The organism is Streptococcus marimammalium DSM 18627, from assembly GCF_000380045.1.
GTDB lineage: Bacteria > Bacillota > Bacilli > Lactobacillales > Streptococcaceae > Streptococcus > Streptococcus marimammalium.
Window position 1 is genome coordinate 218,515 of record NZ_KB904339.1, and the last position, 102,953, is coordinate 321,467.

The 102,953-nt window shown below is 31.6% G+C and carries 78 protein-coding genes, 1 pseudogene and 1 other annotated feature; of the genes and pseudogenes, 71 read left to right on the forward strand and 8 right to left on the reverse strand.

What is annotated here, in order from left to right:
• Positions 1-63: 63 nt before the first annotated feature.
• The 12 genes and pseudogenes from A3I1_RS08185 (at position 64) to A3I1_RS0101120 (ending at position 24,189) form a co-directional block, all read left to right on the forward strand.
• Positions 64-2,442, forward strand: coding sequence for an SA1320 family protein (locus A3I1_RS08185; protein WP_018369469.1), 2,379 nt, complete (start codon positions 64-66; stop codon positions 2,440-2,442).
• Between the two features lie 221 nt (positions 2,443-2,663).
• Complete coding sequence (locus A3I1_RS0101070) at positions 2,664-3,722, forward strand: DUF6574 domain-containing protein (protein ID WP_018369470.1); 1,059 nt, start codon at positions 2,664-2,666, stop codon at positions 3,720-3,722.
• 20 nt (positions 3,723-3,742) lie between these two features.
• Positions 3,743-5,356, forward strand: a complete 1,614-nt coding sequence (locus tag A3I1_RS0101075) for a TcaA second domain-containing protein (protein ID WP_018369471.1) — start codon at positions 3,743-3,745, stop codon at positions 5,354-5,356.
• Between the two features lie 15 nt (positions 5,357-5,371).
• Positions 5,372-6,133 carry an LD-carboxypeptidase LdcB/DacB gene (gene ldcB / locus A3I1_RS0101080; RefSeq protein ID WP_018369472.1) on the forward strand — a complete coding sequence of 254 codons (762 nt, stop codon included), beginning with the start codon at positions 5,372-5,374 and terminating at the stop codon, positions 6,131-6,133.
• A 121-nt stretch (positions 6,134-6,254) separates the two neighbouring features.
• Positions 6,255-6,425 (forward strand): annotated as a pseudogene (locus A3I1_RS08305) (putative PEP-binding protein); the annotation flags it as partial.
• A 346-nt stretch (positions 6,426-6,771) separates the two neighbouring features.
• Positions 6,772-9,231, forward strand: a complete 2,460-nt coding sequence (locus tag A3I1_RS0101090) for an FAD-dependent oxidoreductase (protein WP_018369474.1) — start codon at positions 6,772-6,774, stop codon at positions 9,229-9,231.
• A 170-nt stretch (positions 9,232-9,401) separates the two neighbouring features.
• Positions 9,402-9,815: an arsenate reductase ArsC gene (locus A3I1_RS0101095; RefSeq protein WP_018369475.1), complete on the forward strand. Its 414-nt coding sequence runs from the start codon at positions 9,402-9,404 to the stop codon at positions 9,813-9,815.
• 55 nt (positions 9,816-9,870) lie between these two features.
• Positions 9,871-10,281 (forward strand): PaaI family thioesterase, encoded by a 411-nt coding sequence (locus A3I1_RS0101100; protein WP_018369476.1) that lies wholly within the window; start codon positions 9,871-9,873, stop codon positions 10,279-10,281.
• 310 nt (positions 10,282-10,591) lie between these two features.
• Positions 10,592-12,904: a C69 family dipeptidase gene (locus tag A3I1_RS07685; protein WP_018369477.1), complete on the forward strand. Its 2,313-nt coding sequence runs from the start codon at positions 10,592-10,594 to the stop codon at positions 12,902-12,904.
• 238 nt (positions 12,905-13,142) lie between these two features.
• The gene (locus A3I1_RS0101110; protein ID WP_018369478.1) at positions 13,143-21,041 is read left to right on the forward strand and encodes a glycoside hydrolase domain-containing protein; all 7,899 of its coding nucleotides are present in this window, start codon (positions 13,143-13,145) and stop codon (positions 21,039-21,041) included.
• Positions 21,042-21,390: 349 nt separating this feature from the next.
• A complete protein-coding gene (locus A3I1_RS0101115) occupies positions 21,391-22,557 on the forward strand; it encodes a MalY/PatB family protein (protein WP_018369479.1) in 1,167 nt (388 codons plus the stop codon).
• 90 nt (positions 22,558-22,647) lie between these two features.
• Positions 22,648-24,189 (forward strand): ABC-F family ATP-binding cassette domain-containing protein, encoded by a 1,542-nt coding sequence (locus tag A3I1_RS0101120; RefSeq protein ID WP_018369480.1) that lies wholly within the window; start codon positions 22,648-22,650, stop codon positions 24,187-24,189.
• Positions 24,190-24,272: 83 nt separating this feature from the next.
• On the opposite strand, the gene A3I1_RS0101125 is transcribed toward A3I1_RS0101120, so the two are convergent.
• Positions 24,273-24,794, reverse strand: coding sequence for a Gx transporter family protein (locus A3I1_RS0101125; RefSeq protein WP_018369481.1), 522 nt, complete (start codon positions 24,792-24,794; stop codon positions 24,273-24,275).
• Between the two features lie 227 nt (positions 24,795-25,021).
• Here A3I1_RS0101125 and A3I1_RS0101130 point away from each other — a divergent pair, with 227 nt between their 5' ends.
• The 5 genes from A3I1_RS0101130 to A3I1_RS0101150 all read left to right on the forward strand — a co-directional run bounded on the left by A3I1_RS0101130 (position 25,022) and on the right by A3I1_RS0101150 (position 30,737).
• Positions 25,022-26,920, forward strand: coding sequence for an NAD(P)/FAD-dependent oxidoreductase (locus tag A3I1_RS0101130; protein ID WP_018369482.1), 1,899 nt, complete (start codon positions 25,022-25,024; stop codon positions 26,918-26,920).
• 98 nt (positions 26,921-27,018) lie between these two features.
• The gene (locus tag A3I1_RS0101135) at positions 27,019-28,020 is read left to right on the forward strand and encodes a polyprenyl synthetase family protein (protein ID WP_018369483.1); all 1,002 of its coding nucleotides are present in this window, start codon (positions 27,019-27,021) and stop codon (positions 28,018-28,020) included.
• A 79-nt stretch (positions 28,021-28,099) separates the two neighbouring features.
• Entirely contained in the window at positions 28,100-28,627 is a 528-nt protein-coding gene (locus tag A3I1_RS0101140) for an FMN-binding protein (protein WP_018369484.1), read from the forward strand.
• A 96-nt stretch (positions 28,628-28,723) separates the two neighbouring features.
• Positions 28,724-29,785: an FAD:protein FMN transferase gene (locus A3I1_RS0101145; RefSeq protein ID WP_018369485.1), complete on the forward strand. Its 1,062-nt coding sequence runs from the start codon at positions 28,724-28,726 to the stop codon at positions 29,783-29,785.
• Positions 29,760-30,737: a 1,4-dihydroxy-2-naphthoate polyprenyltransferase gene (locus A3I1_RS0101150; RefSeq protein ID WP_033376134.1), complete on the forward strand. Its 978-nt coding sequence runs from the start codon at positions 29,760-29,762 to the stop codon at positions 30,735-30,737. The genes A3I1_RS0101145 and A3I1_RS0101150 overlap by 26 nt, the downstream gene beginning before the upstream one ends.
• 19 nt (positions 30,738-30,756) lie before the next feature.
• On the opposite strand, the gene A3I1_RS0101155 is transcribed toward A3I1_RS0101150, so the two are convergent.
• On the reverse strand, positions 30,757-31,182 hold the full coding sequence (locus tag A3I1_RS0101155; protein WP_018369487.1) for a NusG domain II-containing protein: 426 nt from the start codon (positions 31,180-31,182) through the stop codon (positions 30,757-30,759).
• Positions 31,183-31,578: 396 nt separating this feature from the next.
• Here A3I1_RS0101155 and A3I1_RS0101160 point away from each other — a divergent pair, with 396 nt between their 5' ends.
• The 10 genes from A3I1_RS0101160 to A3I1_RS0101205 all read left to right on the forward strand — a co-directional run bounded on the left by A3I1_RS0101160 (position 31,579) and on the right by A3I1_RS0101205 (position 40,845).
• On the forward strand, positions 31,579-32,271 hold the full coding sequence (locus A3I1_RS0101160; protein ID WP_018369488.1) for a DUF6994 family protein: 693 nt from the start codon (positions 31,579-31,581) through the stop codon (positions 32,269-32,271).
• A 555-nt stretch (positions 32,272-32,826) separates the two neighbouring features.
• Positions 32,827-34,230 (forward strand): glycoside hydrolase family 1 protein, encoded by a 1,404-nt coding sequence (locus tag A3I1_RS0101165; RefSeq protein ID WP_018369490.1) that lies wholly within the window; start codon positions 32,827-32,829, stop codon positions 34,228-34,230.
• A 17-nt stretch (positions 34,231-34,247) separates the two neighbouring features.
• Positions 34,248-35,342, forward strand: a complete 1,095-nt coding sequence (locus tag A3I1_RS0101170; protein WP_018369491.1) for a DUF871 domain-containing protein — start codon at positions 34,248-34,250, stop codon at positions 35,340-35,342.
• 109 nt (positions 35,343-35,451) lie between these two features.
• Positions 35,452-37,446: a BglG family transcription antiterminator gene (locus A3I1_RS0101175; RefSeq protein WP_018369492.1), complete on the forward strand. Its 1,995-nt coding sequence runs from the start codon at positions 35,452-35,454 to the stop codon at positions 37,444-37,446.
• 11 nt (positions 37,447-37,457) lie between these two features.
• Entirely contained in the window at positions 37,458-37,772 is a 315-nt protein-coding gene (locus A3I1_RS0101180) for a PTS sugar transporter subunit IIB (protein ID WP_018369493.1), read from the forward strand.
• Complete coding sequence (locus tag A3I1_RS0101185; protein WP_018369494.1) at positions 37,772-38,095, forward strand: PTS sugar transporter subunit IIA; 324 nt, start codon at positions 37,772-37,774, stop codon at positions 38,093-38,095. The genes A3I1_RS0101180 and A3I1_RS0101185 overlap by 1 nt, the downstream gene beginning before the upstream one ends.
• Positions 38,096-38,104: 9 nt before the next feature.
• Positions 38,105-38,566 carry a DUF3284 domain-containing protein gene (locus A3I1_RS0101190; protein ID WP_018369495.1) on the forward strand — a complete coding sequence of 154 codons (462 nt, stop codon included), beginning with the start codon at positions 38,105-38,107 and terminating at the stop codon, positions 38,564-38,566.
• 40 nt (positions 38,567-38,606) lie between these two features.
• Positions 38,607-39,980 carry a PTS sugar transporter subunit IIC gene (locus A3I1_RS0101195; RefSeq protein WP_018369496.1) on the forward strand — a complete coding sequence of 458 codons (1,374 nt, stop codon included), beginning with the start codon at positions 38,607-38,609 and terminating at the stop codon, positions 39,978-39,980.
• A gap of 1 nt (position 39,981) precedes the next feature.
• Positions 39,982-40,131 carry a hypothetical protein gene (locus tag A3I1_RS08470; RefSeq protein WP_018369497.1) on the forward strand — a complete coding sequence of 50 codons (150 nt, stop codon included), beginning with the start codon at positions 39,982-39,984 and terminating at the stop codon, positions 40,129-40,131.
• 321 nt (positions 40,132-40,452) lie between these two features.
• The gene (locus A3I1_RS0101205) at positions 40,453-40,845 is read left to right on the forward strand and encodes a hypothetical protein (protein WP_018369498.1); all 393 of its coding nucleotides are present in this window, start codon (positions 40,453-40,455) and stop codon (positions 40,843-40,845) included.
• Between the two features lie 31 nt (positions 40,846-40,876).
• Here the strand turns inward: A3I1_RS0101205 and A3I1_RS0101210 are convergent, their stop codons facing one another.
• Together A3I1_RS0101210 and A3I1_RS0101215 are read right to left on the reverse strand one after the other, a co-directional pair.
• Positions 40,877-42,094, reverse strand: a complete 1,218-nt coding sequence (locus A3I1_RS0101210; protein WP_018369499.1) for an ABC transporter permease — start codon at positions 42,092-42,094, stop codon at positions 40,877-40,879.
• Positions 42,091-42,984 (reverse strand): ABC transporter ATP-binding protein, encoded by an 894-nt coding sequence (locus A3I1_RS0101215; protein ID WP_018369500.1) that lies wholly within the window; start codon positions 42,982-42,984, stop codon positions 42,091-42,093. Before A3I1_RS0101215 ends, A3I1_RS0101210 begins: the two co-directional genes overlap by 4 nt.
• A 621-nt stretch (positions 42,985-43,605) precedes the next feature.
• On the opposite strand from A3I1_RS0101215, the gene A3I1_RS07690 reads away from it, so the two are divergent.
• From A3I1_RS07690 to A3I1_RS0101355, 25 genes are all read left to right on the forward strand, one after another.
• Complete coding sequence (locus A3I1_RS07690) at positions 43,606-49,080, forward strand: beta-N-acetylglucosaminidase domain-containing protein (protein ID WP_018369501.1); 5,475 nt, start codon at positions 43,606-43,608, stop codon at positions 49,078-49,080.
• Positions 49,081-49,487: 407 nt separating this feature from the next.
• Positions 49,488-50,492, forward strand: coding sequence for a D-2-hydroxyacid dehydrogenase (locus tag A3I1_RS0101225; protein ID WP_018369502.1), 1,005 nt, complete (start codon positions 49,488-49,490; stop codon positions 50,490-50,492).
• 142 nt (positions 50,493-50,634) lie between these two features.
• Positions 50,635-51,915 carry a DUF2254 domain-containing protein gene (locus A3I1_RS0101230; protein WP_018369503.1) on the forward strand — a complete coding sequence of 427 codons (1,281 nt, stop codon included), beginning with the start codon at positions 50,635-50,637 and terminating at the stop codon, positions 51,913-51,915.
• Positions 51,916-51,982: 67 nt separating this feature from the next.
• Complete coding sequence (locus A3I1_RS0101235; protein ID WP_018369504.1) at positions 51,983-53,140, forward strand: glycerate kinase; 1,158 nt, start codon at positions 51,983-51,985, stop codon at positions 53,138-53,140.
• A gap of 63 nt (positions 53,141-53,203) precedes the next feature.
• Positions 53,204-54,055, forward strand: a complete 852-nt coding sequence (rfbD, locus tag A3I1_RS0101240; protein ID WP_018369505.1) for a dTDP-4-dehydrorhamnose reductase — start codon at positions 53,204-53,206, stop codon at positions 54,053-54,055.
• Between the two features lie 173 nt (positions 54,056-54,228).
• Positions 54,229-54,936, forward strand: coding sequence for a glycosyltransferase family 2 protein (locus A3I1_RS0101245; protein ID WP_018369506.1), 708 nt, complete (start codon positions 54,229-54,231; stop codon positions 54,934-54,936).
• Complete coding sequence (locus A3I1_RS0101250) at positions 54,933-55,283, forward strand: DUF2304 domain-containing protein (RefSeq protein ID WP_018369507.1); 351 nt, start codon at positions 54,933-54,935, stop codon at positions 55,281-55,283. The genes A3I1_RS0101245 and A3I1_RS0101250 overlap by 4 nt, the downstream gene beginning before the upstream one ends.
• Positions 55,270-56,541: a lipopolysaccharide biosynthesis protein gene (locus A3I1_RS0101255; RefSeq protein ID WP_018369508.1), complete on the forward strand. Its 1,272-nt coding sequence runs from the start codon at positions 55,270-55,272 to the stop codon at positions 56,539-56,541. Before A3I1_RS0101250 ends, A3I1_RS0101255 begins: the two co-directional genes overlap by 14 nt.
• A complete protein-coding gene (locus tag A3I1_RS0101260; protein ID WP_018369509.1) occupies positions 56,531-58,033 on the forward strand; it encodes a DUF2142 domain-containing protein in 1,503 nt (500 codons plus the stop codon). The genes A3I1_RS0101255 and A3I1_RS0101260 overlap by 11 nt, the downstream gene beginning before the upstream one ends.
• A gap of 24 nt (positions 58,034-58,057) precedes the next feature.
• Positions 58,058-59,206, forward strand: a complete 1,149-nt coding sequence (locus A3I1_RS0101265) for a glycosyltransferase family 4 protein (RefSeq protein WP_018369510.1) — start codon at positions 58,058-58,060, stop codon at positions 59,204-59,206.
• 18 nt (positions 59,207-59,224) lie between these two features.
• On the forward strand, positions 59,225-60,241 hold the full coding sequence (gene galE / locus A3I1_RS0101270; protein ID WP_018369511.1) for a UDP-glucose 4-epimerase GalE: 1,017 nt from the start codon (positions 59,225-59,227) through the stop codon (positions 60,239-60,241).
• A 122-nt stretch (positions 60,242-60,363) separates the two neighbouring features.
• A complete protein-coding gene (gene cps2T, locus A3I1_RS0101275; RefSeq protein WP_018369512.1) occupies positions 60,364-61,518 on the forward strand; it encodes a beta 1-4 rhamnosyltransferase Cps2T in 1,155 nt (384 codons plus the stop codon).
• Positions 61,508-62,440: a glycosyltransferase family 2 protein gene (locus A3I1_RS0101280; RefSeq protein WP_018369513.1), complete on the forward strand. Its 933-nt coding sequence runs from the start codon at positions 61,508-61,510 to the stop codon at positions 62,438-62,440. The genes cps2T and A3I1_RS0101280 overlap by 11 nt, the downstream gene beginning before the upstream one ends.
• Positions 62,441-62,553: 113 nt before the next feature.
• A complete protein-coding gene (locus A3I1_RS0101290; RefSeq protein ID WP_018369515.1) occupies positions 62,554-63,360 on the forward strand; it encodes an ABC transporter permease in 807 nt (268 codons plus the stop codon).
• Complete coding sequence (locus A3I1_RS0101295) at positions 63,360-64,529, forward strand: ABC transporter ATP-binding protein (protein WP_018369516.1); 1,170 nt, start codon at positions 63,360-63,362, stop codon at positions 64,527-64,529. Before A3I1_RS0101290 ends, A3I1_RS0101295 begins: the two co-directional genes overlap by 1 nt.
• A 15-nt stretch (positions 64,530-64,544) precedes the next feature.
• A complete protein-coding gene (locus A3I1_RS07695) occupies positions 64,545-65,831 on the forward strand; it encodes a glycosyltransferase family protein (RefSeq protein WP_018369517.1) in 1,287 nt (428 codons plus the stop codon).
• Entirely contained in the window at positions 65,828-67,057 is a 1,230-nt protein-coding gene (locus A3I1_RS0101305; protein WP_018369518.1) for a rhamnosyltransferase WsaF family glycosyltransferase, read from the forward strand. The genes A3I1_RS07695 and A3I1_RS0101305 overlap by 4 nt, the downstream gene beginning before the upstream one ends.
• Positions 67,047-68,024 (forward strand): glycosyltransferase family A protein, encoded by a 978-nt coding sequence (locus A3I1_RS0101310; RefSeq protein WP_018369519.1) that lies wholly within the window; start codon positions 67,047-67,049, stop codon positions 68,022-68,024. Before A3I1_RS0101305 ends, A3I1_RS0101310 begins: the two co-directional genes overlap by 11 nt.
• A 511-nt stretch (positions 68,025-68,535) precedes the next feature.
• The gene (locus tag A3I1_RS0101315; protein WP_018369520.1) at positions 68,536-68,904 is read left to right on the forward strand and encodes a hypothetical protein; all 369 of its coding nucleotides are present in this window, start codon (positions 68,536-68,538) and stop codon (positions 68,902-68,904) included.
• Between the two features lie 98 nt (positions 68,905-69,002).
• Positions 69,003-71,075 (forward strand): GBS Bsp-like repeat-containing protein, encoded by a 2,073-nt coding sequence (locus A3I1_RS07700; protein WP_272912584.1) that lies wholly within the window; start codon positions 69,003-69,005, stop codon positions 71,073-71,075.
• 1,097 nt (positions 71,076-72,172) lie between these two features.
• Positions 72,173-74,395, forward strand: coding sequence for an LTA synthase family protein (locus tag A3I1_RS0101335; RefSeq protein ID WP_169332626.1), 2,223 nt, complete (start codon positions 72,173-72,175; stop codon positions 74,393-74,395).
• Between the two features lie 179 nt (positions 74,396-74,574).
• Positions 74,575-76,296, forward strand: coding sequence for a GBS Bsp-like repeat-containing protein (locus A3I1_RS07705; protein ID WP_018369524.1), 1,722 nt, complete (start codon positions 74,575-74,577; stop codon positions 76,294-76,296).
• A 124-nt stretch (positions 76,297-76,420) separates the two neighbouring features.
• Positions 76,421-78,982 (forward strand): GBS Bsp-like repeat-containing protein, encoded by a 2,562-nt coding sequence (locus tag A3I1_RS08190; protein ID WP_149031783.1) that lies wholly within the window; start codon positions 76,421-76,423, stop codon positions 78,980-78,982.
• A gap of 136 nt (positions 78,983-79,118) precedes the next feature.
• The gene (gene pepT / locus A3I1_RS0101350) at positions 79,119-80,345 is read left to right on the forward strand and encodes a peptidase T (RefSeq protein ID WP_018369526.1); all 1,227 of its coding nucleotides are present in this window, start codon (positions 79,119-79,121) and stop codon (positions 80,343-80,345) included.
• A gap of 41 nt (positions 80,346-80,386) precedes the next feature.
• On the forward strand, positions 80,387-80,878 hold the full coding sequence (locus A3I1_RS0101355) for an EbsA family protein (protein WP_018369527.1): 492 nt from the start codon (positions 80,387-80,389) through the stop codon (positions 80,876-80,878).
• Here the strand turns inward: A3I1_RS0101355 and A3I1_RS08310 are convergent.
• Positions 80,865-81,059 carry a ferredoxin gene (locus tag A3I1_RS08310; RefSeq protein ID WP_083899763.1) on the reverse strand — a complete coding sequence of 65 codons (195 nt, stop codon included), beginning with the start codon at positions 81,057-81,059 and terminating at the stop codon, positions 80,865-80,867. The genes A3I1_RS0101355 and A3I1_RS08310 overlap by 14 nt on opposite strands.
• A 45-nt stretch (positions 81,060-81,104) precedes the next feature.
• On the opposite strand from A3I1_RS08310, the gene A3I1_RS0101360 reads away from it, so the two are divergent.
• The 6 genes from A3I1_RS0101360 to lepA all read left to right on the forward strand — a co-directional run bounded on the left by A3I1_RS0101360 (position 81,105) and on the right by lepA (position 85,540).
• A complete protein-coding gene (locus tag A3I1_RS0101360; RefSeq protein WP_018369528.1) occupies positions 81,105-81,560 on the forward strand; it encodes an SAG1386/EF1546 family surface-associated protein in 456 nt (151 codons plus the stop codon).
• Positions 81,561-81,570: 10 nt separating this feature from the next.
• Positions 81,571-82,260 carry a (d)CMP kinase gene (gene cmk / locus A3I1_RS0101365; protein ID WP_018369529.1) on the forward strand — a complete coding sequence of 230 codons (690 nt, stop codon included), beginning with the start codon at positions 81,571-81,573 and terminating at the stop codon, positions 82,258-82,260.
• Positions 82,261-82,274: 14 nt separating this feature from the next.
• Positions 82,275-82,399, forward strand: a sequence feature (ribosomal protein L20 leader region).
• A gap of 14 nt (positions 82,400-82,413) precedes the next feature.
• Positions 82,414-82,944, forward strand: coding sequence for a translation initiation factor IF-3 (gene infC, locus A3I1_RS0101370; protein WP_026216725.1), 531 nt, complete (start codon positions 82,414-82,416; stop codon positions 82,942-82,944).
• Positions 82,945-82,982: 38 nt separating this feature from the next.
• Positions 82,983-83,183, forward strand: a complete 201-nt coding sequence (gene rpmI / locus A3I1_RS0101375; protein WP_018369531.1) for a 50S ribosomal protein L35 — start codon at positions 82,983-82,985, stop codon at positions 83,181-83,183.
• A gap of 45 nt (positions 83,184-83,228) precedes the next feature.
• A complete protein-coding gene (gene rplT, locus A3I1_RS0101380) occupies positions 83,229-83,588 on the forward strand; it encodes a 50S ribosomal protein L20 (protein WP_018369532.1) in 360 nt (119 codons plus the stop codon).
• Positions 83,589-83,704: 116 nt separating this feature from the next.
• Positions 83,705-85,540 carry a translation elongation factor 4 gene (gene lepA / locus A3I1_RS0101385; RefSeq protein WP_018369533.1) on the forward strand — a complete coding sequence of 612 codons (1,836 nt, stop codon included), beginning with the start codon at positions 83,705-83,707 and terminating at the stop codon, positions 85,538-85,540.
• A 45-nt stretch (positions 85,541-85,585) separates the two neighbouring features.
• Here the strand turns inward: lepA and A3I1_RS0101390 are convergent, their stop codons facing one another.
• Positions 85,586-85,843, reverse strand: coding sequence for a metal-sensitive transcriptional regulator (locus A3I1_RS0101390; RefSeq protein WP_018369534.1), 258 nt, complete (start codon positions 85,841-85,843; stop codon positions 85,586-85,588).
• A gap of 124 nt (positions 85,844-85,967) precedes the next feature.
• Between A3I1_RS0101390 and A3I1_RS0101395 the strand changes: the two genes are divergently transcribed.
• From A3I1_RS0101395 to A3I1_RS08430, 7 genes are all read left to right on the forward strand, one after another.
• Entirely contained in the window at positions 85,968-86,309 is a 342-nt protein-coding gene (locus A3I1_RS0101395; RefSeq protein ID WP_018369535.1) for a rhodanese-like domain-containing protein, read from the forward strand.
• Positions 86,306-87,961: an FAD-dependent oxidoreductase gene (locus tag A3I1_RS0101400; protein WP_018369536.1), complete on the forward strand. Its 1,656-nt coding sequence runs from the start codon at positions 86,306-86,308 to the stop codon at positions 87,959-87,961. Before A3I1_RS0101395 ends, A3I1_RS0101400 begins: the two co-directional genes overlap by 4 nt.
• The gene (locus tag A3I1_RS0101405) at positions 87,954-88,253 is read left to right on the forward strand and encodes a rhodanese-like domain-containing protein (RefSeq protein WP_018369537.1); all 300 of its coding nucleotides are present in this window, start codon (positions 87,954-87,956) and stop codon (positions 88,251-88,253) included. The genes A3I1_RS0101400 and A3I1_RS0101405 overlap by 8 nt, the downstream gene beginning before the upstream one ends.
• Before the next feature lie 96 nt (positions 88,254-88,349).
• Positions 88,350-89,510 carry an Mbeg1-like protein gene (locus A3I1_RS0101410; protein WP_018369538.1) on the forward strand — a complete coding sequence of 387 codons (1,161 nt, stop codon included), beginning with the start codon at positions 88,350-88,352 and terminating at the stop codon, positions 89,508-89,510.
• A gap of 121 nt (positions 89,511-89,631) precedes the next feature.
• On the forward strand, positions 89,632-89,760 hold the full coding sequence (locus A3I1_RS08315) for a DUF4044 domain-containing protein (protein ID WP_018369539.1): 129 nt from the start codon (positions 89,632-89,634) through the stop codon (positions 89,758-89,760).
• Between the two features lie 51 nt (positions 89,761-89,811).
• Positions 89,812-91,122: a GTPase ObgE gene (gene obgE / locus A3I1_RS0101420; protein ID WP_026216727.1), complete on the forward strand. Its 1,311-nt coding sequence runs from the start codon at positions 89,812-89,814 to the stop codon at positions 91,120-91,122.
• An 11-nt stretch (positions 91,123-91,133) separates the two neighbouring features.
• On the forward strand, positions 91,134-91,298 hold the full coding sequence (locus A3I1_RS08430) for a hypothetical protein (protein WP_018369541.1): 165 nt from the start codon (positions 91,134-91,136) through the stop codon (positions 91,296-91,298).
• Between the two features lie 36 nt (positions 91,299-91,334).
• Here A3I1_RS08430 and A3I1_RS0101430 read toward each other — a convergent pair whose 3' ends face one another.
• Together A3I1_RS0101430 and A3I1_RS0101435 are read right to left on the reverse strand one after the other, a co-directional pair.
• Positions 91,335-92,075, reverse strand: a complete 741-nt coding sequence (locus tag A3I1_RS0101430) for an amino acid ABC transporter ATP-binding protein (protein WP_018369542.1) — start codon at positions 92,073-92,075, stop codon at positions 91,335-91,337.
• Positions 92,075-94,228 carry an ABC transporter substrate-binding protein/permease gene (locus tag A3I1_RS0101435; RefSeq protein ID WP_018369543.1) on the reverse strand — a complete coding sequence of 718 codons (2,154 nt, stop codon included), beginning with the start codon at positions 94,226-94,228 and terminating at the stop codon, positions 92,075-92,077. The genes A3I1_RS0101430 and A3I1_RS0101435 overlap by 1 nt, the downstream gene beginning before the upstream one ends.
• 151 nt (positions 94,229-94,379) lie before the next feature.
• Here A3I1_RS0101435 and uvrB point away from each other — a divergent pair, with 151 nt between their 5' ends.
• The 6 genes from uvrB (at position 94,380) to csn2-St (ending at position 102,795) form a co-directional block, all read left to right on the forward strand.
• On the forward strand, positions 94,380-96,365 hold the full coding sequence (uvrB, locus tag A3I1_RS0101440; RefSeq protein ID WP_018369544.1) for an excinuclease ABC subunit UvrB: 1,986 nt from the start codon (positions 94,380-94,382) through the stop codon (positions 96,363-96,365).
• A 10-nt stretch (positions 96,366-96,375) separates the two neighbouring features.
• Entirely contained in the window at positions 96,376-96,840 is a 465-nt protein-coding gene (locus A3I1_RS0101445) for an 8-oxo-dGTP diphosphatase (RefSeq protein ID WP_018369545.1), read from the forward strand.
• Positions 96,841-96,959: 119 nt separating this feature from the next.
• Complete coding sequence (gene cas9, locus A3I1_RS0101450) at positions 96,960-100,343, forward strand: type II CRISPR RNA-guided endonuclease Cas9 (RefSeq protein ID WP_018369546.1); 3,384 nt, start codon at positions 96,960-96,962, stop codon at positions 100,341-100,343.
• 171 nt (positions 100,344-100,514) lie between these two features.
• Entirely contained in the window at positions 100,515-101,429 is a 915-nt protein-coding gene (gene cas1 / locus A3I1_RS0101455) for a type II CRISPR-associated endonuclease Cas1 (RefSeq protein ID WP_018369547.1), read from the forward strand.
• Positions 101,426-101,749, forward strand: a complete 324-nt coding sequence (gene cas2, locus A3I1_RS0101460) for a CRISPR-associated endonuclease Cas2 (protein ID WP_018369548.1) — start codon at positions 101,426-101,428, stop codon at positions 101,747-101,749. Before cas1 ends, cas2 begins: the two co-directional genes overlap by 4 nt.
• Positions 101,746-102,795: a CRISPR-associated protein Csn2-St gene (gene csn2-St, locus A3I1_RS0101465; RefSeq protein ID WP_018369549.1), complete on the forward strand. Its 1,050-nt coding sequence runs from the start codon at positions 101,746-101,748 to the stop codon at positions 102,793-102,795. The genes cas2 and csn2-St overlap by 4 nt, the downstream gene beginning before the upstream one ends.
• Positions 102,796-102,953: the final 158 nt, after the last annotated feature.

Below are 102,953 nucleotides of genomic sequence, written 5' to 3' on the forward strand. Positions count from 1 at the left end.
TTGACAAAGAGTCTCCAGTTGACATTAGTGACATCACCATCATTTATTTAAAGGAATAAGAAGATGATAAGTCAAGAACAATACAGATGGCTGTCTCAACAAGTTTATAGTGTGGATATTAACAAAACAGATGGTCAATATCGAAATATTAAAACTGAAGATTACTACTATAATATAAAGAATACTGAACTAGGAAAATTTAAAGTCCTTGAAGTTTCTGACAATCAATCCAATGGCATGCAAGCAATGGCTATTGCCCCAATTGTAGATGGAAAAGTGGACTACTCTAATATTACTATAGCTTATGCTGGTACAAATTTTAAAGATCCAAATGATCGTCGAACTGATATAGAAAATGTTATTTGGGGTCAGGAAGGTTTAACTAGGGACAGCAGGGGTTCAAAAAAGATTGATAGTCAAGTGGATACTGCTATGGCATTTGCTGCTGAGATACAAAAGAAATATCCTCAAGCTAATATTTCAACAACCGGTCATTCTTTGGGAGGCTATTTAGCCACTATAATTGCTATTAAAATGAAGTGGCAAGCGACCGCTTTTAATGCGCCAAATCCTCAAAACATGCTCACCAAAAAAGAACAGGAATGGGCTAAAGCAAATACTGATATTATCATTAATTTTCGTAATAATATGGATAATATTGGTAATTTTGGAGGAGATCCATTAGGAATAGCACGCTATGTTGATACTTACAAACCCCTAAATTCTCAATTATTTCATTATCATAATCTTTCTACATGGGACTTTGATGACAACGGGAATTTAGTTGACAAATATGGTTTAATTGTTGATAAAAAGAACTATAAGACAAGCATTGATATCAATGAAGATGGTGTCATAGATATCAGTTTGAATTCCTCTAATATAGAACCAAAGAACCTCTTCTTATCTAGTGGGAATGTAGGTTTATCTGATAGTAAAATTATTAAGGTTAATCCAGATAGTTTAAGGGCACTGTCTAGCAATCTTAATTTACTAGCCTTAATAGAGTTACCAGCCATGATTAGGGTATGCCAATTGTGTTTGGAAAAAAATGCTAAAATACAGAATGATTTTGAAACAAGAAAACAAAAAGTGGAAGAGACTATTGTTCAACGATTCAAAGAAACCCGTTTAACAGATGCCTTTTATGAGATATATGAATCTATTGGAAAGATTATTAGAAAAAAACATATTTTTGATTATTTATCATCACCTAAAACTTTGGTAGATACCATCCCTGAACCAGCCTATTTTGAAAGTGGTGCCTATTTAGAGTTATCTTCTTATAATAGAACACTTACAAATCTTGCAGAAAAAAGCAGGAATTTGGTGCAACATTCGTCACAGGAAAAATCAATCAGTTTTCAAGATGGTACCTTGATTAATCCAACTCCAACAGCCCTAAAAACTTCTGTAGTTTTGGAAGATACAGCAAAAAGACTAAAGAAAAAGAGTGAAAAAATTTTTGAAGGAAGAGGTCTTCGTGAAGGAAAGAAAGATGGGATTAGTGAATCACTAAATGACGTCTTAGAAGTAGAACAAAAAAATCTCTCAGAGTTAACATTGGCTGTTGAAAATGTCGCAAGGCTCACTTTAAGCTTAGCTAATAATTTTAAACAAATGGATGATTGGCTAGGTGGTCAAATAGCATCAGGTGGTCATTTAGAAGGTATGACAGTCCAAAATGTTCCAACCTCTTATAAAGCATATCTTGATGAGTCGGGAGTTTTTGATGATGTTAAAGATGTTCTTCAAGCCTTTGATGAACAAGTTGAAAAAAATAGTAATACTTATGCTCGAGAGGTTGCATTAGAATTTTCAAACGCTTTCCAACAAGTCCAATATTCTTTGGATAACTGGTCAACACAGATGAATGATTTCAATAAAGCAGTGAATTCTATTGAAGAGTCATTTGATATTAAAATATATATTGATGAAACGAAAAAAATTAACAAAAAGTTTGTAACAAATCGAACCTATTGGGGACAATTAGTTAGACTATATGATGCAACAACGACTTCAAATATTCATTCCGCTAAGAGTGAGTTGCAACCACTATCAAATAAAATAATGGTGGCACTTCAAGTGGCGCAGACGGTTAAAAATGATTTGCAAAATTTAAAACCCCAACTAAAAACGATTATAGAAGAAGGGGTTTATACTGTATTTGAATTGGATGAAATAGTAGCAAGCCAAAAAGCCATCCAAACCATGACAAGTCGTATCATGCAAGAATTAAAATATGTGCTTGATACGATTGCAAGTCAAATGTCTGGTCAAGCAATCTCTACCTTGACATTACAATTGAACAATGTTTATCACTTAACAGAATATTTCAATCAAATGGTTGGTGATTGTTTTGGTGATCAAACTACAGCTCAAACTGTTTTGTCAACGGGAGTATTGAGTTCTCAAGCCAATCAATTTTCACTAAACAATTAGAGAATAATATAATCAGCTTAGTTTTAGAAACTAATTAGTTTTCATTAATTATTTGCTAGCTTTTAAAAATAGAATATCAGTTGAGGCACCTACTTTTAAGGTGTCTTTTAATTTTTTTAAAAATCAATTATTTAACCAATTAAAACTAAAAGGAATATTGATGAGATAACTCTTAAATGGTATAATTATTTCTATAAATATACTTTAAAAAGGAGATTATTATGGAAAAACAAGATTGGTTGGATTATTTTGAAGCAGTGAATGGACGTTCTCCAGAACCCAATGAGATAGAAGTTGCTAAAAAAGCAGGGGAATTTGTTGAAGAAGATTCATCTGAAATAAAAGAGCAAGTGTCTCAAGAAGTAAATAACACTGATATAGAAGAACAGTTAACGCAAGAAGAAAATAACGGTGGAGTAGAAGAACAAGTGTCTCAGGAGAAAACTTCACCTGAACCAGAAGAATTACAGACTCAAGAAACTAAAATTTCTGATACTGAAAAGCCATTAAGTCAAGTGGAAAATAATCAAAATACAGCTCAGCCACAAGCTTTTTCTGGGTCTTCAAGTCAACAAAATAATCATGTGCCGTTTCCTAATCAAAATATGCAACAACCAATTCAACAAACACAACAAATGCAACAGGTTGCTCCATCGCCATTTAGCTTATTTATAAAACAATTCTGGCAATGGCTTTTGAATGCTTGGAAATCACCTACTAATACTTTTCCAACTCATAAGTATAACGGACTTACAGCATTTGGTCTTTTAGTTCTTTTTACCACTATTAATATTTTGAAACCTATTGCGCAGTTCCAATCAGATGGAATAAGTCTTTTTATTAGTATAGTAGCTGCCATTTCATTGGTCTTCTTTTCAATTATTTTTGGGGGCTTTATTGTTAAACGATTTGTATATAATGAAAAATCATTTACCTTTATGTATAGTTTTGAATGGTTTGGACGTTTGCTTTCGCTTAATATTTTATTTTCAGCATTATCTTTGCTATTTTCATTTGTTAACGTCTACACAGTCGTTACATTATTAACGATTGCCAGCTATATTGTCTTTGGTGCAGCGACATCTTTTACCATTTTTCACAACAACAGTGATAGTAACATAGATATATTTTATAAGAAGATTATTGCTTCAATTATCTACTTTTTGATAGTAGCTATTATTGTAAGTATTGCACTTGCAATTGGTGGAGAAATGATTTTCAATGGTTTTTTTAACAATATTGAAAATCAAATTTCTAACTTTGGTGGCTACGGGTATTAATAATAGTTAGAGGAGAAAATATGAACAATAAGGAAAAGTGGGTCGACTTATTTGAAAAAGTTATTGGCAGAAAACCTACGCCAGAAGAGTTTGTAAAAGGAAAAAAGACAGATTTTGATTTTAAACAAATTAAACATATCGCAGGTATTTCTAAGGATGATACTTTGGTAGATGAAGGTGCTAAAAAAATAGAGCAACAACTTCTAGAACAAAAGCATACAGAAATATCGCAATCACAGTTACCTGAAAGTCAGTTGATTGATAATCAAGTTGATAAATTAGAATCCCCTTTGTCACAACCTACTCCAGAAATAATGACTACTGCAATTAAAAAACCAAAGCGTGTTCTTTCACCAAAAGAAAAAAGAAAACGAGTAGGAATAATTATTATTGGACTTTTATTAACTGTCCTAATTGGTTTGTTCTTCTATTTTCGTTCTATTACTGGAAAAGAAGTTGCAGGAAAAGAATTTATTAAAGCTGTTGAGGCTAATGACTACGCAAAAATTGCAACTATTTTTTCATCTGGAAAAGAAAAATGGTCTGATGAAGAAGCTAAACAATTTATTAGTTATCTAAGAGATGAAAAGATAGATATAGAAACTGTTGTTAAGCATATTTCTGAATCAAAAAACGACCATGACTATAAGGATAGCAACTATAATAGATTGTTCGGGTTTGAAGAATCAGGAAGAAAATTTGGTATTTTCCAAGAATATCAAGTAACACCTTATCCTATTGAAATTAGTGTTAAGACTAATATGAAAAATCTTAAAGTCAATAACGATTCTATTAAAGAAAATGAAGAGACAGTATTAGGGAAATTTAAATTTATTCCTACTGAACTCGTTATGGAAGGAGAGACTGATTTAGGAAAACTGACTTCTAATCTCTCTGTTGACTTGAGTAAAGTAGAATACAATCAATTATTACTATCTCTTGAAACAAAAATGGTGATGCTTCAGGCAAGTCTACCAAAAGAAGCTGATTCCTATAAAGAGCTTAAGCTTTTTGTTAATAAAAAAGAAGTGGCCAATAGTTTGACAAAGGAATTAGAGCTTTTAAACAATCAAACGATAGAAGTATATGCCACATTTAAGATTGATGATAACCAGTACAAGACAAAAATCTTAAAAAAGACTGTTCCTGAGGAAGATATTGTCATAGATTTACCTTTAGTCTTTGATGATGAGTCGATAAAACAATTAGAAGATAGTGTTAAGGCAAAAGCAGCAAAAGAAGAAGAAGCAAAAAAAGCTGAAGAAGATAAAAGAAATATTGGTTACTTTTTGGAAGATTATCGTGAGGCTGTTTTTGACTCTATTGATAATAGAACTAATACTTATGCCAAATATTATGATACTAATAGTACAGTTTATAAAGAGATGGTTGAGTTTACTGAAGGCGGTGGTGTTGCTAAAGCTCAAATTTCATACTATATAGAAGGCGCTCTTGATGTTAAGAGTGTTTCAAAAGAAGGAGACACTTATATTGTAAACACATACGAAGAATTTACGTCAGTTTATACAAACAACAATCCTAATAAAGTTTTTCGAAAAAACAAGACATACTACTTGAAAAAAACTGGTGAATCATTTATTATTTCTAATCTAGAAGTTAGTGATTTGAGTTAGAAATGAGGTAATTCAATGAAGTGGATTAAACATAGCTTAATTATTTTGGCTTTGACTAGTTTAGTTGCTTGTCAAAAAGACATGAAAACGGATGAAACAAAAAAAGAGACAACGACTAGTCAACAATCAGTAATACCTAATAAGAGCCAAGAAAATGAAAAAAGTGTAACAACTACACAAACTCCAAAAGCAAAGAAGTCAAAAGATTCTAAAGAATTCAATGATAAAGCCACTTATAAAGGTAATTATTACAGTGTTCAAGGTAAATATGACGAAATTATCATTGTTAATAAGCAACATCCTTTATTAAGTTCATATAACCCTGGTGAGAATCCAACAGCCAAAGCATCACTTTTACAAATAATAGCTGATATGCAAGCACTAGGTTTTGATGTTAGTAATAACTATAGTGGCTTTAGAAGTTATGATACACAAGATAGTTTATATCACTCGTATGTTGAAAGAGACAGTAAAGAGAATGCAGATCGTTACTCTGCTAGGCCTGGTTATAGTGAACACCAAACTGGACTAGCCTATGATTTGATTGATAATTCTGGTCAATTATTAGAAGAACCAAATGCTTCTGCCTGGTTAAAAGAACACGCCCCTGAATATGGTTTTATTGTTAGGTATTTGCAAGGAAAAGAACACATTACAGGTTATCAATCCGAAAGTTGGCATCTACGTTACATTGGCAAAGAAGCTAAAGAAATAGCAGATTCGGGATTAACACTTGAAGAATATTTTGGTGTTTCTGGTGGTGAATATCCTGATTAATTTAGCTATAGTCTTTCATTATTGGCTAAAATACAATTAATATCTAAATGATATAAAACTAATAACTGTTTCATTTTGATAATTAGTAAAATAGTTTGATTGTAAATAGAGTAAATAGATGGGAAGAAAAAATAATCCTATGCTTCATATGGGGGTTTGTGGAGAACATGGAGGAGACCCCTCATCAATTAGATTTTTCCATAAGCTAAATCTTGATTATGTCTCTTGTTCACCATTTAGAGTGCCTATCGCAAGACTTGCAGCAGCACAAGTAGCTATATCAAACAAATAATATTAAAAATAAGGCAAAAGACAATAAACTTATTCTTACATTATTGTCACTATCAATAAAGGTTATCTTTTGTACTCAGTACAAAAGATAACCTTTATTTATTTGTTCTCAAACGTTCTCTCCACCTTGTTTTCAAAGCTTTTCAGAAGTAATCAATAAGACTTTTGTTTGAAATTGAAATAACTAAAAATCTATCCTATTCAGAGTCTATTTTTTAAATCCATTTGACAAATCAGTTTCTGATATGCTATATTTTATATACCTAAGGGGGTATGTAACACTGAGAGGATAGGAAAAATTTTTTTCTACGTTATAAATAAGGACCCAAAAATATTTGGAGGAAGAGATGGCTAAAATAGTAATTATTGGTGGTGTTGCTGGTGGTGCTACTGCTGCAACAAGATTGAGACGTTTAAATGAAAAGGATGAGATTATTTTATTTGAAAAAGGAGAATATATTTCTTTTGCTAACTGTGGGCTTCCTTATCATGTTGGTAATGTCATTAAAGACCGTGACAATCTTTTGTTGCAAACTGTCGAAGGAATGAGTAGTCAATACGGAATTGATATTAGACATTTATCAGAAGTAATTGACATCAATCCAGACGAAAAAAAGGTTACTGTTTATGATGTCAAAAATAATTATGAGTATGTCGAAACTTTTGATTATTTAATTATCTCAACAGGAGCTAAGCCAATTATCCCGCCTATTAAAGGTTTGGAGAGTGCAAATAATCTTTTTACTCTCAGAAATATTCCTGATATGGATTTAATTAAAGACTATATTGCCACTCACGCCATTCAAACAGCAACAGTTGTTGGAGGAGGCTTTATTGGTCTTGAGATGATGGAAAACCTTGTTGAATTAGGGATTCAGGTCAATTTGGTTGAAATGGCAAATCAAGTCATGCCAAACATTGATTTTGAAATGGCTCAACAATTGCACGCGCAAATTAATATGCATAAAGTCAATCTGATTCTTTCAGATGGTGTGACTGAAATTAAAGAGTTTGGTCAAAAACTAATCCTATCTAGTGGTCAAGAATTAGCCACAGAAATGATTATTTTAGCGATAGGTGTTGTTCCTGAAAATAGTCTTGCAAAAAAAGCTGGTTTGGAGCTAGGGTTTAAAGGTGCCATCAAGGTAAACAAGCGTTTAGAAACATCTGTGAGAGATATTTATGCCATTGGTGATGCTATTGAAGTTGTCAATAAGGTCACAAAAGAGGCGACGAATATTCCTCTTGCTTGGCCTGCCAATCGTCAAGGACGTTTGGTGGCTGATATTATTAATGGTATTGATACTAGCTACCCAGGCACACAAGGAACCTCAGTTGCAAAAGTATTTGAATTAACAGCAGCAAGTACTGGAAACAATGAAAGACAATTGAAAGCAATTGGCATTGATTATGATGTCATTCACATTCACCCTAATTCACATGCTGGATATTACCCTGGTGCTTCACCAATAGCCTTAAAAATTCTTTTTACAAAAGAAGGCAAAATCTTGGGCGCACAAGCCATTGGTACTGAAGGAGTAGAAAAACGAATAGATGTTATCGCAACAGCAATGACATTTGGTGCTAAAGTAGAAGAATTGGCAAGTATTGAATTAGCCTATGCCCCACCCTATTCTTCTGCAAAAGATCCTGTCAATCTCCTTGGCTACACAGCTGATAATATCAAAAAAGGGATGGTTGAAACATTTCAGTGGCACGAAGTTGATCAACTGCTAGCTTCTAGTGCTTATTTCTTAGATATTAGGGAAGTATTTGAATTAGCAACAGGCAGTTTTGAAGGCAGTAAGCATATTCCTTTGAATAAGCTAAGAAATCGACTTGATGAATTACCAAAAGATGTCACCATTCATGTCTACTGTCAAGTAGGTCAACGTGGCTATAACGCAGCTAGAATTTTAAAACAAGCTGGTTTTAAGGTTAAAAACCTAGATGGTGGTTTCAAAACTTATAAGCAATCAAAATACCAATTAGTCTCTTTTAAACAAGAAGTCATTCCAGCAAAGAAAGAAGAAAAAATGATCCCTATTTCTGAGAAATTAGATGCTATCACTCTTGATGCCTGCGGTTTACAGTGTCCAGGGCCTATCTTAAAAGTTAAGGAGTCAGTTGATGGTATGACAGATGGCCAAGTCCTTAATATCCAAGCGAGTGATTTTGGCTTTAGTGCAGATATTGAGAATTGGGCTAAAAACACTGGTAATACGATTGTAGATAATAGAATTGAGGGCAATAAAGTTCTCGTTAGCTTAGTGAAAGGAAAAGACCTACCTAGTGAAAAAGAATCAAGTTCTCTTTTAGCTCAAGAAGGAGTTTTACAAGAAACCAAAAATGGCATGACTATGGTTGTTTTTAGTGGTGACTTGGATAAAGCTCTAGCATCAATGATTATTGCATCAGGCGCTGCAGCTTATGGTAAAAAAGTGACCATCTTCTTTACTTTCTGGGGCTTATCAATGCTGAAAAAACAAAAAGTGAAGAAATCTGGTTTAGCGAAACTATTTGACATTTTCCTTCCTTCAAAAGCAAATGATATGCCACTTTCCAAAATGAATATGGGTGGTATGGGACGTCAAATGATTAAACACATCATGAAAGAAAAAAATGTGGATTCCTTGCCAGATATGATTGAACAAGCTCATCAGTTAGGTGTAAAATTTGTCGCTTGTACAATGAGTATGGATCTGATGGGGATAGAAAAAGAAGAATTATTTGATTTTGTTGAATATGGAGGCGTTGCGACCTTTATTGGTGATAGCGAAAACGCCAATATGCAGCTGTTTATCTAATACTTTCAGTTATTCAAGATAAAAAGAGGGCTAACGAAGTCCTCTTTTATAATGATTGTATCACTTTTTGGCTTTCAATAACTAAAAACCAACCTTTTAAACTTTTGCTCATTATAGTGTATACTAGAAGTCAGATGTTACTTATTATAAAAAAGTAAAAGAGGTTAGCTATGAAAAAGAAAAAAATTGCTTTTTTATGTGTCCATAATTCCTGTCGCAGTCAGATTGCGGAAGCTTTGATGAAAAAATATGGGGCACACGTCGCTGATGTTTATTCGGCAGGAACGGCACTTAAAAATCAAATCAATCCAGATGCAGTGAGGCTTATGAAAGTGCTCTATGGTATTGATATGGAAGAGTCTCAAACACCTAAGTTACTAACAGATATTCCGACAGTTGAACAAGTGATCACCATGGGTTGTAATGTCAGTTGTCCAAGTCTCCCTTATCAGTATGATACTGAAGATTGGGGTTTAGAAGATCCAACAGGGAAATCCGATCAAGTCTTTCTTGAAATTATTTCTGAAATTGATGAAAGAGTGAGAAACCTTATCCAACAATTAGAACAATCACAAGATTTTTAGACTCTTATTTCTTTAGTATAATAGGGGCTATTTGATTTAAAGGAGAAGAAAACTAATGCAAGACATTCATTTTAAGGAACTAAGAATTTTTGAAAACTATCGTATAGAGACAATTGAAGAAGGGCGTGTAGTAATGACAACTAAAGTGACTCCTTCTTCTCTCAACTACTATGGTAACACTCATGGAGGTTACTTGTTTGCCTTGTCAGATCAGGTAAGCGGTTTGATCGTAAGAACGACTGGTTTTGAGTCGGTCACCTTACAATCAAACATTAATTATTTAAAAGCTGGTCATTTGGATGAGGTTCTGACGATTGAAGGAATGATTGTTCATAATGGTAGAACGACCAAGATTATTGATGTTTTGATTCGAAATAGCAAAGAAGAAATTTTGACTAAAGCAAGCTTTACAATGTTTGTGATAGGTAAAAGAGAAGATAGAACCAAGGTCGAAAGTAGTGACTAATTTAAAAAATTGATAAACTCTCAACCAGATACTTTTTGTTTTCTTGTTGAGAGTTTTCTTTTTACTTTGATTTTTAATCTCAGTGATAATAAAAATGGTTTCAGAAAACAAATGAAAGGCAAAAAAGATGTTTCAATGAAAAACACTTTTCTTCTTACAATACAAATCAGTTTATATGTAATATTCAAAGGATTTTTCAATCATTTTTCAAGTTTTAAATATTTTTGTAAGCGCTTTAAAATTTTACCTATTTTCTATTGATTTTATAAGAGGCGATAGGTATAATACAATTGAAAGGGGGAGATAACCTATGAAGAAATTATTCTATTTCGTAGGCATTATCATGTTGTGTTTTGTTTTCTTTAGTGTCACTATGACTGTAGATGCTTGTACAGGTTTTATTGTTGGTAGTGATTTAACTGAAGATGGCAGTGCTTATTTTGGTCGAACTGAAGATCTTGAAATCAATCACAATAAGGTCTACCAAGTTCATGAAGCTGGGAAATATAAAGCAGGAGATAAAATTGTTGATGTTTCTACCAGTGAAGAGGGTGGTTATGAGTATATTATGGAAAAAGACTCTAACCAATTCACTTCAGTAAGTGATACCACACCAGAATATGGTATTTTTGATGAAGCTGGATTTAACGATAAAGGCTTAATTGTTGACATGACTGTTTCTGCCAGCTACAGAGATGAAATTGGTGAAGTTGACTCTTATGTTGAAAAAGGGGTAACTGAAGCAGTTCTTCCAACAGTAGTTTTGGCTAATGCCGATTCAGCTGATCAAGCTGTTGAACTTATTGCCAATGAAGTGGCTACAAAAGGTGCTTCAGAAGGTAATGATTTAGTTGTGGCTGACCATAATGATATTTGGTATATGGAAATCTACAGTGGTCATCAGTTTGTAGCAATGAGATATCCTAAGGATAAATTCTCAGTGATGCCAAATACATTTTGGCTCAATGAAGTGACTTTAGATATTGGCCAAGAATTTGCTAATTATATTGTTTCAAAAAATGGTCAATTTCTCTACTCCAAAGCTATCTTTGATGTAGCAAAAAAAGCTGGAACTTTTAAAGGAGATGAGACTAAACGAGTGATTGATTTGGCAGGTTCTTATGCACCAAAAGATTTAGCTGAGTCTGATCGTTCACGTGTTTATTCTGGCATCAAACACCTTAATCCAGAAGCAAAAGTAACTTTAGAAGATCAATATTATCATTTCCTACAAGATGCACCCAAAAAAAGTATTAATTTACAAGATTTAATAGCACTTACCAGAAATCGAATGGAACATATTGGAATAGTAGCTGATGAATTAGGTGATCCAAATCTTTACCCAATCGGAAATCGTAACACCATGGAAGCTCACATCTTCCAACTTAATCATGAAAAAATGACTGAAACTTATCCAGGTGTCATGTGGCTTGCTATGGGTTCTCCGTTAGTATCTCCTTATGTGCCATATTACCCAAATCAAACAACAGGAATTACGGCTATTCAAAATCAAATCAATGAGTTTGCTGAAGATTCAATGTACTGGGTAGCAATGGATATTTTACACATGGTGGAAACAAACCGTGAAGAATTCATGAAAATTGTTAATAACAAATTAACACCAACCCAACAAGAAATCATGAATCAGGCTATTTTAGATGGCCCTCAAACCAGTGAATCAGCAACTACAAACAATAATGAATTAGCTGAGAAAGCTTTTGCTACCATGAAAGAAATTCGTGAGGAATTAATGGTAGCTCACAAGAAATATCTTGCTGAAAATGACTACGTTGTTAAATATCGTGTTAATAGAAGAACAAAAAAATTTACTGGTTCAACAGTAACTGTTGAAAAAGGAACTTCAGAAAAGAAGGTTCTCTTAAGTATTAATGGTGGTGGACAAATAACAGCAACCGATGTGTATGGTAATGTTCTTCCAACATTAAACAAAGAATTGACTTATTCTATCGCTAAAGCAGCTATTGACAATCCAATTTTCTTTGATGATCAAAACAAGATGATTGCTTATGATTTAGTGAATGACTTCTACATCTTTAAGACAAAATCAACACATATCACTTTTAAAGAAGGAATTGATTACAAGATTATTGAAGGTGCCAATCAAACCTGGCAATCTGATCAAACAACTAATCTAACAATTATTTCAGATGCTGATTTGACTAAATTCCTCAATTTAACTATTGATGGTCAAGTCGTTGATGCTAACAATTATGAGCTTTCAGACGGTTCAACCAAACTGATTTTGAAAGCAGACTACTTAAAAACTTTAGCAATAAACGAAGATAAGGAACACGATGTAGTACTCAATTTTAACGATGGTAAAGCTAGCACAAAACTAACAATTACTAAACTTTCAGACAAGAAAAAGACACCTTCTACTAAAAATGAAGACCCTAAAGACACTAAAAAAGGTACTATTTCTCTACCAAAAGATAATCAAACAAGCAAAGAACATACCAAAATGTCGGAAGAAAAACCAAATAACGAAAAAACTTTGCCAAAAACAGGAGATGAATCTAACGCACCCTTGTTAGTAGGCTTGATGATTTTAATGGGAAGTTTCTTTATTGGACACAAAGAAAATCAAAGACAAAATAAATAATTGATTATACTATTTTTAAATGACTTCAAGTGATTTTGAAGTCATTTAGTTTTTAAAAATAACTGAAAGAAAAAGAGAGTTTATCTATTTTAAAATTAAAAACAACTTGACATAACCAGTTATAAACGATACAATACTATTTGTAAGGAAGCGTTTTCATCCTTTTTTTAATTTCTTTTTAAAAAAAAGGAAGTTAAAATTGTTGAAAACAAAATAAAAAAAGGAGCATAAAAATCTTATGTCAAAAAAATTATTTGAAAAACAAAATAAGTATGCTATTCGAAAATTAACGGTTGGAATTTGTTCTACTGTTATTGGGTTAAGTTTTTTGACTGGACAACAAGTTTCTGCTGATGTTAACACTCAAACTGCAGCTGAGGAAACTACTGTTACCGAAGCTATATCAAAAGAAGCTATTCCTGAAGCTGAAAATGTTGACGCTACTACAGTAGGAGCTGATTTAAATGCAATAGTAACTGAAGCGCCTGAAACTACCTTAGCAACTGAAGAAGTAGCAGCTGTTACTGATGAGTCTGCTGAGACTTCAATAAACCCTGTTGTAAATGAAGAAGGTCAACTTGATGAGGTGGGAGCTGAGGAAGAAACTGAAACTGATGCACTAGAAGAAACTGAAGCAGAAGAGCCTGTTGTTTCTGAGATTGGTTTAGACTCAAGAAATTCCACTAGAAGTATGAATAAATTCATCTTCACAGATGGATGGACTTTTGAAAATGGTGAAGCCTATAATGCAGTGGCAAAATCTGATCCAAATATTGGGGAGATTGTTTATGCGATTCCTTTTGTAGGTCAAAAGATTGAATTATTAGCTACTAAATCTCATAATCATGGAGTTGTCGAAGTTAGTGTTGATGGTAATGATTGGGAAGAAGTTGATCTTTATCAAGCAAACCGTGGAACACCTACTGTTGTTTATTCTTCACCATTGTTAGAAGATAGAGACCATATTTTAATAGTTCGTTCAACTAGTAAGTCAAACGCAAGTGGAAATAATCATGTTAACCAAGTTAACGGAGCTAAAATTACACATTTTCCGTATTATGCTGATACCCTTGAATATCCAGAACATACAGAAACTACTATTACTTTAGATACTAATACACCAATTGATTTAAACCCTGTTGTATTGCCAGATTTTATCGAAAATCCTACTATCAACTATACTGTTGAAACAGAAGATAACGAAGCTATTGCAAGAGTTGAGGGTAATAGACTCATTGGACTCAAAGCTGGAACAGGTGTTTTAAAAGCAAGTCTTGACGGTATTACAAAACAATGGACATTAACTGTTACAGGATCAACTAATGAGACAAATACTCCTGAAGAAGAAAGTGAAACAACAGAACCTGTTGTGACTGAAATCAGTTTAGAATCAAGAAATGCGACAAAAACAGTTAATAAATTTTATTTTACAGATGACTGGACATTTGAAAATGGAGAAGCTTACAAGGATGTACCAAAATCAGACCCTAACATTAATGATGTTGGTTACGCCATTCCTTTTGTTGGTCAAAAGATTGAATTATTAGCCACTAAATCTCATAATCATGGTACTATTGAGGTAAGTCTTGATGATACAGAGAATTGGACACCAATCGATTTACACCAAAGCACAAGAGGAGAAGTAGAGGTTATATATTCTTCTGAAGAATTAGAAGAAGGGCCACATGTCCTATATGTTCGTTCGACTAGCACAGCAGCTCCTGGCCACACTAATCATGTTAACCAAGTAAATGGAGCTAAAGTTACACATTTCCCATATCATGCTTCTAGTCTTGAGTATCCAGAGCATACAGCTTCTACAATTACTTTAGATGTTAATACACCAATAGATTTAAACCCTGTTGTTCAACCTGATTTTATTGAGAATCCTACCATTAACTATACTATTGAAACAGAAGATAATGATGCGATTGCAAGAGTTGAGGGTAACAGACTTATTGGACTTAAAGCAGGAACTGGTATTTTAAAAGCAAGTCTTGACGGTATTACAAAACAATGGGCATTAACTGTTACAGCATCAACTAATGAGACAAATACTCCTGAAGAAGAAAGTGAAACAACAGAACCAGTTGTAACTACAATTGATTTATCTTCAGTTAACTCTCCTAGCAATACCAATAAATTTGTCTTTTCGGATGGTTGGGTTGTCTCTGCTGATGAAGCCTATAAAGATGTACCAAAAAATACTCCAAGTATTGAAAATATCAAATATGATATTCATTTTATTGGTCAAAAAATTGAGTTACTAGCAACAAAATCGCACAATCATGGTATTGTTGAGGTAAGTCTTGATGATTCTGGGATTTGGATTCCAGTAGATTTATATCAAAGCACAAGAGGACAAGTAGATGTTGTTTATACTTCTGACTTATTAGAACATGGACCACACAAATTAACAGTACGTTCAACTAACCGTACTTCTTCTCCTGGTCGCAACAATCATGTTAACCAAGTAAATGGCGCAAGAGTGACCCATTTACCTTATAAAGCAGAATCTATTTCTTTTACAGAAAGTAGCATAACACTTAAAGAATTACAAACGTTGGATACTCATCTAGAGATAGCTCCAACTTATGCTGATGCTTCGCAAGTAACATATCGTATTGAAGATGACTCTATTGCAAGCGTTGATGCTAGTGGACGAGTCAAAGCATTGTCAAGAGGAACTACTAATTTAGTTGCAACTCTAGGAGATTTGACAACTACCATTCCAGTTACTGTAGAAGCAGCAATTGCTAATTATCGTGGAACTTTTGTTGATAATAATCGTCATTATTATGGTGATGCCTATAACGAATTGAAGGCTCAAACAAATGACGTTGCTAGTCAAACACTTGTCGGTTGGAAAAAAGAAACAGTAAATACTCAATTAGCCATTTTACCGATTGATTCTGGCTTGAAGAATTTACGTTTTGAGTTAGTAGATTTAGAAGATGGTAATGGAAACACTATTGATAAATCTAATATCACTGCTAATTTCATTAAGGAAATTTCAGGTTATAGAGGAAATGCAGGTTATCATAGAGCTAATAAATTAACTATCAATAAAACACCAAGTATTTCCCGCCCAGATATTTTATCAAATGCATCAAGTGTTCAAGTTGACTACAATACCATTCAAAATCTTTGGTTATCTGTAGCAATCCCGGAAAATGCAAAAGCTGGTAGTTATACAGGAACAGTGAAAGTATATGCTGATGATATTGCAACACCTTTAAGCTTTACCTTGAATCTTAATGTTCAAGATGCTGTTTTAAGTGAAGAGAAATCTTTTGATATTGAGCTTTGGCAATACCCATATCGTTCAGCAGAATACTATAATGTTACACCTTTCTCAGAAGAACATTTAGCAATCTTGCGTCCAATGATGGAAAAATATAAATCTATCGGTGGAAATGGTATTACTGCCTCAATCGTAGAAGAAGCTTGGGGTGGACAAACTTATGCTGATGGTGATGTTAGAGTTCCTTCAATGATTAAGTGGACTAAAGAGATAAATGGTGAATTCTCATTTGACTATACTGATTTTGATAAATGGGTAACCTTTGCTGATAGTCTTGGTTTAGCTGATAAGATTGTTGGTTATTCTATGATTCCTTGGGGTAATAAGGTCACTTATCTTGATAAGGCAACTAACCAAAAAGCTTTTGTAGAAGTTCCAGTGACTAGCAGAGATTATGCTACTGTTTGGAGACCATTTTTAAATTCTCTAGTAGCTCATTTAGATGAGAAGGGTTGGTTTGATCGCTTTTATGTTGGTATTGATGAAAGACCTAACATGGAACTTGCTTTTGGTCTAATTGACAGCGTTAAAAACAAAGAAGATAAAACGCTTAAGATTGCAGCAGCAGCAAATCATTTTTCTGGTAATTTTGCTTCTACAGCTGAAAGAATTGATCACCTAAGTATTGGAACGCCACATATGAAGTCACAAGCAGCTGAATTTAAGCAAATGGTGGCTGATAGAGCTAAAAAAGGTAAGAAGACAACACTTTATACCGCTACTGAAGAATATCCAAACTCACTCTTGTTCAATATGCCTGGAGAAAGTTATTTCTCAGTTCTTTATGGTGCTAAATACAACACCAATGGATTCTTACGCTGGGCAATGGATGCTTGGGTTAAAGATCCATTGAAAGATTTATCACACTGGGCATTTGAATCGGGAGATACGCAACTTGTATATCCAGATGAGAAAACAGCAACAAATCCAAAACCTCAATCAAGTGTACGTTTAGAAAAAATGGCTGAGGGTGTTAGAGATGTTAATAAAATCTATCAAATGAGAAAAGAGTTTCCTCAATTAGGATTAGAAATAGATAATCTTTTAAGTTCACTTGAGGATCGCTATGATAGAACAACTCCAAATAATGCTATTGGTGAAAGAATTGCTAGAGAACCAAGTGAAACAACGCTTGATCGTATTCCAAAAGATTTAGCGGCCTTTAAAGTAAGATTAAATGAAATTATTAATCGCTACCTTGAGTTGAAAGCATCTAATGCTGAACCAACTGAAACTCCAAATATCTTGGATGTTTTAGAAAATAATATTAAGGCTCGTTTTACTTTCGATGAAACTGATAAATTAGCTAATATTAAAACAAATATATCAGGAGCTATCCAAAACGATGCTCAAGCAGAATTTGGACAAGGAATTGATGGTAATTCATTAATTGTTCACCCAGATAGAGCTTTGATTGTTTCAGAAGATATAGATTTAACTGAAAACTATAGTTTATCGTTTTGGATGAAACCTGGAGAATCAAATAGTGGTATTTCTTCAATCTTCTGGGATGGTACTAATCCAACAAATAATGGTAGACAAAGTATTTCATTTGATCTAAAAGTAGGTCAAGGTAATTCAGCTAATAATATGGGAATTCATGTTAAGGAAGGTTACTTGACTTATCAATATGCTGAAAATGGAAGTGGTTGGAAACATTACACTATTGTAAATGACTCTAGCAATGGCATGTTAAAACTTTACGTTAATGGCGTAAAACAACCAGATATTCTTTGGCCACCAGCTGGAAGACCAATGGAGCTTGTTAAGTTACCAATCAAATATATTGGTGGTAAAAACTTTAATGGTGAATTAGATGATATTATTGTTTTTGATAAGGTTTTAACTGACTTTGAAATTGTTGAATTAGCAAGCAGACCTGGAATAAATGCTCCAGACTCTGTTACTCTTTCAAAAGATCAAGTTAAACAAATTCCTGTAACACTTTCTAAAATAACAGGTGATATTGTTTATCAAGTTGCAAATGAAAATGTTGCAACAGTTGATACAGAAGGCAATATTACTCCAGTTCATGTTGGAGAAACATCAGTAACAATAGCAACTACAGATGGATTGTATTCTAAGGTTGTTAAAATCATAGTTTCTCATGCTCTTCATAGTCAAATTCCAACATATGTTTTACCTGAAAAATATGCCCAAGAAATGGATCGAGTTCCAGGTGAATATCTTGGTCAACCTGATATGGTCATGCTTGCTGATGGTCAAACGTTAATTTCTGTTTATCCTAAAGGTCATGGGCATGGTGAAATTGTACTTCGTCGCTCTGAGGATGGAGGTCTTACTTGGTCTGAACGTTTACCAGTTCCAGAAGAGTGGAAACATTCACGTGAAACTCCTACGCTTTATACACTTAATTTTGCTGATGGTCATCAAGAAGTAATACGTATTACTGGTGGACCAAAACAAGCAGGATGGGGTGATGGTAAAGGTGGATTCTATACTTCAATTTCTAAAGACAAGGGTCTTACATGGAGTAAAGAAAAAGAATTCTATACTGATGAAACAGTTGTGGTAGGTATGGCGTCATTGGTTCAAATCTATGAAAATGGACAGCCAATTGATAAATGGATGGGTGTCTACCATGATCATACTAATTTTATTAACTATAAAACTTATCTTACTTTTGATGAAAATGGTAACGAATCTTGGACAACTCCAGAAGCCTATCTCTCAGAACATCGTGCTGAGGAAGCCCATTATCAAATCTGTGAAGTTGGTATTGTAAGAACACCTGATAAATCTAAATTAATTGCACTTGGAAGAACACAAGCTCATAATGATTTATCAACAATCTTCATCTCTGAAGATGAGGGTCAAACATGGAGTAAACCAAAACCAATGCCTGCTTCTCTTTTAGGAGAGCGACATAAGATTGCAGTTGATCCTGTTTCTGGACGTTTAGTCATTACTTTTAGAGAAATAATTCAAGATTATAATAACAATGGAATTCTTGAAAGAAATGACTGGATGGCAGGAGATTGGATTGCTTGGATTGGAACTTTTGATGACTTATTAAATGGTGGAGATGGCCAGTACCGCATTTTACTTGGAGAAGATTTCACACCAAATGCAAAATCTGGTGATACAGGTTATACAGGTCTTGTTATTTTAAGTGATGGAACGATTGTAGCTAATTCATATGGTGTTTTCAATGAGGCAGATGCTAGAGTCAAGCCAAATAATACTGCTGACAACATCAGATGGACAACTTCTATTAGAAGTGTTCGATTCAAATTAGAAGACATTGATTTGTTGTATGCTACACCAGAAGAAAAAGTTGATTATGCAGAACAATTAGACCAGTATGTTAAAGAAATATTAGCATATACAAAAGAAGATGGTCTTATTACTCCTGAAGAGGCTTACTGGTTAACTGAACTAAATAAAGAAATCATTGCTAAAAAAGAATTAGCAGATGCAGCGGTCAAAGCAATGCCAGATTCAGATACTGATAAAGCAAGTCTACAAGAAAGACTTGATGCCCTTACAGGTATTACTGTTCCAGAAGTAACAGATGCAAATAACAATGGTAAAGCAGATACAGTTGAGTTATCAGAAGCAACAGAGATGGTAATAGCAGCTGAAGCAGCAGATACTTTAGCAAAAGAAACATTACGAACAACTAATGAGGATGATAAGGTTACTCAAGAAGAAGTTAATCTATTAATATCTTATAGTGATGATGCCAAAGCTAAGAAATTAGCGGCAGATGAAGTAGTAAAAGCTCTACCTGATTCTATTTCTGAAAAATCAGCATTACAAGAAAGGCTCAATGTTTTAGAAGGTATTGTTGTACCTGAGGTTAGTCAGCCTAATGACAACAATAACACACCACAAGAAACAATTGAAGAACATAAAGAAATTGTTGATGCAAATTCTGGTATCCGTATCACACTTGAAAAAGGGGAATTGGCTTCAATTAAAGATGTATCTGTTGCTCAAATTGAGACTGATGATCCTAAGACACCAAATATATTAAAAGCACTTGATTATGACTTATTTGATATAGAGCTTCTTGATGCTAATGGTGATAGTGTAAACCCTCTTAAAGATGTATTAGTTGTTTTACCAGTTGACAAAGATAAAGAAGTAGCACGTGTGATTTATCTTCCAAATACAGAAGAAGAAGAAATTCTTGATTTTACAATGACTACTTTTATTGATCAAAATGGCGAAACACGTCAAGGTGTAGTCTTTGTCGCAAAACACTTTAGTGAATATGGTATCGTTTATAAAACTAAAGTTACCAAAGTGCCAAATGTTGCACCGAGCTATGAACTTCCAGAGTCTGATTTTGTTGCAGAAACAGCTATTCCATCAACTGCACCAAATTATGAACTTCCAGAGTCTGATTTTGTCGCAGAGACAGCCTTACCTAAGGTAGCACCAACTGCAGAAGATAAACCAACATTTGAAGGACCTTTAGTGATTAAAGTCCCATCAACTGCACCAAATTATGAACTTCCAGAGTCTGATTTTGTTGCAGAGACAGCCTTACCTAAGGTAGCACCAACTGCAGAAGATAAACCAGTCTTTGACGGGTCATTAGAAATAGCAGTGCCAAATAATGCACCAATTGCAGAAGATAAACCAGTCTTTGATGGTCACTTACAATCATTGAGCACTGAGCCAAATGCAATGGCTAAAGATAAAGAAACAAAAGAAGTAGTGAAAACTTCTCAAACATCACAAACTAAGACATTACCTAATACGGGTGATTCTACCAATTCAGCTGTGATTGGAACCTTAGTGGCTTTATCATCACTAGCTTTGTATGGTTATGGCAGAAAAAAACGTGAGAATGAATTGTAAAATTTGTCACTTGTTTCACCAATCAAAAATCAAAAATGTTTTATTACCTTAAAAAGTTGAAATGAAACTAATTTTGAGAGAGAACGATTTTCGTTCTCTTTTTTTATATTTTTTGAAGATAGAAAATCTAATTTACCAATAACTTTTATTAGCAAAATGATAAAAATTTAAATAATTTTGACAAATTGCTAGTTGAAAACTAGTGTTTTATGATTACATTTACCCTAAAAACACCTAAAAAGATTTTCATTATAATTAATCTCTTTGTTTTAAAGAAGTAGTACATTTTATTTTCTTATATGAATCTGTTACAATTAAATATAAGAAAGCAAGAATTGAGGAGAATGAGATGACATTATATGATTTTAATGAAAATGCCGAAAGATTTGGAAAAAATTCTATCAAATGGCAACTGGCTGAAAAAGATCTTGACATTATTCCTGCTTGGGTGGCTGATATGGATTTCAAAGTTTTTCCTGGTCTAAGAGAGGCAATTAAAAATTACTCAGAGAAAGATTTTTACGGCTATAGCTATCAAAATCATTCTTTTTCTGATACTGTGCTTAATTGGTTTCAAAAGGAACACAGTTATCACTTTCATCGTTCATCTCTTTTTTTTATTAATGATGTTCTCTCAGGTATTGTTACAGCCCTTCAAGCATTTACTGAAGTAAAGGATGCTGTTCTTATAAATGACCCAGTATACCCTGCTTTTAAAAAAATTATTGAGCAAAATAATCGTCTTGTAGTAAGAAATAAATTAATTGAAAAAAATGGTATATTTACATTTGACTTGAAACAATTTGAAGAAGATATTATTAACTTTCAGGTTAAAGTCTTTATTTTGTGTAATCCTCATAATCCTGGAGGTCGAGTTTGGGATAAAGAAACACTTTTAAGTATTGGGATTATATGCAAAAAATATGGTGTGTTGGTTATTTCTGATGAAATACATCAAGATTTAACATTATTTGGGCACAAGCATCATTCTTTTAATACAGTTCATGATGACTTTAAAAATATTTCAATTATTCTTTCTAGTCCTTCTAAAACCTTTAATATGGCAGCATTTAAAATAGCTTTTGCTATCATTGAAAACAAACTCTTGCAAAACGCCTTTCAAGAAAGATTATTAGCCAATCACCAATCTATTTCGACTATTGCTTATGAAGCAACTGAGATAGTTTACAAAGAAGGGAAGAATTGGTTAATAGAATTACGATCCACCTTAGAAGATAATATTAATTTTGTGATTAATTATTTTGAAAAACATGCTCCAAAAATTAAGGTTATGATTTCTCAAGGAACTTATCTTCTTTGGATTGATTTTTCTAACTATCATTTAAGTGACAAAGAACTTTATAGAATTTTAAAATATGAAGCTAAAGTAATCTTAAATAATGGCTTAGACTTTGGTGAAATGGGAAAAGGGCATGCACGATTGAATGTTGCCACTTCCAAAAATCTTTTAAAGGAAATTGTGGAACGAATTGTAACTAGTTTAGAAAAGATTTGAGTATAACATTAAAATACTCTCTAGTGAAGAGAGTATTTTAATGTTATAATAACAATTAATTGTTATTATGGTATTGAAAAGGAAAAGCTAATGAGTATTTTAGAGGTTAAAAATTTAAGCCACGGGTTTGGTGATCGAACTATTTTTGAAAATGTCTCTTTTCGCCTGTTAAAAGGAGAACATATTGGACTTGTCGGTGCAAATGGTGAGGGAAAATCAACTTTTATGAGTATTGTCACAAATCGCTTGCAACCTGATGAGGGAAAGATTGAATGGTCAAAGTATGTGACAGCAGGTTATTTGGATCAGCATGCTGTTTTAGAAAAAGGGCAAACAGTTCGTGATGTATTACGAACGGCTTTTGATGATTTGTTTAAAACAGAAGCTAAAATTAATGATTTATATATAGCCATGGCTGAAGAAGGTGCTGATATTGACCTTTTGATGGAAGAAGTTGGAGAATTGCAAGATCGTCTAGAAAGTCGTGATTTTTATACGCTTGATGCTAAAATTGATGAAGTGGCAAGGGCTCTTGGCGTTATGACTTATGGTATGGATACTGATGTCACAGAATTGTCTGGTGGGCAAAGAACAAAAATTCTGTTGGCAAAATTATTGCTTGAAAAGCCTGATATACTGCTACTTGATGAGCCTACTAACTACTTAGATGCCGAACATATCGACTGGCTAAAACGGTATCTTCAAAACTATGAAAACGCCTTTGTTTTGATTTCTCACGATATTCCTTTCTTAAATGATGTGATTAATATTGTTTATCATGTTGAAAATCATAACTTAGTCAGATATACTGGTGACTATGAACAGTTTAAAGAAGTCTATGCCATGAAAAAAGCTCAACTTGAAGCAGCCTATGAACGCCAACAAAAAGAAATTGCTGATCTTCAAGACTTTGTTAATCGAAATAAAGCACGTGTGGCCACTCGTAATATGGCCATGTCTCGTCAGAAAAAATTGGATAAAATGGAACTCATTGAACTACAATCTGAAAAACCCAAACCATCCTTTGAGTTTAAAATGGCTAGAACGCCAGGACGTTTTATATTCCAAGCCAAAGATTTAGAAATTGGTTACGATCGTTCATTAACCAAACCCTTGCAACTTAGCTTTGAACGCAATCAAAAAATTGCTATCATTGGTGCTAACGGTATCGGAAAAACAACTCTTCTAAAGAGTTTACTAGGCATTATTCCACCAATTGCTGGTCAAGTAGAACGTGGAGATTATATTGAATTAGGTTACTTTGAACAAGAAGTTAAAAGTAGTAAACAAACTCCTTTAGAAGCTGTTTGGGATGCCTTTCCAGCTTTAAATCAAGCAGAAGTTCGTGCTGCACTTGCTCGTTGTGGTTTGACTTCAAAGCATATTGAAAGTCAAATTCAAGTACTTTCAGGTGGTGAACAGGCAAAAGTTCGTTTTTGCTTACTGATGAATCAAGAAAATAATGTATTGATTTTAGATGAGCCAACCAATCACCTTGATGTTGATGCTAAAGAAGAATTAAAACGAGCCCTAAAAGCCTATCCTGGTTCAATTTTAATGGTTTGTCATGAACCTGATTTTTATGAGGGTTGGGTTAATGATGTTTGGGACTTTAATCATTTGTTATTATAAAAAGACTTGACTTAATATAGAAAAATTAAAATTTACAGTAATAATTATTGATATAGTATAAACCAACCATTTACATGGTTGGTTTAATTTTTTCCAATGTATTTAAAGTGAGAAACTTTAGAAAGAATATAATTTCCCGAAAGTCCAACAAGTAATCCTGATAAAATACCACTAAATGATAGAATGGGTAGATAGTTTAAGACAACCAATGATTGTGCAATAAATGAAAAAACAAGCAGTTGACCGATATTGTGTATAATGCCACCAAAAATTGAAATACCAATAACACTAACACGTTTTGGTCCTAATTTTTTTGCAAGAATCATTGCAATAAAACTAAGTACACTACCAGATGCACTATATAAAAAAGTTGAGAATGTGCCACTTAAAAAAGTTGTAATAAATAATCTTAGTATAACTACTTTTGCACTGTCTTTAGTTGAAAGATTAAAGAGGGCAATAATTGTAATTAAATTACCAAGCCCTAGTTTTGCTCCAGGAGCAAATGTAAAAGGGGTTGGTAATAATTGTTCGACTAAGGAAATAACAACTGCTTGTGATGCAAGCATTGTAATGAAAATCAGTTTATAATATTTTGAAGTCATTATTTTTTCACCGTTAATAGTTTTATATCTCCATCATACAGTTTTTTAAAAAGGGAGACAAGTACTTTTATATTTTTAATCAAAAGGAAATGAAGTAGTAACTTATCAATTATTTAGTGTATAAAATGAGTGTTGAACACTGTTTGATAAAACTTTCTAAAGTCTTGTTTCTTGCCTTAAAAAATAGTATAATAAAGAGCAATTAATTCATTAAAGGAGAAACAGGCTTGACTAAAGATATTGTTATTGTTGGAGCTGGTTATGCTGGTATTTCTGCAGCAAAAACTTTGGCGAAAACGTTTAAAAAAAAGGATGAGATAACAATTACTCTCATCGATAAAAATTCATTTCATACTTATATGACTGAATTACATGAAGTAGCTGCAGGACGAATTGAACCTGAATCTATTAAATTTGATTTGCAACGCATTTTTAGTAAATATCCTAAAGTCAAACTTGTCACTGATAAGGTAGTTTCTATTGACTATGATCAAAAAAAGGTATTTGCTGAGCATACAACATTAGCGTTTGATTATCTTATTTTAGCCATAGGAGCAGAAGCTAATGATTTTGGTATTCCAGGGGTTAAAGAAAATGGCTTTACACTTTGGTCTATTGAAGCTGCTGAGCGTTTAAATAAACATATGATTGATTGTGCTTATAGAGCTATGAAAGAGCATGATATCAACAAACGAAAGGCTCTTTTAACATTTACTGTTATAGGAGCTGGCTTTACAGGTATTGAAATGATTGGAGAGTTGATTGATTGGATTCCAATTATTGCTAACCAATTTAAATTAGAACCAAATGAATTTTCACTAAAGCTTGTTGAGGCTACACCAAATATTCTTCAAATGGTGACAAAAAAAGAACAAGAAAAAACAATTAACTATCTCAACAAGAAAAATGTAGAAATTTTATTAAATGATGCTGTTACAGAAATTAATAAAGAAAGTCTAGTGCTATCATCAGGTCGTACAATTTCAACGCATACTTCTATTTGGACTTCAGGAATTAAAGCTAATAGTGATACCAAAGATTACGGAATAAAACAAGCTCGAGCTGGTAGATTGGTAGCTAACCAATATATGGAAGCTAAGGATAAACAAGGTGTTTACGTTGCTGGTGACTTAGCTTATTACGAAGATCCTGAAAATGGTAACACACCAATCCCTCAAATCGTTCAAGCTGCTGAACAAACAGGGCACACTGCTGCACAAAACATTATTGCATCAATTAATGGTGGTCAAAAACATGCCTTTAAAGGTAAATATGATGGATTCATGGTTTCTATTGGTGCCAAGTATGGTGTTGCCTATATTATGAATAAATATCATATGACTGGTTTTTTTGCTATGCTTATGAAACACATCGTCAATGTTATTTATTTTCTTACGATTAGAAGTTTTTATAACGTTGGTGCTTATATTCGTCATGAATTCTTTGACATTAAACATAAGCGTAATATTTTTGGCGGTCATCTTTCAAGTAAAGGAAACAATTTATGGCTTATCCCACTTCGCGTTTTCTACGGATCAGTTTGGCTTTATGAAGGGATAAAAAAAGCTTTTGGTCTTTTTGGAACTACTTCATGGTTTGGAGATAAAGTGGTCTTTCCATTTCCTTGGCTACAAGAAGCCGTTTCAGGTGCTTCTGAAGCTGCTGAAGCGACAACAAGTGCTTCTCAAGCAGGAGATGCAAGTGCTCAAATAGCTGAGCAAGTTTTTAGTTTAAACTATACTTATGGTGAGGAACCTATGCAAGTTCTAAAAGAGATGCCAGATTGGTTTGCTGCTATTATGAAATTGATGATGCCTAATCAAGAAGTTGCTTTATTCATGCAAAAAATGATGACCTTGCTTGAAATTGGTATTGGATTAGCTTTAATAGGGGGAGCTTTTGTATGGCTAATCAGTGCGCTAACAGTTGGTCTAGTAGCAATGTTTTCTCTATCAGGAATGTTTTTCTGGGTTAATATGTGGTTTGTTCCAGTAGCAATTGCTTTAATGGCTGGTGCGGGGCGTACTTTTGGACTAGACTACTGGATTATGCCATGGATTGGTAAGCGATTAGATAGACTTATTTATGGTAAAGTAAAACATATTTATGGTTTTGAAGAAAAATAACTATCCTTAAGAAAAATAATAATAAAGCATTCATCGGTAATTCTTAATAAAATGATTTATCATGGGTGCTTTTATTTATAGTAGAACTGGTGAATAAAATGATACATACATTGTGGGAAAATTATCCTGATATTAATGATGCTTTGGAAGAAGTTAAGGAGATTATGCTGAGTAATATCTCAGTGATTCATCCCAAAGTAAAACAAAAAATAACGCAATATATTAATGCTCCCGGTAAATATGTCAGAGCAGGTCTTTTAGTGATGTTAGCAAAGGCAACTGATGGTGAAATAAAAACGGGAAAACTCTATTTAGCAGCCTCAATTGAAGCATTCCACCTTGCGACTTTAATACATGATGATGTCATTGATCAAGCTGATACAAGAAGGAATATTGAGACATTTCACCAAACATTTTCAAATAAAATAGCCATTTATACTGGTGATTATCTTCTTTCTTATTCATCAAAATTAGCAGCTCTAGGCCTTGAAGAACTTATTGGTGATCAAAGAGAAATTGATTATTCAAAAAAGAATTTTAAAATTGTTGAAAGAATCTTATCTGGAGAATTATCTCAATTAATGAATTCTTTTAACACTAATATTACAGTCAAAGATTACTTGAAACAAGTTAGAGGAAAAACTGCATTTTTATTTGGTATTGCTGCACAGATGGGTGTTTTAACAGCAAATAGTAAAACTAAGGAATTAAACTTAGCCTTTAATTTTGGTCAATCTGTTGGTATGGCTTTTCAACTAACTGATGATTTGATTGATTTCAAAAAAACAGAAAAATATTCAGGAAAGCCACGATTACAAGATGTCCGAAATGGTATTTATACTTTTCCAGTTATTGTAGCTAAATCTCAAAATCCAACTATTCAAGATTATTTACTAGATAAAAAAAATCAAGAATGGCAACCGGAAGAGTTAAAAGAATTTTATGATTTATTAGAAAGAAGCAAGGCTTTTTTAGAAACAGAAAAGCTAATCAATCGCTATATTGATAAATCATATAAATGTTTGACATGTTTTTTGTCAAAATCTGATTGCTTAGAAATTATAATGTTATTAAATACATTATTTAATTTTTCTGATTAAAAAAAAACGTACAAAATACTAGTTTTTTTTAAAAAATTATTATATGATATAAACGAATCAAATACAAAGGAGCTTTAAAATGAAAAAAAATTTATTTTTAAAAACTTTAGCACTTTTAAGTGCTACAACACTGCTTGTTGCATGTAGTAATAACTCAACAAAGTCAAATTCAGAAGTTGAAAAAACTACTACAACAACAATGGATAAAAAAGATGATTCTCAGATGGAAATGATGAGTAATCTAAAGGACGGAACATACACTGCTGAATCAGAATATGATGAACATGATTACAAAGTGATGCATACTATTGTTGTAAAAGACGGAAAAATCACTGAATCCGACTTTGACTATTACAGCAAAGAAGGAAACATGAGAAAAAGTGAAAACGAAGAATACAACAAAAATATGAAAGAAAAATCTGGCATTTCTTCAAAAGAAACTATTGAAAAACTAAATCAAGATCTAGTCGATAAACAGACTGCTGATGTTGAAGTTGTAACTGGTGCAACTCATACTACTGATAATTTTAAAACAAGTGCTGAAGTATTGTTAAAAGCTGCAAGTGAAGGAAATACTGAAACTGTTTCATTCAAATTTGGTGAGTAATATTTGAAGTTGAAATAACTTGGAATGAGGAGTTGAGAAAAATCTCACTCCTTATTTCTATTTTAAATTATATTACAAAGTAAAAGAGATAAGTTTATGAAATTAAAATATTGGCTGTTATTATTGTTATTATCACTGATTTTTGTAGGTTGTAGCCAATCTAATCAAAAAATAAATAATTCCACACAAAGCCACCTCCCAATTGTTAAAACACCTGAAAAAAGAAATGAAACCTTGCTTCATACTGTTGTGCAAATAAGCATTTATCATAAAAATCAAGAAAAAGTTTTAGATGAAGCTATTAGTTATATTGAGGAGATGGAAAAACTCTTATCAACTAACATAGTAGGTTCAGATATATATCGTATAAACCACGCTAAGGGGAAGCCAACTAAAGTTGATGAACGAAGTTTTGAGTTGATTAAACAGGCTCTAGAAATATCAAAAGAAAGTGATGGAAAATTTGATATTAGTATTGGGGTTGTCACTAATTTATGGCAAATTGGTTCTGAAAATGCACGCTTGCCAAGTGATGAGGAAATCAAACAAGCCCTACCAATGATTAATTATCATGATATTGTTTTAAATGATTCTGATAAAACTGTTCAAATAAAAGAAGGAATGATTCTTGAATTAGGTGGAATTTCAAAAGGTTATATTGCTGATCGTGTTAAAGATTTTTTAGCTAGTAAAGGTGTGACAACGGCTATTATCAATTTAGGAGGTAATGTTGTTGTTATGGGAACCTCTCCTAATAATTCGGAGGGTTGGAAAGTTGGAATACAAGACCCTGAAAAAACGAGAGGAGTAACTGTAGGATTTGTTTATCAAGAAGATTCATCAATTGTTACTTCAGGTATTTATGAGCGTTATTTTGAAGAAAATGGTAAGAGATATCATCACATTATTGACCCAAAAACTGGTTATCCAATCGAAAATCAAATCTCAGGAGTTACTGTTTTTACGAAAACGTCAACTCAAGGAGATGGCTTATCAACCTCATTATTCTTATTAGGAATAGATGAAGGGTTAGAGTTGGTTAATCAAATAGAAGGTGTCGAAGCGATTTTCATTGATAAAAATCATGGTATTCATCTTAGTAATGGCCTTAAAGAATCATTTGAATTAACCCATGGAGATTACTACATTGAAAAATAAAAACACTCAAACCTCATTATCTCTAATTTCTTTTATAGAATTTGTTGAGCTAAAAACAAAAGTTGCAAGTATTTTTCCTATGCTAATTAGTTTTTTATGGTCACAATACTATTATCATATTTTCAACACATTAAATAGTTTGATATTTATCATTGCAGTCATTAGTTTTGATATGTGTACAACAGCAATTAATAACACTGTCGATTACCATAAGGCTGTTGATTTTTCTTACAAATGGCAGGAAAATGTCATTGGTAAATATCAACTTAATGTTAAACAGATGATAAAGATTATTTTTTTATTACTTGGAATTTCGACCTTTTTCTCATTATTGTTAGTATTGCTTACAGATTTTTTGCTTTTGCCTATGGGAATTGTTTGCTTTTTAATCGGTATTTTTTATACCTATGGCCCAAAACCATTATCAAGATTACCACTAGGAGAGTTTTTTTCTGGCTTCACGATGGGATTTGGTATCTTTTTCTTAGCTCTTTATATTCAATTTCCCCAAAGGTTAATGACTAGTCAAATAACACTATCTCAAGTCACCATTTCCTGGGATATAGGTGAAATAGCACTTGTCTTTCTTATGAGCTTACCATTAGTAACATTGATTGCAAATATCATGTTAGCAAATAATCTTTGTGACTATGAGCAGGATGTCAAAAATCAACGTTATACTCTAGTACACTATATCGGAATACAAAATGCTTTAGCATTGTACACTGTTTTTAATCTTTTTCCCTGGATTGTTTGGTTAGTCTTTCTTTTTGGACAATTAATTCCTTGGTATGGGTTATTAATTTATCCTTTTTTTCTGCTTAATTGGAAGAGCCTCAAACGATTTAAAAAAGAACAAATCAAATCAAACACATTTATTGAAGCTATTAAAAGCTTTTCCCTTTTTTCAGGTCTTTATATACTTACCTTGTTATTGGGGTTATTATTTTAAAAATTTATACTTGATTTTTTTATTGTAGTGGTAATATAATCTCATTTTCTTCACTAGGATTAATACTATCTTGTTTTGTTATCTCAATCATTAATTGATGAGGTAAACAGACTAGTATTTGGCCATTTTTTTCAATCCATCCCGTGTTAACAGCGATTTGATCAGGACTATTATCTTCTTTTACTCTAATTTTATTTTGTTTGATTTCAATAATATTGTATTGTCCTTTGTGTGGATAGTAAGTTTTGGTTTGATGTGGTCCGTTTGAGCTAAGTTCATATGTGTCAACAACTTGACCATCAATTTTAACCATTGCAATTAATTGAGAATTTTCAATTTGATTGGTCTTCAAGTAAGTATAAGTAGAAGGTATGAAAGATAATAATATTGTTAGAAAAATCAAGATATAATCAAAGGGTTTTAATTGTTTTAAAATACTTCTCATAGTTCTCCTTTTTATAGGTTTAATTATTCAATATTTAAGTTTACTTTGAAGTATTAAAAATTAAAAAATTTTAGTGAATGTAAAGCTTACTTTTTAGCTGTAACTATATTATAACATTTCTACTCATAAAGTAATATTGCAAGAAGAAATTAGTTTATTGTTAATAACAAACATGAGACATCGTTTTTAAAATGACAACAATCAACAAATTGATTGCTGAAGTGTAAACCTACTTACCTCACTTGAAACTACCAACAATTTATAGTTTCAGAAATTATTTCAAAAAAATTACTAATTTTTATAGAAAATAAAAATATAATCTTTTGGAACAATAGCTTTATTTCAATGTAAGGTTTTGAAGTAGATTTATAGTTAAATAGAAAATAAGGAACTGACATGTATATATACGTTGAAAACATAAAAAGATATGAAAATTTTTATAAAAGTGATTTTTATAACTATTTAAAAAAAGAAAATGAACCTTTTATATATGATATTTTAGAAGCTTTAACATTAGATGCTGATGCTTTTGATGAGGAATTATATTTAGAATTATCCAATAAAATAAACATTAAAGTTGCTGTAAGAAAAAAATGTTTGATTGATGATAATGGCATAAGACTATCCTCTGATGTGATTTGTGGAAGAAAACAATTTTATAAATTATATAATGGAGATCCTACAAAATGGATTCCAGCATATGAAAAAATAAGAAGCAATGTCAATTTTCATTTTTTATGGCCACAGCATAAAGCTCCAACGATTAATACTCTAAGATATGCAAAATTTAAAGACAGAATAGACTATACATTATTTGATTTAAAAAATTATTTCGAAAATAAAGAATGTAAATTATATAAAGCATTTACAAGTCCAAATACAAAAAAATGGTTAGAATCCTTCAATGATTTTACTGATCTTGTTGATAAAATGAATTTAAATCATTTTGTAGATGAAAATTACAATGTATATGATATATCTACTCTAAATAAAGAAATTATCAAAGAATATATTGATATAAATGAAATAAATAGAACACTAAATAAATATCTAGAAAATTTATTATATTTGGAACTTATTACTCAATAGAAGCCTTAATTTATGTCTAAAGATTTGATTGCTTATTAGAGTGAGTTGAAAGTTTTTATTAGCTCAAAAAGAATGTGTATAGAGAGAAATAAACTTATCAATGAAAATTGAATATTTATTGTTAGGAGAATATTAGTTTTAATTTTTTAGATTATTTAATGTCACAAAATTTTAAAGTAGTGATTAATAGACAATTAGTAAATGCGTAAGCTAACATGATTTTGTTATACTTCTTTATTTGAAGATAAAAAACTAGAAATTATAGTAAACATCCCAAGAGTTGGATAATAAATCTAACGATTGGGTTTTTTTATGAATTTTAAATCTAAAATAACAGCTACTATTAAAATTTTAAAAAATAATGATGGTAAATTTGATATCTTTCGAATTATTTATATTAATAAAAATAATCCTCTCAAAAATTATTCTATTTTCCTTTGCGATAAGGAAATAGATTGTTTATGAAAGGGTTTACATTAGTAGTTTTATTTTTTATAATGCAATTAGAAAAATAGTAAATTATACTTTATTTATCATAAAAGAGAGGAAAACAAAATGACTGAAATAGCAAAAAAAGAATATGTTTTTCCAAAAGGTTTTTTATGGGGAAGCTCCACCTCTGGTCCTCAAAGTGAAGGAAATGTTGCTGGTGATGGTAAGGGGATGAATAATTGGGATTACTGGTATAGCATTGCACCAGAAAAATTCCATAATGGCATTGGACCTGAAAAAACCTCTACCTTTTACACCAACTACAAAACAGATATCGAATTATTACAAAAAACAGGACATAATGTTTTTCGCCTATCAATTCAGTGGTCTAGAATTTTTCCAAATGGCATTGATGATGTTAATCCTGAAGCAATTCTTTTTTACCGAGACGTTTTTCAAAGGATTATAGACACAGGTGTTAAACTTATTGTTAATCTCTATCATTTTGATTTACCTTATGCACTTCAAGAAAAAGGAGGTTGGGAAAACAAAAAAACAGTTTGGGCTTACGAGCAATATGCTAGAACTTGTTTTGATGTTTTTGGTGATCTGGTGGATACTTGGATTACCTTTAATGAACCAATTGTTCCAGTTGAGTGTGGTTATCTTGGAGAACTTCACTATCCCTGTAAGGTAGATGCTAAGGCAGCTGTTCAAGTGGCCTACAATACGCAATTAGCAAGTGCCCTAGCGATAAAAGCTTGTCATGAGATAAATCCCTCTCATAGCATTAGTATTGTTTTAAACCTGACACCAGCTTATCCTAGAAGCCAGTCAAAAGAGGATATTGATGCTGCTAGAATAGCTGAACTATTTCAAACAAAAAGTTTCCTAGATCCATCTGTATTAGGGGTTTATCCACAAGAACTAATTGATATCATTAAAAAACATGATTTAACTCCTGATTATACTAGCGAAGAACTAACAATTATCAAAGAAAATACCGTTGACTTTTTAGGAGTAAATTATTATCAGCCTTTACGTGTTAAAGCACCTGAAAAAAAGCCTAAACTTACAGAACCTTTTATGCCTAGTTGTTATTTTGAACACTACGACATGCCTGGTAAGAAAATTAATCCTCATCGTGGTTGGGAAATTTATGAGCAGGGGCTTTATGACATTGCAATGAACATCAAAGAAGATTATGGTAATATTGAATGGCTTGTCACTGAAAATGGTATGGGAGTAGAAGGCGAAGAAAAATTTAAAGTAGATGGGGTCATCCAAGATGACTATCGTATTGATTTTATCAAAGATCATCTCATCGAACTCCATCATGCTATTTCAGATGGAGCAAACTGTAAAGGTTATATGTTGTGGACTTTTATTGACTGTTGGTCATGGTTAAATGCCTATAAAAATCGTTATGGACTAGTCGAACTCAATTTAGAAACACAAGAACGTGTTATTAAAAAATCTGGGTACTGGTTTAAAGAATTAAGTTTAACTAATAGTTTTAGTAGTTAGAAAAAAGAAGGTGTCTCATGCCACAACTAGGTTTTTCAATTTATCCAGAAAAATACTCGCTAGAAGAAATATATGATTATATTAACTTACTTCATCGCTATGGAGCAAAAAGAATGTTTATGAGTTGGTTACAAAATATTGATAACCAAGAAAAGACATTTGAAAAATATCAAAAAATTATTCACTACGCAAATTTACGAGAAATAAGTGTTGTCTTAGATCTTAGTCCTTCTGTTATTAAAAGTAGTGGTTGGGAAAACCAACTAATTGAAATCGCTAAACAGTTAGGGCTTTTTGGATTACGATTAGATGAAGCATTACCTATAGAGGAAATTGTGAAACTAACTCATAACTCTTATGATATTAAAATAGAATTAAATATGAGTACGGACAAGACCTTGTTGACAGAATTATTAGCAAAAAAAGCTAATTTGTCCAATATCATTGCTTGTCACAATTTTTACCCTCATGAATTTACAGGCTTGTCTTTAGAGTATTTTTTAGAAATGTCACAATTTTATAAATCATATGAAATAAAGACAGCAGCTTTTGTTTCAGCCCAAACAGCTAATGAGGGGCCTTGGCCATTGTCAGAAGGTCTTCCAACTTTGGAAAAAGATCGCCACTTACCCTTACGTTCTCAAATAAAATTTATGAAAGCAATCAAATGGATTGATGATATTATTATTGCTAACCAATTTATTTCTGAAACAGAATTAGAAACATGTGTTGAAGTATTTAAAGAGAATTGTATCACTTTTGATATTAAACCCATCGTATCTCTAACAACTATTGAAAAACAAATTATTAAATTTTTTCATCACTATCGTGGAGATAGATCAGATTATGTGATTCGTTCTACCCAACCACGGCTTATTTTTGCAGATTTCTCTATCCCAGAACGAAAGAATAATAAAAAAGTCAGTCGAGGAAGCATTATTATTGATAACGATTTATATACACGTTATAAAGGTGAGTTACAAATTGCACTAACTTCATTTACGATAAGTGAAAAGGCAAATCTTGTGGCTCAAATTATACCAGAAGATATTTTATTATTGTCCTATTTAGATCCTTGGCAGGAGTTTCGCTTGCATTTATTATTGGATTAATAAAATTTCTTTATCGATGAGGAAAAAACTAGATCTGTTTCTTAGGAGAAATTTGATAAAATAGAAATATAAGAAAGCGCTTTCTTTGTTGAGATTGAGGGAGGAGTAGATGTTATCAAAAAAAGAAATTGCTCTCATGAGCATCTTATTAAAACAAAAGAATTCCTATGTCTCAAGTAAAATGTTGGCAGAGGAAATAAAAGTAAGTGACCGTACGGCTAGAAAATATTTAAAACAATTATCACATGTTGTAGAGAATCAGGGAGCCAAAATCCAATCAAAACAAGGACAAGGTTATCTTTTAACGATTGAACACCCTATAGAATTTGAAGTTTTTTGGCAGGAAATTTTAGAGTCGAAAAAAAAGATGACAGACATTACACAAGTTGAAGAAGCCAGTGATAGACAGCATTATGTTCTTAATAAATTATTTTTTGAGGAACCTCGACAATCTTTTAAACAACTCACAAACGATTTATTCATCAGTAAGACAACTCTTTTAGGTGTTTTGAATAATATTAAAAAACAAATTAAACCTTATGCTTTAACATTAAAAACAACTCAAAAAGGGTTATCGGTTGAAGGAAAGGAAGAAGATATCCGTCACTTTATTATGGATTATTTCTTTTTGGATAGTTTTGATGAGTCAATGTTTGCAGTTGTAGGTAGTACAATTCTTGATAAAATTAATTTTGCAGAACTAACTATTTTTGTTCTAGATGAATGCCGTGATGCCAAACTGCGCCTATCAGATTTTGTTATTCACAATTTAGTTTTACATATTGCACTGATGATAAAACGTATTCGTTCTGGCTACCCTCTTGATATCTTTTCAATTTCTAAAAATATTGAAAATTCAATAGAATATGAAGTAGCAACACGAATTTTAACTAAAATAGAAAATGCTTTATCCATTACCTTTCCAAAAGAAGAAGCTAATTATATTGCACTTCACTTAACTGTCAAACATTCGACAAACAATTTAATTGAGAAAGATGCTTCAAAAAATCTATTGAAAATACATCTCAATGAAAAATTAAAAGACATTGCTGAAGTCATACAAATGCCGTTAAATCAAGATACAAATTTAATTAATGGTCTTTTAGCCCATTTTAATCCTTTACTAATTAGAATGGAAAATAAAATTCAAATGAGTAACCCACTTCTTGAAGAGGTGATAGAGCACTATTTTGATATTTTTGTACTGACTAAGGAAACCTTTAAAATGATGCCTGAACTCATTCATCATGAAATTGGTGACGATGAATGGGCTTATATTGCTCTTCATATTATGGCTGCTATTGAAAGATATACTAATCGTCATAAATTACAAGTATTAGTTGTCTGTGCAACTGGTTATGGGAGTGCCATGATGTTGAAAAATCGTTTAGAAAAAGAATTTGCAGGAAGTCTCAAAATAGTAGACGTGGTCAGCTATTATGAGGTTGACGAAGACAGATTAGAAAATATTGATTTGGTCATCTCATCGATTAGTTTAGATCATTTGTTATTTTTAACACCAATTATTCATGTTAGTGTGCTTTTAAATAAGGAAGATGTAGAAGCCATTCGTCAATTTATTGGTGAGCAATCTCATTATAAACAAGAAAAGTCGTTAAAATCTCTTTCTGATTTTAAAAAGGGTAAACAAATAGCAACAACTGTTTTTTCAAAAGATAAGATCATTTATTTTGATGAAGAAACCACGAAAACAAAAGCTCTAAAACAACTGATTGAACAATTGAATGAAGCAGTAGAACCGCAGTTTAATCATCAATTTTTAGATCAAATCACTCTAAGAGAAAGTTACAGTCCGCTAGTTTTTGGGGAGAGTTTAGCTTTTCCTCATCCGGCTGTACCAATGACTTATTCTGAACAGATTGTTGTTGGGATTTTTAAACATCCTATAGTTTGGGATGACAAACATAATGCCATCAGATTTATCTTTTTATTATCGCCATCAAAAGGTAGAAATCACTATTTAAAATTTGTTTCACCAAGTCTAGTAGCTTTTGTCGATAATAAAGAGCTACAAACAAAGCTTTTAGAAACACCAACTTATGAAAATTTAATTAACATATTTGCCCAATTGATTGAGGGTTAAAGGAGGAAAAAATGAAAAATATTATGTTAGTTTGTAATGCCGGTATGTCAACAAGTATGCTAGTTACAAAGATGTCTTTTGCTGCAAAAGAAAAAGGAATTGATGCAACTATTTGGGCTGTTCCTGTTTCTGAAGTTGATAATGAAGTCTCAGGTAAAGAGATTGATGCTATTTTAGTAGGGCCACAAGTTAAATTCATGCTTAATGAATACAAAGAAAAATTTGAACCAACTATTAAAGTGGCAGATATTAATATGGTAGATTATGGCACCATGAATGGTGAAAATGTTCTAAATTTTGCTTTAGAGATGATGGGAGAAGACTAATGACAGAACCAGCAAATCTAGAAGCAGTCATGGGACTTATCATGCACGGTGGTGATGCTAAAGGCAAGGCTGTTGAAGCGATTAGAAAAGCTAAAACTGGTGCTTTTTCAGAGGCTCATCACTTAATCAAACAAGCTAACGATGCCTTAAACATTGCCCATCGGTCACAAACAGAATTTTTGACTCAAGAAGCAGCAGGAAATACTGTTGAATTATCTTTATTATTAATTCATGGTCAAGATCATTTGATGACAGCTTTAACATTTATTGATTTGGCAAAAGAAGTTATTGCACTTTATGAGAAAATAGATAACTCTCATTAAGGAGAAGATATGATTGTAAAAAAACTTGGGGATGTTTCTCAAAAAGCATTATTTGAAGCCATCGTGGCCTCTTTAAAAAAAGATTATTATGAAAGCACTAAAAAGGTTTTAGAAGATAGTGATATTAAAACTGGTTTAACGTATATCAAATCTTTTGGAGCTAAAAATCAAAATCAGGTTCGTATCACGCTAGAGCATTTTGAAGCACCAAGTGTTTACGGTGTTACCTTTAGCTCAAATCGTGGTAAACAACATATTTCATATTTTTTGGAAGAAAAAACACCTCAGTCAACATTAATTACTTACCAGCAAAAAAATGAAATCACTGATGTTTTTCAAAAAGCCAATCAATTTCTTATGGAAAAAATTTTGAAAAAAAGTCTAGAAAGACAAATCGATGCACAATTAACAGGTATGATTAAATATGTTAAAGAAAATAATCAAGAGTTAGAAAATGAATTGACTTTATGATGAATATTAAAATGTAAAAAATAAAAGAGGAGATTTTGAAATGTCAAATTTATCAACTAAATTTATGGAAATTTCGGGTAAAATTGGTTCACAAAGACATTTAGTAGCTGTTCGTGATTCCTTTGTAGCAATGATGCCCATCACGATGGCTGGTGCTGTTGCGGTATTACTAAATGTTTTTTTACGAGACATTCCAACTAGTATGGGGATGACAGGCTTTGTTGAAGCTATGCAACCAGTAATTAATATTAATGGCTATGTTTATTTCGGTACCATTGGTATCATGGCACTTGTCTTTTCTTTTGCTTTAGGACATAACTTAGCAGTTATGAATAAAGTAAATCCTTTAGCAGGAGGGCTTATTTCAATTGCAGCTTTTATTGCTACACTTCCTCAATCATTAACTATTACAACTGCTTTAGAAGGGGTAAATTCATCAGTGGTTAACTCTCTAAAAGAGTTGGGTTTAACAATTATCTCATCTGATGGTGTCTCTTCTCTTGAAGTAAGTGAATGGGGAGCTATTGCTTTAAAATACGTAGGTGCTACTGGTTTATTTACAGCCTTAATCACAGGCTTTATTGCATCATTTGTTTATGCTACTTTAACGAAACGAAACATTACTATTAAATTACCTGAAAGTGTACCTCCTGCTGTTAACAAAGCATTTGTTGCTATCATTCCTGGTGCAGCAGCTATTTACGCTACATCAATTATTGCCTACTTAACTTTTGTTTTATCTGGTTTAGCAATGAGTGATCTTATTTCTGAATACATTCAAAGACCTTTAATGGGACTTTCACAAGGACTCGGTTCAGTTATCCTTTTAAGTTTTTTAGTGCAATTATTCTGGTTCTTTGGACTTCATGGTCACAATGTTCTTGGACCAATTTTGGATGGTATCTATATCCCAGCTCTTAATGAAAATACTGCCGTTTATGAAGCAACTCAAAGTGCTGCCAACCTTCCATGGACTTGGACACGTGGCTCCTTTGATGCCTTTGCGCAAATGGGTGGATCTGGTGTTACTCTAGCTCTTATCATTGCAATCTTTATCTTCTCAAAACGTGAAGAGCATAAGGCGGTCGCTAAATTAGCAGCACCAATGGGATTATTTAATATTAATGAGCCTATTACCTTTGGTATTCCAATGGTTCTTAACCCAATCTTTGCTATTCCTTGGTTAATTATTCCACCAATCTGTGTCACTATTGCCTATCTTGCAACGGCTTCTGGTTTAATTCCACCAGTATTTTTAGCAGTTCCTTGGATTACACCTCCAGGATTATACGCTTATCTTGCAACAGGTGGTAATATAATGGCTGCATTAGTATCACTCTTTAATCTATTTGTTGCCTTTCTCATCTGGACCCCATTTGTTATTTCTGCCAACAAAGTAAAAGCAGGCGAGTAAAATGACACAAAAAAATGGTTCACTATTTTTAATGGCAATCGGATTCTTTCTTATTGCCATTAGCCCAACAATGGGTAATAAATACCTTAATATCCTATCAGGTCTCAGTCTAGTCTTACTTGGACTTTATCTGATAAAGAAAAAGAAATAAGAAAAATCACCGATAAGGTGATTTTTTTGATGGAACAAACTTTTAACAATAAAATATTACAAATCAGATATTTATTTAATTAGGTGACAAAGAGGTGTATGATAATGATACAAAAAAGATTAGGAGATTTATCACGTAAAACACTTTTAATTAGTAGCTATTGTTAATGGTTTCCGTACTTGGCAACTAATCAGCAAAACCTATTTTGAATAGTAACAAGACATAAGGCTAGAGAGAAAACATCTAGCCTTTTAGTAAAAAATTATGATATAATTGAGATGAATATTTTATCATCTTTATCTTTTAAAAAGGAGATTAAAAATGGCAATAACAGTGACTCGAAAAGTTTTAAAATGGACGTTGTTTAGTTTTCCTTTTAAGTTATTTTTAAATGGAAAAAAGATTAGTAAAATTGCTGAAAATGAAACAATAACCATTCCGATGATTGATTCTAATGCAACTTTATCTGTCAGTCCCACTTTAGGAAGAATAGTTTTTTTTAAAGTTCTTGACGGTGATCAATTGCTTGTTCAATTTAACACGTTTGGCAAACTTTATAGACTATGGCCACTACTTCTAGTTCTTAGTATATCAATGAATTTATTCATTAATATTGCTATTTTCACTTTTATACTAAGTCCTTTTTTATTCCCTATTTTTGAAATTAAAAAAATAGAAGCATCTCAAGAAAATAACCCTATCAAAATAGAGTAAGACAGTTATCTTACTCTATTTTTTCATGCTTTTATTTTTTAGAAAAGCTACGTTTTAAATTTTTAATAAAGCCTAAGTCATCTGTTTGAAGAATGAGACCAGAGTAGGATTTACCAATATAAATAATTAATCCGACAACAGAAGCTAGTAATATTATTAAGGAAATAATACTTTCAGTTGTTGTTGCATAGCCATTGATTAATCTAATTGGCATAAAGAATGATGATAAAAACGGAATGTATGAACCAATTTTTAGAAGAATTTGATCATAACCTTGTTGTCCTAAAGATAATGCCCCAAAAAATCCTGTAATAACAAGATAAATAGCTGGTTGGACAGCTTTTGCAGCATCTTCAACTCGAACAATAAGAGAGCCACAAAGCGCTGCTAATATGACGTAAATAAAGATACCCAATATAACAAATAACATCATACTCCAATCAAGATGTTCAAAAACACTAGACAGAAGTGGTTGAATACCCGCAACCATTTCCTTGGTGCCAGAAAATTGAGATAAGCCAAGAAAGCTAAGATAACCACCTAAAACATATATACCAACGTGGGTGATAATAACACCTAAAAATCCGGTGATACGACCATAAAAATAAAGGTTTGCTGGAATACTAGAAAAGATAACCTCCATAATTTTGGTTCCTTTTTCATTGGCAATTTCTTGAGCAGTTGTGCTAGCATAGGTGATAATTATAATATACATCAGCATGACTAGGCCAAAAAATGCAATTTGTTTACCACTATTTTCAAGTTGTGCCCCTTCTTTAATGTCTTCTTGTAATTGTGGTTCAGTTGCTAGAAGAGACATTTGTTCTTGTGATAGTTGTGCAGTCATGACATTTCTAGTTTGTTGAAAACTGGCTAGCAGTTGAGTAATAAATCCTTTGTCATAGTCAGATAATGGATTATTGCCATGATAAGTAGCTTTCAGTTGCGTTTCACTAGTGTCGACTTCTAAATAGCCTGCAATATCTTCTTTGTCAAGTGCTTTTTTTGCTTTTTTGGTATCAGAGTAATCATTACTATAATCTAGTTGACTCATAAAAGCTTTTTCAATTGTTTTATCTGTAGTAACGATTGCAACTTGGGTACCTTTCATCGCAGTACTGGCCCCGATATAACCCATAATAGATGAAAAGAAAATAAAGATAAATGGTGATATCACCATGAAAAAGAAGGCCCAGGACTTAACTTGTCTAAAATAAGATTCTTTGGCAACTAATAATAATTGTTTCATAATGCAACCCCCGATTTCATTTTAAAGATTTCATCAATTGTAGGAGCTTGTTGGTCAAATGTTGCCACATATTGACCTTTGGTAATTAGTTGGAATAATTCTTGCCCAGCTTCTTCGTCATCCAAAACTAAACGCCATGTTCCTTGATTAGTATGGTTAACAGAAACTACATGAGGTAAACCTTCTAATAGTTCTTTGTCAAGGTCATCAGAAACGAAGAGACGTGTTTTACCAAATTGATTTCGAATAGCTTGTATACTACCATTTAAAACAAGTCGTCCCTCACTAATCATAATAAGCTCATCACATAGTTCTTCAACATTTGTCATGACATGATCAGAAAAGATGATACTGGCACCTCGTTTTTTCTCTTCAAGAATAATCTTTTTAAGTAGTGCCGTGTTAACTGGATCAAGTCCTGAAAAAGGTTCATCTAGGATAATGAAGTCTGGTTCATGGATTAAAGTGATAATCAATTGAATTTTTTGTTGATTTCCTTTAGAGAGACTCTTAATTTTATCCGTTAATTTTCCTTTAACTTCTAAACGTTCCATCCACACAGGTAATTTTTTGGTAATGTCACTTACTGACATTCCTTTGAGTGTCGCCAGATAGCGTACTTGCTCAAAGACAGTTAATTTGGGCATTAGGCTTCGTTCTTCTGGCAGATAACCAATATGTTTATAATCTTTTGTTGTCAAGGGGTGATTATCCAAGTGGATACTACCCTCATAAGTTACAAAATTTAAAATAGAATGAAAAAGTGTTGTTTTTCCTGACCCGTTTTTACCAATCAAACCACAAATGCTACCAGAAGGGATATCAAACGAGATATCTTTTAAAACCTGGTTGTCACCATAGCTTTTTGATAACTGTGAAATTGAAATCATTTCTAATCCTCCTTACCATCATAAAACGCACTTATTTGTCATTAAGACTACAATAATTGTACAGTTTACTTTACATTAAAAGTATAGAAGACTTTACATTGCTTGTCAAGAATTTTTTAATATTTTTAAATTATATATTTCTATTAATTTTAATTTTTGTTACCATTATTTTTAAAAATATAAAGTTATTGGATTATTTCAGTTGTAAATAGGATACTGTTTCTATAAGGATTTGTAATCTCTTAGAATAATCGAATGTTAGTTTGCTAAGAGTTTCTTTAATCAATGAAAGTAAAAAGAATGATAACTCTCTCAAAGTTTATCTATTAGTAGAAAACTAATTTTTAAAAATTCATTATAAATAATAAGCTATTAAAATAGTCTAATTTTTCATTCCAAAAGGAAAAAGTTATATTTTATTAATTTACACAATTTAGTAATCATTACAATCATTCTTAAACTTCATTGAAACAAAATGTAGTAAAAAAAGAACAAAATCTGACAATAAGTATAGAAAAAAAAGAGATTATATGTTAATATAACAATGATAAAACGCTTACAGTAATCATTGTATTATTAGATAGCAACAAAGAATGCCAATAGTATTTAAGGGAGGTAGTTATGGCGTATCACAAACAAAATAAGGGTGAGAAAGAATTCCATTATTCCATACGTAAAACATCTATCGGAGTAGGATCAGTTGTTATTGGTATGTTATTTTTTGGTTTATCACCAGTTAGCGCTTTAGCAGAACAAAATCAAGAAACAGTAGTAACGACTACTGATGTGACAGTTGACCAAGAAATAGCTTCTGAGACTGAAACCATTGCTAAACAAGAAAACAGTCAAGTTGAAGCAGCAACTAATGTTGAGTTTGATGAAGCAGATGCTTTAGAAGCACCAATCATACCAACAAACACTACCGATGATAATGACTCAAAAGAAGCTACATCAAATGATATCGAAGTAGCTCCTGATGGGACCATAGCCCTAGAGAATCAATATAAAGCAACACCTGATTTTTCTAAAGAAGAGATTGATAGAGCAACTACAGATCAAGCTTATCTTGAAAAAGAGTACGTGATTTACCCATCACCTCAAAAAATAACATATGGTGATGCCGTTTTACGTCTTGATCAAGGTGTTCATTTAGTGGTTGGTCAAGATGTTGATATCTACACAAGTAATCGTGCTAAAGAAATTCTTCAAGCAAATAAGATTTCCTATACTACATCAAATGTATTAGATACAAAACTACCAAATATCTTGTTGGGAATTCATGGTAAAGATACTTTAGCGAGTCAACATCAAGCATCATTACAAATTGATTCAGAACTATTCGATAAAAACGATGCCTACTCATTAGTGATTAAAGATAAGGCTATTTCTGTTTTAGGTAAAGACACTGATTCTGTTTTTTATGGATTGACCAGTTTAAAACATATGCTAAGAGATAGCGAGTTACCAATTCTACGTGAACTTGTTATTGAAGATTATGCTGATATTAAAAACCGCAGTTTCATTGAGGGTTATTATGGAAATCCTTGGTCAAACGAAGACCGATCAGAATTGATGCGCTATGGTGGTGACCTCAAAATGACACAGTATGTCTTTGCACCAAAAGATGACCCATATCACAACAGTAAATGGAGAGAACTCTATCCAGATGATAAACTTGAAGAGATTAAGATGTTAGCGCGTGTTGGTAATCAATCAAAAACACGTTATGTATGGACCATCCATCCCTTCATGTCAAACCCTGTTCGTTTTGATAAGGATGAACAAGGCAACTATCGTTTCTATCAAAATGATTTAGACATCATTAAGGCTAAATTCACCCAATTATTAGATGTTGGTGTTCGTGAATTTGGAATCTTAGCTGATGACGCTCCAACTCCAATTGGAGGAGCTGAGAGCTATAATCGATTAATGGCAGATTTAACTCAATGGCTAACAGAAAAACAAGCGGATTATGCTGGATTAAGAAAAGAAATGATTTTTGTTCCTCATGAATATTGGGGTAACGGAACAGAAGCAGAACTACGTTCTTTAAATAATGGTTTACCAGAAACATCATCGTTAACCTTGACTGGTGGACGCATCTGGGGGCAAGTAACCAATCAGTTCCTTAATAACTTAAAAACAAACCTATCAGCAAACGGTGCCACTTATCGACCTGTTCAGCTTTGGATTAACTGGCCAACAACAGATAACTCTAAACAACATCTCATTTTAGGTGGAGGTGAGCAATTCTTACAACCTAATGTTGATCCAAGTCTTATTGCTGGGATTATGTTAAACCCAATGCAACAATCAGAACCTTCTAAAATTGCATTATTCTCAGCAGCAGAATACACATGGAAACTCTGGAAGTCAGTGGCACAAGCAAAAAGTGTTAATGATATGGCCTTTAATTTTGCTGAGAATGGCACATTTAAAGAATCACAAACCGCTAATGCCTTTAGAGAATTAGGAAAACACATGATTAACCAAAATATGGATAGTCGTGTTGTTAAACTAGAAGAATCAATTGAATTAGCACCAAAACTCACAGCTTTCCTCACCAAATTAAAAGCTGGCGAAGATATTTCAGCACAAAGAGATGAATTGCGTCAAGAGTTCACCAAGCTAAAAACTGCTGCTGAAACATATAAAGCTAATGGCTATAGTCGTATGAAAGATCAGATTATCTACTGGTTAGATAATACTATCGATCAAATGAATGCCTTAGATAAATTGCTGACAGCTACCCAATACATTAAAACTGACAATACAACTCAACTCTGGGAAAATTATAAGTCAGGTTTAGATTTTTATAATACCTCAAAAACTCATCGTTTTTGGTATGTTAGTGGTTATCAGAATGCAGAACTAGGTGTACAACATATTAGACCATTTATTTTGACTCTTCTAGATGAATTATCAAAAGAAGTCGAAAATTCTTTAGATCCTAGTCAAGTGCAACAATCGTTTATTACAAATCGAGCGATTGCTAGTGGCGATATCAACAGTATTTTAGATGGTGATTTATCTACGAAAATTCTTAGTACCACACCAAATAGTATTGCTGTTGGTGATTATGTAGGTCTTGAATTTAGTAAAGCTCAAGCAATCAATTCTCTTATCTTTGCGATGGGAACAAAAGAAAATCTGCGTGATACCTTTAGTCAAGCTAAAGTAGAGTACCTTAATGAAGCAGATGAATGGGTTCAAATTGAAAAAGAAGGACTTGTTGGTAATGAGGCTCTTATCCAATTGGAAGGTCTAGATATCACTGCAAAAGCAGTACGCTTAATCGCCACTGCCGCTAAAGGGAATACATGGTTAGGTGTTCGTGAAATTGCTATTAATCGACCATTAGAAGCTAATAAAAATAGTAGTGATTTAGAATTAACAGTTAGCCACAGTAATAATCTTATCTATAAGATTGGTAGAAATCAAAATAATATTTTAGATAACGATCCAAACACTGAAGCAATGCTAGCCAATGCTAATAATCAAGATAACACACCTCAAGGTGCTTGGGTTCAAGTAGAAATTGAAAACCCAACAAAAATCACTAAAGTGACAATTACTCAAGGTCAAGGTGATAAGATTGATAAAGGGATTATTGAGTATTCTGATGATCTTGTGACCTGGCATAAGCTAAGAGATGTTAATGGTGAGAGAAAACTTGAAATTAACACTGAAATTATTGCAAAAGCTGTCCGTATCACTAATAATCAGACTATGAACAAGTGGTGGCGTATTTCGCAATTTATGTTAGACACTCACTCAGGGACTCTTGACTATACTGATACTAATGTTGAGTCATTAAAAGATAGCAAAACTTATGTAGAAGACAACCAATACAAGCTAATCCTTGAAGGTTCTCATCAGCTAGCATCTGGTGATTATGTTGGTCTACGTTTAGAACGTCTTCATGAATTGCAAGACTTTAACTTAGAAACATCTAGTGGAGTAGCGATTAATACACCATTAAGTCTACTTTATTCACCAAATAATGTTGAGTGGTTTAGTAAAGATCAAATCGCAGATCACAATCTAGTCAGATACCTTCGTCTCGTCAACCAAACAAATGAGACACAATCACTTGAAGATTACCACTTGATTTTAGAAACTGTTGAAGTTCTACCTAATAGCTTGGAGTCTACCACAATGGGAATTAATAGCTATTATGGGGCAAATGATGTTCGCAATATCAACAACTTATCAGATCTTTTTGATGGCAAACTAGGTCGCCATGTTGAGTTTAGCGATTTCCAAAGACGTGACGGTGAAGTTGTCATTAAGCTCGGAACAACAAGAAATATTAAAACGATAAGAGGTTACATTCAAGACGGTACTCAAAATTACTTGCGTGATGGTAAAATTCAAGTTAGTGTAGATGGTACTAACTGGGTTGATGTGGTAACGGTCGGTGATGGTGTTATAAATGCTACTCGTGATAATTCACTTGATGATGGTTGGACACATGATTCAGAAAATCCTGGAAATCGTTTTATCGAAGGAACTCTTTCAGCACCTGTGGAAGCTAATTATTTAAGAATTCTTTTTACAGCTGATTACCTTCAACGTTTCATGGCATTTACTGAGCTTGTAATAAACGATGGTGAATTTGTTAAGACAGTTAATGATCCAACGGTTGAAACGAAAAATCTTGAAACAAGAGATTCATTAGCTAATCATATTGTTGATGGTAAAATTTTAACGACATATCATTTAGACAAAGCAGCTGGTAAATTAGACTACCATCTTTCTGAAAATACAGATCATAATCATATCACTATTTTGTCAACAGCGACTTCTGAAACACCAATAAGATTACGTGCTAGAGTTGCTGAAAATAGTGAAAACCATGATCGAGATGTGACTAGCCGTTGGATAAGTTTGGGTAATCTGCAATCGAGTTTTGCTAAGGTGACGCTTCCAAGTAGTGTTAAACATCTTCTTGATTTGGAGTTAACATGGGATAATTATCCTATCGAAATCTATGAAGTGAAAACATACTATGATGATATTTCTAATGATCATCTTGTCCAAAATGGGAAGGGAGTCTTTGTAGAAGAATTACCAGAATTTATGGGTATACTGGAGGAAAAGGTTCCAGATAGAGCACCAAGTTATGAATTGCCAGAGTCAGACTTCGTTCCTGAAACTAAAGTGCCAGACAGAGCACCAAGTTATGAATTGCCAGAGTCAGACTTCGTTCCTGAAACAAAAGTTCCAGACACAGCACCAAGTTATGAGTTGCCAGAGTCAGATTTTGTTCCAGAAACAAAAGTGCCAGATACAGCACCAAATCATGAGTTACCAGAATTCGTGGGTAAATTAGAAGAAAAAATTCCAAATGCTTTCCCAAGCTATGAATTGCCAGAGACAGATTTTGTCCCAGAAACTAAAATCCCAGAAACAGCTCCTACAGTTGAAGATTTGCCAAGTATTGTTTTTGAAACAGGAAAAGGGACAAATCATCAATTAGAAGAAGTGACCTTCTTAGAAGAAGCAAAAGAAATTGTTGATTTGAAATCAAGAGTTCGTATTCAGCTTGAAAAGGGTGAGCTTTCTCTAATCACAGGTGCTAATGTGGCGCATAAAGAAACCTTGGACAAAGAAACACCTCAAGTTCTTAAAGGATTAGACTATGATCTTTATGATATTGAATTGATAGATGATTTTGGTCAAGTTATTGCTCCACTAAAAAATAGTCTTGTCATTTTACCAATAGATGCTGGTAAAGAAGTTTCTCAAGTTATTTATTTACCAAATAGTGATAAAGCTGAAGAGTTAGAGTTTACACCAACATCATTTATCGATGAAAAAGGAAAAACTCAGTTTGCAATTGCCTTTGTGGCTAAGCATTTTAGTAATTATGGAGTGGTTTATAAAACTCTTCAAAATACAAAAGCACCATCATCTGAAAAAGATGCTACCAATGAGCAAACCAATCAAATGTCTTATGGTTCTTCTTCTGACACTAAAAAAGAATTACCAAAAACAGGCGATTCTAATATGACAAGTGTTGTAGGAGGTTTAGCTTTATTATCAGCTCTAAGCTTGTATGGATATGGTAAAAATAAAAGAGAAATCGACTAATTTTTAACAAAGGACAATAGTTGATTTAGCTTTATTAAAAAATTCTAAAAAGAGGGAATACTTTATTTCCTCTTTTTAGTTTATATCACATAAAATAGAAATATTAATTTTTAAAAAAAATTAAAAATAACTTTATTAAAGTAAAATAAACTAAAAGTGATTGTTTTTTTTATTTTTTATCTATATAATCATAATTAAGGATAATGTACTTTTAATTTTGGTCCTGTTTTTTGATGTTAGAAAACTAATATTACTACAAAAGAATATAATATTACTGTTAAATTCATCATAAAGAAGCAAAGAGGACAAAGGAAGATATAATAATGCTGTTGATTATACCACCTATATTATTCGCTATATAAAAAAGAGGCAAGTTTGTAAAAAATGAATTCATAAGGAGATTAAAAATGAGACTGATTTTATTTAATGCTAGAGAAGATGAAAAAGTAGCTCTGGAAACCTACCAAAAGTTGCATCCAGAAATTGAATTAGACATCTACACAGAATCGATTGATGAAAATACCATGTCTTTTATTACAAAAGGTTATGACGGCTTAATTGCCTCACAGGTCAAAGCTATCCCAGAAAAAGCTTATCATTTAATGAAAAAATCTGGGATTAAGGTATTTGCTACTAGATCAGCAGGATTTGATATGTATAATTTAAAATTATTAAAAAAATTAGGCATTCGATTTACTAGAGTACCTTTTTATTCGCCTTTTGCTATAGCTGAATTTGCTTTTACCAGTGCTATGTACTTTTCGCGTGATTTTGATATTATTCAAAATAATGCTCAAAAAGGAGATTTCCGTTGGCAAGATTCTATTACAAGTACTGAAATCCATCAAAAAACTGTTGGAATTGTTGGAACCGGAAATATTGGACGAATTGCTGCTGAATTATTTAAAGCAATGGGTGCAACAGTATTAGGATTTGATCTTTATCCAAATAAAGAATTAGAGAGTGTTTTAACTTATGTTTCGAGTGTAGAAGAATTGGTTAAAAAATCAGATATAATCTCACTCCATGCACCAGCAACTGAGGAAAATTATCACTTATTTGATGTTGAGTTGTTTAAACTTGCTAAGAAAAACCTAATTTTGATTAATGCAGCTCGTGGAAGTTTAATTGATACAAAAGCTCTTTTAGATGCTCTTGATAATAATCAAATACGCGCTGCAGCAATTGATACTTATGAATACGAAGGACCGTTTGTTAATCAAATTGTGTCATTAGATGATATTGATGACAAAGTTTTCTTAAGGCTGCTTAAACATCCAAAAGTTCTTTATTCCCCGCATGTAGCTTTTCATACACACACAGCTATTGAAAACTTAGTACATATCGCTATTGATGGGGCAAAAAGAATTATTCTTGGTGAAGAAGTTGAAGAAGAAGTTAAGCTAGACTAGTATCAAAAACTACCATTATAATCACTATCACGTAGGTGGTAGTGATTTTTTCTTACCAAATGTGTCAATTAGCAGATGCGATAAAATGACAAAAAAAAAGAAGTAGGATATAATGAGAAAAGATTATTTTGAGGAGTTTTAAATGTTTGAACGATTAAAATTATGGTATTACAATCATAAAACTTGGATATATAACACGCAGTATATTTTATACTCAATCATTTTAGTCACTATTGTTATGCTCATTGACTTAGGAATTTTTAATGTTAGAGATTATATCCCAGCAATTTTCTATACAAAAGTGTCGTTAGCTAAGACCATTCTAGCAACACTTGCGGGTGCACAGTTGACCATCACGACCTTCACTTTTTCAACTATTTTATCAGTCATGTCAAACTACATGTCTAATTTTTCACCGCGCGTGGTTGAAAATTTCGTGGATACTAAAATTACGATGAAAGTGTTAGGTATCTTCTTTGGTGGCTTCTTCTACAGTATTACGGCACTTGTTTTTATGCGAGATGTTTTAGAAAATCAGCAAGTTATAGCAGGTTTTGTCTCAGTGGTTTATGCCATTATTTCTATGACTTATTTCATCATTTTTGTACAAAATGTTATTAGAAGCTCTAAGAGTGAAAATCTTTTATCAGACATCTATAATGTGACTCTAAAAGTTATTGAAAAAGAACTTGATAAACGTAAGGAATACCAGGGATTTTTTAGTGATATTGAAACACAGTCTATGCAACTTTATCCAAACAACAATGGTTTTTTAAGTATCATTAACTTTGGTGAAATTGCAGATTTACTAAAAGAAAATAGAGCTGAACTTATTGTTGATTGTAAAATTGGAGATTTTATCAATGAAGAAAAACCTCTAGCCCACATCAATAAGGCTGAAAGCACATCTTTTGATGATGATTTAATGTCCAAAATAGCTGATTGTTTTATCTTGTCTGAAAATAAAATTTACGAAAATGATTATAGACATGGCATTGATAAAATAGAAGAAATCGCCGTTAGAGCACTCTCGCCAGGAGTTAACGATCCAAATACTGCCATTCAATGTATTCATAAGATAAGTCTCTTATTAGTGCCAATATCAAAAACAGTTAACAATCATATCATCGTTCAAGAAAATAAGAATGCTAAAATTGCCTATACAGCTTATACGTTTGAAGAAGATCTATATCATTCCTTTAATCAGATTGTTAACTATGGAAAAGAAGATATTGATGTTATGTACACTGTTTTAGAAGGATTAGAGACACTTTATTATTCAGCTGCTGTAGCAAATAAAAAGGCAGTTCTTAATTTTGTCAAAGACATGTATGAGCACATCATTCCAAAACCAAACGGTCAACTTAATCAGAAACGTTTGGATTACATCTATCAAAGAATTCTAGAAAAAAGTCAAGAATAGAAAAAAGTTTAATTGTAAAATTAATTTGAAAATAACAATTAGAATCAGCAGTTAGGTGGAAAAGTTTATGAAAATTGTTTTTGCTTCAGATTCTTTTAAGGGGTCATTATCTTCAGAAAAGATTTCAAAATTGTTAGAAGAAGTCACACCCAAGGTCTTTCCTCAAGCACAGCTAGTATCTCTTGCAGTTGCTGATGGGGGAGAAGGAACGATGTCAGTTCTTGTTAAAGCGTTAAATGGTAGTATTAAAGAAGTTATTACAAGAAACCCTTTGGGAAAAAAAATAAAAGCTAGTTACGGGCTTCTACCTAACCAAACAGCAATTATTGAAATGGCAAGAGCTTCAGGTCTGCCTTTGATAGAAAAAAAGGAGCGTCATCCAATGAAAACCAGTTCTTATGGAACAGGACTGTTAATACGTGATGCACTTGACAATAAGGTTAATCATATCCTAATCGCTTTAGGGGGTAGTGCCACAAATGATGGTGGTATGGGAGCTATGTCAGCTCTAGGTTTTCGTTTTTTTGATAAAAATGGTCATCAGCTAAAAGGATCTGGACAAGACTTGTGGCAAGTTAGTGAGATTGATGTTTCTCATGCTCATCAAAGATTAAAAGAAGTCACTATAACGATTTTATCAGACGTTACTAATCCACTTCTAGGTGATAAGGGTGCTACTTATACCTATAGTAAACAAAAAGGTGCAAATAGTAGTATGCAAGAATTATTAGAAGCAGGGATGACTCATTTTGCTAAAATTGTTGAAAAAACGACCAATAAACAACTGAAAAATTTACAAGGAACTGGAGCAGCTGGAGGACTTGCATTCTCACTTATGGCATTTCTAAAGGCAGACATTACTCCAGGTATTGATACGATTTTAGATTTCTTATCTTTTGATAACCTTATTAAAGACGCTGATTTAATCGTCACCGGAGAAGGTAGATTAGACAAGCAATCTTCTTTTGGGAAAGTTGTCTCTGGAATTTCTAAAAGAGGACAAAAATTTGGAATACCAGTTGTTGCTATTGTAGGAGGCTTATCTGAAAATTATGAAAACATTTATGCTGATGGTCTATCAAGCATCATAACAACAGTTAATAGAATAATGCCTTTTGAAGAAGCTCTAAAAAATAGTGAAGAACTCTATAAAGATGCAGCTTACCGTATATTGAATGCTGTTAAAGTAGGCATGACAATTAGCCAAAAAAATAAAAACATATAAATTTTCCATTGATATCATTTTTAGTTTGGTATAAAATAAAAATTAGAAGAAAAGGAGTCAAATATGATTTTAATAACGGGAAGCAAGGGGCAATTGGGAACAGAATTATGTCACCTACTAGATGAAAGAAATGTTGATTATGTTGCTGTAGATGTTAGTGAAATGGATATTACTAAAGAAGAACAAGTAGAGTCTGTTTTTGAACGAGTAAAACCAACGCTAGTTTATCATTGCGCTGCCTATACAGCTGTTGATGCAGCTGAGGATGAGGGAAAAGAATTAGACTATGCTATTAATGTTACTGGAACAGAAATTATTGCAAGGGCTTCTGAAAAATATGGTGCAACCCTTGTTTATATTTCAACAGACTATGTCTTTGATGGTGATAAACCAATAGGAGAAGAATGGTTAGAAACAGATACACCAAATCCAAAAACTGAGTATGGTCGTACTAAACGTCTTGGAGAAGAGGCTGTCGAAAAATTCTCAAGTCAATACTATATTATTAGAACAGCTTGGGTTTTTGGAAATTATGGTAAAAATTTTGTCTTTACAATGCAAGAACTCGCCAAAAAACATTCTCAATTAACAGTGGTTAATGATCAATTTGGTCGTCCAACTTGGACAAGAACTTTAGCTGAGTTTATGACTTATTTAACTGATAATCGCAAAGAATTTGGATACTATCATTTATCAAATGATGCTGATAAAGAAACGTCATGGTATGATTTTGCTGTTGAAATCTTAAAAAATACAGACATTAAAGTAGTACCAGTAGATTCAAGTCAATTTCCAGCAAAAGCCAAACGTCCATTTAACTCAACGATGAATTTAGAAAAAACAAAAGCTACAGGTTTTGAGATTCCTAGTTGGCAAGATGCCCTAAAAGAATTTTATCGTCAAGAAAAAAAATAAAAATGCTAACCAAAACAGGCCAACAGCCTGTTTTTTTCTAATCGCCAAAGAAATGAAAATATGATATAATGAAATGATTGTATTGTATAGAATGAGGTTATTACTTTAATTTTTATAGAATTTATATACAATATCAATATAATCTTTAATACACAACTAATAGGAAATTTAGAATGCAAAAAAATAATAAAAATATTTTAATAATGATTCCAGCATACAATGAAGAAGAATCTATTGAAAAGGTTATTAATAATCTTATCAAAAATTATTCTCAATTTGATTATATTATTATTAATGATGGTTCAAAAGATAAGACATCAAATATTTGCCATGCAAATGGCTATAATATCATTGACTTACCAGAAAACCTAGGGTTATCAGGTGCACTTCAAACTGGCTTTAGATATGCTTTTAATCATGGTTATAAGAAAGCGGTTCAATTTGATGCTGATGGTCAACACTTACCTGAATATATTGAGCAATTAAGTAATGCTATTGATGAAGGTAATGATTGTGTTATTGGGTCCCGTTTTGTTTCTGTTTCCAAACATAAGAGTTTACGTATGTTGGGAAATACATTAATTAGTTTTATTATTAAGCTAACAACTGGTAAAACCATTACTGATCCAACCTCCGGAATGAGAATGTTCAATGAATATTTAATAAAAACTTTTGCTACAAACATAAACTATACACCAGAGCCTGATACAATTTCCTATTTAATAAGACAAGGACTACGGGTGAAAGAAGTTCAAGTTAAAATGCTTGATAGACAGGCAGGGCAATCCTATTTAACTTTGTCCAGATCAATAAAATATATGTTTCATATGTTTGTATCTATTATTTTAATTCAAAACTTTAGAGAAAGAGGAATAAAATGATTATTGGATTACAAATAGTATTAGCTGTAGTTGCAATCATAACTGCTTCACTTATTTTAATAAGTATTAGAAAATCCAACATTCAAATTGAAGATAGTTTCTTTTGGCTAGTTTTTTCTATCGTATTATTAGGGTTATCAGTTGTTCCAAGCATATTTGTTTGGATTTCTGACTACATTGGATTTGAATCTCCATCCAATTTTATTTTCCTTCTTATTATTTTCCTATTAATCATTAATCAATATCGATTAACGAAGAAATTATCTTTACAATCCATAAAGTTAACCAAACTTATTCAATATATTGCTTTATCAGAGAAAGAGAATAGAGATAATGATTTTAAGTAATAGGAATACCGTTTCGAACAAAAATATTTTTATTTGGAATATGCTTGGAACGATCTCCACTGCCGCTGTATCAATTTTATTACTTATGATTGTCTCAAGACTGCTTACAAAAATTGAAGCTGATATTTTTAGTTTTGCTTATGCGATAGGTAATCAATTAATAACTATTGCTTTATTTCAGGTGAGAAATCTACAGTCAACAGATATTAATCAAAAATATAACTTTAAAGATTATTTCTATACAAGATTAATAACTTGTTTAGCCATGCTTACTGTATCCGGGATATATATATATTTCACTGATTATGATATGTATAAGGATGCTGTTATTTGGATTATATGCTTATATCGCTGTCTTGATGCTCTTTCCGATGTTTTTCAAGGATTTTTTCAACAAAAAGAACGTTTAGACTTTGCTGGTAAATCACTTTTTTATCGAAATAGTTTTGTTTTAATTACGTTTCCTTTATCTTTAATTATTTCAAATAATTTGATTTTTTCATTAATTCTAATATGTTTGGTATCGATTATAAGTCTTTTTCTATTTGATGTAAAACCATTACAAAATTTCAAGATCGATTCATCTCTTAAAACGAAAGAAAATATAAAAATTATTAAACTGTTATTAGACAGCTTTCCTTTATTTATCAATGGTTTTCTATTAATTTTTATTTACAATCAGTCAAAATTTTCTTTAGATAAATTATTGGAAATGGGTCAACTTGAACCTGGCATTCAGACACAATTTAATATTTTGTTTATGCCAATTTTTGTGATTAATCTTATTTTTTTATTTTTAAGATCTTATATAACTACAATGGCAGTTCACTTTGTAAAAAAAGAATTTGTTAAATTTAATCGTATTGAACATTTATTGTTTAAATATTTAACTGGAATTAGTATTATTGTTTTAATTATTAGTTATTTGATTGGAATACCAGTTCTTTCAGTAGTGTATCAAATAGATTTATCTCACTACAAAACTATATTTATTATGCTAATTTTAGGAGGCATATTAAGTACATATGCTACTATGATTGATAATTTTCTCACAGTTATGCGTTATCAAAGGTTTTTAATCATCCCTTATTTTTTAGCGTTTGTTGTTTCTTTTTTTTCATCAGATTGGTTAGCATATCAATATGATGTTTGGGGCGTTACAATTAGTTTTAACCTAGCAATGATTGTATGGTTAAGTTTATCATTAGTTATCTATAAAATATTGAAACAGAAGATGGAGACAGGAAATGGTGCTTAAGCGTTATATGATAGATTATAAAAATCTTTTACAGTCGAATTGGAAAAACTTATTAATGTTAACAATTGTTTTTGTTGTTACAATGATATTTTATTCTCAAAGTTTTGATCTTCCTAAAAAATTATTGCTTCTTCTTTTTATTATTAGTAGTCATTTAATTATGCTTCTACCTAAAAAAATTGAATTAGCAACCTTTAGTATTATTTTGACTTTAGGTATATTTTCAGCAACAATAACTCCAATAAACGATATACCAGATGAAACTGTACATTATGCTCGCTCATTTTTTCTGTCAGAGGGAAATTTGAATCTAAGTAATGATTTAGAAAATTTACAAGTTTCTGAAGATGTCTCAGCCATTATTGACCATAATTATCAGTCAATTTTGAGAATAGAAGATGATATCGAACATAGTAATGAAAAAGTTGCTATCAAAGATATTAATTCTACAAATGGTTATTATAATTTTTCTTATATTCCTCAATCACTGGGGATAACAATTGGAAATATTTTAAACCTTGAAATTATAGAAACTTATATACTCGGACGTGTTTTTAATGTTCTTGCTTATGCAGGATTAGTATTTATTGCATTATCAATTCTTGTTGTTGGCAAGCAACTATTTGCAGTTGCTAGTTTAGTTCCAATGAACATTTATTTATCAGGATCATATAATCAAGACAGTGTATCGTTAGGACTTATTTTTTTAATCTCTGCTCTTTTTATAAAATTTTTAACTGACAAAAATAAAATATCAAATAAACAAATTGTCATCTATACATTGTTGTGTAGTATTGTTGCATTTACAAAACTGCCCTATATTCTACTAATTTTTTTACTATTATTTATTCCTTCTAACAGATTCAATGATAGTCGTAAAAAAATAATTATTTATAAATTTTTGGCTATCATTTTGGTACTTACAGTAACTCTCTTCTGGTTAAAAACTTATCGTCAGATAATATCTCCACAACTTGAAGTGGCTGATTTTTTACAAAAAGTTGACGTGAAAAACCAATTTATAAGTATTATGTCAAAACCTTTTACATATGGAACTTTATTGTTAAGGCACCTTTTAATTCATTTATTTAATCCTCAAGGAATAACTGTTTTTGGGCCATTAACCTATGGAATGTCCGAACTATTTTCATTAAATATGATTTTTTATGCATTAACAATTTTTAATAATGCTAATGAACTCAAAATATCAAAATGGTCAAAAACAGGTATTTTCTTTATAGTTATGGGAATTATTGGGAGCATTGTTTTGACTTTTTATCTCACCTATACTCCTGTAGGAGAAGTAAATGTCTTAGGAGTACAAGATAGATACTTTTTAGGTATTATCCCTTTAATGTTTATCCTTTTAGCTAGTAATAATAAATTATTTGAACGTTGTTATAAGATGCTTTCAGATAAATTTATTTTAAATAGTTCTATTCTCTTTATTGTAATCATGATTATACGTGTTTTATTAAATTATTATCTTTAGTACATAAGTTTAGAGAGGGTTTACATGTCAGTTAAGACAATAGCAATTTTTACGGCATTTATATATCCACATTTAGGTGGTGTAGAAAGATTCACTGTTAAAATAGCTGAAACATTAGTAAAAAAAGGATTCAAGGTTATTATTGTAACAACTAATAGTCATAATCTTTCTAAACAGGAGGAAAATGGTGATATTAAAATTTACCGTTTTCCTTCTAAAAAACAGTTTAAATCAAGATATCCTATTTTTGAAAAAAATAATATCTATAAAGAATTATTAATGCAATTGTCAAACGAAAATATTGATTTTGTTATTTGTAATACTCGGTTCTATTTGACTACACTAATGGGATTAAAAATAGCTAAAAAAAGAAATCTCAAAGCTATAGTTATTGAACATGGTGGAGGTTATGTTCAAGTTGGAACTACAGTAAGAGGTCATACTATTTTAGATTTTTTAGCTAAACTATATGAACATCTAATTACTTTTGCAGTTAAAAGATACTCGCCAGATTTTTTTGCGGTTTCTGAGAGAAGTATGACTTGGTTAAAGAATTTTAGAATATCTCCTAAAGGAGTTATTTATAATTCTATTGATAAAGAATTATTAAATAACTATCAAAGTAAAATATTATTACCAGAACTAAAAAACAACTTAATTATAAGCTATGCTGGAAGAATTATAGAAGAAAAAGGTATTATACTTCTATTAGAAGCGTTTTCACAATTAGAAACATATAAAAAAATTCACTTAGCAATTGCAGGAGATGGTCCACTTTTAGAAACTTTAAAAAGAAAATATAAGAATGAAAGAGTTTCTTTTTTAGGAAAATTAGACTACAACAACACTATGATATTGATGAATCAATCTGATATTTTTGTAAATCCATCAATTTATGCTGAGGGTATGCCTACAGCAGTATTAGAGTCGGGTATGATGAAATGTGCTGTTATAGCAACTGATAGAGGCGGGGTAACTGAAGTTATTTCAGATGAAAAAACTGGTATTATTGTAGATGATAGTGTTGATTCAATAAAAAATGCTTTAGAAGTATTAATTACGAATCATGGAAAACGACAATTGTTACAAGAAACCATTCATCAAAAGATTAAATCTGGTTTCACATGGGATGTAACTGTCAAACATCTAATTGATGATATTATGAATATATAGTGGTAAAGGAGTTAAAACATGGCTACAATTTTAGTGACTGGTGGAGCAGGGTATATTGGTTCGCATACCTGTATCCAATTACTCAATCAAGGATATGATATTGTCGTTATAGATAATCTATATAATGCAAGTTCTAAAAGTTTAGAAGTAGTGAAAAAAATAACGGGAAAGTCATTGACTTTTTATAAAGGTGATATTCGCAATGAGAAAAAGTTACAAGAAATTTTTGAAAATCATGAGTTCTCAGCTGTTATCCATTTTGCAGGATTGAAAGCGGTTGGTGAATCTAGTGAGATTCCTTTGGATTATTACGACAATAATATTAGTGGCACTTTGACTTTACTTCGTGTGATGAAAAAAAATGGTTGTCAAAATATTATTTTTAGCTCATCGGCTACTGTTTATGGAGATCCTGAAACTGTTCCAATAAGAGAAGATTTTCCACTTTCTGTGACTAATCCATATGGTAGAACCAAATTAATGTTGGAAGATATTTTTAAAGATTTATATGCTTCTGATAAAACTTGGAATATTGTTTTATTGCGTTATTTTAATCCCATAGGTGCTCATAAATCTGGTGATATAGGGGAAGATCCTTCAGGAATTCCAAATAATTTACTTCCCTATGTATCACAAGTGGCTGTTGGGAATTTGCAATATGTAGGTGTTTTTGGAGATGACTATAATACACCAGATGGAACAGGTGTTCGAGATTATATTCATGTCGTTGATTTAGCAAATGGACATGTCGCAGCACTAAAAAAATTAGAACCAAAATCAGGGTTAAACATATATAATCTTGGTACAGGAAAAGGCTACTCCGTTTTAGAAATTATTAACACAATGTCAAAAGTCGTTGGAAAAGAAATTCCTTTTCGTATTTTACCAAGACGAAAAGGTGATATTGCCAAGTGTTATGCTGACAGTTCAAAAGCAAAAAAAGAGTTGAAATGGCAGGCAAAATACGATATCGTTCGCATGTGTGAAGATAGTTGGAGATGGCAAAAGAAACACCCTAATGGTTTTTCTGATTAACTCAGGACAATTATTTATTTAAAATCCACTCTCAAACAGGCTTTTGCCTGTTTTTTTCTAATCGCCAAAGAAATGAAATTATGATATAATGAAATGATTGTATTGTATAGAATGAGGTTATTATGCGTCACGTTTTTATCCTTGGTAGTAGAGGCCTCCCAGCAAGTTATGGAGGTTTTGAAACTTTTGTTCAAGAACTGATTCAAAATCAAGTGTCTCCTGATATTAAATATCATGTGGCTTGTCTTTCAAATGAAGAGCAAGGTCATCATTTTGATTATTCAGGAGCTGATTGTTTTACTATTAAACCACCAAAGTTAGGTAGTGCGCGTGTTATTGCCTATGATATGATGGCGATTAACTATTCCTTGTCTTTGATTCAAAAGCAGCAAATAAAACAACCTATTTTTTATTTACTAGGTAATACCATCGGTGGTTTTATTTATCCATTTGCTAAAAAGATTAAAGCAATTGGTGGAAAGCTATTTGTCAATCCAGATGGACTAGAGTGGAAACGTTCTAAATGGCCAAAACCTGTTCAAATGTATTTGAAGTATTCAGAAAAAATGATGACAAAGCATGCCAATCTTATCATTACAGATAACCTTGGCATTGAAGACTACATTAGAACCTCTTATCCTTGGTCTAAGACATCATTTATCGCTTATGGAACTGATACCGAATCGTCTAATCTATCACCAATAGACACAACAGTGAGAGATTTTTATCAAAAATGGCAAATCAGAGAAAAAGAATATTATCTAATATTAGGACGCTTTATTCCTGAAAATAATTATGAAACTATTATTAGAGAATTTATGGCTAGTCAAACCGAAAGGGATTTGGTAATTATTAGTAATTACGAAGGCAATGCCTACTTCGAAACTCTTCGTCAAAAAACTCATTTTAATCAGGATGAGCGTATTAAGTTTGTAGGTACCGTCTATGATAAAGAATTAGTTTCCTATATTCGTGAGAATGCCTTTGCTTACCTCCATGGTCATTCTGTTGGTGGTACTAATCCAGGTCTTCTTGAGTCACTAGCTCATACCGATCTAAGTTTAGTCTTGGATGTTTCTTTTAATCGACAAACCGCTAAAGATGTTGTTTATTACTGGAAGAACAAAGAAAATGATTTAAAAGACTTACTAAATAAGATGGATAAAAAAAACGATTTCAAAGAACTTGGTAAAGCGGCCAAAAACCATATTAAAGTAAACTATACTTGGTCAAAAATTGTTAAAGAATATGAGGATTTATTTTTAAGTGAAAGTTAATATTGTGATGGCTACTTATAATGGCGAGAAGTTTCTTGCGGAGCAGATCGAAAGTATCCAAAAACAAACTTTTAAAGATTGGACTCTTTTAATAAGAGACGATGGCTCAAACGATCAGACTAGAACTATCATTCAAGCCTTTGTCAAAAAAGATTCACGCATTCATCTTATCGATTCTGAAAAATTTGATAATGTGGGAGTTATTAAAAGTTTTTATACTCTTGTTAAGCGTGAGCCTGCTGATTTTTATTTTTTTAGTGACCAAGATGATGTTTGGTTGGAAGATAAATTAGAAATCACCTTGGCTAAAGCACAAACTTTTCCTAGCGATAAGCCATTACTGGTTTATACCGACTTATCTGTGGTCAATCAAAATCTTGAAATGATGACTGAAAGCATGATAGAAAAACAATCACATCATGCCAATACGACTCTTCTTCAAGAATTGACAGAGAATACGGTAACTGGTGGGACCATGCTGATTAATCATACTCTGGCTGAAAAATGGACAGTTGATGATAATATTTTGATGCATGATTGGTATCTTGCTTTGTTAGCTAGTGCAATGGGTAACCTTGTTTATATAGATAGAACAACTCAATTATATCGTCAACATGACAATAATGTTCTTGGTGCAAGAACATGGACAAAAAGAATGAAAAAGTGGTTAAAACCACACTTACTATTAGAAAAATATTGGTGGCTTATCACAGAAAGTCAAAAACAAGCCCATCATCTCTTACAATTTGACTTATCAAAACAAAACAAAGAGATGATTATTGCATATATTTCTCTACTTGAACAACCATTACCGAGAAGATATACTACATTAAAAAAGTTTGATTTTAAAAAGAATCGACTTTTTCATACCCTCGTGTTTAGAGGACTGATTCTTACAAAAATAGGCTATAGGAGAAAATAAAATGATGTTATTTCGTAAAGAAAATTGGATTCTTTTACAAGAAATGGTAAAAACGAATGAGACTATTTATTTTTTAAAATCTCATTTTAAAAAAGTAGAAAAAGGAGATAATAATGTATAACTTTTCGACAAACAATCTTATTATATTAAAAGAAATGATTAAGACAGATTTTAAACTGCGTTATCAAGGAAGTTTGATAGGTCACTTATGGTCTATTTTAAAACCAATGCTATTATTTACTATAATGTATTTGGTATTTGTTCGTTTTTTAAGATTTGATGACGGTACCCCACATTATGCTGTAAGTTTACTCTTAGGAATGGTGACATGGAATTTCTTCACAGAAGCAACAAGTATGGGAATGTTATCAATTGTATCTAGAGGAGATTTACTTAGAAAAATAAATTTTCCTAAGGAAATAATTGTTATATCTTCAGTTTTAGGGGCGACAATAAATTATTTTATCAATCTTTTAGTTGTACTTGTTTTTGCTTTTATAAATGGTGTTGATATAGGTATTGGGATTTTTATTTTACTACCTCTCTTCTTTGAATTATTTTTGTTTGCTACAGGTATTGCTTTTATCTTATCAACTTTATTTATTAAATATAGAGATATGGGACCTATATGGGAAGTTATTCTCCAAGCTGGAATGTATAGCACCCCTATTATCTATTCAATTACTTACATTATTCAAAGAGGACATACTTTAGTTGCAAAAATAATGATGTTGAATCCTTTAGCTCAGATAATTCAAGAATTACGTCATTTTATTGTTTATTCTGGTGCTGAAATTAATTGGGATCTTTTCGAAAATAAAATTTTTACGGTTATTCCAATTGTTATATCTATTAGTTCATTCTTTATAGGTTATTATATATTTAAGAAAAATTCAAAGAAATTTGCGGAGATTCTCTAATGTTAAGAAAAAAAGTTGTTTTATCTGTTAATTCAATAAGTAAATCTTTTAAGTTACCAACAGAAGCAAGTCATAGCTTAAGAACTAGTTTGGTAAATTACTTTAAAGGAGTAAAAGGTTATACTGAACAACACGTTCTTGATGATATTTCATTTCAAGTAGAAGAAGGAGATTTTTTCGGAATTGTTGGAAGAAATGGTTCAGGAAAATCTACTTTACTTAAAATTATTTCTAAAATCTATACACCGGAAAGTGGTACAGTTGAAGTAAATGGGAAACTAGTTCCTTTTATTGAGCTAGGGGTTGGCTTTAATCCTGAATTAACTGGCAGAGAAAACGTTTTTATGAATGGAGCTTTACTAGGTTTTTCAAGAAGTGAAGTTGATTCAATGTATGAAGAAATTGTTTCTTTTGCTGAACTTAATGATTTTATGGATCAAAAGTTAAAAAATTATTCTAGTGGAATGCAAGTTCGATTAGCATTTTCAATTGCAATTAAAGCAAAAGGAGATATCTTAATACTCGATGAAGTATTAGCTGTTGGTGATGAAGCTTTTCAAAGAAAATGCTTTGATTATTTTGCTCAATTAAAACGAGAAAATAAAACGGTAATTTTAGTAACTCACTCAATGGAACAAGTTCAACGCTTTTGCAATAAAGCCATGTTAATTGATAAAGGACATAAAATGAAGGTAGGGAGTCCACTTGAAATTGCTCAAATTTATAAAGAACTTAATGGGATAGGTGTTGAAACTGAGTCAAATAATAATACAAAGAAAAATAATATCGCTTTGTCTTCTTATTTTAAAAATATAAATCAAGAAAATTTAGAGTTTAACTTTAATTTGGAAATAAAGCAAAATATTGACGATCTTGTGTTGACTTTTACAATTCATAAAGATAGTGGTGAACTACTTTATAGGTGGGTTTCGGATGAAGAAGTTGATGATCCAATATCAATTGCTGATTCTAAAATTAATATTAAATTTTTAGTTCAAAATATTTTCCCAAATGGGAAATTTACAACTCAGTTTGGTGTCAAATCTCGAGATAGATCAAAAGAATATGCTATTTTTAATAATGTTTGTAATTTTGAGTTGATTAACAGAGGTAAATCAGGAAATAACATATATTGGAAGCCTAACGTATCATTTAGATTAAAAAAGTGAGGTTGAAATGTAGATATGTTTAAAGAAAAGAAATTTTTATTAACTCACATTTGGTTACGAGGTTTTAGTGGTGCTGAGATTAATATTTTAGAATTAGCTTTATATCTTCAATCTCAAGGAGCAGTTGTTGAAGTTTTTACTTACTTATCTCAATCACCGTTGAAGAATAAATTTGAGGAAAAGAATATTAAAATTATTGATGATATTAATCATAAATTTGAAATAACAAATTATGATATGGTTTTTGTATCACAAAATATTATTCCACCTCAAATAATTAGAGAACTTGGGCAAAATCATGAAAAATATCCTAGATTTGTTTTTTTGCATATGGCAGCTTTACCTAGCCATGTTTTAGAACAACCATTTATTCATGATTTAGAACAAAAAATTTCATCTGCTAGTTTAGTAGTTTCAAAAGAAATAGTTAAAAAAAACTTATCTCGTTTTTTTAAACAAATTCCTAACTTACATTATTATCCCAACCCTGTTCCTAAATCTTATACTAATTTAGAACATAGAAAGAAAACTTCAATAAAATCCATATTGGTTATATCGAATCATCCTCCTAAAGAAATTCTGGAAATTGAAAAGTTATTAATTGAAAGAAAAATAAAAATTGATTATTTTGGAGTTTGGTCTCAAAATTACCAACTAGTAAACCCAGAATTAATTAATAAATACGATTGTGTTATAGGAATAGGTAAAAATGTTCAATACTGTTTGGTAATGGGAAAACCAATATATGTATATGATCATTTTAAAGGTCCAGGATATTTAAATGAAGATAATTTTATTTTAGCAAAAGAAAATAATTTTTCGGGTAGAGGATTTGAAAAAAATATTAAAACTTCAGAGGAAATAGTCAAAGAGATATTAAGCAATTATAAAGAAGCTCAAATTTTTCATAATAAAATAAGAAATCAATCGATTAATAAGTATCTAATTTCTAACGTTTTTTCCAAAATTTATAAGAGTGTAAATAATTTTAATAAAAAAATAGAACCATTTGATTCAAATTATATTGAATATGTAAATGCCATTAATTTATTATTAAAAAATACAGTGGTACGTTTAGAGAATGATAGTGTTAATTTATGGCAGTCTATTCATAAATTAGAAAATGTTGAAAAAGAAAAAGAAAAAGAAATTGATTCTCTGAAGTTGCAAATTAATTTGCAAGCGGACGAATTGAAAAATATTAAGAAAGCATACTATTATAAAATAAATCAGTTTTTCATAAAATTTTATAGCTTGTTTATCAATAATAAGTTAATTCGACTATTAAGGAGAAAAAAATGATATATAAACTTTTAAAAAGTTTTAAAGAATATGGTATATATGTGACTATTAGAAAAATTCTTCACAAATTAACTGGTAAGCCTTTAATGAAAAAAATACATAAGATAGACTTATCTAAATTACCAATTATGCCTAAATTTGAAGACATAGTTTCAGCAGATTATATTAATAATCGTTATAAAAAGCCATCTAAAATTGATAAAGAAATTTTAAATATAGCATGGGTTTCTCCCCCTATAGGAAAAGGAGGAGGAGGACATACGACTATTTCGAGATTTGTTAAATATCTACAATCTCATGGTCATCGTATAACTTTTTACATATACAATAATAATACAATTCATCAAACTTCAAAAGAAGCTTACAAAATTTTATTACAGTCTTATCACATTGATGTTTCTGTAGAAGAACTTGAAAATTTTAAAAATCAAGATGTTGTATTTGCTACAAGTTGGGAAACTGCTTACGCTGTATTTAATTTAAAAGATCAAAAGCTTCATAAATTTTATTTTGTTCAGGATTTTGAACCTATGTTTTATGGAGTAGGTTCTAGGTACAAATTGGCTGAAGCAACATATAAATTTGGTTTCTATGGTATTACAGCCGGTAAATGGTTAACAAAAAAACTAAAAAGCTATGGAATGGAATCTGATTATTTTGATTTTGGTGCTGATATAGAAATTTATCAGCCTACGGCTCCAATTAAGAAGAAGAAAAAGATTGCTTTTTATGCTAGAGCTCACACTGAGCGAAGAGGATTTGAACTTGGAATCATGGCTCTTCAAATATTTAAAGAGAGATATCCCGATTATGATATTGAATTTTTTGGTCAAGATATGAGTGATTATAACATACCTTTTGAATTTATTAATAGAGGAATTTTGGGTAAAGAAGAACTTGCAACAATTTATCAAGATAGTGTTGCTTGTTTATTGCTATCATTAACAAATGTCTCTTTATTACCACTGGAATTATTGGCTTCTGGATGCGTTCCAGTTATGAACTCGGGAGAGAATAATACCACTGTTCTTGGAGAAATTGATGATATTGCTTATACGGAAGCATATCCTATTTCTCTAGCTAATAAATTATGTGAGATAGTTGAGAAAACTAATATTAATGATTATGCAAGTGAGATTAGCAAGAAATATAATGATTTTTCTTGGGAAAAAAGTTATAAAAAAGTAGAACAAATAATTATTAGAGAGGTTATTAATGAAAAATAAACTCAAAGCGACTGTTTTCATTCCTGTATTCAATGGGGAAAATAATCATCTAAAGGAGACTTTAGTTGCATTATATAAACAAAAAACTGATTTTCCTTGGGATGTTATCATTACTGATTCAGAATCTCAAGACTCTTCTTTATCAATAATCAAAGAGTTTTTGTCTAAATATGATAATTTAAGATTAATTAAAATTAAAAAATCAGAATTTTCTCATGGTAGAACTAGGCAAATGGTAGCTGAAATATCAGAGGCGCAGTATATTGTTTATTTAACCCAAGATGCCATACCTATAAATAGTAACTGGTTATCAGAAATGATTTCACCATTTAGTCTAAATGAAAAGATTGTTGCAGTATTAGGAAAACAGAAACCTAGAGATAATTGTTTTCCTGCCATGAAATATGATATTAATTTAGTTTTTGAAGAACAAGGTGTTCCTGATGCTATTACACTTTGGACTCGAGATAATAAAGAATTTTTTGGTAAGTATACAAAAGAGTCTTTTTACAGTGATGTTTGTTCAGCAGCCCCCAGAGATTTTCTACTTAATAATATAGGATATAGGACTGTTGATTATTCTGAAGATTATGAATATGGTAAAGATATTTTAGATGCTGGTTATATTAAGGTATACAATAGTAGAGCAGTTGTTGAGCATTCTAATGATGTTAAGTTATCTGATTATAAAAAACGTATTTTTGACGAAAATTATAATATTCGTCTAAATAGTGGTAATACTACAAAAATTTCATTTCTGAATGTTATAATTAATACCATTAAATTTTCATTTAAAGATAGTATAAAAATTTTAAAAGATAGAGATTATACTCTTAGAAAAAAAATTTATTGGTCATTTATAAATCCTTTATTTCATTTCGAAAAATGGAGAGGAATTAGGTTGGCAAATAGTATCGATTTAAATTCAAATATTTCAAAATATTCTTTGGAAAAAAGAGAGAAATGATATTAAAATTTGAATAATAAAAAAATTTATCTAATTTTAAATTAGTTGGTTTTTAGATTTTGTTTCTATAATTAATACAACTATCAATAATCAAAGATACAAGACCAAAAGTTAAGAGAATAAAAACACGAGCTCATTGAACTGCACCCCAAAAGTTAGACACAAAATCTAACAATTGGGGTGTTTTTTTGAGTAGAATTGAGACAATTTTCGAAGTAAATTATTTGGAAGTTTGAGATATTTTTTATTCTTCAGGATTACTTTTTTAGGTTGAATAAATTTTTGTAGTCTATTAAAGTATTTCATAAGTATGTTGTTAAACAGAATTTTTTATTATATATTTGTTATGAGAATATTATTTTTTATTGGAAGTTAAGTTAATTATAGAAAAGTGTTTTTGCAGTAGCATAGCAAAAGTAAAACTAAAAAATTTTTAAATAGCAGCATATAATTGTTTGTTCTTTCACAAACATAATGCTATACTTTCTGTGAAAAGGAGGAATAAAGCAATATGAATAAGAAAAAGAAAAAAATATTGTTTATTTTATGTTTATCTATAGGTTTAATTGCTACATCCACTGTAGTGTTTGCTGACACGGAAAATGGAATAACTCAAAATCAAATATCAGAGTTTGATAATTTGACAAATAGTCAAGATAAAAATTTCGTTGAAATTATTAAAAATGATGAATCAAACGAAGATGATAATGTATTATCTGATCATCATGATTTGGAAGTTCCAAATAATTCTAATAATGTAGAAAACAATGATTTCAAGAATTTAGATAAAAATACTATTCAAGAGGATAATTTATTAAATGAAGAAGATGTTGATTTAGAAAATAATGAATTTTCAGAAGAATTACTTCAGAAAAATTAATAGAAACTCCTCATCTAAAGAATTCATTTAGAAACTCTTCTGAGAATGCAAATAATTTATCTGTTACAGAAATTTCAGAAGGTTCAACAGCACTTCGTATTCAATACAATCGAGAAATATCCAAAAACTCCACTATAATGTTTGCAGTTTGGTCTGACAAAAATGGTCAAGATGATTTAAAATGGTATAAAGCTGATAATGGAGGAGTTGCATACGTAAGCTATAGTAATCATAAAGCCTATGATCTTTATCATATTCATACATATGCTAATGAAAATGGGAAAATGCGAGGACTTAATGCAACAACTTTCAGTATAGAAGAGCCTAACATTAATTATCAAATAGATAAAATTTCTAAAAATGAATATAAAATTGTAATCAGTGATATTCCGAAAACAATAACAGAAATTAAAGTACCAACTTGGTCTGATAAAGGTGGTCAAGATGATATAAAATGGTATGTGGCTAAAAAAATATCGCCTACAAAATATGAAACTATTGTAAATGTGAATAATCATAAGAATGATTTTGGGCAATACCACATCCATCTATATGGTTATAGTCAAATTACACAGTCTCTAATTCCTTTAATTGGAACAACCGGATTTAATCATGAAAAAGAACCCGAAACTTATGCAAAAATAAATATTGAAGATTATAGTGAGAATAAAACCACATTCAATGTTACAATAGATAAATCAAATGCTAATCAGGTAATAAATGGTATTAGAATAGCAGTTTGGTCAGAGACCAATGGTCAAGATGATTTGAAGTGGTACACATATAATAATACTTCAAATAATAAAGATAAGTTCAAAATTGATGTTACCAATCATAGTAATAAAAGCGACTTTTTTATAGTTCACGTATATACTGATTATGCAAATGGTAAAACTATCGGAACAGATTTAGGAAAATATTATTTTAAAATAGAGGCTAAAAATGAATTGCAAACAGATTTAACTCAAAGTGGTATTTCTTTGAGATTTAAATCTAATATTATTCATGATTTAAATAACATCTACTTTGCTGTATGGTCTGATGAAAAAGGTCAAGATGATATAAAATGGTATAATGCTAACAATATGGGAATTGCACTTGCTAATTATACTAATCATCGCAACTATGGTATATATAATATACATACATATTTAAAAAAATCAGGGAAAATGGAAGGGATTATGGCAAGTCAAATAAATATTCCTATTCCAACTGTTAATCATAATATTTCAAAAATTAGTGATATAGATTTTGAAATTATAGTAACAAATGTTCCCAAATACATTAACTCAATTGTCATTCCTGTATGGTCTGATAAAGATGGTCAAGATGATTTGAAATGGTATAGGACACAAAAGATTTCTGATGGAGCATATAAAGTTAATATTAAACTGAAAAATCATAAATACGTACTAGGGAAATATCAAGCACACATATATGCTGAAGGACCTTTGTCTGATGGAATTTTTGGATTAACAAGTACAAACGGTTTTCAAGTAAACAGTATTTCAAATTACAAAGATCCTAAGATGGATATTGTTAACTATACTCCTAATGGTCATAGTTTTAGTGTTAAAGTAACTGAAAATGATGATTCCAAATTCATTAAACTAATTAGAGTAGCAGTTTGGTCTAAGGATAATCAGAGTAATATAAAATGGTATGAAACAAGTTTTAAAAGAGGAAATACTTTAAGCATTAGTGGTGATGTTACACAACATGGTAATATTACTGGTAAATATCAAGTCCATGTTTATGTAACGTATATGGATAATGAGATTAAAGGTTTTCAATTACCTCAGATTAATTTAGTTAAAAAAGCAACTCCGAAAGTGACTCCTTCAAAAAATACCTATGAAGTTGGCCAATGTACATGGGGAGTTAAAGAATTGGCTCCTTGGGTTGGTAACTATTGGGGTAATGCAAAAGAATGGGGTGCAAGTGCAAGAGCTGCTGGCTTTTCAATTGGATCAAAACCAGTTGTTGGGGCAGTTGCAGTTTTTCCTAACGATGGTGGAGGTTATGGGCATGTTGCCTATGTAACAGCCGTTGAAAGTTCAAAGAGAATTCAAGTAAAAGAAGCTAATTATGCTGGTAACACATCTATTGGTAACTATCGAGGGTGGTTTAATCCAACTACCCAGGCTGTTTATTACATATACCCATATTAATAATGAGCCTATGAAATCAAATGTTTTTTGTCAAGTGGGTAGTAGTTAACTAGTCATTAACATCCAGAGAGAATCAATTTAATATACTCCCCTTATAGTGGACAGTGAAAAAAGCAAAGATTCACTAGAAATGATAAGGGGAGTTTTTGTATGTTCAAAAAATGGAAAATATCTTCAGAAAATAAAGATGAATATGGGGATAGTAAATAAAGAGAAAAGTTGAACTTGAAGAAACAAGAATGGGTGTACAATGATAAAGAGATAAAAGAGACTTCTGTATAGGCTTATTAGAAAGTGGAAGTGTTAATATGAAAACATAGAAACTTATGCTTAATCATAACTAGGTTCTTTTGATAAGATAAGGGTATATTATTTATAAGAGTTTCCTTTAAGACAAATGTTGAGTTTTACCTAAATTTAATATAAATGGTATTTCTTGTCTAATTCATTTTAAAATTGGTTATATTCCTAAAATCTGTTTCTGAAATTAACTATTTTACATTGTGTAGAAAGGATGTTAGAATATATATCATAGCTTAGAGACTACGATTTTTTAATTTCTAAAAATCCTTTGATTTTACCTCCTTTTGTAGATATCAATTTACTAAATAAAAAAGATGATCTAAACTTCAGTCCTGCATCAGTTATTGACTTTACTTATTATGGTGGAATAAAAGGAGCATTAAAATATTTTGTAAGTGCAAACATTCAAATTTTAAAATATATTGTAAAAAAAATATTGAGTAAATTCAAAGGTAACCCATGAAAATTTTAGAATTTGAAATATTTAAGAATTTAAGGTGGATTTATTAATGAAAATATTAACTTCTTATAATATTAATAATATAAAAAAAATATTTTTGAATAATATTATTAGTATTATAGTTCAAATCCTATTTTTTGGAATCATTTTTCTAAAATTTTTGTTTATTAATTCTTCTCAATTTTCCTTTAATTTTACTTCAAAAATCATTATATTTTATAGTTTATTATTAATTTTAATTGGTTTTTTTGTTCACAAAGTCTTTAATTTAAAATTGTTGATATCAACCATTGTATCGTATTATTTATTTTTAATAAGCTCTTATTTTTTCAAAATGACCTTATTGCTTAATGATGAGAATTTTGAGTGGGATAAGTATAATGATTTTTATGAAACAAATTTCTTAGAGTCGTTATTTTTAATTGGATTAAGTATTTTGTTTTGTAAATTAATTTCAAAAATATATGAACAACTACAGAAAAAAGGTTTTTTCAATACAGTACATGATAGATATGAATTACTAAAGACAAATTTAAACTCTTCAAACATTAGATTTATATTCATTGGTCAAACACTAACGGCATTAATAATAACTGGTTCACAGTTTTTAGATCGTTTTTATTCTAATAATCTTTTGCCAATTGAATCTATTTCTTCAATTTTTAGTAATAATTTAATCATTTATTTTTTAATTTCATACATCTCTTACTCAGTATTAAGTATTATTTTGGTAATTGGTTTTTATAATTTAAAAAATAATAAATCAACCTTTTTTCTTTCTTTAACGACAAGTATTATTCTTGCTACTGTGTTTAATTATTATATTCAATCTGGCATAACAGTTACTGGAATGTGGTATGACTATTATATTGTTTCTGGAGCAACTATTTTTCAAATTTTTGTTTTAGCATCTCTTTTCATGTTGTTCTACTCAATAGTTAATAGATTTTTACCTGCTACTTTAATTTCAATTATTTTCGGTTTCATTATTTCATTTGCAAATGCTAAAAAATTTGAATTAAGAAATGAGCCATTACTATTGTCAGATTTGTCTTGGATTAGAGAATTTACTTTCTTTTTTGATTTTATTGATTGGAATATAGTTATAACTTTTATTATTGTTCTGCTAATTGTTATATTGTTGTTAATTGTTTATAGAAATAAAATTCTTTCTGGGCCAATTTTTCAATCTAAACTATCAAGGTTAATGTTAATTTCAAGCGTTTTAGCTTCTTTTATAAGTATTAAAATAATATTTGAAAATTCCGAGAATGGATTAATTAATCCAAATATTCCTGTCCTTTCTTCTGTCTATAATGTTTATGATATTGATTGGCAAGGTTTGAATGCAAATTCTCGATTTCAGTCTCTTAGCTTTGTATGGTTTAAACAACTAACAACGAAAAGTATGGAAAAGCCAGATAATTATAGTAAAAAAACAATTGATTCTCTTTATGAAAAATATCAAAAAGTAGCAACTACTATTAATGAATCTCGTACAGACAATATTAATGATCAAACAATAATCTATATTTTAAGTGAAAGTTTAGCAGATCCAAAACGTCTTGAACAAGTAAATGTTTCTCAAGAGTTGCTTTCCAATATTAAGTCAATTCAAAGTAAGACTACGAGTGGACTAATGCATGCAGATGGTTATGGTGGTGGAACTGCAAATATGGAATTTCAATCACTATCTGGCTTACCAAAATATAATCTTAATGGCACCATATCAATTTTATATACTGATGTTGTTCCTAAGATGAGCTATGTTCCTTTGATAAGTAATTTTTTTGACGAAAATAACAGAATTGTAATCCATTTAGCAAATGCTAATAATTATTCTCGAAAAGCTATTTACCAAAAATTTAAATATGATAAATTTATTGCGACTGAAGGTACTAAAGATGAACCAAATTTTATTGAAAATAGAAGTTCTAGTTATAGTGATAAATCTAGTTATCAAAATGTTTTATCCGAACTAGATGAGTCAAAAAGTCAATTTTTTTCAGTTATGACTATGCAGAATCATTCACCTTGGTTTTCTGAAACCCCAGAAGATATTCAAGCTGAAGGTGATGATTTTAATGATAAGGAAAATAATGATCTACTTAGTTATGCTAGACTATTAACTTATACTGATAAGGATACATTAGAATTTTTGGAAAAACTTAGAACTTTTAATAAGAAAATAACAGTTGTTTTTTATGGTGATCATTTACCAGGATTATATCCCCAAAGAATATTTGAAAATCAACCTGAAAATCAATATTTAACTGATTATTTTATTTGGAGTAATTATGATGTCGAGAGAAAGCTTGATTATCCTCTTGTTAATTCTAGTGATTTTGGAGCAGAACTATTAGCACATACCAATTCAAAAGTTAGTCCCTATTATGCTTTGTTAACTGAAGTTTTAAATAATGCTAGTATTGATAAAAAAGATTTAAGCGAAGAACAAAAAATTATAGCAGATGATTTAAAATTGATACAGTATGATTTAATGGAAGGTAACAATTATATCCTTGAACATCCAGATTTTTTTGAAATGACAAAGTAAGATTTAATTCTATTTATAGAATTAAATCTTTTTTACTATGTTTAAGTGAAATAAATTTAAAATGTTCACTTTATTATTTGAAAGATTAGAGACTATTTTCGAATAAATAGTATGTAATCTATTTTGGAAAAATAATTTTTTTCAAAATTAGATTATAAAAATTTTTTAAGGAGAATATATTGAAAAAAATTCTGCACCGTTTACTTAGTTATACCATGTTATTTCTTATTTCAATGTTAATCATTTATAGAGTAGAGGCAACTGATGTTGCTGAATCAGAGGTAACAATAAAAAATTTCAATCAATATGAAGGGACATTTGATGTTATAGCAAATGAAGCTGAAAATAGTAAAACGATTTCTTATATTGACATCGCTGTCTGGTCAGAAAAAGATTGGCAAGATGATTTAAAATGGTATAGTACAGACAAAGTATCTAACAATAGCATTCAATATCACTTTAATATTAAAGAACATGGGGGTAAAAGTGGAAATTATATTGTTCATGCATACATAACATATAATAATGGAAGTAAAAAAGGATTTGATTTAGGTAAGAAAAGCATAAAATTATCGAAACCAGAATTAACAACAACTGGAGAAGGTATTAAAATAAAATCTAAAATAGTTCCAGAAGAAGGAAGATTAGTAACAGCAGTTTGGTCTGAGGAAAATGGTCAGGATGATCTTAAATGGTATTATTCTAATTCAGATGGTATTGCTTTAGCGAAATATATGTATCATAAAAGTTATGGTAAATACAATATTCATACATACCTACAGAAACCAGGTGAGATGAAAGGTATTTCAATACAAACTCTCCAAATTGAAAAACCAAATCTCAACTATCAAATCACCAAAGTAAAAGATACAGCTTATCAAGTGACGATAAATGATGTGCCTGAACATATGACCTCTATTCTTGTCCCTATTTGGTCGGATAAAAATGGTCAAGATGATCTTAAATGGTATCAAGCGACAAAAATTGATGCAACCACTTATCAGGTTATGGTGCCTCTTAAGAATCATCACTTTAATTTAGGACACTATAGTGTTCATCTTTATGGAAGAAGTGATCTTTATACTGGATTAAAAGGGTTACAAAGCACATCTGGTTTTTCTGTGGATGCCATTACCAGTTATGATAGTCCTCAAATGGGGAGTTCTATGACTAATAGTAATCAATTTTCAGTGACAGTGAATGAAACTGAGCATTCAAAAGTGATAAAAAGTATTAATGTTGCTGTATGGTCAGATGCCAATCAAGGGAATCTCAAATGGTATCAGAGTCAACATTCAAATAATGGCTCGTTTTCAATTAACGCAGATATTAAAAATCATGCTAATAAAAGTGGTCTTTACCATGTCCATGTTTATATCACTTATAATGATGGTGAAACGAGAGGTTATCCCTTATCGCAGGTCTCTTTATCGGCAAGGATTGAAACGAGTTATACTTACTTTTCACAATATTATATGCCATCAAATTATCAAAACGTATTAACGTATAAAGCACCGACTTCAAGAACAATATATGGAGGATATGACAATATCGGAACAAGCTATAGTCAAGGGCAGTGTACGTTTTACGTCTATAACCGGATTAGAGAAACACACGGAATTTCTGTTTATCGTTGGTTGGGTAATGGTCAAGATTGGGTGAATAGTTTGACTAGTCAAGGTTGGCATCGCAGCAATCAACCAAGTGTAGGAGCTGTTTTATCAGTCAAGGGAGGTTATGATTATACTTTATCTCAATATGGTCATGTGGCCTTTGTTGAACATGTTAATTCAGATGGTAGTTTCCTTATTAGTGAATTAAACTATAATGAGATTCAAACAAAAGTTCATTGGAGAGTTTTGAGACCACAATTTTATTATAGTTTTGCGAGTTACCAATAAGAAAAAAAAAGTCTCTTTAAGAGGCTTTTTTTATTTATTATTTAGCTAATATCATTGGCATTAATCTTGAAGAACCGCCCTAAAAATGCTAAAATAAAGGAAAAATTTCAAGATAAGAGGTCAAATGATGTTATTCTCTAAAAAGAAGTGGACAGTCATTCTACCTATTGCTACCAGTATCTTGCTATTTCCTTCAATGATTTTAGCAGAAGATACAACCACTCAGGTAGAAATCCCAAAAGTAGCTGAAGTTATTATCTCACAACCATCAACTGCTACAACCATTGCTGAATCAAGTCCAACCACAACGAATGCTTTAACTTCTTCTCAAGAAAACTTATCATCAGAAGAACCAATTTCCTCTGAAAAACTTTTAATAGAAGAATCTAGTGCAGTTGATGAAACACAAGATTTTGTTTCTGATGGTGAAGAAGTGGATTCTTCCAAAGAAAATCAAAAGACAATCAACAATGATGGCACTATTAAAGGAGAAGAAGAAATTGTTGGTCAAGAACAGGAATCAACTAACGTAAGTGCCTTCAGAGCAAAACCTGGCTCAGCTAATTCTCAAGCTGTGACGGATGTTTCAGAAGGAACAACTGGATTACGTCTCCAATATCAAAGAAAAATACCACAACAAACAAGTATTTTCTTTGCTGTTTGGTCTGATAAAAATGGTCAAGATGATTTGAAATGGTATCAAGCCAAGAAATTATCCCCTACAAAATACGAAACGATAATTAACATCAAAGATCATAAAAATGATTTTGGTTTCTACCATGTGCATCTTTATGGTTATAGTGAGATAACCAAATCACGCATTGGTTTAATGGCCACTCAAGGATTTAATCATGAGAAAAAACCAGCGGATATCTATGCTAAAGTCAGACTGCAAGACTACGATAAAAATAATAGTACCTTTAATGTAGCTATTGATGCCAGTCAGTCAACTAAAACCCTTCGCTATGTTCGTGTGGCAGTTTGGTCTGAAAGCAAAGGTCAAGATGATTTGAAATGGTATACACCAACTATTTCAAATAAAAAAGCAACTGCGAAAGTAGATATTGCAAATCACAGTAATTTGAGCGATTTTTATATTGTCCATGTTTATACTGATTACAGTGATGGTAAAACAATTGGAACCGATCTTGGTAAACACTATATTAGCCCAACGTTAGTAAATACTCATTTAACGACAACTGGTATCGAAATTGCATTTCAATCTGATAGCGTGAGAGATTTAAGTCAAATTCGTTTTGCCGTTTGGTCAAATGAAAAAGGACAAGATGATTTAAGATGGTACGCAGCTAATTCTAATGGTGTTGCAACAGCCAATTATAATAATCATAGAGGCTTTGGTATCTATCATATTCATACTTATCTTAATCAAAGTGGGCAATTAAAAGGATTAAAAGCAAATCAGATAACAATAGCTAAACCATCAATAAAAGTAGCTATTAACAAAGTATCTAACACTAACTATGAAGTTGTAGTTAGCGACGTACCATTATATATTAGTGGTATTGTTACACCTGTTTGGTCTGATATAAAAGGTCAAGATGATTTGAAATGGGTAGGAGCTGTTAAATTATCTCAAACGACTTATCGATCAACTATTGATGTGAGAAATCACAATTTTGATAGCGGGCATTACAGTGTTCATATTTATGGTTATAATCAACTAGAAACAAACCGTTTGATTGGTCTAGCAGGTAGTCCAGGCTTTGATGTAAAAAAAGTAGAACAAGGTAAGATAACAGCAGTTGTTACCAATCATAAACCAAATGAGGGTACTTTAAATGTCCTAATCTCTGAAACACCACAATCTCCTAAGATAAAATCAGTTCGGATAGCAGCTTGGTCAGAAAGCAAACAAGAAAATCTTTCTTGGTATGTTTCAGATAGTGTAAGAAATGGCAAAATTGTTGTTCATATTAATCAAGCTAATCACCAACATAAAAAAGGTAATTATATTGTTCATGCCTATGTGACAAATACTAGTGGTCAAGAAATAGGCTTTAATTTAGGTAACTATGCTTTAAATTCAAATATTAAGAGTTCTGCTTCACAAGGAGATTATGAAGTAGTTAACCGTATAGTCTACTTAGATGCTGGACATGGTGGTAGAGATCCTGGTGCAGCTTACTTTGGTCATTCAGAAAAAGAGTTAACCACTATTATGCAAAATCTTGTGAGACAAAGATTAGAAAAAGAAGGATATAAGGTGGTGACTACACGTGAATCTGAAGAAATCTATGTTGATTTGTTAGATCGTTCAAAAAAAGCAAATGCTTCTAATTCGGATTTATTCCTAAGCATGCATTTTAATGCTTCGGTTAATAAGAATATTAGTGGAATTGAGACCTATTGGTATCAATATTATAAAGAGTATCCGTCAAGGATTAATAAAAATTACCATAACAATTCTGAAAGACTAAAAAGAAGTCAAGTATTGGCAAATGCTATCCACTCAGAAACTCTTAAAAGAACAGGTGCTCCAGATCGAGGAGTAAGACGAGAAACTTTTGCCGTTTTGAGAGAGACTACAGCACCAGCTGTTTTAGTTGAACTAGGTTTCTTATCAAATCGTTTTGAAAATACTAAAGTTAGTCAATTAGCTTATCAAGAAAAGTTGGCCGACGGAATTGTGGCTGGTATTAAAAAATATTATCACACTTATCCATAGATTATAAAGCTAAAATTATAAAAAACCTTTTTTTGCCAAATAATTAGCAAAGAAAGGTTTTTTTGCATTAATATTAAGTAATATCAAAGCCGATTTATGATATAATAGTAAGGAAATTAGACTAAGAGGTAAAAAAATGACTTACGATAGATTGTTAGAACGATTTTTAACATATGTTAAGATTAATACTCGTAGTAATCCTAACAGTACAACAACACCTACAACTGAATCACAAAAAGAATTTGTTTTAAATGTCTTGAAACCTGAAATGGAAAGTATTGGTTTAGAAAATGTTCATTATCTTGAACATAATGGCTACCTTGTAGCTACTCTACCTGCCAATGATAAAACTATGACTAGAAAAATTGGTTTTATTTCTCACGTTGATACCGCTGATTTTAATGCAGAGGGTGTTAATCCTCAAATTATACGTAATTATGATGGTGGTGTTATTCAACTTGGTGATACTGATTACCAGCTAGATCCAAAAGACTTTCCTAATCTCAACAATTATCATGGTCAAACTCTCATTACAACTGATGGTAGAACACTTTTAGGTGCTGATGATAAGTCTGGTATTGCTGAAATCATGACAGCGATGGCCTATCTAATAGAACATCCTGAAATTAAACACGGGGAGATTCGTGTTGGCTTTGGTCCTGACGAAGAAATTGGTATTGGGGCAAATAAATTTGATGTTGTTGATTTTGATGTTGATTTTGCCTATACAGTTGATGGTGGGCCACTTGGTGAATTACAATACGAATCATTTAGTGCAGCAGGTGCAAGTATTCAATTTTTAGGAAGAAACGTTCACCCTGGTACAGCTAAAGGGCAAATGATTAACGCTCTTCAATTGGCTATGGATTATCATAAAGAACTACCTGAAACAGATCGCCCAGAATCAACAGAAGGCTATGAAGGTTTCTTCCATCTTTTAAGTTTAAATGGAACAGTAGAAGAAGCTTCAGCAGACTATATTATTCGTGATTTTGAAGATGATAATTTTATAAAACGCAAAAAAATAATGAAAGAAATAGCTCAACGTATGAATAATCAACTTGGTGAAGAACGTGTGAGTGTTACATTATCTGATAGCTATTATAATATGAAAAAGGTCATTGAAAAAAATATGACTAGTGTTGAAATAGCTAAAAAAGTAATGGAAAATTTAGAAATTAAGCCTGTTATTGAACCTATTCGTGGAGGAACTGATGGTTCAAAAATATCGTTTATGGGTATTCCAACACCAAACATCTTTGCTGGTGGTGAAAATATGCATGGTCGTTTTGAATTTGTTAGTCTTGAAACCATGGAAAAAGCTGTTGATGTCATTATTGGAATTGCTAGCTTTAAAGACTAAAAGCTTGTTTTTAATATGCTTCAATAGAGGGGAGATTAACTATGATTAAGATATTTGGTAAAATTAGATATCATTGGCAACCAGAATTATCTAAGTTGATTAGCTACTGGTCTTTGACATTTACTCCAATTTTTATAGCCTTATCTTTGTTATATGAACGAACAAGCCCCTCATCCAATATTTTTATTTTATTTGGTATTTTTATTTTTTTAACAGGGTTTGGACTCCATCGCTATTTTATCATAGAAGAAACTGGTTATCTTAGAATAGTTACGTTAAATTTTTTTTCTAAACAGCGACTTTTAATTGCTGATATTGCTAAAATCAATGTTACGAAATCAACAATGACAATTATCTTAACAAATGGTGAACAGCGCTTATTTTACATGAGAAAATGGCCTAAAAAATACTTTTTAGATGCTTTAGTAATCTGCGACTCATTTCAAGGAGAAGTTGAGTTACTTGATAACTTCATTCAGCTTGATTATTTTGAAGTTTATAAGGATAATAAAAAAGCTCCTACGGAGTCGTAAGAGCCTTTGTTGGGCATGATTTGACAGCTAAGAGTGTCTCATCTGAGTAAGGGACTTCTTGTATTAAATCCTCACTATTTGAAAACTTAACAATACCATTGTCATAGTAATCAAAAACATCGGAGTAAGTTTGGCAAAGTCCACAAGCAATACATTTTTCTGGAATTATTGTTACTTTCATAGTATCATTGTAATACTAATTTTAAGAATTAACAAGGGAGAAGATATGGTAAAAAAACCATGGGAGATGAAAATTTTTGCTGAAAGTAGGCAAAGTAACTCTCGAAAATATAAAGTGAATACTGTCATCAGTACACCATTTTTAACTATTTTGTTAGTTGTCTTCTTTGCTATTATTGTTGGTATTTTATTAATAGTTGTTTACACTTCAAATGGTGGCTCTGAAAAACAATCACTAGAAGAAGCATTTTATAATCCAAATCGTACAACTAAAAATGTTACAGAAGAGACAACTCAAATAGAAACAACAAAAGAAGTTGAAACAACAGTAGAAACACCAAAAGAAAATAGAAAAACTATCGTCGTAGAAGCTGGAGAAGGGCCATCTCGTATTGCTGAGCGTGGAGGAATTTCACTTGAAAGATTATATGAGCTAAACCCAGAAAAATTGAGTACAGGTTCTTGGTTAGCCCATCCAGGTGATAAAGTTTTTATTGAATAAAGAGGAAAAAATGACAACAATTCAAATTGCTATAGATGGTCCTGCGTCAAGTGGGAAAAGTACAGTTGCAAAGATCATTGCAAAAAAATTAAATTATACCTATATAGATACTGGTGCGATGTATCGCTCAATAACTTATTTGATATTAAGATATCAACTGACAGCCAAACAAATTCCAGAAATAATTGCTTTATTAGATCGATTTCCTTTATCTTTTGGACATGGTAATGATGGTAATCAAAGAGTTTTTGTTGGTGACGTTGACATTACGGATATTATTCGCCAAAACGAAGTAACCAAAAATGTTTCTTGGGTCTCTGCTATTCCTGAAGTAAGAGAAAAGTTGGTTGACTTTCAAAGACGTATTGCACAGGAAGGTGGTATTGTCATGGATGGGCGTGATATCGGTACTGTTGTTTTGCCAAAAGCAGAATTAAAAATTTTTTTAATTGCTTCTGTTGAAGAAAGGGCTAAGCGTCGTTACAAGGAAAATATTGAAAAGGGTATTCCAACTGATTTAGAAATTCTAAAAGATGAGATTGCTCAAAGAGATTATAAAGATAGTCATCGTGAAGTATCGCCGTTAAAAGCAGCAAAAGATGCGATTACTTTAGATACAACTAGTTTAAGTATTGAGGAAGTTGTAAACTTTATTTTAGAAAAAGCAAATAAAATCATTGACAGTGAAAATAAAATGTAGTAACATATTACTAATGGGAAAAGCAGAAGTGAGAACTTCTCGCCTTGCAATTAACGTTGTCTGGCTCTACATAATACATTTCACGATGAAATATAATGTAGTGCGGGCTTGTTAATCAGGTCCGCTTTCGTTTTTCTCTAAAAAATAAAAGAGGTGAAGAACATAGCTAAGAAGGATTTGTTCATTAACGATGAAATTCGCGTTCGCGAAGTGCGTCTTGTTGGTCTTGAAGGCGAACAATTAGGAATTAAAATGCTCAATGAAGCCCAAGCTCTTGCTGATGAGGCTAACGTTGATTTGGTACTTATTCAACCACAGGCAACACCGCCTGTTGCCAAAATCATGGATTATGGTAAGTTTAAGTTTGAGTATCAGAAAAAACAAAAAGAACAACGCAAAAAACAAAGTGTTGTGACTGTTAAAGAAATACGCCTTAGTCCTGTTATCGACAAGGGTGACTTTGAGACCAAACTTCGTAATGGCCGTAAATTCCTTGAAAAAGGAAATAAGGTTAAAGTTTCAGTTCGTTTTAAAGGACGTATGATTACCCACAAAGAAATTGGTGCAAAAGTTCTTTCAGATTTTGCTGAAGCAACACAAGATATTGCGATCATCGAGCAAAGAGCTAAAATGGATGGTCGTCAAATGTTTATGCAACTTGCCCCTATTTCTGAAAAGAAATAAATGTAACATATTATTATTTATTTAGGAGAGTATTAAAAATGCCAAAACAAAAAACACATCGCGCATCAGCTAAACGTTTTAAACGTACAGGTTCAGGTGGTTTAAAACGTTTCCGTGCTTACACATCACACCGTTTCCATGGTAAGACTAAGAAACAACGTCGTCATCTTCGTAAAGCTTCAATGGTAAGTAGTGGAGATTTCAAACGCATTAAAGCAATGCTTACTGGTCTTAAATAAGCAAATACAAGAATATTAATAGAATTATTTGGAGGATTATTATAAATGGCACGTGTTAAAGGTGGCGTTGTTGCACGCAAACGTCGTAAACGTATTTTAAAATTAGCAAAAGGTTACTATGGCTCAAAGCATATCTTGTTCCGTACTGCAAAGGAACAAGTAATGAATTCTTATTACTATGCCTACCGTGATCGTCGTCAAAAGAAACGTGACTTCCGTAAATTGTGGATTACTCGTATCAATGCAGCAGCTCGTATGAATGGCTTATCATATTCACAATTAATGCATGGCTTGAAATTAGCTGAAATTGAAGTTAACCGTAAAATGTTAGCTGATTTAGCTGTTAATGATGCAACAGGTTTTACTGCTCTTGCTGATGCAGCTAAAGCAAAATTAGGAAAATAATTATTACTATTTCACTACTAATTAATTTAGTAGTGATTTTTAATTTTTTCAATCTAGCTTAATTTAGTGATTTAATATATAATAGTAATGCTGACTAAATTTGATAGGAAAGACATATGAATATAAAAGAACTAAAAGAACGGCAGAAAAAAATTAGAAATTTCTCGATTATTGCCCATATTGATCACGGGAAATCAACTTTAGCTGACCGTATTTTGGAAAAAACAGAAACGGTATCAAGTCGTGAGATGCAAAATCAATTACTTGATAGTATGGATCTTGAGCGTGAGCGTGGTATTACCATTAAATTAAATGCAATAGAATTAAATTATACCGCTAAAGATGGTGAAACTTATATTTTTCATTTAATAGATACTCCGGGGCATGTCGATTTCACTTATGAAGTATCACGTAGTTTAGCTGCCTGTGAGGGAGCTATTTTGGTTGTTGATGCAGCTCAAGGTATTGAAGCCCAAACTTTAGCTAATGTTTATCTAGCTCTAGATAACGATTTAGAAATTTTACCTGTTATCAATAAAATTGATCTACCAGCAGCAGAACCTGAAAGAGTCCGTCATGAAATAGAAGATGTTATTGGTATTGACGCTAGCGAGGCTGTTTTAGCATCTGCAAAAGCTGGTATTGGTATAGAAGAGATTTTAGAGCAAATCGTTGAGTATGTACCAGAACCAACTGGAGACATAGAAGCACCGCTCAAAGCTCTTATTTTTGACTCTGCTTATGATGCTTATAGAGGTGTTATTCTTCAGGTTCGAATCATGGACGGTATCGTTAAACCTGGAGATAAAATTCAAATGATGAGTAATGGTAAAACATTTGACGTTACAGAAGTTGGTATATTTACACCTAAAGCTGTCGGGCGTGATTTTTTGGCAACTGGGGATGTTGGCTATATTGCAGCTGCTATTAAAACTGTGGCTGATACTCGTGTAGGAGATACTGTTACCCTCGCTAATAACCCTGCAAATGAAGCTTTAGAGGGGTATAAACAGTTAAACCCTATGGTTTTTGCTGGGATTTACCCAATTGATTCTAATAAATATAATGACCTTCGAGAAGCCCTGGAAAAATTGCAATTAAACGATGCGAGTCTTCAGTTTGAACCAGAAACTTCTCAAGCATTAGGTTTTGGTTTTCGTTGTGNTTTTTTAGGTCTATTACACATGGATGTTATCCAAGAACGTTTGGAACGAGAATTTAATATTGAGCTCATAATGACTGCACCATCAGTGGTTTATCATGTGAATACGACTGATGGCGAAGTAATTGAAGTTTCTAATCCTAGTGAATTTCCTGACCCAACAAGAATTGATATTATTGAAGAACCATATGTTAAAGCACAAATCATGGTACCACAAGAATTTGTTGGAGCTGTAATGGAATTAGCACAAAGAAAACGTGGTGATTTTGTGACTATGGATTACATTGATGATAATCGTGTTAACGTTATTTATCAAATACCACTGGCTGAAATTGTTTTTGATTTCTTTGATAAATTAAAATCATCGACACGTGGCTATGCTAGCTTTGATTATGAGATTTCTGAATACCGTCATTCTAAATTGGTGAAAATGGATATTCTCTTAAATGGTGACAAAGTAGATGCATTAAGTTTTATTGTTCATAAAGAATTTGCTTATGAGCGTGGTAAAATAATTGTTGAGAAATTAAAGAAAATCATCCCTCGTCAGCAGTTTGAGGTACCTATCCAAGCAGCTATCGGACAAAAAATTGTTGCTAGGTCTGATATTAAAGCATTACGTAAAAACGTTCTTGCTAAATGCTATGGCGGAGATGTGTCACGTAAACGTAAGCTCTTAGAAAAGCAAAAAGCAGGAAAAAAACGAATGAAATCTATTGGCTCTGTTGAAGTACCACAAGAAGCATTTTTATCTGTTCTTAGCATGGATGATGATAATAAAAAAATATAATAAAAATCACTAGAATCTATTTTCTAGTGATTTTTAGTTGAAATCCTATTTTTTAACGACTAAATCAATGGCTGCTTTTAGCTTTTCTTCTTGTTTTATCGGATCACTATCTGGGTGCTCAACACATTCAATAACCTTATTGGCAATTGCAAGCCCCATAATACGGTTTATACTTGATCTAACAGCACTTAATTGGGTTACAATATCAATGCATTCCTTATTTTCTTCAACCATTTTATGAATACCTCTAAGTTGACCTTCAGTTCGTTTAAGACGGTTTAAAATATCTTTTTTTGATGTCATTAATCTTTCACTCCTTGTATAACTAATATACTATTTGTCTTTATTTTCGTCAATTACAAAAATATTTTTGACAAAGTTAATTTGATATGATAATATACCGGTAGGGGTATACAAAGGAGGTCTTATGACATTTATTGAAAGTATTAAATCACTATTTTATCAACCATTTAAATCAATCTCAACAAGTGAATTAGAAAATCTATTATCTTCTAAGACAGTTCTGTTAATTGATGTCAGAACACCAGAAGAATTTAAACAAGCACACATATCTAAAGCAAGAAATATTCCATTGAGACAAATCGATAGTTTTGCTTCACCAAAAGATAAAACAGTTTATCTTATTTGTCAATCAGGAATGAGAAGTAAAAAAGCAGCTAATCATCTAATGAAAAAAGGCTATCTAGTTGTTAATGTTCTTGGTGGCATGAATCAGTGGCAGGGTAAAGTAATAGGAGGTCAAAAATGACAAAAGTTATTATTGTAGGTGGTGTTGCTGGTGGGATGTCAGCGGCGACACGTTTAAGACGTTTGATGGAAGATGCTGAAATTATTGTTTTCGAAAAAGGACCGTTTGTTTCTTTTGCCAACTGTGGTCTTCCTTATTATGTTTCAGGAGAAATTAGTGAAAGAAATCAGTTATTGGTTCAAACACCAGAAAGCTTAAAATTTCGCTTTAATCTAGATGTTCGCCCTTTCCACGAAGTGACTGCTATCGATGCTACTAATCAGACAGTAACAGTTCATCACGATGGTAAAGAGTTTATTGAATCTTATGATAAACTCATTTTATCCCCTGGAGCAAAGCCATTTGTTCCACCTATCGAAAATCTTCAAGAGGCAAAAAATGTTTTTCATCTTAGAAATGTTCCAGATCTTGATAGGATAATGGCACATATTGAATTAGTTCAAACTAAAGAAGCTGTTATTGTTGGTGCTGGTTTTATTGGTCTTGAAATGGCAGAAAATCTTGTCAAAAAGGGCTTGACTGTCACTATTGTTGAAAAAGCACCTCATGTTTTGCCAGCATTGGATGAAGAAATGGCAGCTTTTGTTCGTCAAACATTGGAAAAAAATGGAATTAAAGTTATCACTTCACAATCTGTTGTTCGTTTTGAAGAAGAAGGCAAGAGTGTCGTTCTAGAAAATGGAGATAGCCTATCATCTGACTTGACAATTTTATCAGTTGGTATTCAACCTGAAACAACATTGGCTAAAGAAGCAGGAGTTACTTTAGGTTTTAGAGGTGGTATTGTTGTTGATGACCATTATGAAACTAATCTAAAAAATATCTATGCAGTAGGCGATGCGATAGTAGTTAATCATCAAATCTCCCAAGAGGACGCTCTTGTTTCTCTTGCTTCACCGGCTAATCGTCAAGGCAGACAAGTAGCGGATGTCATTGCAGGTTTAAATAGAGAAAACAAAGGTTCAATTGGAACAGCTATTGTTCGTGTTTTTGATTTATCTGCAGCAACAACAGGTTTAAGTGAACGTGTTGCTAGAAATTTAGGTTACGATGTTTCAGTCATTCATACATCAGGTAAAGACCATGCTAGCTATTATCCTGGTGCTACAGATATTACTTTAAAATTAATTTTTAATGCCAAAACTGGTCAAATATATGGTGCTCAAGGAGTTGGTCAAAAAGGTGTAGATAAACGCATTGATATATTAGCTACTGCCATTAAAGGAAATCTTACAATTTTTGACTTACCAGAGTTAGAATTTACATATGCACCACCCTTTGGTTCAGCAAAAGATCCAGTTAATATGATAGGTTATGCAGCTATAAATATTGCTGAGGGTCTTAGTCAAAACCTCCAGTGGTATGAATTGACTAATGAATTAGCAAAAGGTTCAATACTATTGGATGTGAGAACAACTTCTGAAGTAAAAAAAGGTCATTTCAAAGATTTCATCCACATTCCTCTAGATAATTTACGATCTCGTTTAAACGAATTGGATAAATCAAAAACATATATCATTAGTTGTCATAGTGGCCTTCGAAGTTATATTGCTGAACGTTTATTGAAACAAAAAGAATTCAATGTTAAAAACTTAGATGGTGCTTTCTCACTTTATAATGTTGTAAGACCAAAGGAGATTAGACATGATTAAAAGTATCTCAATGTCAACTTTTCAAAAAAAACACCTTGAAAAGAAATTAAATCTAATAGATGTTCGTGAACGTGACGAATATGATAGTGGTCATATTCCAGGGGCTCAAAACTTACCACTCAGTGATTTTCAATCAATTTATCAAACACTTAATCAAGAAAAAGACTATTATATTGTTTGTCAATCAGGGAGTCGCTCTTTAATGGCTAGTCAATTTTTAACAGCAAAAGGTTATCATGTTATCAATGTTGAGGGTGGTACATCTGCGTGGACAGAAAACTTAGAACAATAAAAAGATGCTCTTTTGGGCATCTTTTTATATCAGAATCCCAAATTATTATAATTTATGTTATGATAAAAGATATTCAGAGAGATTGGAAGAACACAGATGTCAAATTTTATTGATTACATCCAAAAAAATTATCATTGCTCATTTAAAGAATTGCCATTGAATGAAGTTGATATTGCTTGTATTAATGAATTAAGTTACCTGCCAATAGGTGAAGCACTATCTAAGACTTACAACAAACAGTTTATTCCCATAAAACAACTAAATAAAAAAAAACATCTCTTTTTTAAAAAAACTAACTATAATTTCATGACCACCAAAGAAAGAGTCCAATTGTATGAAGCTATAATTAACTCAAACCGGTTTGATGATTTAGAAATTGGTTACTATGTAAATGATATCAATTTGGCTATTGAAAAACAGTTTTCGGCTATGGTTTTTAGGTTACCATCTATCAATCATACTCAAATCGTTTTTCGAGGGACTGATGATAGCTTGATTGGATGGAAAGAAGATGCCAAGATGACCTATATGAAAACTATTCCGTCCCATCAATCTGCTTTAAACTATCTCACAACTTTTTTAAATGACTGGCAAGGACAAGTTGTTATTTCTGGACACTCAAAAGGGGGAAATCTTGCTTTATACGCCTCCAGTATGATAAAAGAAAGTCTTCAAAAAAAAATTACTACTATCTACACTTTTGATTCACCAGGTCACTATAAATCCTTGCTTGATGCTTCTAGTTATCCTAATATTAAGCATAAAATTATCTCTATCATACCCAAGGAATCAATTGTTGGTGTTATGTTAAAGCCTGATTTAGATTGTAAAATAGTTGAAAGTAAATCTTTTGCTTTCTTCCAGCATAATGTTTCACAATGGCAGGTTAAGGAGAACCAATTTTTACCTGCAAAAGACACCACACTCATTAGCAAAGCACTAGAAGATACCTTTAAATTGTGGCAAAAAGAATTATCTCATGATGAGTTAGAAACTTTTTTTAATATCTTTTTTGATTTATTTTTTGATATTGGTGTTGAAAGTTTAGATGATATTAAGAATAACAAGCGAAAAACATTAACTCAACTAGTTAAAGAAATTGTTAACTTAAAGCCAAAAGAGAAAAAAATTATGCGAAAGTCTCTTAGGACGATGTTCATTATTTTTAATCATAAGGCAATAGAAAAAGCTTTGGACTATCGACCAGAAATCGGCAAAGAATTTTTAGATTGGATTTTTTCAGACAAAGAAGAATAAAAAGTTTGATATAATTATTTTCTTCTATGTTTTTAATATTTCTATCGTCTTTAAATTTGCGTGTTTAGGAGAATCATGTTAAGATAGATAAAGAGAAAATCTAAAGAAGAGGTATAAATTAGTGGCTTTTGGAGAAAACGGACCACGTAAGAAAACATTATTTGAAAAAATCACTATTGTTGTTGTTTTATTAATGGCTTTTATTACAGTAGGTTCAATTATATTAAGTGCACTTAGTGCAATCATGTAGAAAAACGCTTTTTAGCGTTTTTTTCTACTAAAGAAAGAAGTAGGAAAAGTTATGAGTATGTTTTTAGACACTGCCAAAATCCAAGTAAAAGCAGGACGAGGCGGTGATGGGATGGTCGCCTTTAGGCGAGAAAAATATGTCCCAAATGGCGGTCCGTGGGGTGGTGATGGTGGCCGTGGAGGAAATGTTGTCTTTGTCGTTGATGAAGGCTTGAGAACTTTGATGGACTTTAGATATAATCGCCTCTTCAAAGCTAAGCCTGGTGAAAAAGGGATGTCAAAGGGGATGCACGGCAAAGGTGCAGAAGATTTATATGTGAGTGTTCCCCAAGGAACAACTGTTAAAGATGCCCAAACAGGCAAGATTATTTCTGATCTTGTTGAACATGGCCAAGAATTTGTGATTGCAAGAGGTGGTCGAGGTGGTCGAGGCAACATTCGTTTTGCAACACCGAGAAATCCCGCACCAGAAATTTCAGAAAATGGTGAACCTGGTGAAGAAAGAGAATTAGAGTTAGAATTAAAAATTTTAGCTGATGTTGGTTTGGTTGGTTTTCCCTCAGTTGGTAAATCAACACTTCTTAGTGTTGTTTCAGCAGCTAAACCTAAAATTGGTGCCTACCATTTTACGACTATTGTTCCAAATATTGGTATGGTAAGAACTAAATCTGGTGACTCATTTGCTATGGCAGACCTTCCAGGTCTAATTGAAGGTGCTCATCAAGGTGTTGGTCTTGGGACACAATTTCTACGCCATATTGAACGCACTCGAGTCATCTTACATGTCATTGATATGAGTGGTAGTGAAGGAAGAGATCCTTATGAAGATTACTTAGCTATTAATAAAGAATTAGAAAGCTATAATCTTCGTTTGATGGAACGTCCACAGATTATTGTTGCAAACAAAATGGATATGCCAGAAAGCCAAGAGAATTTAAAAATTTTTAAAAAGCAATTACAAAAAAATTATGGTGAGTTTGATCAACCACCAATGATTTTTGCAGTTTCTGGTATTGCTCATCAAGGTTTGGATGCCTTATTAGATGCTACAGCAGAATTATTGTCTAAAACAGAAAGCTTTCCTCTTTATGAAGAAAGTCAAATGCTTGATGAAGCTTACTATGGTTTTGATGAAGAAGAAAAACCTTTTAGCATTAGTCGTGATGATGATGCTACTTGGGTCTTATCAGGTGAGAAAATTGAAAAACTATTTGTCATGACAAACATGGAACGTGACGAATCCATTATGAAATTTGCTCGCCAATTACGTGGTTTAGGTGTTGACCAAGCTCTTAGAGAAAAAGGAGCTAAAGATGGTGATATTGTTAGAATTGGTCAATTTGAGTTTGAATTTATAGACTAAGGAGTGATTATATGGGAGATAAACCTATTTCATTCAAAGATAAAGATGGTCGTTTTGTTTCAGCAGCAGATATTTGGACGACTGAAAAATTAGAAGAACTTTTTAATAAGCTCAACCCAAATCGTAAATACCGGTTGGAGAGAGAAAAAGAGCTGAAACAATCAAATAAAAATTAATAAAAAATACCTGACACATTGTGTCGGGTATTTTTATTAGACGTTTAAAACTTTATCAAGAAAATCTTTAAGTCGTGGGTGTTTAGGTTGATCAAAAATTTGTTCTGGAGTACCATCCTCAAGGAATTCACCGCCATCAGTAAAGATAACACGATTGGCAACACGTCTTGCAAAACCCATTTCATGAGTAACAATTAACATGGTCATACCTTGTTCTGCTAAATCCTTCATAACATTTAACACATCTCCAACCATTTCAGGGTCAAGAGCAGAAGTAGGTTCATCAAACAGCATAACATCAGGATTCATTGCTAGGCTTCTGGCAATAGCCACACGTTGTTTTTGGCCACCAGATAAACTACCAGGAAAAGCAGTTGCTTTATCAGATAGACCGACTTTTTCAAGTAATTCTAAACCAATGGTTTTTGCTTCTTCTTGTGAATACTTTCCTAGCTCAACAGGAGCAAATATAACATTATCAAGAACTGACATATGAGGAAATAAATTGAAATGTTGGAACACCATACCAATATTTTCTCTAGCCTTATCAACATTAGTGTCTTTATTTGATAAATCATAGCCATCGATGATAACCTTACCACTGGTGATACTTTCTAAACGATTAAGTGTTCTTAAGAAAGTTGATTTTCCAGAACCTGAAGGTCCAATGATACAAACCACATCACCTTCATGAAACTGAGTTGTTATTCCTTTTAAAACTTCATTATTTCCAAAAGATTTATGTAAATTTTGCACATCAATTTTTAATGTTGTCATTAGTTAGACCTCTTTTCTAGGCGTTTTGCTAATTTTGTTAGAAGAGTAATAATTACTAAATACATAATTGCTAAGATAGCATACATTCGAAAACTTTGGTAATTACGTGCGATAATAATTTTACCTGTTTGGAAAAGTTCAACTAAACCAATAGCAGATATGATGGTAGTGTCTTTAAGAGAAATAACAAATTGATTGACGAAATTTGGAAGCATTAGTTTAACAGCTTGAGGAAGAATAATTTTTCTCATAGTAGTTATATAAGAAACACCTAAACTACGACTTGCCTCTGTTTGACCAGGATCAACAGCTTCAATACCTCCACGAACAATTTCTGAGATATAAGCACCACCATTTAGACTAAGAGCGATAGTTCCTGCAACAAAATCATTAATAGGACTTTGTTGACCAGTTATTGATTCGATGAGGTTAGGAATTCCCCAGAAGATAAATGCCGCAACAATCATTAACGGTATACCACGAACAACGTCGACAAAAATAGAAGCGATAATGCGAAGGCCTTTAATTGGACTAACACTCATCATACCAAAAATCAAACCAATAATGATTGCTATAGCAAAGGAAATAATAGCCAATCCAAGTGTTCTCATAAGTCCTGTCAATAATTGTTGGTAGTTATTTGAAACCAACCCCCAAATAGTAGTTTCATCAACAGATGATTCCTGGCTTTGTTTTTCACCTAAATAACTTGCAATAATTTTATCATATTCACCGCTTTCTTTCAAAGCAGCTAGCCCATTATTAAACATTTCGATTAATTCAGGGTTACTTCCTTTTTTTACTGCAAATCCGTATTCACCTGAAGGTTCACCGACAATTGGAGTTTTAAATTTTCGACCTTGTTCAATAGCATATTTTAAAACTGCTTCATCATCCATTAAAGCATCCAAAGAACCTGAGTTGAGACTATCATACATCCCAGAAGCCTCATCAAAAGCCTTTAACACATAATTGTAGTCCTTAGTATGTTTTTCTAAGAATTGATAAGAAGCAGTTCCTGTTTTTGCTCCAACGGTTTTGCCTGCTAAATCTTCATAAGCAGTGATAGAACTATCTTCTTTAACTGCTAGAATAATATTTGATGTATAGTAAGAATCAGAAAAATCGAAAATAGCTTCCCTTTCATCAGTGATTGACATACCTGCAATAACACCATCTGCTTGACCAGATTGAACAGCATTTAAAGCAGCATCAAAACCAGGATGAGTAACTTCAATCGTAAAATGTTGTTGGTTTGCAATTGCTTTTATAAGCTCAATATCTATACCAACATATTGACCACTGTCATTTTGATATTCAAATGGAGCAAACGAAGAATCAGAAACTAGTTTATAAACTTCTTTTGTTGGAATAGCTTTTTTATCTGCAACTCCATTTGCTTTTGTATCAATAGAAGTCCACTGTTTAATAATTGCATTATAACTCCCATCTTCTTTCATTTGAGATAATGCCTTATTGAAATCATTAATTAAATATTCGTATTGACTTCCTTTTTTTACGGCAAAAGCATAACTACCAACAGTTTCACCACCCATTTCAATACGTAAATCTTGCCCTTGTTTAATGGCATACTGAGCAATTGGTTTGTCATCCATAACAGCAAAAACAGAACCTGATTTTAGGCTATTATACATGAGATCACTAGTGTCAAATACTTTAAGTGTGTAACCATACTCTTTTTTATGTTTTTCTAAAAAGGTTTGAGAGACGGTCCCGTTTTTAACACCGACAACCTTGCCTTTTAATTGACTATAGTCTGTTACTTTATTTTTGGATGTTGTAATAATAACAATTTGTGAATCATAATAAGTATCTGAAAAAGTAAATACTTTTTTTCTATCCTCTGTCACTGACATCCCAGCCATTATGGCATCTGCCTGACCAGCTTGAACAGCATTAACAGCTGCATCAAAGCCTGGAAAAGTCATTTCATAGTCCCACTTTGAAATTTCAGCAACTTTTTTAATAATATCAACATCTATCCCCTTATAAACATGATCTGAATCTTTGAATTCAAATGGAGCATAGGTAGAATCAGAAACAATAGTAATTTTGTCTGCCTTAGCGGTTTGAGTGGTTAAAAAAACTATTGCTAACAAAGATAAAAGTAATGGTAATATTTTCTTCAACATAAACACCTCATTTCTATTGTCATAAATTATAACATATAAAAAGAAAAACAACAAATATAAAAAATCTTTGTAATAAATTATAACATAGATTTTAGACAATGATTTTGGAAATGAAAAATATTTATGATAAAATAATGATTGAGGTAAAGCTATGATAAATCGAAAAAATAATAATCACTTTAGATTAGTTTCAAAATATGAACCTTCAGGTGATCAACCAAAAGCTATTGAGATGTTAACTGATAATATTGAAGGTGGTGAAAAGGCACAGATTTTACTTGGAGCAACTGGGACTGGTAAGACCTATACTATGAGTCAGGTGATTGAGAAAGTCAATAAACCAACACTTGTAATTGCTCATAATAAAACACTAGCTGGGCAATTATATGGAGAATTCAAAGAATTCTTTCCCGAAAATGCAGTCGAGTATTTTGTCTCTTACTATGATTACTATCAACCAGAAGCTTATGTGCCATCTAGTGATACTTACATTGAAAAAGATAGTTCTGTTAATGATGAAATTGATAAGCTTAGACACAGTGCCACATCTTCCTTATTAGAAAGAAATGATGTGATTGTTGTGGCATCAGTCAGTTGTATTTATGGCCTAGGATCTCCTACTGAATATGCTGAAAATGTTGTTAGTTTACGTCCTGGACTTGAAATTTCTAGAGATCAGTTGTTAAATGATTTGGTTAGTATTCAGTTTGAGCGTAATGATATTGATTTTCAACGTGGTCGTTTTCGTGTGCGTGGAGATGTTGTTGAAGTTTTTCCAGCCAGTCGTGATGACCATGCCTTTAGGATTGAATTCTTTGGTGATGAAATTGATAGAATTAGAGAAATTGAATCCTTATCTGGACGAGTGATAGGTGAAGTTGAACATCTTGGTATCTTTCCAGCCACTCACTTTATGACCAACGAAGAACGAATGGAAGAGTCCATAGCTAAAATCCAGAAAGAATTAACTGAACAATTAGCTGTTTTTGAAAAAGAAGGTAAATTGTTGGAAGCACAACGCCTCAAACAACGCACCGAATATGATATCGAGATGCTTCGTGAAATGGGCTACACCAATGGAGTTGAAAATTATTCTCGCCATATGGACGGAAGAAGTGAAGGAGAGCCTCCGTTTACCCTTTTAGATTTTTTTCCAGATGATTTTTTAATCATGATTGATGAGAGTCATATGACCATGGGTCAGATAAAAGGTATGTATAACGGGGACCGCTCCAGAAAACAAATGTTGGTGGATTACGGTTTCAGGTTACCAAGTGCACTTGATAATCGACCACTAAGAAGAGAAGAATTTGAAGAACACGTTCACCAAATCGTATACGTATCAGCTACACCGGGAGATTATGAGATGGCTCAGACCGATACAGTTGTTGAACAGATTATTCGTCCAACTGGACTTCTTGATCCGATTGTTGACGTGAGACCAACTATGGGGCAAATTGATGACTTGCTTGGTGAGATTAATGAACGTGTCAGTCGGGGTGAGAGGACCTTTATCACAACATTGACTAAAAAAATGGCTGAAGATTTGACTGATTACTTTAAAGAAATGGGCATCAAGGTTAAATACATGCACTCAGATATTAAAACCTTAGAACGCACAGAAATTATTCGAGACTTAAGACTGGGTGTTTTTGATGTTTTGATTGGGATTAACCTCTTACGTGAGGGTATTGATGTGCCAGAAGTTAGTTTGGTGGCTATTTTGGATGCCGATAAAGAAGGTTTTCTTAGAAATACACGAGGCCTTATCCAAACCATTGGTCGAGCAGCTAGAAATGCTGACGGGCGCGTGATTATGTATGCGGATAAATTGACAGACTCCATGAGCCAAGCCATCAAAGAAACCGCACGCCGTCGTGAAATTCAAATGGCTTATAATGAAAAACATGGCATTACTCCAAAAACAATTAAAAAAGACATTAGAGATCTTATTGCCATTACAAAAAGTGTGGCTAAAGACGATGAACCGCTTGATTATGATAAGATGACTAAAAAAGAACGACAAGAAGCGATTAAAAAACTCCAAAGCCAAATGCAAGAAGCAGCAGAAATCCTTGACTTTGAGTTGGCTGCTCAGATTCGCGATATGATACTGGAGTTAAAGACGATGGATTAAGAAGAAATTTATGTCACGTAGTCAAGAAGTGATTTTAACGAATATGTGTTTAATTGAAGACGATAAGGGAAATGTTCTTGTTCATATAAGAAAAGCAGAAAGGTATCGTTGGTCAGGTGTCGCTTTTCCCGGAGGACATATTGAAGAAAAAGAGAGTCTTCACGATGCTGTCGTAAGAGAAGTGTTAGAAGAAACAGGATTAACGATTAAACAACCTAAATTAGTTGGGATGAAACACTGGTACAATCAAGACGGTGTTCGCTATCTAGTTTTTCTCTACCGTACCAATCAATATGAAGGAAAAGTACAATCTTCAGACGAAGGCGAAGTCAAATGGGTGAAGAAAACAGATCTTCCTCATATGGACCTTGCTTTTGATTTATTAGAATTATTAAAAATATTTGAAGACGATACCTTGTCAGAATTTTTCTATCGACCAACAAATGATAACAAATGGCATACAGAATTAAACTAATAAAAACTAGTGGGTTGTCCCACTAGTTTTTATTAGTTTAAAACATGAAATCGCTTTTAATAATTAAATAAATTTTATATAATATACTATAAATATAATTAATCAGGAGGAAATATTAAGTGAATGGAAAAATTTTAGGATTAGATATTGGGGTTGCTTCAGTTGGAGTGGGTATTATTGATAGTAAAACTGGGAAAGTTTTGCATGCCAGTTCAAGAATATTTCCTTCAGCAAATGCTGACAACAATAAAGATAGGCGTTCAGCAAGACAAGCAAGAAGGTTGCTCAGACGCAAACAACATAGAGTGAAACGATTGAAAGATTTGTTTGACAAATATAACTTAATTCAAAATGATTCAATTTCGCATTCTAATGTTAATCCTTATGAAGCACGTGTGAAAGGTTTATCAGAAAAATTAACAATTGATGAGTTGTACTATGCGCTTTTAAATATGTTGAAACATAGAGGCATTAGTTATTTAGATGACGCTGAAGATGATGGGGCAAATAGTTCTTCAGAGTATAAAAAATCTATTGAAGAAAATAGAAAACTGCTTAAAAGTAAAACACCTGGTGAAATTCAGTTAGAGCGTTTGAATAACTATGGACAATTGAGAGGTAATTTCATTGTTTATAATGAAAATAATGAAAAAGAACATTTTATCAATGTGTTTTCAACTTCAGATTACAAAAAAGAAGCACAACAAATTTTAGAAACGCAACAAAAATGGCATGATAACATAACAAATCAGTTTATTGAAGATTTTATAAAGATTTTAACGGGAAAAAGAAAATATTACATCGGTCCTGGAAATGAATCATCAAGAACGGATTATGGTATTTATCGAACAAATGGTGAAACATTGGTTAATATTTTTAAAATTTTAATTGGAACTTGTGCTTATACTGGAAAAGTTAGAGCAGCAAAAGCATCTTATACAGCACAGGAATATAATCTCTTAAATGATTTAAATAATTTAACTTATCCAACAGAGACTGGGAAATTAAGTCAAAAGCAAAAAGAAGAAATAGTAATTTTTGCAAGAGATAATGGGGCGACTGTTAAGCAACTTTTGAAATTTATATGTCAATTACTATCATGTGATTTAAATGATATAAAAGGTTTTAGAAAAGATGCAAAAGATAATCCAGAAATTTCAACTTTTGAAGCACATAAAAAGATGAAAAAAGGGCTAGAAACAGTTGATTTTACAGAGCTTACAAGAGAAGAAATTGACACATTAGCTCATATTTTAACTATTAATACTGATAAAGAAGCGATAGAGCACGCTATTAATATGGCTATAAATAACAATGAGCTACCTTCTTGGGATAATAGCCAAATCACTGAATTAGTTCAACTCAGAAAAACAAATAGTACTCTTTTTGGAAAAGGATGGCACAGCTTTTCAATTGAATTGATGAAGGAAATAATACCTGAATTATATGCTACTGATAAAGAACAAATGAGTATTTTGTCTGACAACAAATATGTCTCTATGAAATCAAAATTGATGAATAGAAGTCAAAAAACTAAGTATATCGATGAGGAGATAGTAACAGATGAAATCTATAATCCAGTAGTTGCTAAGTCCGTTAGACAAACGGTCAAAATCATCAATTTAGCAATTAAAAAATATGGCGAGTTTGATAAAATTGTCATTGAAATGCCTAGAGATAAAAACGAAGAAGAAGAGCGAAAAAATATCAAAAAATATCAAAATGACAATAACAAAGAAAAAGACTCAGCTCTTCAAGAAGCTGCAAGTCTATATAATGGTAAAGATAGATTACCTCATCATGTCTTTAATAATTATAAAGATTTAAACCTTAGAATTCGTCTCTGGTATCAACAGGAAGGAAGATGTTTATACACTGGTCAGAAGATAAATATACAAGACTTGATTGATAACCGTCAAAACTATGAAATTGACCATATTTTACCTCTTTCATTATCATTTGATGATAGTATTTCAAATAAAGTACTTGTAACGGCCTTATCTAATCAGGAAAAAGGACAAAGGACACCATTCCAAGCCATTCGTGAAATGAAAAATGCTTGGACTTATCCAGAGTTTAAAAAATATGTTTTAAATTTAAAAAGAATTGGGAAAACAAAATTAAATTATTTATTAACAGAAGAAGACATCAATAAAATAGAAGTAAAGAAAAAATTTATCGCTCGAAACCTTGTGGATACCAGATATGCTTCACGAGTTATTTTAAATACTCTTCAAGATGAATTTAAGCGACTTAAAAAAGAAACAAAAATTGCTGTTGTTAGAGGGAAGTTTACAGCTCATTTGCGTTATCAATGGCGAGTTGAAGAAAAAAATAGAGATACCTATCATCACCATGCCATAGATGCTCTTATTATCGCAGCATCTGCAAATTTAAAACTTTGGAAGAAGATGAAAGATCGATTATTTGATGAGTCAGAAAAGCAATTTGTTGATATGGAAACGGGTGAGATTATTTCAATTGATAACAAGGAATATAAAGAACTTGTTTTCCAACCACCTTTCCAAAAGTTTACTGATACATTAAATAGTAAAGAGCTGTGGGAATCTATTTTATTCTCTTATCAAGTAGATTCAAAAGTAAATCGAAAAGTGTCGGATGCGACAATTTATGGGACAAGAAAAGCCAAAATTGGGAAAGATAAAAAAGATGAAGACTATGTTCTTGGTAAAATTAAGGACATTTATAGTCTAGATGGTTATGATAAATTTATTAAACAGTATAATAAAGATAAAAGTAAATTTTTAATGTATCAAAAAGATCCAAAAACATTTGAAAATGTGCTTGAAGTCATTTTAAGAGATTATCCTGATAGTAAAATAGATGAAAATGGGAAAAAAATTAAATGTAATCCGTTTGAAGAGTATCGTAAAGAGAACGGTTTGATGAGAAAATGGTCTAAAAAGGAAAATGGCCCAGAAATCAAACAGTTGAAATATTATGATACAAAATTAGGTAATCATATTGATATCACACCAGACAATAGTAGAAATAAAGTTGTCTTACAATCTTTAAATCCATGGCGAACTGATGTTTATTTTAATCCAGAGACAATGACATATCAATTGATGGGGATACGTTATTCAGATTTAAGTTATATCAAATCAGATTACGGTATTTCGATTGAAAAATATAATCAGATTAAAAAACAAGAAGGAATTGCTGAAAATGCTGAATTTAAATTTACACTTTATAAAAATGATTTATTGTTAGTTAAAGATACTAAAACTGGTGAAGAAATGCTAGTTAGATTTTTATCAAGGACTCTTCCGAATAAAAAAAATTATGTAGAATTAAAACCTTATGAAAAAAATAAATTTGACGGCAATGATAAATTAATTTCAGTGTTAGGAGTTGTTTCAGGAAGTGGACGATTTTTGAAAAGTTTAGCTAAACCTAATTTGTCGTTGTATAAAGTTAAAACAAATGTTTTAGGAAATCTCTTTTATATTAAAAAAGAAGAGTTGACATTAAAATTTTAAAAATTTATAAAAAATACTTGAAAAAAAGGGTGCAAAGAGGTATAATAATTGTGTAAGAGACGTCTTACACAATTACTTAAATCTTGCCGAGCCTACAAAGATAAGGCTTTGTGCCGAAATCAAACACCCTGCTTTGCGGGGTGTTTTTCGTTGCAGAAAAGAGGGATAATAATGTCATGGCGAGTAGTACATGTGAAAGATAGCCAAAAAATGAAATTAAAACTAGATAATCTAGTGATTCAAAAAGGTGGTGAGGAGTTTATAATTCCTCTTAGCGATATTTCTGTTATTGTTGCTGAAGGTGGGGAAACAATTGTAACACTTAGATTATTAAGTGCTTTGAGCAAGTATAATATTGCTTTAATTGTATGTGATACAAATTTTTTACCAACTGGGTTTTATATGGCATATCATGGTCATTTTAGAGCTAGTAAAAAAGCTAGAACACAAATGGCCTGGACAGAAACTAAAAAGGATGCTTTGTGGCAAGTGATTACCCATTTTAAAATCAATAACCAACAAGACCTACTCAGTACATTAGAAAAAGATATTAAGACTATTCAACTATTGGCAAATTATAAAGAGAATATTGAGCCTGGTGATAAAAGTAATCGAGAAGGTCATGCAGCAAAAGTGTATTTCAATGAGCTTTTCGGAAAGAATTTTACACGAAAAAGCCAAAAGGAAGGAGATGTTATTAATGCAGGTTTAAATTATGGCTATACTATTTTGAGAGCTCAAATGGCTAGAATAGTTGTTGGTTACGGTTTGTTGCCTTTAATTGGTGTTTTTCATAAAAATGAATATAATCAATTTAATTTGGTTGATGATTTAATTGAACCATTTAGACAGTGTGTTGATTTTTGGGTTTATCATCATTTACAAGAAGCTGAATATCTGTCATATCAACATCGCCTACAATTAATTAATTTACTTAATGCTAAGATTAAATACGGAAAAGAAAAATGTAGCGTATCTACTGCAATAGATCGTTATGTGCGTGGTTTTATTACTGCTATGGAGAGTGGAGATATTAGTAAATTTCATTGTCCGATAATATCAAGTTTGGAATGGAGTGACTTATGAGGTATGAAGCTATGAGATTATTATGTTTCTTTGATTTGCCAATGGAAACAAATCAAGAAAAAAGAATTTATAGAAATTTCAGAAAAGAATTAATTTCAAATGGTTTTGAAATGCTACAATTTTCAGTTTACTATAGGACTTGTCCAAATAGAAGTTTTGCTAATAAATATAAGAAAAAATTGAGTAACGTACTACTTCTCAGTGGAAATGTTAGATTATTATCAGTTACTGAAAAGCAATTTTCTGAGATGACTTTAATTATTGGAACAAAGACTCGACAAGAAGAAATAATTAGTGATAAAAAGATGGTGATTATATGAATCAGATAAAAATATCGCATCCAATTAATGAATTCATTACTTTTAATTCAGGATCTTTCACACAAATAGTAGGTAACAATAAGGAGTTAAAAAATCACATTTATCGTTCTTTCAATTGGTACTTCTCAGGAAAAAAGTACAGTGAAAATGATTTATCTCTATTTCAACAAAAAGAACTTGAGATAAGAGAGAATGGTGTTTTATTATCTCGGTCAGACTGTCATCTTATTTCTTTACAATACATTGGTGATTTTATAGAACAAATGTCCTATAAAAAAGGTAGTTTAGCATACGAATATCTTAGAAAAATCAGTGAAAGTGTTGATTTTGCGATGGAGTTAGAGAAAATAAACCATTCATTGACAAAGATTGCGACACTGTTAAATCAAGAAATAGATTTTAAAAATTGTCAATTTGTTTATGGAGTAGATAATATTGATTTGACTTCACAACATATTATTTCTAAATATTTAGTTCCCACTTATTCCTTTGAAAATCTATCAATTTCTTTTGAATGGCTTAATAGTGATTTAATCTATCATCTATTTTTTGATATGTTAGAATCATACTTATCTTTTAAAACAGATAAACTCCTACTGATATGTCAAGGGATAGATGCTAAAGTATCTTTTGAACACTATCAAGAAATATGTCAACAAATAAAAAGAATGTGCCAAACATTTCCTTATTTTAAAGTGATATTATTTCCTAGTAATAGTAGCTATATTGATATGGATCCTAAATATATGGAGTCGGTTGTTGTAGTGGCAGATGGTATTGAAAATTTTTATGAAGCAGACTTTATGTATGAACGATATAAAAGAAATTACCCCACTAATTATCCAATGTCACAAAATGAATTTTTACGTTCTTTAGCAAGAATTGGTGATAACTTGTTTTCTTCTAAAAAAATAACTGAGTCAATGGCTTTTCAAGATTTAATTTCTTTGAAGATAATCAATCAACTTTATCACTATTCAACACCTAAAATAAATCAAATAGTGCCATCTAAGATGGAATTAGCCTATTTATTTTCTTCAAATTGACATCTTATTGCAATTTTTTTATAATGAAATGGAGAGAAAAATCCAAATAAGACGTTATTTGAGGTTTTTGTACTCTCAAGATTTAAGTAATTGTAAAACGTAATTAAGCGTCATGCCAGCTCGATAAGGTTTTTGTACTCTCAAGATTTAAGTAATTG

Bases quoted from the DNA above. Each gene is read 5' to 3' on its own strand.
- A3I1_RS08190 (WP_149031783.1), top strand. From the start codon at position 76,421: ATGATGTTATTCTCTAAAAAGAAGTGGACAGTCATTCTACCTATTGCT.
- cas2 (WP_018369548.1), top strand. From the start codon at position 101,426: ATGAGGTATGAAGCTATGAGATTATTATGTTTCTTTGATTTGCCAATG.
- rpmI (WP_018369531.1), top strand. From the start codon at position 82,983: ATGCCAAAACAAAAAACACATCGCGCATCAGCTAAACGTTTTAAACGT.
- A3I1_RS0101255 (WP_018369508.1), top strand. From the start codon at position 55,270: ATGATTTTAAGTAATAGGAATACCGTTTCGAACAAAAATATTTTTATT.
- cas1 (WP_018369547.1), top strand. From the start codon at position 100,515: ATGTCATGGCGAGTAGTACATGTGAAAGATAGCCAAAAAATGAAATTA.
- ldcB (WP_018369472.1), top strand. From the start codon at position 5,372: ATGAAGTGGATTAAACATAGCTTAATTATTTTGGCTTTGACTAGTTTA.
- A3I1_RS0101140 (WP_018369484.1), top strand. From the start codon at position 28,100: ATGAAAAAAAATTTATTTTTAAAAACTTTAGCACTTTTAAGTGCTACA.
- A3I1_RS0101075 (WP_018369471.1), top strand. From the start codon at position 3,743: ATGAACAATAAGGAAAAGTGGGTCGACTTATTTGAAAAAGTTATTGGC.
- A3I1_RS0101400 (WP_018369536.1), top strand. From the start codon at position 86,306: ATGACAAAAGTTATTATTGTAGGTGGTGTTGCTGGTGGGATGTCAGCG.
- A3I1_RS0101095 (WP_018369475.1), top strand. From the start codon at position 9,402: ATGAAAAAGAAAAAAATTGCTTTTTTATGTGTCCATAATTCCTGTCGC.
- A3I1_RS0101430 (WP_018369542.1), bottom strand. From the start codon at position 92,075: ATGACAACATTAAAAATTGATGTGCAAAATTTACATAAATCTTTTGGA.
- rplT (WP_018369532.1), top strand. From the start codon at position 83,229: ATGGCACGTGTTAAAGGTGGCGTTGTTGCACGCAAACGTCGTAAACGT.
- A3I1_RS0101410 (WP_018369538.1), top strand. From the start codon at position 88,350: ATGTCAAATTTTATTGATTACATCCAAAAAAATTATCATTGCTCATTT.
- cmk (WP_018369529.1), top strand. From the start codon at position 81,571: ATGACAACAATTCAAATTGCTATAGATGGTCCTGCGTCAAGTGGGAAA.
- A3I1_RS0101250 (WP_018369507.1), top strand. From the start codon at position 54,933: ATGATTATTGGATTACAAATAGTATTAGCTGTAGTTGCAATCATAACT.
- A3I1_RS0101305 (WP_018369518.1), top strand. From the start codon at position 65,828: ATGATATATAAACTTTTAAAAAGTTTTAAAGAATATGGTATATATGTG.
- A3I1_RS0101225 (WP_018369502.1), top strand. From the start codon at position 49,488: ATGAGACTGATTTTATTTAATGCTAGAGAAGATGAAAAAGTAGCTCTG.
- A3I1_RS0101125 (WP_018369481.1), bottom strand. From the start codon at position 24,794: ATGACTTCAAAATATTATAAACTGATTTTCATTACAATGCTTGCATCA.
- A3I1_RS0101445 (WP_018369545.1), top strand. From the start codon at position 96,376: ATGTCACGTAGTCAAGAAGTGATTTTAACGAATATGTGTTTAATTGAA.
- uvrB (WP_018369544.1), top strand. From the start codon at position 94,380: ATGATAAATCGAAAAAATAATAATCACTTTAGATTAGTTTCAAAATAT.
- A3I1_RS0101155 (WP_018369487.1), bottom strand. From the start codon at position 31,182: ATGAGAAGTATTTTAAAACAATTAAAACCCTTTGATTATATCTTGATT.
- A3I1_RS0101235 (WP_018369504.1), top strand. From the start codon at position 51,983: ATGAAAATTGTTTTTGCTTCAGATTCTTTTAAGGGGTCATTATCTTCA.
- A3I1_RS0101175 (WP_018369492.1), top strand. From the start codon at position 35,452: ATGTTATCAAAAAAAGAAATTGCTCTCATGAGCATCTTATTAAAACAA.
- A3I1_RS0101190 (WP_018369495.1), top strand. From the start codon at position 38,105: ATGATTGTAAAAAAACTTGGGGATGTTTCTCAAAAAGCATTATTTGAA.
- A3I1_RS0101395 (WP_018369535.1), top strand. From the start codon at position 85,968: ATGACATTTATTGAAAGTATTAAATCACTATTTTATCAACCATTTAAA.
- A3I1_RS0101100 (WP_018369476.1), top strand. From the start codon at position 9,871: ATGCAAGACATTCATTTTAAGGAACTAAGAATTTTTGAAAACTATCGT.
- A3I1_RS0101110 (WP_018369478.1), top strand. From the start codon at position 13,143: ATGTCAAAAAAATTATTTGAAAAACAAAATAAGTATGCTATTCGAAAA.
- pepT (WP_018369526.1), top strand. From the start codon at position 79,119: ATGACTTACGATAGATTGTTAGAACGATTTTTAACATATGTTAAGATT.
- A3I1_RS0101335 (WP_169332626.1), top strand. From the start codon at position 72,173: ATGACCTTATTGCTTAATGATGAGAATTTTGAGTGGGATAAGTATAAT.
- A3I1_RS07690 (WP_018369501.1), top strand. From the start codon at position 43,606: ATGGCGTATCACAAACAAAATAAGGGTGAGAAAGAATTCCATTATTCC.
- A3I1_RS0101180 (WP_018369493.1), top strand. From the start codon at position 37,458: ATGAAAAATATTATGTTAGTTTGTAATGCCGGTATGTCAACAAGTATG.
- A3I1_RS0101210 (WP_018369499.1), bottom strand. From the start codon at position 42,094: ATGAAACAATTATTATTAGTTGCCAAAGAATCTTATTTTAGACAAGTT.
- A3I1_RS0101135 (WP_018369483.1), top strand. From the start codon at position 27,019: ATGATACATACATTGTGGGAAAATTATCCTGATATTAATGATGCTTTG.
- A3I1_RS0101355 (WP_018369527.1), top strand. From the start codon at position 80,387: ATGATTAAGATATTTGGTAAAATTAGATATCATTGGCAACCAGAATTA.
- A3I1_RS0101260 (WP_018369509.1), top strand. From the start codon at position 56,531: ATGGTGCTTAAGCGTTATATGATAGATTATAAAAATCTTTTACAGTCG.
- A3I1_RS0101185 (WP_018369494.1), top strand. From the start codon at position 37,772: ATGACAGAACCAGCAAATCTAGAAGCAGTCATGGGACTTATCATGCAC.
- obgE (WP_026216727.1), top strand. From the start codon at position 89,812: ATGAGTATGTTTTTAGACACTGCCAAAATCCAAGTAAAAGCAGGACGA.
- A3I1_RS08185 (WP_018369469.1), top strand. From the start codon at position 64: ATGATAAGTCAAGAACAATACAGATGGCTGTCTCAACAAGTTTATAGT.
- A3I1_RS07685 (WP_018369477.1), top strand. From the start codon at position 10,592: ATGAAGAAATTATTCTATTTCGTAGGCATTATCATGTTGTGTTTTGTT.
- rfbD (WP_018369505.1), top strand. From the start codon at position 53,204: ATGATTTTAATAACGGGAAGCAAGGGGCAATTGGGAACAGAATTATGT.
- A3I1_RS0101195 (WP_018369496.1), top strand. From the start codon at position 38,607: ATGTCAAATTTATCAACTAAATTTATGGAAATTTCGGGTAAAATTGGT.
- A3I1_RS08430 (WP_018369541.1), top strand. From the start codon at position 91,134: ATGGGAGATAAACCTATTTCATTCAAAGATAAAGATGGTCGTTTTGTT.
- A3I1_RS0101160 (WP_018369488.1), top strand. From the start codon at position 31,579: ATGTATATATACGTTGAAAACATAAAAAGATATGAAAATTTTTATAAA.
- A3I1_RS07695 (WP_018369517.1), top strand. From the start codon at position 64,545: ATGTTTAAAGAAAAGAAATTTTTATTAACTCACATTTGGTTACGAGGT.
- A3I1_RS0101265 (WP_018369510.1), top strand. From the start codon at position 58,058: ATGTCAGTTAAGACAATAGCAATTTTTACGGCATTTATATATCCACAT.
- A3I1_RS0101405 (WP_018369537.1), top strand. From the start codon at position 87,954: ATGATTAAAAGTATCTCAATGTCAACTTTTCAAAAAAAACACCTTGAA.
- csn2-St (WP_018369549.1), top strand. From the start codon at position 101,746: ATGAATCAGATAAAAATATCGCATCCAATTAATGAATTCATTACTTTT.
- A3I1_RS0101205 (WP_018369498.1), top strand. From the start codon at position 40,453: ATGGCAATAACAGTGACTCGAAAAGTTTTAAAATGGACGTTGTTTAGT.
- A3I1_RS0101170 (WP_018369491.1), top strand. From the start codon at position 34,248: ATGCCACAACTAGGTTTTTCAATTTATCCAGAAAAATACTCGCTAGAA.
- A3I1_RS08310 (WP_083899763.1), bottom strand. From the start codon at position 81,059: ATGAAAGTAACAATAATTCCAGAAAAATGTATTGCTTGTGGACTTTGC.
- cps2T (WP_018369512.1), top strand. From the start codon at position 60,364: ATGCGTCACGTTTTTATCCTTGGTAGTAGAGGCCTCCCAGCAAGTTAT.
- A3I1_RS0101245 (WP_018369506.1), top strand. From the start codon at position 54,229: ATGCAAAAAAATAATAAAAATATTTTAATAATGATTCCAGCATACAAT.
- A3I1_RS0101290 (WP_018369515.1), top strand. From the start codon at position 62,554: ATGTATAACTTTTCGACAAACAATCTTATTATATTAAAAGAAATGATT.
- A3I1_RS0101070 (WP_018369470.1), top strand. From the start codon at position 2,664: ATGGAAAAACAAGATTGGTTGGATTATTTTGAAGCAGTGAATGGACGT.
- A3I1_RS0101310 (WP_018369519.1), top strand. From the start codon at position 67,047: ATGAAAAATAAACTCAAAGCGACTGTTTTCATTCCTGTATTCAATGGG.
- A3I1_RS08470 (WP_018369497.1), top strand. From the start codon at position 39,982: ATGACACAAAAAAATGGTTCACTATTTTTAATGGCAATCGGATTCTTT.
- galE (WP_018369511.1), top strand. From the start codon at position 59,225: ATGGCTACAATTTTAGTGACTGGTGGAGCAGGGTATATTGGTTCGCAT.
- A3I1_RS0101145 (WP_018369485.1), top strand. From the start codon at position 28,724: ATGAAATTAAAATATTGGCTGTTATTATTGTTATTATCACTGATTTTT.
- A3I1_RS0101390 (WP_018369534.1), bottom strand. From the start codon at position 85,843: ATGACATCAAAAAAAGATATTTTAAACCGTCTTAAACGAACTGAAGGT.
- A3I1_RS0101315 (WP_018369520.1), top strand. From the start codon at position 68,536: ATGAATAAGAAAAAGAAAAAAATATTGTTTATTTTATGTTTATCTATA.
- A3I1_RS0101115 (WP_018369479.1), top strand. From the start codon at position 21,391: ATGACATTATATGATTTTAATGAAAATGCCGAAAGATTTGGAAAAAAT.
- A3I1_RS0101090 (WP_018369474.1), top strand. From the start codon at position 6,772: ATGGCTAAAATAGTAATTATTGGTGGTGTTGCTGGTGGTGCTACTGCT.
- A3I1_RS0101230 (WP_018369503.1), top strand. From the start codon at position 50,635: ATGTTTGAACGATTAAAATTATGGTATTACAATCATAAAACTTGGATA.
- A3I1_RS0101360 (WP_018369528.1), top strand. From the start codon at position 81,105: ATGGTAAAAAAACCATGGGAGATGAAAATTTTTGCTGAAAGTAGGCAA.
- A3I1_RS0101435 (WP_018369543.1), bottom strand. From the start codon at position 94,228: ATGTTGAAGAAAATATTACCATTACTTTTATCTTTGTTAGCAATAGTT.
- A3I1_RS0101165 (WP_018369490.1), top strand. From the start codon at position 32,827: ATGACTGAAATAGCAAAAAAAGAATATGTTTTTCCAAAAGGTTTTTTA.
- A3I1_RS0101150 (WP_033376134.1), top strand. From the start codon at position 29,760: ATGGAGATTACTACATTGAAAAATAAAAACACTCAAACCTCATTATCT.
- A3I1_RS0101120 (WP_018369480.1), top strand. From the start codon at position 22,648: ATGAGTATTTTAGAGGTTAAAAATTTAAGCCACGGGTTTGGTGATCGA.
- A3I1_RS0101295 (WP_018369516.1), top strand. From the start codon at position 63,360: ATGTTAAGAAAAAAAGTTGTTTTATCTGTTAATTCAATAAGTAAATCT.
- A3I1_RS0101215 (WP_018369500.1), bottom strand. From the start codon at position 42,984: ATGATTTCAATTTCACAGTTATCAAAAAGCTATGGTGACAACCAGGTT.